We start from the raw sequence: 82,368 nt of genomic DNA on the forward strand, positions 1-82,368 counted from the left end.
TGTTGGTGATTTCATCGACGATGTCAGTAAGCAAGGTTGGTTAGCAACAGTAGCTGACAGGAAGATGTGGGCTGAAATGAACATGAGCCCAACCGACCTTGGAGACGTCAGCGCAGATACTTACACCTATCTCATGAATGGCCAGGCGCCCAACGGTAACTGGACCGGTATTTTCAAGCCGGGTGAGAAGCTACGCCTACGCTTTATCAACGGCTCGGCGATGAGCTATTTCGACGTCCGCATTCCTGGTTTGAAAATGACCGTTGTGGCCGCCGACGGCCAACACGTGAACCCAGTGAGCGTTGACGAATTCCGCATCGCCGTAGCTGAAACGTATGACGTGATCGTAGAGCCTGCCAGTGAAGAGGCTTACACCATCTTCGCCCAGTCTATGGATCGGACGGGTTATGCACGCGGAACCCTCGCACTTCGTGAAGGGCTAGTTGCTCAGGTACCTGCTATAGATCCACGTCCAATCGTCACTATGGATGACATGGGGATGGGCGGTATGGCTGGTATGGACCATGGCAGCATGGCCGGTATGGGCGGCGCCGAGAAGAAGTCAGGTGAAATGTCGGGCATGGCTGGCATGGACCACAGCAAGATGACCGGTATGGACCAAAGCGACATGACCGGGATGACCGGGATGACCGGCATGGACAGCGGTGACATGACTAACATGGCGGGTATGGATCACAGCAAGATGGCGGGCATGGACAAAGGCGACATGTCCAGCATGGCCGGGATGGACCACAGCAAGATGGCTGGAATGGGTAGTGGTGATATGTCAGGGATGGCTGGCATGGGCGGTATGGGTGGAGAAATGCAGACACACCCTGCCTCCGAAACCAACAACCCCCTGGTTGACATGCAAGCCATGAATCCAACGCCAAAACTAAACGATCCTGGAATAGGCTTGCGGAATAATGGTCGTCGAGTGCTCACTTACTCCGACTTGAAAAGCACTTTCCAAGACCCTGACGGCCGCGAGCCAAATCGTACCATCGAGCTTCATTTGACCGGTCACATGGAGAAGTTTTCGTGGTCGTTTAACGGCATAAAATTCTCTGACGCCGAGCCGCTTCGCCTGAAGTACGGTGAGCGTCTGCGCATCACCTTGGTGAACGACACCATGATGACCCACCCCATCCACCTTCACGGCATGTGGAGTGACCTCGAGGATGAGAACGGCAAGTTCATGGTGCGCAAGCACACGATCGATATGCCGCCAGGTACCAAACGCAGCTATCGAGTTACCGCTGATGCCTTAGGCCGTTGGGCCTATCACTGCCACCTGCTTTTCCATATGGAAATGGGCATGTTCCGTGAAGTACGGGTTGATGAGTAAAGGAGACGATCTGTGAGCACATACCTTAATCGTAATTCCCTGGTGGGTTGCCTCTTTGCCGTTGGCCTGCTGGGTGGACTCCCGCCCATGGTGCTGGCACAAGAAAATGGCAGCGATCATTCAACCAATGTTCCTGCTACAGCAACGGACAAGCCAGCAATGACGGCGAACGATTCGAAGCTAGATCACGGGGCAATGGACAATAGCAAGATGAGCCATGAGTCGATGGATCATGACCAAAAAACCAAAAAGGCAGATTGAGATCATGACCAGTAAATTTTTACGCCCAACGTTGATGGCACTTGCAGTCTCTACCAGTCCTGCATTTTTCTTCATGGCCCAAGCTGCTGAGGAGATGGATCCGTCGATGGCGATGCCATCAAGTGCGAACGCGAAGCCTTCAACTGCGCAGAAATCCAAACCAGCCAAAGCAAAAGATGGCGCAATGGATCACTCCAAGATGGACCACGGCTCAATGGGAACTATGGACCATAACAAGATGGGGGCCATGGATCACAGCAAGATGAGCATGGACGACGGGCAAATGGACGGTATGGAAAGCATGGCTGGAGGGGCTACGACCACAAGCCGAACCCCTGTCCCCGTACTTACCGACGCTGACCGTGCAGCCGCCTTTCCAGATGTGGCAGGTCATGGTGTACACGACAAAAAAATCAACTCGTTCATCCTTCTGGATAAGTTTGAGTACCAAGACGCTGACAACGGGAGTGCGTTGGCCTGGGATGCCAAAGGGTGGATCGGCGGTGACGTTGATCGCCTGTGGCTGCGTTCGGAAGGTGAACGTACCAATGGCGTGACGGAAAACGCCGAACTCCAAGCACTCTGGGGGCACGCCATCGGTCCATGGTGGGATGTCGTCACGGGCGTTCGGCAAGACTTCAAACCCGGGTCGCCTCAAACATGGGGAGCGCTCGGTATTCAGGGCATGGCCCTCTATAACTTTGAAGCTGAAGCGACTGCCTATATCGGTGAAAACGGTCAAACCGCTGCTCGATTTGAAGGCGATTACGACATCCTGCTGACAAATCGCCTGATCTTACAGCCGACAGTCGAAGTAAACATGTATGGAAAAAATGATCCCCAGCGCGGCATAGGATCTGGATTGGCCAACACCGAAGTAGGGTTCCGGTTGCGTTACGAGATTGTTCGCCAATTTGCCCCTTATGTCGGGGTTACCTGGAATCGCTCCTACGGCAAGACCGCCGACCTGGCCAGCGATGAAGGGGAAAAGACCAACGAGGCTCGATTTGTAGCCGGTATTCGGATGTGGTTCTGAGTGGTTTGAGCAAAAGCCCTACGATTTTTGAATAACAGGGGGGCGGCTCCCCGACTCAAATATAATACCTTCAACCAAACCTTTGCAGCGGCATTCATCTCGCCGCCGCCAAGGGAAAAGGAAATATCCATGACAGGTAGCTTCCGACTCTCAAGTCGATTTCTGCGTATCGCAACGTTCGCCGCACTGTTCATCGGTTCAACCGCTCAAGCAGCACAGGCGTTGGCCATCGATGTTCACCGAGATGCTAACTGCGGATGCTGTAAGAAGTGGATTCAGCATCTTGAGGCCAATGGCTTCACCGTCATAGATCATGTAGAGACCAACATGAGTGCTGTCAAACAAGATCTGGGGGTCGCTCCACGACTCTCGTCTTGCCACACTGCGATGATCAACGGAAAGTTTGTTGAAGGTCACGTGCCTGCCGAGCAAATAATTGCGATGAGCAAACGTGACGACCTTCTCGGAATCGCCGCCCCTGGTATGCCAGCAGGTTCTCCAGGAATGGAAGTCGACGGAGTGCATGAGGCTTACCAGATCATCGGCCGGAACAAAGCTGGCACAGATCAGGTCATTGCTGAATACCCCGAAAACTAACCCCCCCGATCCATCCCGTTACAGCATGGTCACCGTTCATGGCCATGCAGTGGGACTTGCTCTGTCGACATTATTCTCAAACAATTCGCCAAGGACGATCAGCAACAGTTGTACAGGCGCACTTAAACCACATCGGATAACCCCGCACCGCTGTCCTCAATAACAATTTTAGATGAGTTCAAGTAATTGGTGATGACGCCGTGACACGCAATGCGCAGCAGATTGCTGACCGCGATAGTGATCGGTTTGGAAATGGCGTTGCCCCTCAGCTTGCCCTCCTAAACCAGGACATCTGTCTCGGCTGAAAAAGTTGAAAATGTAAATGACGGTGGTTTAAGAGTTCTTTTTTTGCACGCTTTTCAGGCGCAGGGTCGCCCGTTGTACAGAGGCCATTTTTTCTGGACGCTTCATTCGTTTCCATTTTTTGATGTCTTCCTTGGTGCGACCGCAGCTGACGCACAGTTCGCTGTTCAGCTGGCAAACAGAGATACAGGGATTTTCGATGTCCTTGGCCATTGTTCAATTCCTCGTCGAACTCTACGTGCTACGGGTTCATTGCGAAGCAAGCACGGCGAGCTGATCGGGTGAATCAGCGACCAACTTCGTGCGGTACTCAACTGTCAAATGAGTGATCTCATGAACCGTTGCAAGCCGTTCTCGTATGTTTTCCGCATTCACTGCTGGGCTGCCCAGAACACTCACAATCGCAGCGCGGGCTTGCGGCCCCACCTGCCAGACATGAAGATCAATGATCGAAGCATCTCCCGGTTGCTCAACCAGTTCACGAATCTCTTCAGCGACATGATCATCTGTCTGATCGAGCAATACACCCGCAGTCACCCGCATCAACGACCAAGCCCAGCGCGCAATGACAACTGCACCCACAATCCCCATTGCAGGATCGAGCCATACCCAGCCAAGGTATCGACCAGCAAGCAGTGCTGCGATGGCCAGAACCGAAGTCAGTGCATCTGCAATGACGTGAACGTAAGCAGAGCGCAAATTATTGTCGTGACCATGCGCATGGTGAGATTCATCGTGGCCGTGGTCATGCCCATGGTGATGATCATGACCACCAGACAGCAAAAGCGCGCTCACCACATTCACTGCTAATCCTACAATTGCGATAAAAGTCGCTGTTCCGAATTGCACTTGAGTCGGTTGAAAGAGACGAAATAGCGACTCTCCGGCAATTCCCAAGGAGACCAGTCCCAAAATCAGAGCAGAGGCGAAGCCACCCAGGTCTCCCACCTTGCCAGTTCCAAAACTGTAGCGCGCACTTGAGGCATGTCTTTTTGCGTAACCGTAAGCAGCTGCGGCTATGCCAAGTGCTCCGGCGTGCGTTGCCATGTGAAAACCATCTGCCAGCAATGCCATTGAGCCAGTGAGATAACCGGCAGTGATTTCAGCAACCATCATTACGACGGTCAGAGCCACTACCCACAAGGTTCGCTTTGCGTTTTCTTCATGTGATTTCCCAAGGAACATATGGTCGTGGGAAAAGTCGATGTACGCATTACTCATTTGGGTAAATCCTATTTGGAATAGCGGCGAATGGCTTCGAGAAGCTCATCGACGCCTTTCGCTCTTTCTTCGTTGCTGAGTGTGGGATTCGCGACGTGTTCACGAGCGTGATCTTCGATGATTTCATCCATCAGCCCATTAATAGCGCCACGGGTCGAAGCGACCAAAAGCAAGGTTTTGGAGCAGTCATCATCAGAGTCGAGTGCTCGCTCAATCGCCTGGATCTGCCCAGCGATGCGCTTCACGCGTTTAAGAAGATTGTCTTTGCTTGATCTCAAATGACCCATACCATACCCCCCCTGCCTATATTGAGTGCATCATCACATGCTCCAACGAACCATACAAGCGTGCCGTGGAAGCCTTCCGACCGGCAGCGTTGCTGCAATAAAATCTGCAATCGAAACAATATCGTTTTGCTGGGCAAAACCAATAAAGTCGAGGAGCAGATACGCCCCTCAGTCACGCTTAGATGGCGGGTCTCTGTAGGATTATCTGAATGCCCTAGCCTTGGATCGCGCAGAACCCCGTACAACTCAGGGATAGGCTATGAGGCCTCTCAAGCAAGACGTCATCTTCCGCAAAAGCGACTCAGTACAGTAGTTGGCCCCATAGTGCGAACACTGGAACGACGGCTAAGACAAATAAACTGTAACGACAGTCCACAAAAAAAGGCGCCACTAGGGCGCCTAAGCCGTCTCCAAAACCAAAGGAGAAACAAAGAGACGGGGTGTATCTGTTAATCGGACACCTGATGCCGAGGGCTAGCGCCCGTTAAAGGAGTTGCAGTGGATATTCGACAATCAGTCGGACCTCGTCCAAATCAGATTCGAAATCGGTGGCTCGTGTCGTTGCCTGGCGAACACGCAAAGACATATCCTTCAGAGAACCTGACTGGATGACGTACTTAGCCTCAATGTCTCGCTCCCAACGCTTTTGGTCCTGTAATGGGGCACCATCCGCTCCGCGACGCATGTACACGCTGTTCGCGTTGGAATAGTCCGCGTCCCAACCCTTCGCGTAACGAGTCATGAAGCTAAGACCGGGGATGCCGAAAGCCTGCATATCTAGATCATAGCGTAGCTGCAAAGATTGCTCTTTCGGGGAGTTGAAGTCGCTGTACTGAATAGAGTTATCCAAGAAAATCGAATCTGATTGACGTAGGTAGTCAAAGTCGTCGTTGCCATTGTTACGCTGATACCCGACGGTCACCGTATGAGCTCCGAATTTGACCCCGGTCTTGCCGCTCCAGATGTTGTTATCGAAGCTCCCCAGAAGTTTTTTTCCCTCATCAACGGCTCGGTAATAATTAAAGCCACCGATCAGCGATACGCTGTCTGAGAGTGGATAGCTCAATGTGGTGCCCGCGTAATACTGGTTCCAAACATCCTTGAATTGGCTGGTGTAAAGACTTACACCTACGTGCTCATTGACGGTGTAATCGCCCCCTAGATAAGCAATCCACGGAGCATCAACCGCCCCGGCGTAGAAAGTCGAAAAGCCATCACGCATGCCACTGGAGTTGGGTTGGCTCATCGCATGCAGCCGACCACCCTGAAGGGTCAGGTCTTTGATGCTGGTGTTGGTAAACGTTGCACCACGGAAACTTTCCGGGAGGAGTCGGGAATCCCCATACGCCACGACAGGAGTCGACGGAAAGACATCCCCTACCTTGACGACTGTATCCAGGAAACGGACCTTTGCGGCGCCGCCTACTTTTGAATAGGAGTCTTCAGGTTGGCCTTTACTGTTGTGCGGCAAGACATCGACTGAACTTCGAGCTCCCGAGCGACCATCGCCTGAGTCAAGCTTGAGGCCTTCCATTGCAAACGCATCGATGCCGAACCCGACGGCGCCTTGTGTAAAACCAGACTCAAAACGACCGATAATGCCATGAGCCCACTCTGCTGAGTAGCCATTGCCCGTAGGACTTGACTGGCCTTTTCGATAATCTCGATTGAAATAAAGATTTCGATTGAGAATACTAAAGGTGCTCCCCTCAATGAACCCTTCAGGCTTTTGTTCAACGCCCACTGCAACTTGCCCCATGCTCATGCCAAGGGCAATGAGAGAAAGACTGTAAAAGCTTTTATTGTTCATTTAACACTCCAGGCTTTAGCTTGGCAGAGTTTCTTTGTGAAATATTTTTATCATTATAAAAGCCACCGGCACGTGAGGGTTTCCTCTACGCGCCGGCAGACATAATTTCATACAATAGATAACTCCAGCGTGACCTGAAAATTACTTCTATGTCAGCGAACAGTAAGCATGCCTAAAAATATATCGAGTAGTCTGGTGCAGACATCGCTTATCTCTACTAGCTTCCGTGCGGGCAGTTTGTGCCCATGACCATGTACTCCAAGGTGTTGATCTTGCCCGCCGAATCTTCATAAGTCATGCGCGAAGGGGCTACGCCGCAGGTTTTATTGGCCTGAGTGGTACTGATTACCTTCTGGACATCAAGGTTCATTCCATATTCATAATGAACAACTTCAGGTATCGCCTTTCCGTTTTCTAAGGCGTACTGCTCCATTGCCTGTTGGTTCTCTTGCATCATCCGACCATACACACGGTCACCGCCTCCTTCAGCCATGGCTAATGAAGATAAGGTCAAAATCGAAGCGGCGCAAAACGCTTTCATTGCTGTCATTGCTTTCATGATTTTCTCCTAAAGCTCAATTTTCTGAGTTAAAGAGTAACAAGTGAAAGCTTTCAGAAAGCTGCCGCGAAGGTTACTAATGTGAAAGGTGGACCCTACTCCGCGTTTACGCTTTCAAGCCAGATGGCATTTTTGTTATCACCAAAGGTTGGCAGAAGCTAACGGAACACAGATGCCCTCAAAAGCTTATTGAAACCGGTGGTCCCTCCCAATTCCTTGATACGCCGGTAGATCTGAGCAAGGCCTCTGCGTCGACCCCTGTTCTGGCCAGGCTTTCCAGATCCCACTCGAAGAAACTGGAAAAAACCAGGAAAACCTTGCTTGATACCGCTGAGGTCAATCTTACCGTCGAGTAATTCACGGGGAGCTTCATCCTGATGAGTTCAGAGACAGTCCACACCAAAGTTCTTAGACGGAAATGCCATACTGACTCCTGATGAATCTTGATCTGTTGATAAGTAAGGGGGAACCTCTGCTTGCGTAGATCCAGCTCATGAGGTAACGAACCTGGGAGTAGCGATTGCAAATTCCGAATGTTCACTCTCTTCGGATCTTTCGTAACTTTATACAGCTCATCTACGCCCGCTTCGATAAGGGCTGCATAGGCGCCGTCTCTTGAGTCGACGGACTTTTCGACCGTAACTGTAGGTTTTTTAGGTGCATGGAGTTTTGCCATTAACCATGCGTTATCATTTTCTAGAATCCATTGCGTAGGTTTGTACGCCTTCTTCCAGAGGTACTCGACATCGGCGTCGGTACGCAGCGCTAAAAGCAACTCAATTTTTTGGCGATATCTAGTTTTTTGGTTAGGAAGCGATTGTTCGCCTTTGGGAACTCGCGTAGAAACAGAGGCACTCAGCAGGATAGACTCATTCTTCAGAGCCTCTTCAAAGTTATCTGCACTGGAAAACAAATGAAGAGCAATGATCAAATGCCGCGCGAGCGGCATATTTAGCTGACCTTTATCTGATTTGAGCCGGATCCATTGCTCATGCTTTCCGTTGTTGTAGGCTGGATCAATCTGCGCCAAAAGTTCATCGCCGTAAGCGCTTTGGATGCTGTCGAATAGTTTCGCAATGCCCGCATTTTTTCCGAAAATGAATCCGCGCTTCTTGCACTGGCGGACGTAGCACGAACTCAATACCGTGCTGCCTATCGGAGGAATATTGCGTTGCAAGATATCGTGTGCGAACAGAGCGACTTTCTGTTCCATCTTTGAACCCTTGTGTATTGCTGCGCTGTTTAACGGGCTCCAGCCGCATGCGCATGGCTCAGTCAGATTGGGAAGCAGTTTCAATTTACGGTAGAACGGGCGAGAGCATTCGGGGCAGGCATGGATCAATGCGTCGCCATGACGCCAACAGACGGCAACACCGGGTATCTGGTGAGATCGATGCCAGTAGGCAGAACCCCGCTCAATCAAATCTTCCTGAACGCAGGTAGGACAAAGCTTAGCCTTGCCATGGGTGGACTCTTCTCTGCGGGGCACCCGTACCACCCCGTCATAACCCAGCGGTCCTTCGTTGTTCTCCGGCCCCTGCTTAACCCCAAGAAACGGCCGGTAAGCAGGAAAAGTAGTATTGCTACTGATCAGCTCTGCGAGATTGCTCTCCGATTGCCCCGGCAGCCTGTGCGCGAGCCTCTCGATCTGCTTGGGTACGATGCCACCAATGCAAAAGGGTTTCGATGCGAACAAATCGCGGTAGGTTTCTGCCGCGGTTCTATTGCCTGACAGATAGTGATAGCGGGTGACACGAGAGTGCAGCATTTCATCCGGCATCGACACGGGAAAAAATAATAGATCAGACATCATTTACCAATTAAAGGTAGGGGTCGAAGAGAACGTGCATCCGGGGGCAGTATATATGCAACCCGTAAAATTCTGTATCCGGTCTGGATTTGGAAATTACACAGCCGCTCAACTTTGAATCGTAGTAAATTCATCTAAACCCCGCCGCGCCCGTACTGCTTGAAATACAGAACACGTATCGATAACCCGTGTAGGTCAGCCAATGGCGATTGCAAAACTATTTCGGGTGATCGCGGGTTAATACGTTTTAGATGATGATTGTAATCATCCAGCGTATGCCGGCGCTATTCTGGTGGGTGTAAATTTTCATTAACAGAAAAACAATGTGTTCACGGTGAATTGATTTAGAACTTTTTTTAGATGGAGGGAATGCCCGGCTGGATTACAGCGGGGGCCGAATGCTCGCGACCCTGTAGAGCGAAGAACGTGATATAGGCTTGCCCTCCGAGAACAATTGGCGTCTAGCCCATCGCAGACGCCTATCGTGAAAGCCTTCGATTGGTTCACATACTTTTTCGAGCATTGCTGCACAGAGAGGAAGCTTGCAGAGCTGCTTTTCGAAGCGAGAAAGAACATGAAGCTCCCGACCAATCCTGGTACGCGAAATGCGGACAGGCTTACCCGCGAGAGCATAAAGCGTGTCGGCACACTGACGGACTTCGCCGGCCAGTCTCGCATCGAGGGCAGCGAACATTTCGGTGCTATTTAGACGAGGCGTACGATGTGGGCTTGGGTTTGCAGTTGACTCCGAAAGCCACTGTCTATCGTGACGATACAGCCATGCATACCCCCTGCATGCATGTGCTTTGTAACATCGATAATCAGCCTCGAAAGCCGCGCGTCTTGCGCATAGCTCAATGTGAAATCGTGCCTCCCTCCAAGCATCTTGCCCACCGGGTACATTTCGGATGTGACGATAGACATACGCTGATGAAACGCCTAGAACGGCAGCGATCTTTTTGGCATCAGCTCCTTCAAGAGCATGTTTCCACACAGCGGCTGACGAACAGTCCAGGCCTTTACTAGGCATCACCGGAGAAAGGCGCGCGAGAAGCCGAATGTGAGCTTTCGGATCACATGCCACCGCCTGTTTCACTGGGCATTGACCATGCAGCAAGCTCACCATTTCAATGCCCAGAGCACCGGCCAATAAAATGTATTTGAGCGGATGGTGGGAGGTTATAGGCGTACGAAGCAGCTTCGTGACCCATGAGGCGGGTGTACCTGCACGAACATCTCCGAGTATAGAAAATTCCCATTCACGCGGGAGTGCGGCAAAAAAATCGGCCATGTGCTGCGCCAGCATGTGCAGGTGCAAGCGATGGTTATCAGAGGCAAGGTTGAGCTGCGTCGCCCTTTGTAAAAGCGTGTAGCGCACCGCCTCCGCCGACAAAGCATTGACTTCAGACTCTATGACCTGAAGCGAACGCAACGCTATTTCGTGAAGCGGCGGCATACACCGCAACGGGGTGTCGAGAAGTACCGTGTGTGCTTGCACATTCTCATCACTCGGCAGATTAAGTTGTCGAGAGCTGCGGCTGGACCAGCGAGGATCAAGAATCCTGAGTGACGTGCCGTGATGCGGACATACCAGCACGCCTGGAAGCATGTGTACCCTGTGCCAGTAAGCAACTCCCCGTTGAGCCTGATCTTGGGCGATACATTCTGGGCATAACCGCACTCGGGAGGCGAATCCAATACGGCTCGCGTTGACGCCCAGCTTTAACATCAAACCTTTCCCATCAGCGGTCATCAGCGTCCGAGCGTGTTCAACCTGGCTCATCCTCAAAAACGGCGCATAGTAGGGTAATAATGTGTGGCGCATGAGGACCTCGGCTACCGATAGCTCGGTACCGCTGGGTAGTGCATCGACAAAATCCCCTAAGTGACTCGGGAATGCCACATTTTGCGAAAATGCTGCCGCCGATTTCAGTCCGGCAAATGCTGCTTGGCAATTACGAACACCACAAAGACGGGCATAGCGAGAAATCACGCTGTGCAGCGTCTCGTCGGGAAACGCGGCAGGGAAGAAATGGAGTTTAAGGTGCACTTCACCACCCTCCGACTCACGCTTTGTGATACATCGGTGAGAACTCAAAAAGGTCCTCGTTGAGCCAGCCCGAAGCGCGCAGAGCTTCGAGAGGAGCGTCATGTTCGCTGAGCGCTTTAGCCTCTGAGTTTTCCACAGCAGTAGCAATCGGCGATGGGTGGTCTTTCGCAAGAATGCTTGGAGATGGGTCTGCCGGCTTCTCACGGGATACAACGCTTCGAAGCAAGGCAAGGCGATCCTCTCGTGCCAAACCATCGAAGACCATCATTTCGCTCAGCTGATCCTCGATCGGCAGCAAATCGTCGAACTGTCGCATCCGCTTCGGATCTCGGCTACGCAGAGCTGAAAGGGCTGGCTTTAGAATCTGCATTTTTGAGTTGCTTACCTTCACCAGGATCTCAGCAGTCAAACACTCCGAGCCACTCTGGACCGCATAACGCTGACTCAATACCAGCAGCTTGACCAAGAAATCTGTGACGCCTTGAGTGTGCTCATACAGCGTGTCAAAAATCTCGTCGGTCAGCTCAGCAATCTGCTTGCACCACTGATAGCTCCAGAGATTTTCGACCAACAACCGCCACTCCTCATCATCCTTTTCGAATCGTTTGAATTCGAGCGTGCCGGCACCACAGACTCGGCGGGCAGTCCGCATGGCTTCTGAGAACAGGCTAATCGTCGAATTCGTGCCACTGAAAACGACCGGGATCCCAATGTTATTTACCAAATGCAGAAAAAAATTCAGCATGCTCTCCTTACCACCGGTTTTCGCCAGGTGGAGGTTTTGCAGCTCGTCGATCAATAAGGCGCCGATGAAAAACGTGCTGGCCACCTGCTCCATTTGTTGCAGCGCATCATTGATGTTTCGATGCCTGTAGCGCTTGTGGTAGTCCTTGTCTCCCAGAGCGTCACCCACCGCATAAAAAAACTGCTGACAAAATCCAGCCAGCGATCCATCCCGAGGGCAGTCAAGCTTCAGCCATGTGATTTGGGTATGAACAAACTGCTTTCCTTCATAGCGCTCATGACGGATTGTCTGTGGATAAAGGCTCAAAATGGCGTGGAGTGCCGTTGACTTGCCAATGCCGCTCAGGCCAACGACGGTAAACGTTTCTGCAGTGGACTTGAACGCATCGTGGTAACGCTGAGCCCCAGATAAAGAATGCAAATGCCGGACGGTAGCGGGCGACATCGGGTTACGCCCAACATACCCTCGACGAATGAGCAGTGAGAACAGGGCCTCCAGTTCCAGATGTAGCAAAAACGGCTGTACCACGGTTCTTAGCCGGTCGATACAGTGAATTCGAGTGGCTCCTTCGAGCGTCAGCTCTTTCGGATCCACCGGCTGAGGAAAATTCGAGATCAGCTCAACAGCCGCCGCCTCAGACAATATCGGAGGCAAAGCTTCGATAAGCGGGTTACCCGCATACTCACTAATGTCCTGTCTGACGTAATTGGCAAACGTCTGTGCACCTTTCATTTTGCCTGTCCTGGCCGAATTCTTTTGAGCAAATCGATAACCTGCGCAGTGCGCTCGCCGGCATATGAATCATGCGCTTTCGGTGTCAATTCAGATTGAAGTGAAGCTGGCTCCGCCCTAACGCCTTCAGGAACAACAGCATTTTCACGCTCACGGAGACGTTCTTCTGCGCGGTTCTCGCGGATGTTTCCAGTGGCCTCTGCCTTGGTGGGCGGAGCAGGTTCCAGTTTTCGTTCTGCGAGTGCATGACTGATGATCTGGTGGACCTGATCGCTAAGCTGCACACGGCTTTCCAGCTCGGCTCGCCGGCGAGTAGGCGGTTTTTGGCGATAGGCTTCGAGCAGATCAAAAATCTCGTCCGAGCGGTAATTCGCGTAACCGGCATCCGATCGTCGAAGATCACAACGGATAAACTGCTTGGCCTCTCCCTGAATCCAAATGTGTGCCGCAGAGTTCGGATCGAACCAACACTCTATTGACCAAACGCCCCCTTTGCGAGCCTTGGCAAACCAATCTTTCTCTATGGCCATATCACACACGTAGTGCATGCCGCGAAACATCACCCCGCCCTTTTGAACGGTCGCGCGCTCGCGAGGCAAGAGATGGAGGTAAACCAGCTCGTCAGGACGTTTGTTGGATTCGATCAGGTCGTTGTCGCAGGCCCAATTCCATATCCCGTTGGGTGTAGGTTCAACGCCGTCATTCATCATCGCCTGAGTCAGTCGTTCAGGCTGTCGATGGTGCCCGTTATAGTGGAGTACGCACTTGATGAGGATTTGGGTGAACTCTTTGAGATTCAGCGTGGCATCGAGCCGGTAGTCTCGCTCGCCTCGCTCTTTGTCTCGCGCTGCTACCCCGCCAGGTAGCCATCTGATACCCGTCAAATCATTCAAAATGCCAAACCGACTTTCCACCATAGGCTTCCAATCCGGCCGATAAGGCGGAGCAGTGCCCATCTCAATTCCCAATCCTGACGATAGCCCCTCTGCTGCGAGTGACAGCATCTCTCCTCGGTCGGCGTAAATCTGGTGGGGCAGGTGGTGACAATTCCAATCATCTGCATTGATTTCGACGCCGTTCTGAGCGCAGAACTCGACTTTGGAGGTAAATGCGTTGAACAGCGCTTGCCTGGCCCCATTCCAACTAGGGCCCTCCAATCCTACATAGAGACCAGCAATCATTCCGGAGAAGCTATCCACAACGATATAAACTACGGGCCGGCCAATGAGCATCCGCCTGGAGTAGCTGTTGACCAAATAAATATCGGCAATAGTCGCGTCGATCTCGAACTGATGACAGGGTCCACGCAGCCAATCGCGAACGGTACCTGAAAGCGGACGGCAGTCTTTTAACCATCTCCTCAATCCTTTACGGCCACGCTCGGTTTCAATCTCGTCGAAAAAAATCTGTCCCCAATATTGGAACTGCCTCAAGCTGGGGAGTTCTGAACCAGGCAACAAACGAAGCTCTTCTTCACTGTTTTTAGAGATGTCTCGAACTGAGTAGAATCGTCTCAACATTTCGTCATATGCGCTCGAAATAGAAGATTTCTTATCTCTTACATATAGAGCATACCCAACACGGATGCATCGTTTATCAACCGCACTAAGCATCTTGGAAGGCGAAGTAAGAACGCCTTGAAATTTAGGCTTTCGCCCTGGTGGCCTACTTGGATCATATTTTCTATCCGCAACACCTACCGCCGTATAATTACTAAGCAATGAGTTGCGAACTTGACCATAAAACCAATATCGGTAAAGAAGCCGATAGATCGTTTTCCGCTGGATTCCGAGCTCTGACGCCCGTCTGCTAACAAGCCGGCCTAACTCACCTCGTACAAATATTTGTCCCGGGTATTCAGGATCTAATAGAGGGGCGATAACGGCCCACTTTTCGTCCCGGCCTTGCTTGGCTCTCTCATCCAACTGTTCCTCAAGCACAAGCATAAACTCGGGCGTGGTGATGGCTGCTGGTTTGGTGTGACCAGATGCTATCGAGCGACGCAGCTCCTCCAGACCAACCGCGTACGGCTGCCGGGGTGGGTCAGCTAGATCTATCACAACTGCTAAGTCACGCGTTTCATCCTGGTAAAGGAGCCTGGCTATCGTAGAGATGACCGACAGATCGGTTACAGGCTCGAAAACGTCATTAACGAGAACAGTCATGACATTTTCTCCTTCAACGATACTTGGACAGGGCTCGCGGAAACTTCGAAGTCAGGAACTAGACCAGTAAGATGGAGAGGAGTGTTAACCAAATCTATTTTCAGTATCTTGGTCCAAACCAGATGAAAGAAAATTGCTTGAGCGTCTATATAGGAAATTGACAGAAGGGATGCTATTTTTCTTAGACAGGTGGCCAAGGTCCACGAATATTCCCGGCTGTTCACTAGGCACTCAATAAAATTCGAATGCAACGGCAGTTTCATTAAATCACGAGAGAGCTTCGAGTATCTCCTGATTAGTCCAATATTTTTTATCAAATCTCGTGTAAAAAACTCGTCTGTTACGATTTTCCAATCAACACCTTGGCTTTCCCAAAAGCGCTTTTCAATCTCAAGTTTCTCAAGCGTTCTTTTACTTCTGTTGCCAATTAAATCGGAACGATACTTCACCGTCCTAGCTACCGATTTGAAGTTTCCGCTCGGATCTTTAACAGTTAACAGGAAGTCTGTTGTCATCACATAAGGCAGTGTTGTTCTAGGGTATCTTGGATAGCGTACAGCTATCGCCGACGCTATCGCTTGCGCACGCTCTGTGGGTAGTAAAGGGTATTGCTCTCGGATATCCACGACGTCTTCAGAAAATTCACACACAAGGAAGTACGAACGCTCGAGATCTGACAGTAGGTGATGAATTCTCTCGATCTTCACACCTTGAATCTTGTGCGAACGACCTATCGACGGGACATCTTGTACCCGCAGCCAAGGCACGTAGCTTGCCCCGGCGCCTTCGCCAAATCCATTTGCAATGTGCCGTTCAATGTCCTGCTGTGATGCAAACTTACGACCTCGCAACCCACGCCTCCTCAGTCGATGCGGACCGCTTCACCTCGCGTCGAGAAAAAGTCGTAGAAGGACACGACTGCCAAAGCGGCCGTATTCAAAACATTTTCCAGACTACACCCGCTGAAAGTTGAAGCGATGAATCCAGACCAAAGGGAAAGCCTGGAAAGGAAAACCCCTGTAGATACGGGGGGTTGAGCCTTGTGTCAATCTATGTTCATCAGTGTCAAACTTTATTGTTTTGTGTCAATCTTTATTGTTCAAAACCACGACGGCCTCCAGGCGCTTGGGGGATTACTCCACCGTCACCGACTTCGCCAGGTTGCGCGGTTGGTCGACGTCGGTGCCCTTGAGCACCGCCACGTAGTACGACAGCAACTGCAGCGGGATGGTGTAGAGGATCGGCGACAGGGTGTCGTGGATGTGCGGCATGTTGATGACGTGGGTGCCTTCACCGTTGGTCATGCCGGCTTTCTCGTCGGCGAACACGATCAGTTGGCCGCCACGGGCACGCACTTCCTGCAGGTTGGATTTGAGTTTTTCCAGCAGTTCGTTGTTCGGCGCAACGGTCACCACCGGCATGTCGTCATCCACCAGGGCCAGCGGGCCGTGTTTCAGCTCACCGGCCGGGTAGGCTTCGGCGTGGATGTACGAGATTTCCTTGAGTTTCAGCGAGCCTTCCATCGCCACCGGGTACTGCGCGCCACGGCCGAGGAACAAGGTGTGGTTTTTGTCGGCAAACAGTTCGGCGATTTTTTCTACGGTGCTGTCCATGGCCAGGGCTTCGCCCAGGCGGGTTGGCAGGCGGCGCAGTTCTTCGACCAGAGTGGCTTCGACGCCTTCGGCGAGGGTGCCGCGAACCTGGCCCAGGGACAGGGTCAGCAACAACAGGCCCACAAGCTGGGTGGTGAAGGCTTTGGTGGACGCCACGCCGATTTCGCGACCGGCCTGGGTCAACAGGGTCAAGTCGGACTCGCGCACCAGGGAGCTGATGCTGACGTTGCAGATGGCCAGGCTACCGAGGAAGCCCAGCTCTTTGGCGTTGCGCAGTGCGGCCAGGGTGTCGGCGGTTTCGCCGGACTGGGAGATGGTCACAAACAGGGTGTCTGGCTGCACCACCACCTTGCGGTAGCGGAATTCGCTGGCGACTTCGACCTGGCACGGAATGCCGGCCAGTTCTTCCAGCCAGTAACGGGCAACCATACCGGCGTGATAGCTGGTGCCACAGGCGACAATCTGTACATTGCGCACTTTGGCGAACAGCTCGGCCGCTTGCGGGCCGAAAGCGTTGACCAGTACTTGCCTGTCACCCAGGCGACCTTCCAAGGTGCGCTGCACCACGGCCGGTTGCTCGTGGATTTCCTTGAGCATGAAGTGGCGGAATGCGCCTTTGTCGGCAGCTTCGGCGCCGTCGCGGTATTGCACGGCTTCGCGTTCGACGGAATTGCCGTTGACGTCCCAGATCGCCACGCTTTCACGGCGGATGTCGGCGATATCGCCTTCTTCCAGGTACATGAAGCGGTCGGTGACCTGGCGCAGGGCCAGTTGGTCGGAGGCGAGGAAGTTTTCCCCCAGGCCGAGGCCGATCACCAACGGGCTGCCACTGCGCGCAGCAACCACGCGGTCGGGTTGGCTGGCGCTGACCACGGCCAGGCCATAGGCGCCGTGCAGTTCCTTGACGGTGGCCTTGAGAGCAACCGTCAGGTCGCCGAGGTCCTTGAGCTTGTGGTTCAGCAGGTGGGCGATGACTTCGGTGTCGGTGTCCGAGGTGAACACATAGCCCAGGCCCTTGAGCTGTTCGCGCAGCACTTCGTGGTTTTCGATGATGCCGTTGTGCACCACCGCCAGGTCACCGGAGAAGTGCGGGTGGGCATTGCGTTCGCACGGCGCCCCATGGGTGGCCCAGCGGGTGTGAGCAATGCCGAGACGGCCGACCAGCGGCTCGCCGAGCAGCGCTTGCTCCAGCTCAGCGACCTTGCCCGGGCGACGCATTCGCTCGAGCTTGCCGGCGTTGGTGAAAACCGCCACACCGGCGCTGTCGTAGCCGCGGTATTCCAGGCGCTTGAGGCCCTCGAGCAAGATAGCGGTGACGTTGCGTTCAGCGACTGCGCCTACAATTCCACACATGGTATGTCTCCTAGATGATTGCCGCGCATATCAACGTAATGCCGCGGGCTTGGATCTGGTCGCGGGCCTCAAGCGGCAGGCGATCATCGGTAATAAGGGTATGGACGCTGCTCCAGGGCAGTTCCAGGTTGGGAATCTTGCGGCCGATCTTGTCGGACTCGACCATCACCACCACTTCACGGGCGACCTCGGCCATCACACGGCTCAGGCCCAGCAATTCGTTGAAGGTGGTAGTACCGCGCGCCAGATCGATGCCGTCAGCGCCGATGAACAATTGATCAAAGTCGTAGGAGCGCAGCACTTGCTCGGCGACCTGGCCCTGGAACGAATCCGAATGCGGGTCCCAGGTGCCGCCCGTCATCAACAGCACCGGCTCGTGTTCCAGTTCGCTCAAGGCGCTGGCCACGTGGAGCGAGTTGGTCATGACGACCAGACCTGGCTGGTGGCCCAGCTCGGGGATCATGGCGGCGGTGGTGCTGCCGCTGTCGATGATGATGCGCGCGTGTTCACGTAAACGCATGACGGCTGCACGGGCGATGGCGCGCTTGTAGGCCGAAATCGGCTGGGCGGCATCACCCACCAGTTCCTGAGGCATGGTGATCGCGCCACCGTAACGGCGCAGCAACAGGCCGTTGCTCTCAAGAGCGGCCAGGTCCTTGCGGATAGTCACTTCCGAAGTTTCGAAACGCTTGGCCAACTCGTCCACGCTGACTTCGCCCTGTTCATTGAGCATCGTCAGAATGTTGTGGCGTCGTTGGGGCGTATTTCGTTTCGACATGATGGTCTTAAGTTTCGTTTCGAAAGATAACGAAGGCAATCAAAACCTATTGGCAGGAAATCGTCAAGCAGATCGAAAAGTCTTTTTGACACAACACTGAGCAAAATGTGGGAGCGGGCTTACTCGCGAATGCGGTGTGTCAGTCAACTTTTCAGTGCCTGAACCGACGCTTTCGCGAGCAGCCCGCTCCCACATTTGAACGGTGCTGATTTCGACTCTGTGGATAACTCAGGTCTTTTTGATTTTGACCGGGCGTTTCCAACCGTCGATGTTGCGCTGGCGAGCGCGGGCTACGCCGAGCTGCAAGTTATCCACATCTTGGTTGATGGTTGAGCCGGCGGCCGTGGTGGCGCCGTCGCCCACTTTTACTGGCGCAACCAGTGAATTGTTAGAGCCGATAAACACATCTTCGCCCAGTACCGTCTGGTGCTTGTTTGCGCCATCGTAGTTGCAGGTAATGGTGCCAGCACCGATGTTAGTGCGCGCGCCGATCACTGCGTCACCCAGATAGGTGAGGTGGCCGGCCTTGGCGCCCTCGCCCAAGTGAGCGTTTTTCAGTTCCACAAAGTTACCCACATGGGCCTTGGCTTCCAGCACGCTGCCTGGACGAAGGCGTGCAAACGGACCAGCATCACTGCCCTCGCCCATCACCGCACCTTCAATATGGCTGTTGGCTTTGACCACCACGCCTTTGTGCAGGGTGCTGTCCTTGATCACGCAGTTCGGGCCAATCACCACGTCGTCTTCAATGATCACCCGGCCTTCGAGGATCACGTTGATATCAATCAGCACGTCGCGGCCCACGGTGACCTCGCCGCGTACATCAAAACGCGCCGGGTCACGCAAGGTCACCCCTTGGGCCATCAAGCGGCGGCCTTCGCGCAATTGGTAGTGGCGCTCCAGTTCTGCAAGCTGCTTGCGGTCGTTGGCGCCCTGCACTTCCATTGGGTCGTGGGGCTGCTCGGTGGCAACCAGCAGGCCATCACTCACGGCCATTTCGATGACGTCGGTGAGGTAATACTCGCCCTGGACGTTGTTGTTGGACAAACGGCTCATCCAGTCAGCAAGTTTGCTGGCAGGAACGGCGAGAATGCCGGTGTTGCCTTCGGTAATCGCACGCTGGGCTTCGCTGGCATCTTTGTGTTCGACGATGGCCGCTACCTTGCCGTCGGCATTGCGCACGATGCGGCCATAGCCGGTAGGGTCATCCAGCTCGACGGTAAGCAGGCCCATCTGGCCAGGGACGACGTGCTTGAGCAGGCGTTGCAGGGTTTCCACTTCGATCAGCGGCACGTCGCCATAAAGAATCAGCACCGTATCGGCACTGATGAACGGCACGGCTTGCGCGGTGGCGTGGCCGGTACCGAGTTGTTTGTCCTGCAATACAAAATTCAGGTCATCCGCCGCCAGGCGTTCACGCACCACATCGGCACCGTGGCCAATCACCACGTGAATCCGCTGCGGGTCCAGTTGCCGGGCGCTGTGGATAACATGGCCAAGCATGGAGTTGCCCGCGACGGGGTGCAGCACCTTGGGCAGGGCCGAACGCATGCGGGTGCCCTGGCCTGCGGCAAGGATGACAATTTCAAGAGACATGAATGGCTACCAATCCTGGACGGTCCGGCTTCAGACCAGAGAAGTGTTTTGCTAAAAAAGAAAAAGGGTAGCCGAGGCTACCCTTTTTAATCAATCGCGCTTGAAGCATGGCGGCTGGGCCGCTTACTTCTTGCGGATCTGCTGGAGCGTGCGCAGCTGAGCTGCAGCTTCGGCCAGACGTACAGCAGCAGCGCTGTAGTCGAAGTCCGCGCCCTTTTCGTTCAGGGCCTTCTCGGCAGCCTTGACGGCTTCCTGAGCGGAGGCTTCATCCAGGTCGCCAGCACGTTGCACGGTGTCGGCAAGTACCTTGACCATGTTCGGCTGAACCTCGAGGAAACCACCGGAGATGTAAAACACCTCCTTTTCCCCGCCTTGCTTGGTCAGAGTGATCGGACCTGGCTTCAAGCTGGTGATCAATGGCGCGTGGCCCATGGCAATACCCAGGTCACCGAGTTCGCCGTGTGCAATCACCATTTCTACCAGACCGGAGAAGATTTCCCCTTCCGCGCTGACGATATCGCAATGGACTGTCATAGCCATCTGATTGCCTCAACCTGATGAGCGCCCGTTGCCGGGCGCCGGGATTACAGTTTCTTGGCTTTCTCGATCGCTTCTTCGATGCCGCCGACCATGTAGAACGCTTGTTCTGGCAGGTGGTCGTAGTCACCGTTGAGGATGCCTTTGAAGCCAGCAATGGTGTCTTTCAGGGAAACGTATTTACCCGATGCACCGGTGAAGACTTCAGCCACGAAGAACGGCTGCGACAAGAAACGCTGGATCTTACGAGCACGGTTTACCAACTGCTTGTCGGCTTCCGACAGCTCGTCCATACCCAGGATCGCAATGATGTCCTTCAGTTCTTTGTAACGCTGCAGCACGTACTGAACGCCGCGAGCGGTGTCGTAGTGCTCCTGGCCGATCACGTTCGGGTCCAGCTGGCGCGAAGTCGAGTCGAGTGGATCGACCGCTGGGTAGATACCCAGGGAAGCGATGTCACGGGACAGAACGACGGTGGCGTCCAAGTGGGCGAAGGTGGTCGCTGGCGACGGGTCGGTCAAGTCATCCGCAGGTACGTATACCGCTTGGATCGAGGTGATCGAACCTTCTTTGGTCGAAGTGATACGTTCTTGCAGAACGCCCATCTCTTCAGCCAGAGTCGGCTGGTAACCTACTGCCGAAGGCATACGGCCCAGCAGTGCGGATACTTCAGTACCGGCCAGGGTGTAACGGTAGATGTTGTCGACGAACAGCAGAACGTCGTTACCTTCGTCACGGAACTTCTCGGCCATGGTCAGGCCAGTCAGTGCTACGCGCAGACGGTTTCCCGGCGGCTCGTTCATCTGACCGTAAACCAGTGCCACTTTGTCCAGAACGTTGGAGTCCTTCATCTCGTGGTAGAAGTCGTTACCCTCACGAGTACGCTCACCCACACCGGCGAACACGGAATAACCGCTGTGCTCGATGGCGATGTTACGGATCAGTTCCATCATGTTTACGGTTTTGCCTACACCGGCACCACCGAACAGACCGACTTTACCGCCTTTGGCGAACGGGCAAACCAGGTCGATAACCTTGATGCCGGTTTCCAGCAGATCGTTGCCGCCAGCTTGCTCGGCGAACGAAGGTGCTGGACGGTGAATGCCCCAGCGCTCTTCGGTGTCGATCGGGCCAGCTTCGTCAATCGGGTTGCCCAGTACGTCCATGATCCGGCCCAGGGTCGCTTTACCGACCGGTACGGAGATGGCTGCGCCAGTGTCGACAACGTCCAGACCGCGCTTCAAGCCTTCGGTGGAACCCATCGCAATGGTACGAACTACGCCGTCGCCCAGCTGCTGCTGAACTTCCAGAGTAGTTTCCGCGCCTTGTACTTTCAGCGCGTTGTAGATGCTCGGTACGCTGTCGCGTGGAAATTCCACGTCGATAACGGCGCCGATGATTTGAACGATACGTCCGCTACTCATAGCTGGATCCTCTGAATATTTGAACCGTTAAACCGCGGCAGCGCCGCCGACGATTTCCGAGATCTCTTGGGTGATCGCAGCCTGACGCGCCTTGTTGTAGATCAGCTGCAAATCGCTGATCAGATCACCGGCGTTATCGGTAGCGTTTTTCATCGCGATCATCCGCGCCGCTTGTTCAGCTGCGTTGTTCTCGACCACCGCCTGGTACACCTGCGACTCCACGTAGCGCACCATCAAGCCGTCAAGCAGCTCTTTGGCGTCTGGTTCGTAGAGGTAGTCCCAGTGGTGCTTGAGTTCCTGATCCGGAGTCGCCACCAGTGGAATCAATTGCTCCACGGTTGGCTGCTGGGTCATGGTGTTGATGAACTTGTTGGATACCACGGACAGGCGGTCAATCCGGCCTTCCAGGTACGCATCCAGCATCACCTTCACACTGCCGATCAAATCATTGATCGACGGCTCTTCACCCAGGTGGCTGATAGCTGCAACGACGTTACCGCCGAAGTTGCGGAAAAAGGCCGCACCCTTGCTACCAACAACACACAGATCGATCTCGACGCCCTTTTCGCGGTTTACCGCCATGTCCTTGACCAGGGCCTTGAACAGGTTGGTATTCAAACCACCGCACAAACCACGGTCACTGCTCACTACCACATAACCCACACGCTTAACTTCGCGGTCGATCATGAACGGGTGGCGGTATTCCGGGTTGGCGTTGGCCAGATGCCCAATTACCTGGCGGATACGCTCCGCATAAGGACGGCTAGCAGCCATGCGCATTTGTGCCTTGCGCATTTTGCTGACCGCCACTTTTTCCATGGCGCTGGTAATTTTTTGCGTGCTTTTGATGCTCGCAATCTTACTGCGAATCTCTTTTGCGCCTGCCATGTAACACCTATCAGGTTAGCAAGCGGGAGCCTTGCGGCTCCCGCTGCGGCTTACCAGGTTTGGGTGGCCTTGAACTTCTCGATGCCGGCTTTCATGCCAGCGTCGATATCGTCATTGAAGTCACCCTTCACGTTGATCTTCGCCATCAATTCGGCGTGATCGCGGTTGAAGTAAGCAATCAGCGCTTGTTCGAAGCTGCCGATCTTGGTGATTTCAACGTCGGTCAGGAACCCACGCTCAGCGGCATACAGCGACAACGCCATGTCAGCGATCGACATTGGGGCGTATTGCTTCTGCTTCATCAGCTCGGTAACGCGCTGACCATGCTCAAGTTGCTTACGGGTCGCTTCATCCAGGTCAGACGCGAATTGGGCGAATGCCGCCAGTTCACGGTACTGAGCCAGAGCGGTACGGATACCACCGGAGAGCTTCTTGATGATCTTGGTCTGAGCGGCACCACCCACACGGGATACCGAAACACCGGCGTTCACAGCAGGACGGATCCCGGAGTTGAACATGGCCGATTCCAGGAAGATCTGACCGTCGGTGATGGAAATCACGTTGGTCGGAACGAACGCGGAAACGTCGCCAGCCTGGGTTTCGATGATCGGCAATGCGGTCAGGGAACCGGTTTTGCCGGTCACTGCGCCGTTGGTGAACTTCTCTACGTATTCTTCCGAAACGCGGGATGCGCGCTCCAGCAGACGGGAGTGGAGATAGAACACGTCGCCTGGGTAAGCTTCACGGCCTGGTGGACGGCGCAGCAGCAGGGAAATCTGGCGGTAAGCCACTGCTTGCTTGGACAGATCGTCATAAACGATCAGCGCGTCTTCACCGCGGTCGCGGAAGAATTCACCCATGGTGCAACCGGAGTACGGTGCCAGGAATTGCAGCGCAGGAGATTCCGAAGCACTGGCAGCCACGATGATCGTGTTGGCCAGGGCGCCGTTTTCTTCCAGCTTGCGAACCACGTTGGCGATGGTCGATTGCTTCTGACCAATAGCTACGTAGACGCAGAAAATGCCGCTGTTCTTCTGGTTGATGATCGCGTCGATCGCCAGAGCGGTTTTACCGATCTGACGGTCACCGATGATCAGCTCACGCTGGCCACGGCCGACTGGGATCATGGCATCGACAGCCTTGTAGCCAGTCTGTACAGGCTGGTCTACCGACTTACGCCAGATCACGCCTGGAGCAACTTTCTCGACCGCGTCGGTCTCGGTGTTGCCCAGTGGACCTTTACCGTCAACAGGGTTACCCAGTGCGTCGACTACGCGACCCAGCAGTTCCTTACCAACCGGAACCTCCAGGATGCGGCCAGTGCACTTGGCGCTCATGCCTTCAGCCAGACTGGTGTACGCGCCCAATACAACGGCACCTACGGAGTCTTGCTCCAGGTTGAGGGCCATACCGTAGACGCCGCCCGGAAACTCGATCATCTCGCCGTACATTACGTCGGCCAGACCGTGAATCCGCACGATGCCGTCAGATACGCTGACGACAGTGCCTTCGTTACGGGCTTGGGAGGTCACATCGAGCTTGTCGATGCGGCCCTTGATAATTTCACTTATTTCGGAAGGATTGAGTTGCTGCATTGCTCTGCTGCCCCTTCAAACTCAAGATTTCAATGCTTCGGCAAGTTTCGCGATTTTGCCGCGAATCGAGCCATCGATAACCAGGTCGCCGGCGCGGATAACGACACCACCAATCAGGGATGCGTCCTCCGTAGCTTGCAGGCGCACTTCCCGATTGAGTCGTGCACTGAGAACCTTGGCGAGTTTGTCTTGCTGTTCTTGGTTCAATGCGAAAGCACTGGTCACTTCAACGTCTACCGATTTCTCTGCTTCGGCCTTGTACAGGTCGAACAGAGCGGCAATCTCCGGCAGAAGCGGGAGACGGTCGTTTTCGGCAACGACGTGGATGAAGTTCTGCACCTTCACATCAAACTTGTCGCCGCACACTTCAATAAAAGTGGCGGCCTTGTCTGCGCTCGTCAGGCGCGGGGCCTTGAGCACGCGCTGCATGGTGTCGTCTTGCGACACTGCTGCAGCCAGGCCGAGCATGGCTGACCAAGAGGCCAGCTGCTGGTGGGCCTGGGCGTGCTCGAAGGCTGCCTTAGCGTAAGGTCGGGCCAACGTGGTCAGTTCTGCCATGATCGCCCTCGCTTAAATTTCAGCAGCCAGTTTGTTAACCAGCTCCGCGTGCGCGTTTTGATCGATTGTGGCACCGAGGATCTTCTCAGCACCGCCGACCGCCAGAGCACCCAGTTGGGCACGCAGCGCGTCTTTGACGCCGTTCAGTTCCTGTTCGATCTCGGCATGAGCCGAAGCCTTCACACGGTCAGCTTCGACGCGGGCTTTATCAACAGCCTCTTCGACGATCTGGTTACCGCGTTTCTTGGCTTGCTCAATGATTTCAGCTGCCTGTGCTTTAGCTTCGCGCAGTTGATGACCCGCTTTCTCTTGGGCCAACTCCAGGTCGCGAGCTGCACGGGTGGCAGCGTCCAAACCATCCGCGATCTTCTTCTGACGTTCGTGCAAAGCCGCGATGACCGGAGGCCACACGAACTTCATGCAAAACACTACAAAAATGAAGAACGCAACGGATTGGCCAATCAGGGTTGCATTAATGTTCACGCCAACACCTCGCTCATTCGTTGTCCATCACCCCAATCAACTCGAAAAATTCGAGTGATTAGCCAGCGAGTTGACCAACGAAAGGGTTCGCGAAGGTGAAGAACAGAGCGATACCAACGCCGATCATGGTCACGGCGTCGAGCAGGCCGGCGACGATGAACATTTTAACTTGCAGCATTGGGACCATTTCTGGCTGACGCGCTGCGCCTTCCAGGAATTTGCCGCCCAGCAGGCCGAAACCAATGGCAGTACCCAGGGCGCCCAGGCCGATCAACAGTGCAACAGCGATAGCGGTTAGACCAACTACAGTTTCCATCTTTCCTCCCGACTTTTACGTCGTATGGTTTAGGTTTTTTAGATTTTAAAGCGGTAAAACAAATCGTTTCATAGCCCTGGTGGGCCACCTTCCCGTGTTACCGGGAAGGACATCAGACTAGTCGAGACTGGTCTTAATGGTTCTCTTCGTGCGCCATCGACAGGTAGACGATGGTCAGCATCATGAAGATGAACGCCTGCAGGGTGATGATCAGGATGTGGAACACAGCCCACGCCCACTGCAGAACGATGCCCAGGCCGCTAAGCCAGAGCAGACCACTGCCGAACATCACAGCGATCAGAATGAATACCAGCTCGCCGGCGTACATGTTGCCGAACAGTCGCAGGGCCAGGGAAATCGGCTTGGCGACCAGGGTCACGAACTCCAGCAGGAAGTTCACCGGGATCAGCAGGGCTTGAACGAAGATGTTCTTGCTGCCGAACGGGTGCAGGGTCAGTTCGCCGATGAAGCCGCCGATGCCCTTGACCTTGATGCTGTAGAAAATGATCAACGCAAACACCGACAGGGCCATGCCCAGGGTGGCGTTAGGGTCCGTGGTGGAAACCGCACGGAATGGAATGTGGTGATCGCCGGTGATCAGGATGGCCAGCTGAGGAATCCAGTCGACCGGAATCAGGTCGACGGCGTTCATCAGGAACACCCAGACGAAGATGGTCAGTGCCAGCGGTGCAATCACCGGGCTACGGCCATGGAAGCTGTCTTTCACGCTGCCATCGACGAATTCGACCAATACTTCAACGAAGTTCTGCAAAGCACCTGGCTGACCGGAAGTCGCCTTCTTTGCCGCCATGCGGAAAATCAGGACGAAGATCAGACCCAATGCGACAGACCAACCCAGAGTATCCAGGTGGAATGCCCAGAAGCCCATTTCTTTGGCTTCTGCTGCGGTGTGGGCGAAGCCCCAGCCGCCGTTGGGAAGCTGACCGAAGGTCAGGTTCTGCAAGTGGTGCTGGATATAGCCCGAAGCGGTTGTTTCTGCCATGGTTGCCTCAAACGCCCTAAGGTTTCGAAAGTCTTGTTTTCATTAGCAGGGGAGCGAACCAGCTGACCAGTTGGGTCAACACGAAGACGCCGAATACAGCCAGCGGCGCCAATGGCTTCACACCTGCAAAGGTCAGTGCAAACAGCACTGCCGTCAAAATCAATTTCCCTGCCTCGCCAGCATAAAAAGACCGGACGATGGACTGGGCTGCTCGGGCGCCGGAAAACCGAAAGGCCCTGTGAGCAAAATACATATTGGGCAGCAAGGCTATCAGGCCTCCGCAGAGTCCTGAATACCCGGCTACGACTCCATGCCAATACCAAAGCGCCAATGCGGCGATCAGCAAAACGACAAATTGAGCCAATAAAACCGGGAAAACGGCCAAGCGATGGAACGGCAACGTGTTTGGCGTGCGGGTTTCCATCACTCTTGCTCCTCAATGGTCGGCTGCCGGAAATCAATAACTTGGCATAATTTGTGCCGACAAAATGCGCGCAGAGTATAGGGGCGGTTCTGCCCCTATTCAACTGTCGGGTAGTGTTTTCCGATCGCGCGCTACATAAGCAAATGTTTCAGCGGATGTGGGCAAGGACGCCTTGAAGCTCATCAAGCGAGTTATATCCGATCACCAATTGCCCTTTGCCTTTCTTGCCATGGCGAATTTGCACCGCAGAGCCTAGGCGCTCGGCCAGGCGCTGCTCGAGACGCGCGATATCCGGATCAGGTTTGGCGGTTTCGACCGGTGCAGGTTTGCCGCTCAGCCACTGCCGAACCAGGGCCTCGGTCTGACGAACGGTGAGCCCCCGTGCGACAACGTGTCGCGCCCCTTCAACCTGTTGATTTTCCGGCAAACCGAGCAAAGCACGTGCATGACCCATTTCCAGGTCGCCGTGGGACAACATGGTCTTGATCACTTCGGGCAGCGCGATCAAACGCAGCAAGTTGGACACCGTCACGCGGGATTTACCCACCGCATCGGCCACTTGTTGCTGGGTCAGCTGGAATTCCTGCTGCAGGCGCTGCAACGCGATCGCTTCTTCGATCGGGTTGAGGTCTTCACGCTGGATGTTCTCGATCAATGCCATGGCGATGGCGGTTTCGTCCGGCACATCGCGCACCATCGCCGGGATGGTGTCCTTACCGGCCTGCTGGCTGGCACGCCAGCGGCGTTCGCCGGCAATGATTTCGAAGCGGCCGCCACCGATCGGGCGCACCACGATCGGCTGCATTACGCCCTGGGCCTTGATCGAATTGGCCAGCTCTTCCAACGCCTGCGGGTCCATGTCGCGGCGTGGCTGGTATTTACCACGCTGGATCAGGTCCAGCGGCAGGTGTTGCAGCTCGCGCTCGTCGGCCTGCACCGCTTGTTCTTCAAGCGAAGTGACGGTAGGACCACTCAGCAGTGCATCCAGTCCACGTCCGAGACCTCGTTTCTTGACGGCCATGGGAATTCCTTAAGTTGGCTGGGCAGCAGCGGTGCGTGAGTTGCGGCGTTGACGGCGAACCATCTCGCCGGCCAGTGCCAGGTAGGCAATGGCACCACGCGATGATTTGTCGTACGCCAGCGCGGGCATGCCATAGCTTGGCGCTTCGGCCAGGCGGATGTTACGTGGGATCACGGTGTCGTAAAGCTGATCGCCAAAGTGTTCCTTGAGCTGCGCCGACACATCGTTCATCAGGCTCAGGCGCGGATCGAACATCGTGCGCAACAGGCCTTCGATCTGCAGGTTCGGGTTGAGCAGTTCAGCGATTCGCTTAATGTTATCCACAAGGTCGCTCAACCCTTCGAGTGCGTAGTACTCGCACTGCATGGGGATAATGACCCCATCGGCCGCCACCAATGCGTTCAGCGTCAGCATCGACAGTGAAGGCGGGCAGTCGATCAAAATGTAGTCGTAGTTCTCGCGGATCGGCGCCAAGGCGCTGCGCAGACGGCTTTCTTTCATCTGCATTTCCAGCAACACCACTTCCGCCGCCGTCAAATCGCGGTTGGCCGGCAGCAGTTGATAACCGCCGTGTTCGGAGTAGTGCATGGCCTGGGCCAGGTCGCACTCGCCGATCAGCAAGTCGTAGACCGAGTTTTCCAGGCCGTGTTTATCCACACCGCTACCCATGGTGGCGTTGCCCTGTGGATCGAGATCGATCAACAGCACCCGGCGCTTGGTAGCAACCAGGGATGCTGCGAGGTTGATGCAGGTGGTGGTTTTGCCCACGCCACCTTTCTGGTTCGCTATCGCGAATACCTTAGCCATTCTTGCTTGTGTTCCCAATCATGCCGTGCGGCGCAGTATCAGCAGATGGCGTTGGCCTTGGCAACCGGGTACGGCCAAGGCGTGTTCGCTATCGAGGTGGAAGTCTGCCGGCAATGCTAACAGCTCGTCGCTTGGATGAACGCCCTTCATTGCCAGCCAGCGAGTGTCGCGGTCGCCCAAGTGGCGAGTCCAGTTACTGAAGTTCTCCATGCTGCTGAACGCCCGGGAAACAATTCCGTTGAAAGGCTGTTCAGGCGTGAATTCTTCGACCCGACTGTGGATAACTTGTAGGTTATCCAACTTGAGCTCGAGTTTGACCTGGGTCAGGAAGCGGGTTTTCTTGCCGTTGCTGTCCAGGCACGTCACTTGCGAGTCCGGAAACAGGATGGCCAGGGGAATACCTGGCATGCCACCGCCACTGCCAACATCGAGCCAGCGGCCGTTTTCGATAAACGGCATCACGCTCAGGCTGTCGAGCAAATGACGGGAAACCATTTCGTCAGGATTGCGCACCGCAGTCAGGTTGTAAGCCTTGTTCCATTTGATCAACAGGGCCAGGTAGCCCAGCAGTAATTCGTGCTGGGCAGCAGTCAGGTCAACACCCAACTGGCGTGCCCCTGTGGATAACTCTTCGGCGTGTTGCGAGGTGACCAACGAACTCAAGCGCTTTGCTCCAACTGACGGCCCGCGCCGCGTTTTTTCAAATGAATCATCAACAGCGAAATCGCTGCCGGGGTGACGCCGGGAATACGTGACGCCTGACCCAATGTCTCCGGCCGAGTTATCCCCAGCTTGCTTTGAATTTCTTTCGACAAACCGGAAATCCCGGTGTAGTCGATATCCACAGGCAGCTTGGTGTTTTCACTGGCGCGCAAGCGAGCGATCTCGTCCTGCTGGCGGTCAATGTAACCGGCGTATTTGGTCTTGATTTCAACCTGCTCGGCCACTTGTGGGTCTTCGGCACCTTCGCCTGTCACTTCGACCAGACCAGCGTAGTCGATTTCCGGACGGGACAGCAGGTTGAGCAAATTGTATTCGTGGGTCAGCGGCGTGCCGAATTTTTCGGCGATCGCGTCGCCTTGCTGGGTGCCCGGGCGAACCCAGGTACTTTTCAGGCGTTGCTCTTCCAGCGTGATGCTTTCGCGTTTTTTGCAGAAGGCGGCCCAGCGGGCGTCGTCGACCAAGCCCAGCTCGCGACCTTTTTCGGTCAAGCGCAGGTCAGCGTTGTCTTCGCGCAGGATCAGGCGGTATTCCGCCCGGGACGTAAACATCCGATACGGTTCCTGAGTCCCCAGGGTAATCAGGTCGTCGACCAATACGCCGATGTACGCCTCATCGCGACGCGGGCACCAGCTGTCTTTGCCTTGCGCACGCAGCGCTGCGTTGGTCCCGGCCAGCAAACCTTGGGCGCCGGCTTCTTCGTAACCTGTCGTGCCGTTGATTTGCCCGGCGAAGAACAAGCCGCCGATCACTTTGGTTTCCAGGCTGTACTTCAGGTCACGCGGGTCGAAGTAGTCGTATTCGATGGCGTAGCCCGGGCGCACGATGTGTGCGTTTTCCATGCCGCGAATCGACTGCACGATCTGGATCTGCACGTCGAAGGGCAGGGACGTGGAAATCCCGTTCGGGTATAGCTCGTGAGTGGTCAAGCCTTCGGGCTCGATGAAGACCTGATGACTTTCCTTGTCGGCAAAGCGGTGGATCTTGTCTTCGATCGACGGGCAATAACGCGGGCCAATGCCTTCAATCACCCCGGAATACATCGGCGAACGATCAAGGTTCGCGGCAATGATTTCGTGGGTACGGGCGTTGGTGTGGGTAATCCAGCAACTGACCTGTTTCGGGTGCTGTTCCTTGGAGCCCATGAACGACATCACCGGAATCGGCGTATCGCCGGCTTGTTCGGTCATTACCGAAAAATCCACAGAGCGCCCATCGATACGCGGCGGGGTCCCGGTTTTCAGGCGACCGACACGCAGCGGCAATTCACGCAGGCGTTTTGCCAAGGCAATCGACGGCGGATCGCCAGCGCGACCACCGGAATAGTTCTGCATACCGATGTGGATAAGTCCGCCGAGGAATGTACCGGTGGTCAACACCACGGATTCAGCGAAGAAACGCAGGCCCATTTGGGTGACAACACCGCGTACCTGGTCCTGTTCGACGATCAGGTCATCCGCGGCTTGTTGAAATATCCACAGGTTCGGTTGGTTTTCCAGGGTTTCGCGAACCGCCGCCTTGTACAGGATGCGATCAGCCTGCGCCCGAGTCGCACGAACGGCCGGGCCTTTGCGGCTGTTGAGCACGCGAAATTGAATACCACCCTTGTCGGTAGCCATGGCCATGACACCGCCCAGGGCGTCAATTTCTTTGACCAGATGGCTTTTGCCGATGCCACCAATGGCGGGGTTGCAACTCATGGCTCCGAGGGTTTCCACGTTGTGCGTCAGCAACAGGGTTTTGACGCCCATGCGTGCTGAGGCCAGTGCTGCCTCGGTACCGGCATGACCGCCGCCGATGACGATCACTTCAAAACGGGAAGGGAAATCCACCACGCACCTCGTGCCTGCTTATGTAGGTAATCAGGAATTGATTGTTGAAAGAGTTTTAGAGCTTTGGCGGCAAGTATAGGGACTTAGCCCTTCCTAAAGAACCCTTTGCACAAAATTTAACCAGCTGTGGATGAATCACAGACAATAGAAATTAAAAGAGAAGAAATTTATAAGATCTTTGTTTTTATGTTTATTTCTACTGAGCCTACTTTCTGTGGATAGATCTCTACAGGCCTTTATTTACAATGTGTACAGCGATTCAAAAGTCTGTGGTCATGTGCCAATGAGGCCCTTGGATAAGTGCTTTAAGCCTGTGGATTAAACAGGTTTTTATCCACAGAGGGGTTTTTACTCAGGTTTCAAGCCCTGTTATCAACTGGGCACAAGGGCGGTTATTCACAGGGCTTAATCCACAGAAATTGGCCCACGTGACCCAATAGCGCGCACACAAAAGCCGCCATAGGCACAGTGGTGAATCAAAAGATGGAATGAGATGCCCTGAAGCGGGCGAAACAGACAGGCACGAATGGCCTGTCTGTGGACAACGAAGGGTTATTTACCGATGCAGAAGCTGGAAAAGATCCTTCCCAGAAGGTCATCGGAGCTGAATGCGCCGGTTATTTCGCCCAGCAGCTGTTGTGCCTGACGTAAATCCTCAGCCAGCAGCTCCCCTGCGCCCGCCAACGTCAGCTGAGCCCGACCGTGCTCCAACGCCGCGCTGGCATGACGCAGTGCCTCCAGGTGCCTGCGGCGTGCACTGAAGCTGCTTTCCGAGGTCTGCTCATAGCCCATGCACGCCTTGAGATGGTCGCGTAACAACTCCAGGCCGTCACCGGCCGACTTGGCACTCAGGCTGATGGTAACGTGGCCATCTTCGCTGGTTTCCATGGCGATGGCTTCGCCGGTCAGGTCCGCCTTGTTGCGGATCAAGGTCACTTTGGCGGGATCTGGTCGCTGCTCAAGGAACTCCGGCCACAAGGCAAACGGGTCCACGGCCTCAGGTGCTGTGGCATCCACCACCAGCAGCACCCGATCCGCTTCGCCGATCGCCTTGAGCGCGCGTTCCACGCCGATCTTTTCGACCTGGTCATCGGTATTGCGCAAGCCGGCGGTATCAACCACGTGCAGCGGCATGCCATCGATGTGGATATGTTCACGCAAGATATCCCGGGTGGTGCCTGCAATCTCGGTCACGATGGCGGCTTCACGACCTGCCAGGGCATTCAGCAGGCTGGACTTGCCTGCATTCGGACGACCGGCAATCACTACCGTCATGCCGTCGCGCAGCAATGCACCCTGTCCGGCTTCACGCAAAACTGTGGATAACTCATCACGAACTTTATCCAGCATTGCCAGGACATGGCCATCGGCAAGGAAGTCGATTTCTTCCTCTGGGAAATCAATGGCGGCCTCAACGTAGATGCGCAAGCTGATCAGTTGCTCGGTGAGGTTGTGCACACGCAGGGAAAAAGCCCCCTGCAGCGACCGCAACGCATTGCGCGCCGCTTGCGCAGAACTGGCCTCGATAAGGTCAGCAATCGCTTCGGCCTGGGACAGGTCAAGCTTATCGTTGAGGAATGCCCGCTCGCTGAACTCTCCCGGGCGAGCCAAGCGGCAACCTAACTGCAGGCAGCGCTGTAGCAACATATCCAATACCACCGGGCCGCCATGCCCTTGTAGTTCCAGTACATCTTCACCCGTGAACGAGTTTGGGCCAGGAAAATACAGGGCCAGGCCTTCGTCCAGCACGGTGCTATCGGCGTCCAGAAATGGGCCGTAGTGGGCGTATCGGGGTTTCAACTCGCGGCCGCTGATGGCCTGGGCTGCCACGCTGGCGAGAGGCCCGGAAATTCGAACGATACCGACACCGCCACGACCTTGGGCGGTCGCGACAGCAGCGATGGTTTCACGAGGAGCGCTCATCAGCAGGTTCCAGAACAAAAGTGACGGAAAGCAAAACGCCCCACTAGGGGGCGTCTTGAGTGGTTATCCACAGAGTAAATTATGCTGCAGCTTTTTTGGTAGCCGCTTCAATTTTACGTGTGATGTACCACTGTTGAGAGATCGACAGGCAGTTGTTGACCACCCAGTACAGCACCAGACCTGCAGGGAACCACAGGAAGAAGAAGGTGAAGATGATTGGCATCATTTTCATTACCTTGGCTTGCATCGGGTCCGGCGGAGTCGGGTTCAAGCGCTGCTGGATAAACATGGTCGCGCCCATGATGATCGGCAGGATAAAGAACGGGTCTTTGATCGACAGGTCAGTTATCCACAGCATGAACGGAGCCTGGCGCATTTCGACGCTTTCCAGGAGTACCCAGTAAAGCGACAGGAACACCGGCATCTGTACCAGAATCGGCAAGCATCCACCCAGCGGGTTGATCTTCTCTTTCTTGTACAGCTCCATCATGGCCTGCGACATTTTCTGCCGGTCATCACCATGTTGCTCTTTCAGCGCGGCCAGTTTCGGAGCCACGGCCCGCATACGTGCCATCGACTTGTAGCTGGCTGCCGACAGAGGGAAGAAGATCCCTTTGATCAGCATGGTCAGCAAGATGATCGAGAAGCCCCAGTTACCAACGATGCTGTGGATATGTTGCAGCAACCAGAAGATCGGCTGGGCAATGAACCACAGAATGCCGTAGTCCACAGTCAGTTCCAGACCTGGGGACAACTCTTTCAGTACCGCTTGGCTTTTCGGGCCGGCATACAGCGTGGCGCTGGTTTCAGCCTTGGCACCTGGAGCGACGGTCAACGCCGGGCCAGTAAAACCAATGATGTAGTTGCCTTGGCTGTCTTTGCGGGTTTGAACCAGGTTGGCTTCACCCTTGTTCGGGATCCATGCGGTCACGAAGTAGTGCTGCAACCAGGCGACCCATCCACCTTGGACTGTTTCTTTCAGCGCGCCCTTGTCGATGTCTTTCATCGACACTTTTTTGTACGGCTCGCTACTTGTCCACAGGGCGGCGCCCAGGTAAGTCGCGGTGCCGGTGGCAGTGCTGGAAGAAGGATCGGCGCTGTTGTCACGCTTAAGCTGGGCAAACAGGTTGCCCGTCCACGGTTTGGCGCTTTCGTTGTCGATCAGGTAAGTGACCTTCAAGTCGTACAAACCACGGGTGAAGCTGAAACGCTTGATGTAATTGACGCCGTCGTGACTGAATTTCAGGTCAACGTTCAACTGGTTCTGGCCATCAGCCAGTTGATAAGTCTTTTGTTCGGTCGAATAAACCGGACGACCGGTAGCACGAGCATCCGGACCGTCAGTGCCGGTCAGGCCACTTTGGGCCAGATAAACACGTTCGCCGCCATTATCGAACAGCTGGAACGGAACATCCGGATGGTCTTGGCGACGTGGATACAGCGGCAGTTTCAACTGCGCGATATCACCACCTTGAGGGTCGATAGCCAGGTCGAGCACATCCGTTTTTACGTGGATGAGGTCTTTGTTAGTGACAACCGGCGTTTCTACAGGGGTGCTGGTATCGGCATTCGCGCTGGGTACATCGGCACTGGCGGACGCATTGTTACCCAACGGGGTGTCCGGAATAGCCGGAGCAGCCTGATTGGTAGCAACATTCTGAGTCGGCAGGGCAGCCTGGCCATAGTCCTGGTTCCACTTAAGAACCATGACATAGGACACGATTGCCAGGGCGACGATCAGGATCGTGCGTTTAATATCCATGATTACTCGGCCATCGAAGAAGAACGGGAGGTAGGGATAGGTGGAACCGGGTCAAAACCACCGGGATTCCACGGATGACAGCGGCCTAAACGACGAAAGGCCAGCCAGCCACCGCGCAGAAGACCATGATTTTCTATGGCCTCTAACGCGTAGCAGGAACAACTGGGGTAGAAACGACAGTGGTCGGCCATCAGAGGACTAATGGCATAACGGTAAAACTGGATCGGAACGAGGGCCAGTTTACGCATTGGTGCTGTCTACCCCTACAGTTTCGGTGCTGACTGCTGGTGCTGGCTTGTTGGTACGCGCCAAACGTTTCCAGAGCTTGCCGAAATGCTGAATCAATTCGGGGTTTTCTACATCCCCCAAGCCTTTGCGCGCGACGATAACAATATCCCAACCAACCAGAGTGTCCTGGTGGAGGCGAAACGATTCGCGCATCAGACGCTTGAGGCGATTGCGCTCAACGGAGAGCTTTACGCTCTTCTTGCCGATCACCAACCCGAGACGGGGGTGATCCAGATCGTTGTTACGCGCAAGGAGCAGGAGATTTTTCCCCGGAACCTTGCCGGTGGGGGAGTCAAAGACTGCCTTGAAGTGCCGGGGGGTTAGCAGACGCTTTTCCCGACTGAAGTCCTGACTCACCACCAGTACCGGATTATCAAACTGCCAGACGCGCACGACCTTTGGCGCGGCGACGCGACAGGACAGCACGGCCGTTCTTGGTAGCCATGCGAGCACGGAAGCCGTGAGTACGGGCGCGTTTGATGGTGCTTGGTTGGAAAGTACGTTTCATGGCGTTGTTACCTGGTTCGTCCACAACGGGCCGGAATGGCCCCCGTTTTAAGAGACCGGCGATTCTAGAGAAAGCAAGCCTCTAGGTCAATTTCCAACCAGCTTTTCCTTTAATTAGATTCTTCTGGCCTATCAGCGCGTTTCTGTTCGCTCGGCTTTCATGAGCAGGACGATAGATATAAAAATAAAGAAGGAAGTTATTTAAAGCTTTTCTGTAAAGCTTATAAAAGCTAGGGTGGCGATCATCTGTGGATAACTTCCTTAAGGCCATATTCCACGTGGTGTACAGAGAATGACAACACGGGGGAGAAACGGTGCTCTGCCTGTGCTGCGCTGTCGGATAAGCTGTGTGTGGAATGGGGTTTTATCCACAGGCCAGTTACCCACAGACTTTCGACCCCACTTGTACAACGAGCTTAGGTGCGCTTATCCACAGAGCTTATGCACAGACCACTGGTCGGCTTTTTTACGCTTAACGCATTGATTTTGGGTGCCCTGTGAGCAACCTACGTGTGGATAAGTAGGCGACTGACCGCTACAATGGCGGCTGTTTTTGCCTCACCGGCTTTCAACTTAGGGGATATCCGTGTCAGTGGAACTTTGGCAGCAGTGCGTGGAGCTTTTGCGCGAAGAGCTGCCTGCCCAGCAATTCAACACCTGGATCCGTCCGCTACAGGTCGAAGCCGAAGGCGACGAGTTGCGTGTCTACGCGCCGAATCGTTTTGTTCTCGACTGGGTCAATGAGAAGTACCTGAGCCGCGTTCTCGAATTGCTCGATGAGCACGGTAATGGCCTTGCGCCTGTGCTTTCCTTATTAATAGGCAGCAAACGCAGCTCTGCACCGCGTGCTGCGCCGAATGCGCCGTTGGCCGCGAGTGCCTCTCAGGCTCAGGCAGCAGTGGCACCTGTTAATAACTCACCCGCACCGGTCGCCCAGACGCCTTCGAAATCAGCGTCGCAAAAAAACGCACCTATAAATGAAGAGCCGTCGCGCGACAGCTTCGATCCAATGGCCGGTGCCAGCTCTCAGCAAGCGCCGGTCCGCGCAGAACAGCGCACCGTCCAGGTAGAAGGTGCGCTCAAGCACACCAGTTACTTGAACCGTACGTTCACCTTCGAAAACTTCGTCGAAGGTAAATCCAACCAGCTGGCCCGCGCGGCAGCCTGGCAGGTGGCCGATAACCCCAAGCATGGTTACAACCCGCTGTTCCTTTATGGTGGTGTTGGCTTGGGTAAGACGCACTTGATGCATGCTGTGGGTAACCACCTATTAAAGAAGAACCCGAATGCCAAGGTCGTGTACCTGCACTCGGAGCGCTTCGTAGCGGACATGGTCAAGGCGTTGCAGCTCAACGCCATCAACGAGTTCAAGCGTTTCTACCGCTCGGTTGATGCCTTGCTGATCGATGACATTCAATTCTTCGCTCGCAAGGAACGTTCCCAGGAAGAGTTTTTCCACACCTTTAACGCGTTGCTCGAAGGTGGCCAACAGGTCATCTTGACCAGTGACCGTTATCCGAAGGAAATCGAAGGCCTGGAAGAGCGTTTGAAGTCGCGCTTTGGCTGGGGGCTGACCGTTGCGGTAGAGCCGCCGGAGCTGGAAACCCGCGTCGCGATCCTGATGAAAAAGGCCGACCAGGCGAAAGTCGATCTGCCCCACGATGCTGCTTTCTTTATCGCTCAACGCATTCGCTCCAACGTGCGTGAGTTGGAAGGTGCGCTCAAGCGGGTTATCGCTCACTCGCACTTCATGGGTCGCGACATCACCATCGAGTTGATTCGGGAATCCCTGAAAGACCTGCTGGCACTGCAAGACAAGTTGGTGAGTGTGGATAACATTCAGCGCACCGTGGCTGAGTACTACAAGATCAAGATTTCTGACCTGCTTTCCAAGCGCCGCTCGCGCTCGGTGGCACGTCCTCGTCAGGTGGCCATGGCGCTCTCCAAAGAGCTGACCAACCACAGCCTGCCGGAAATCGGTGATGTGTTTGGCGGTCGCGACCACACCACGGTCTTGCACGCGTGCCGCAAGATCAACGAACTTAAGGAATCCGACGCGGATATTCGCGAGGACTACAAGAACCTGCTGCGTACACTGACTACTTGATGACACCAGTGCAGCTTATTAAGGCAAGGGACTAGACCATGCATTTCACCATTCAACGCGAAGCCCTGTTGAAACCCCTGCAACTGGTCGCAGGCGTCGTCGAGCGCCGACAGACCTTGCCGGTGCTCTCCAACGTATTGCTGGTGGTCGAAGGCCAGCAATTGTCCTTGACCGGTACCGACCTGGAAGTCGAACTGGTTGGCCGTGTTCAACTGGAAGAGCCTGCTGAGCCGGGCGAAATCACTGTGCCAGCACGCAAGCTGATGGACATCTGCAAGAGCCTGCCCAACGACGCGCTGATCGACATCAAGGTTGATGAGCAGAAGCTGGTGGTCAAGGCCGGTCGAAGCCGTTTCACCCTGTCGACGTTGCCTGCCAACGACTTCCCAACGGTGGAAGAGGGCCCGGGCTCGCTGACCTGCAGCCTGGAGCAAAGCAAGCTGCGCCGTTTGATCGAGCGCACCAGCTTCGCCATGGCCCAGCAGGACGTACGTTACTACCTCAACGGCATGTTGCTGGAAGTATCGGAAGGCATTATCCGCGCCGTTGCCACCGACGGTCACCGTCTGGCCATGTGCTCGATGAAGGCCGATATCGGCCAGCCTGACCGTCACCAGGTGATTGTGCCGCGTAAAGGTATTCTTGAGCTTGCGCGTTTGCTCACCGAGCCGGATGGCAATGTCAGCATCGTCCTGGGTCAGCACCACATCCGCGCTACCACTGGCGAATTCACCTTCACCTCTAAGCTGGTTGATGGCAAGTTCCCGGACTACGAGCGCGTGCTGCCTAAAGGTGGCGACAAGCTGGTGATTGGTGATCGTCAGGCCCTGCGTGAAGCGTTCAGCCGTACTGCGATTCTGTCGAACGAAAAGTACCGTGGTATTCGCCTGCAACTGGCCAACGGTCAGCTGAAAATTCAGGCCAATAACCCGGAGCAGGAAGAGGCTGAAGAAGAAGTGGGTGTCGACTACAACGGCGGCTCGCTCGAAATCGGCTTTAACGTGAGCTACCTGCTGGACGTGCTGGGTGTAATGACCACCGAACAGGTTCGCCTGATTCTGTCGGACTCCAATAGCAGCGCCCTGGTGCAGGAATCCGACAACGACGACTCGGCTTACGTTGTTATGCCGATGCGCCTGTAATCATGCTCAGCAGAAGCTAGATGTCCCTTAGTCGCGTCTCGGTCACCGCGGTGCGCAATCTGCACCCGGTGACCTTCTCCCCATCACCTCGCATCAATATCCTCCACGGCGCCAATGGCAGTGGCAAAACCAGTGTGCTGGAAGCCATTCACCTGTTGGGCCTCGCACGTTCCTTTCGCAGCGCTCGCCTATTGCCGGTGATTCAGTACGAGCAGTTGGCTTGCACGGTATTTGGCCAAGTCGAATTGGCTGAGGGTGGGTGTAGCAGCCTGGGGATATCTCGTGATCGCCAGGGGGAGTTTCAAATTCGCATCGACGGGCAAAACGCCCGTAGTGCCGCGCAACTGGCCGAAATCCTGCCGTTGCAACTGATCAACCCTGACAGTTTTCGCCTTCTGGAAGGTGCGCCGAAAATCCGCAGACAGTTCCTCGATTGGGGCGTCTTCCATGTGGAGCCGCGGTTCATGGCCACTTGGCAGCGCCTGCAGAAGGCCCTGCGGCAGCGGAACTCGTGGCTGCGGCATGGTACACTTGACGCCGCTTCGCAAGCGGCCTGGGACCGGGAACTGTGCCTGGCCAGCGACGAAATAGATGAATACCGCCGTGCCTATATCAAAGCCTTGAAACCAGTCTTTGAGCAGACCTTGAGTGAGTTGTTGGATCTCGAAGGGCTGACGCTGAGCTACTACCGTGGTTGGGATAAAGAGCGTGAACTGAGCGCGGTGCTCGCCACGTCCTTGCAACGGGATCAGCAGATCGGCCATACCCAGGCGGGGCCCCAACGAGCTGATTTGCGTCTTAGACTAGGCGCTCATAATGCCGCGGATATCTTGTCCCGTGGTCAGCAGAAGTTGGTGGTGTGCGCGCTGCGGATTGCCCAAGGGCACTTGGTTAGCCAAGCCCGGCGCGGTCAGTGTATTTATCTGGTGGATGATTTGCCGTCTGAACTAGACGAACAACACCGCCGAGCGTTATGCCGCTTGTTGGAAGACTTACGCTGCCAGGTGTTTATCACCTGTGTAGACCACGAATTATTGAGGGAAGGCTGGCAGACGGAAACGCCAGTCGCTTTGTTCCACGTGGAACAGGGCCGTATCACCCAGACCCACGACCATCGGGAGTGAAGGCATGAGCGAAGAAAACACGTACGACTCGACCAGCATTAAAGTGCTGAAAGGTTTGGATGCCGTACGCAAACGTCCCGGTATGTACATCGGCGACACCGATGATGGTAGCGGTCTGCACCACATGGTGTTCGAGGTGGTCGACAACTCCATCGACGAAGCTTTGGCCGGTCACTGCGACGACATCAGCATTATCATCCACCCGGATGAGTCCATCACGGTGCGCGACAACGGTCGCGGCATTCCGGTCGATGTGCACAAAGAAGAAGGCGTTTCGGCGGCTGAGGTCATCATGACCGTGCTGCACGCCGGCGGTAAGTTCGATGACAACTCTTATAAAGTCTCCGGCGGTCTGCACGGCGTAGGTGTGTCGGTAGTAAACGCACTGTCCGAAGAGCTGATCCTGACCGTTCGCCGTAGCGGCAAGATTTGGGAGCAGACGTACGTCCATGGTGTGCCACAAGAGCCGATGAAAATCGTTGGCGACAGTGAATCCACGGGTACGCAGATCCACTTCAAGCCATCGGCTGAAACCTTCAAGAACATCCACTTTAGCTGGGACATCCTGGCCAAGCGGATTCGCGAACTGTCCTTCCTCAACTCCGGTGTGGGTATCGTCCTCAAGGACGAGCGCAGCGGCAAGGAAGAACTGTTCAAGTACGAAGGCGGTCTGCGCGCGTTCGTTGAATACCTGAACACCAATAAGACCGCGGTCAACCAGGTGTTCCACTTCAACATTCAGCGTGAAGACGGCATCGGCGTGGAAATCGCCCTGCAGTGGAACGACAGCTTCAACGAGAACCTGTTGTGCTTCACCAACAACATTCCACAGCGCGATGGCGGTACTCACTTGGTGGGTTTCCGTTCCGCACTGACGCGTAACCTGAACACTTACATCGAAGCCGAAGGCTTGGCCAAGAAGCACAAAGTCGCCACCACCGGTGACGATGCGCGTGAAGGCCTGACCGCGATTATCTCGGTGAAAGTGCCGGATCCCAAGTTCAGCTCCCAGACCAAAGACAAGCTGGTTTCTTCCGAGGTGAAGACCGCCGTGGAACAGGAGATGGGCAAGTACTTCTCCGACTTCCTGCTGGAGAACCCGAACGAAGCCAAGCTGGTCGTCGGCAAGATGATCGACGCTGCACGTGCTCGCGAAGCGGCGCGTAAAGCCCGTGAGATGACCCGTCGTAAAGGCGCGCTGGATATTGCTGGCTTGCCTGGCAAGTTGGCTGACTGCCAGGAGAAGGACCCAGCGCTCTCCGAGCTATACCTGGTGGAAGGTGACTCTGCTGGCGGTTCCGCCAAGCAAGGTCGTAACCGTCGCACCCAGGCGATCCTGCCGTTGAAAGGCAAGATTCTCAACGTAGAGAAGGCCCGCTTCGACAAGATGATTTCCTCCCAGGAAGTCGGCACCTTGATTACGGCGTTGGGCTGCGGCATTGGCCGCGATGAGTACAACATCGACAAGCTGCGCTACCACAACATCATCATCATGACCGATGCTGACGTCGACGGTTCGCACATCCGTACCTTGCTGCTGACCTTCTTCTTCCGTCAGTTGCCTGAGCTGATTGAGCGTGGCTACATCTATATCGCGCAGCCGCCGTTGTACAAAGTGAAAAAGGGCAAGCAAGAGCAGTACATCAAAGACGACGACGCCATGGAAGAGTACATGACGCAGTCGGCCCTGGAAGATGCAAGCCTGCACTTGAACGACGAAGCACCGGGTATCTCCGGTGAGGCGTTGGAGCGTCTGGTTAACGACTTCCGTATGGTGATGAAGACCCTCAAGCGTCTATCGCGTCTGTACCCTCAGGAACTGACCGAGCACTTCATCTACCTGCCGGCCGTCAGTCTGGAGCAGTTGGGTGATCATGCAGCGATGCAAGAGTGGCTGGCTCAGTACGAAGTACGCCTGCGCACTGTTGAGAAGTCTGGCCTGGTGTACAAAGCCAGTCTGCGTGAAGACCGTGAACGTAACGTGTGGCTGCCGGAGGTTGAGTTGATCTCCCACGGCCTGTCGAATTACGTCACCTTCAACCGCGACTTCTTCGGCAGTAATGACTACAAGACGGTCGTGACCCTCGGCGCGCAGTTGAGCACCTTGCTGGATGATGGTGCTTACATTCAACGTGGCGAGCGTAAGAAAGCGGTCAAGGAGTTCAAGGAAGCCTTGGACTGGCTGATGGCGGAAAGCACCAAGCGTCATACCATTCAGCGATACAAAGGTCTGGGCGAGATGAACCCTGATCAGTTGTGGGAAACCACCATGGATCCAGCACAGCGTCGCATGCTGCGCGTGACCATCGAAGACGCCATTGGCGCAGATCAGATCTTCAACACCCTGATGGGTGATGCGGTCGAACCTCGCCGTGACTTCATCGAGAGCAATGCCTTGGCGGTGTCCAACCTGGACTTCTGATCAGGTGTAGGTTCTCAAAATAAATGAGAATTCTTACAAATAGTTGAACTGTGCAACACAAAAAAGCCAACGCTATGTAGCGTTGGCTTTTTTGTGTCTCTTGTTTGAAGAATTTTGGATAAGCGATTCAGTGTTATAAAGGATGCATATTTTTATAATAAAACTAGAGAAATAGCCTTATTGAAAACGTTATTCGCTAACTCGATATAAATGAAATTTTATAGAAGGTTTTTACATATAACACGGAACTATAAGATCCAGCTTTATTTGCTCATATAGCTATAAAGGAATTGTCAGTAGTCAACGCCTGGCTCAATATCGTTAGTCAAAAATTAGCTATGAATGCATGAGGTGGGGCTAATTTATTGTTTGACGTAATGTGCGCCAGAGCTGGCGTATAAGGATTCTAAATGCAGAAAGAGGAAGCCAGAATGTAAAAACGCGATCAACCTTGGGAGGATGACCGCGCCTAGATGAAGCAGGAATTACTTGTGTGGTGCTCGTAATTTCTGCCTTTTTTCGGCGCATGTCAACTCTCCCCAATTTTTCGACCTTATCGAGGCGTCTTGAGGGCACAGTGTTGCCTGTTGAATAGCCTCCATGAGTCCGCTGGCGCATGCATTTTTCTGCGTCAAGGACTCGTTCGACCTGGAGAAATGTCATGGCCGTAAGAAATGTTGTAACCCGCAGATCCTGCCACTTCCGGGGCTTTTTCCCCTCACTGAAAAATGGTGTTGGCGCCGATGCTGAGTTGACCCAGTTGTCGAGATTTCACTGATCCAGTCTGACTCCTCGTAAATCATTGTCTGTGCTCGATTGTTGTCGTTTTGGAGATGGGACAGTCTTGCGTTGGCAATTGGGTCAATCCGGGGTCAGCAACACGACAATCCTGTCTGACCCGAGAGCGCATCTATTTTGTGAAACCGGTAGGTTTTTCTCATTTTTTCTGTGATTTCCACGTCTCACACACAAAAAAAATGATTTTCTCCCAATGTTTGCTGGGCCTCAGGAATCATCTATTTTGTGAACCTACATCAGGTGTAGGTTTTCAAAATAGATGAGAAAAATCTCAGATAGTTGAATCACGCTACACAAAAAAGCCAACGCTCATCAAGCGTTGGCTTTTTTGTATCCGAACCTTCAACTGTTTTTGGATAAGCGATTCAGCTTTATAAAGTTGCCGAATTGTTATTAAAAGATCAGAAAAGATACGATGTCTATGTCGTTATTCGACAAGTCTATTTTAATAAGTATTTATAGAACGTTTTTACATATAACACGTAACTATAAGATAACGGTATTTTCAATATTAACGCTATAAAGGAATTGTCAGTAACGTTAGCTTGGCTTAACATCGTTGGTCTGATTATTGCGTTCCGCTCTCAATCAACATGCCAGTACGTACAAGACGTATAGGGCGAGATTGAGTTGTCGAATTCATGGCAATGCGCGCTATTGCAGGCGTAGACGATGCTTAAAGAAAAAAGAGGAGTATTAGAATGTAAAAACGCGATCAACCTTGGGAGGATGACCGCGCCGGATGCAGCTTAGATTACTACTGTGGTGGCAGTAATCTCTGCTTTTTTTCGACGCGTGTCAACTCTCCCCCAACCCTTCGACCTTATCGAGGCTCCTCGAGGGCACAGTGTTGCCTTTTGAATAGCCTCCATGAGCTTCCTGGCGCTTGCCTGAATCTGCGTCAAGGACTCGTTCGACTTGGAGAAATGTCATGACCGTAAGAAAGGTTGTAACCCGCAGATCCTGCCACTTCCGAGGCTATCTGCCCTCACTTAAGAATGGCAAAGCTATCCCTTGGGAATCCCAGCTGGAGGGAGCATTTCTAAGACTCTTGGAGCTCTCTCCACAAGTACTCCGGTACACGGTGCAGCCAAGCAAAGAAACGCTCGTTATGGACGGACGCAACGTTACCTATTACCCAGACGTGTGCGCTGTGTTGTGTGACGGCAGTGAGCGCTGGTTCGAGGTTAAGCCCACTGCCAGGCTTTTGATACGAAGCGTCAAGCTTCGAATGGAGGCTGCTGCCGTCCATTTCAGGCAAACCGATCGTGTGTTCTCCGTTATTAGTGACACAGTACTTTTGGCCGACCCGTTATCTGAAAATCTCCGTGATTTGATGTACTACCGTAGGGGTGAGGTACTTATTAACAGCAGCCTCATAACTGCGAAATCACTATTAAATGCATATCCGCCGAAGACAGTTTTAGAGCTGTGTGAACTCGTCGGTCGTGACACTGCATGGCGCCTGCTTGGGCTTGGGTATGTCGGAGTGAACCTCGAAGAAAACCTAATGCCCTTCTCTCCAATTTACTTGCAGGGAGGTCACCGTCATGGAAACTTTTTCGCTTAAGTTAAGATTAGTGGTGACGTACAACGGAACCAGGTTGACACTAGTAAAACGACTTAAAAATCGCCAACTGCTTTGGTTAGATGAGCTGGGTGAGCCCTTCAAACTGACTGAGGTAGAGTTTTATAAACAATATGAAGCTCGTCAGTTATTTGTGGACGAGGAGCAACAATATCTGGGTGTGATCCCCACGTTTCGGAACGCGCCCCCCGATCTCACTTGCCACCCAAAAGATCACTCTGCTGAAGCCATACGTCGGCGGTCCTATCTGACTCGACTCATTGATTGCATCAGTCAAAAGCTACCTTGCAACAAGGATTTAAGAGGGTTGATTCAAGAAACTGCTAGGGAGCTAAATGACTCAATTACCCCGCCGTCTGTTTCTACGGTAAGGCGGTGGTTCGTTCTATTTCAGACGGGCAATGTTGAAAAACTAGTTCCGCTCCATACAAAAAAAGGTCGCCGTCAGCTCATAGTCGGAGAGCTAGAGGATTTGGTGACTGATGTTCTCGACGAAAAGTTTTTCAAGCTCGAGCGGCCCCTGCTATCTACGGCATACGAGGAGTTAAGGACACAGATCAACGATGTAAACGCGGGTCGCCTTCCTTCGAAAAGGCTCGTGCTGCCGTCGGAGATGAGTTTCAGGCGATATGTAGCCGGCCTGGACAGTTATGAGGTGGATAAGGGGCGTTTAGGGGATCACGCTGCGAATCAGCTTCATCGTGAAGCCATTGGAAAACTGGTGGTTAAGAGAATTCTAGATCGCTGGGAAATTGACCACACACCGTTAGATCTCTTGGTGGTGGATCCGGAGACCGGTAGCCACATTGGTAGACCATTTCTCACCATAGTGTTAGATCGCCATTCTCGAATGGTAATGGGGTATCTCATCCATTTCTCTGCCCCAAATACGGAGAGCGTCCTGCGTGTAATCGAGCGGGCGATACGCCCTAAAGCAGCCCTGCTCTCCCGTTTTCCTTCAGTGAAGTGTGAATGGAGAGCTCATGGACTTCCTGCGCGTATCGTTCCTGACAACGCTGCTGAGTTTCACGCGGATGACCTAGTTAACGCGTTCAACGAAATGGGAATTGAAATCATGTACCCAGCTTCCCGCGCACCTCAAATGAAAGGGGCTGTGGAGCGTTTTTTTCGGACATTGAATACTGGTCTTGTGCACTGCCTTCCAGGAACAACCTTCTCAAATAGTCGAGAGCGAGGTAACTATCCGTCAGAAAAACGTGCCTGCCTGACCATTATGGATTTTGAAGCCGCTTTAGTGAAATGGATCGTTGACGTCTATCAACAGACCTCCCATCGAGGTCTTCCATCAAAAATGAGTCCGGCAGAGTGCTGGCTCCAAGGCGAGTCCAAACGACGAATTTGTCTTCCTACGGATTTGGATGCACTTGAGGCGGTCCTCGCCAGGCGTAAGGAAACCCAAGTTCACCACTATGGTGTTGAAGTCGGAACTCATCTCTACCATTCACTAGAGCTAGCAGAGCTAAAAATGAAGCTAGCAAATAAGGAAAAAGTCCAAGTCCGTTATCGAGACGAATTGGGTCATGTATGGGTTCATGACCGATTCAGGAACGTATTTATCCAAGTTGCAGCGAAGGACAGACGTATCATTGGTATGAGCCGAGAAACCTATAACCTGGCGCGCGCGAAGTTGCGTGAGTCTGGAAAATCATCACCTGGGTTCGAGGCAATCAATCAAGCATACCGAGCCATTATGGCTGACGTTGAGGACTTGAAGCGCTCTAAAAAACTACGCGTGCGCCGTGACGCAGCAAAAGTGGGTTTTGATCGTAGCGGCGCTCTTTTACCTGAAAACCTGCCCCAAACGGTGGGTGTGGTTGAATTTATCGATGCTGATAGTGATTTGGACTCGATCCCAGATTACGCGGTTGTTTCAAGCGCCCCCCGTGTGAGGGACGACACATGAACGCTAACCGGGAGTACCGAGGCGGGTTTTCTCTACGCCACCACTTCATACAGAGTCCGCAAAGCGATCATGCAATTGGACGTATTGAAGAGGTGAGGCAGGACACTATTCGAACCAAAAGCAGTAAGGGGCTCGTTATCCAAGGCCCGAGCGGCGTCGGTAAAAGCACCTTGATTAGGGAGTATATGAGAAATCAAGTGAGTCCCGACTCAGTAGGTGTACGGCCAGTTTTGGTAGTGGAGATGCCCTCCTCTCCGTCCAAGAGAAATCTAGCGACGGCCGTGCTGATTGCTATGAAGGACCCATTCGCCACTGCACGTGGCCATTCTGCCGAACATAAATTCACTCGGATCGTCACGCTGCTAAAAAACCAGGGAACCGAGATGGTCATCTTGGATGAGGCGCAGCATTTGGTGGATTATAGAAAGGTAGGGGCATACGAGGCAGCAGACTGGATCAAAAGTCTGATGAACGAGACTGATATCACAGTTGTGCTGGTAGGGCTGAAGAGAACAGATAGCTTGCTCTGGGCTAATGAACAACTTCGCCGCCGGTTCTCGGCCAGCATTGATTACGGACGGTATGAGCTAACTGAGGAGACGTGGATGCAATTTGCATCTCTTCTAAAGGCCATCCACAGCTTGTTGCCTGTCACATGTATCAGCTTTCTCTCCAAAGATATGCTTCAGCGCTTTCAACTAGCTTCTTTCGGACTCGTTGATTATCTGATCAAGATTCTGGACCGTGCTGTATGGCTGGCTCAGCTGAAGGATGTTGAAGGCATCGATATGGGTGTACTGTCCCAAGCTTTCAAAGACGAGGTATGGAGTCGGGTGGCTAATGAGCGAAATCCGTTCCATGATGCTTTTGATTTTCGGCCGTTAGTTTGCGGCCGAGAACCTTTTGAGAACTTTGATAACCCTTCTGCCTGAGAGACTGCCGGGAGTAACTCCCGGCAGTAATTAATGTGCACAACGACTTTTATGCTGGTTTTGTAGCGTGGACGACGTTATCGGTCGACCCTCGTAATTACGCGCAATGGTGTCTACTTAAATATAGATGAGATTTATAATTTTAAGATACGCCAAAAAGCTTTATCGGTAGGTTTGATACTTGTAAGTAGATTAGAATTGTCTATGAATATGGTGGAGTTCCTATGTTTTATTTGTTGATAAACCCTACACCTATGCACGATGAAAGTTTGTTGGGGTATTTGCACCGTTTAGCTCATAGTAATTGTCTGTCAGGCGGTGAAGTGCTTGAGCTGTTCAAAGAAATCAGCGAGGACAGTGTTAATGAATGGTTAGACACAAAGCAGAGGCCCTTAAGTTGGAATTTAGTAGCCGAAGAGATTCGTACTCCAAAGGTTACTAATCAGAAGACGTGGTCTTTAGCCTGCTCAAAATACTGCTCTGTTTGTTTAGCTGAGGGACTGTATTGGCGTGAATTGTGGGATCTTACGCTGTATACCACATGCGCTTTTCATCAGATTGAGCTTCTTTACAACTGTCCAAAATGCAAAACTCACAGTAGTCCAAAAGTTTTAATAAATAAATGTTGCGATGTTTGTGGGTACTCTGTTCTAGATTCTGATCTTCTAAGCTTAACTTCGGATGATCCGAGAGCATGGATTTCCGTTGAGCTCGAGCATCGCGTAAGCCGCCCAGACAGCTGGAAAGCTGAAGGCATCGGCGCTCTCACGTACCAGCAACTGCACGATCTGGCTATGCGGATTGGTGTAAGGGCTGTGAGTCGAAAACGCTCTATTACTATGAAGGTTCCGGAGGTCGCTTCGGGAGTGGTAGCGCCTGAGTTAGCAAACGCAGCAGGTAGTGTTTTCAGAGGCTGGCCTGAGGCGTTTCACAGCCTGTTAGCTGACCTAATGGAAGTTAGAAATTCCCAGCTTTCCTGGCAGTTGGTGTCGGCATTTGGTCCGATTTACAACGACGTGTACCTTTCCTTAAACGACTCATGTTTTGATTTTGTTCGACAAGAGTTTGAACGACACGTCATCCAGCAATGGCAGGGGCCGCTAGCTAAGAGAAACCGGCGGCTGAGCGAATGCACTTTACTTGAGCATCGTTGGCTCCCCTTCTCCAAAGCTAAGCGGTTAACAGGTCTACCCGAAGCTTTTTTGCGAAGAATGCATTCGTCGGGTGATCTTGAAACCAGAGAGTTTCATTACCCTTGTGGGAAAATCGGTGCGGTTGTAGACATCAATCAAGCCCGCAGACTCTCATCGGCACTGAACGAGCCTGTTAATTTGCGGGAGGCTTCTCGGTTACTTTGCCTAAGTAGAAAGCGTATAGAGCAACTGATATCAGTAGGTGTATTAAAAACATTTGGTGGTTCTCCAAAAGCAGGTGAGCAGTGGCTTATTTCCTATGACTCGATAGCCGACTTAGCGCCTAATTCATTTCTGCCATTACCTGGTGATGATTTCATTACGGTATCACAGGTTGCGAAACACTATTTACCCACAGCGGATGGACTTCCCCAGTTATTAACAGCAATTCAAGAGGGTGAGATTCCAGTTTTCTGTAGAGCGCACGCCGAAGCTATAAGTATAGGGGAATGGTTGATTTCGCCTAGGGTGCTACACCAAAAAGGAATAACTCTGCATGCTTCAAAGCAAAGTAAAGGATTGTCGATAGCTGAGGCTGCTAAGGCCTTAGGAATGAAAGAGGAAGTAGCATACGCGCTTGTCCGCGCAGGTCGGCTTGGAAGTCAGACGGTTCAATGTTCTAGACGATCAGCACAGGTCGTCAGTTTGAAAGATCTAGATCATTTCAAGTGCAACTATATTCTCTCCTCAGAAATTGGCAAAATTTTGAATACGTCCCCGAAAAGCGTTTGTTTCCATTTGCGTTTAAAGGGGTTTGAACCCGTAGCGGGCCCTAGTCTCTTGAAGGCGCAGTGTCGTCAGAATGTGTGGAGAAGGAGCAAAAAATTGACTGCCTATCTCAAGTCAGTAACTAACCCTGGCGGTTAGATGATTCGGAATTGGGTTCGATCTTTGGCTTTACCGTAAATGGTTTACGTAGCTCAGATCGTACCTCTTTTATGGCACCGATCAACGGAGCAAAGTACAGTCTCGGGGCGCCCTTCACAATTGAGAGTAGTTCTGCTGTTAATGGGGATTCCATGGTCGCGTCTCCACAGGCTATTTTGCTATGTCTAGCATCCCTATGGGCAGCATTTCAAGGTTCTATGCGAGCTTCTCATAAATCACAGACGACCGGCGTATGAAAGCCCGTCAAGGCGGGGCGTGGTCTGGGCTTTGCGTTCGGCCTGTCTAGAAAAAAGCAGCGACTCAGCCACCTGATGGATGGGGTGAGCTAACGCTTACTGAAGTTTTCAAACGATAAAAAGCCCATCAGAAGATGGGCTTTTCTTTCACGTGTCTCCGAGAGGAGGTTTTCACCCACGAACCTCGGAGCTAGCTGCTCAAGCCTATTACCCTGTTCGGTTTTAGTCAATTCTATTGCTACACAGCGGTCTTTGGCGTCTGAGGTGCGGTATAGGCCAGTGAGCTCGCAAGGTGCCTAGAGAGTCAGGGCGATTCACTTCGAACTGCTGGCCGCAATCTTCAATAACTATCTCCGCTGGAATGATAAGCACTATTCCAGCATGCCGGATGCAGCGTTGTAACCTGTATTCCCCGGGCCTTTTCCCTATACTAGCAACACTAAATATCTGAGGTGATACATGTCGCGTCTTGCCGAATTCCGTCAACTCGAAAAACACCTAGCTGAGCAACTGGCTGCCCTGGAAGCAATGAAAGGCGATGAAGGCCTGAAAAAGGAGGTCGAGTTCGAGACCAAGCTTCGTGAGTTGCTCGCTCTGTACGGCTACAGCTTGCGCAACGTGATTGCAATCCTTGACCCTCAGGCCTCGACTCGTCGTGCTCCGGCTGCTGCAGAATCCAAGGTCGGCACTCGAAAGCCACGTCAGGTCAAAATCTATAAAAACCCGCATTCCGGCGAAGTCGTTGAGACCAAGGGCGGAAACCACAAGATTTTGAAGGACTGGAAAGCTGAATACGGCTCAGATACCGTTGAATCCTGGGTTTCTGGTCGGGGTTGAATCAAGTTGATCCAGGAGGTGACAGGAGGATTGACATAGCGACTATGGACTGACTATTGTTTATCTGCGCCTAGGCGTGAATCATAGGGTGGTTACAGGGATCTTCGGATCGCACCCCTCTTCTGATGAAAGTCAGATGGCCCAGTGCCAGGTAACAGAGTCCTGCCCCGTCGAACGCATGTAGTTGACGGCTGAGAATCCCGCCTAGAGCGGGATTCGTCGTTTCTGGACCTTCAGCTATCTGGAATTTTAGCGCCGATGCCGAATTGACCCGTTGCCGAGATGTCACTCACCCAGTCGGTTCGTCGAGAACCATAAATTTTTCTGAGATGGTATACATTTTGAGGTAGGTCAGTCTTACGTCAGCACGTGGGTCAATTTGACGTTAGCGTCAACAAGACTATGCGTCGACACGCCGAGACGTGCTGCCACATCAGCGATAGGCAGCTTCTTTTCGGTCACTTGATTGACCGCTTGGATTTAGAATTCTTCGGGATAACGTGGGTTGCTCATGGCACCTCCTGATTGGCCTCAGTTTGAGGCATGGAGGTGTCTACGAAACCCGGGGCGATTCACAACGGTAGCCAAGAGATATCTCTGTAGGAACAAGCGTCACGCAGGTAGCCAAGACACCCTACCCAACCCCGCCAGCTCTCAGGAGGAGAAGCGGGCGTCGCGCTGCGGATGCCTAGCGAGGTGTACCCCAGCAGGATTGCAGTAGGTCATAGTCGTTGACACCTGGGTGCCAGCGGCGTTATCCAGCTCCCGGCGAATCGCTTCGGCATGGCGCACCAACCAGGCTTCTTCCAGCGAATAACTCAGGCTGTGGGCATCAGGCACAATCACCAACTGTTCGGAGCTCACCAGCCCACGGCGCAGGTGGCGGTTCAACACATCAAAATGTTCAGAACGTTGCGGGCTGATGCCAGGACCTATCAAGCGGGATTTCAAGCTGTGGTAGTCGGTCGTGCGGTCGTTGATATAGCCCTGCGCCATGCCTCGCATGCCTGAATGCAATGAAGATGGCTTCGGAATATATGCAAGCGAATACGCCTCGGACACCAGCTCGGATGGTTTGAATTACATTTGTGAAGTTGCCTACAGCCAAGAGAATAAGCGCCGACAGAACAGCCCCCTCCCATAGTTCTAACAGCGTCGCCTGATAAGCCGAATCACATTTGTTAACCGTTTATTTGACGTTTTTTTCTCATTCACGGCTCTACATTCGCCGCGCCTCAATATGCAAATGATTCCTATTGGTCGAGTATCAATCGACAACCCACGGGCTTCCTGTGTATCTATAAAAAAACGGAGCATTCAACGTATGGCTTCCCGTCTACCGTCTTTCCTCACTAAAGCCCTTATCGCCACCGCATTGGTCGGCGCCGGGCAGGTGTATGCCGCCGAAACGACCGGCCTCGTGGTGTACAACGCCCAGCACGAAAGTCTGACCAAGGCCTGGGTTGAAGGCTTCACCCAGGAAACCGGGATTCCGGTCACCATCCGTAACGGCGACGACACCGAGATGGGCAACCAGATCGTGCAGGAAGGCGCCGCCTCCCCGGCCGATGTGTTCCTCACCGAAAACTCCCCGGCCATGGTGCTGGTAGACAATGCCGGGCTGTTCGCGCCGGTCGCGCCGGCCACCCTGCAACAAGTTGATGCCGCGTACCGCCCGGCCCATGGCAAGTGGCTGGGCATTGCCGCGCGCTCCACGGTGTTTGTGTACAACCCCAGCAAGCTCAAAGAATCCGACTTGCCCAAATCCCTGATGGACCTGGCCTCGGCCAACTGGAACGGCCGCTGGGCTGCCTCGCCGGCCGGTGCTGACTTCCAGGCCATCGTCGCCGCCGTGCTGGAGCTCAAGGGCGAAGCCGCCACCCTCGACTGGCTCAAGGCGATGAAAGCCAATGCGACCATCTACCGTGGCAACAGCGCCGTGCTAAAGGCCGTCAACGCTGGCCAGGTCGACAGCGGCGTGATCTACCACTACTACAGCTTCGTCGACCAGTCCAAGACTGGAGAAAACAGCAAGAACACCCAACTGCACTACTTCAAGCACCAGGACCCTGGCGCGTTTGTGAGCATCTCCGGAGCCGGGGTACTGGCTTCCAGCAAACATAAAGAAGCAGCCCAGGCGTTCTTGAAATGGATCACCGGCAAAGACGGCCAGGCCATTCTCAAGGACGGCAATTCGTTCGAATACGCCGTGGGCCAGGGCACGCAATCCAACCCCAAGCTGACCCCGCTGGCACAGCTGGACGCGCCGAAAGTCGACGCCTCCAAGCTCAACAGCAAAAAAGCGGTGGAGTTGATGACCCAGGCCGGGCTGCTCTGATTGTTGCCTGATGCTGCGGCCCAGGCGCTGACGGCGCCCGCGCAACTCTGCGGTCACGGCCTGTTCAAAGGCCGTGGGGGAAGGTGGGTCACGAGTTTGTCGGTGCTGGTGTCGCTGTTGGCACTGCTGCCGATTGCCTTTGTGATCGGCGTGTCCTGGCAAATCGGCTGGGCGCAGATCGAGGCGCTGGTGTGGCGCCCGCGTGTGGGTGAACTGTTGGTCAACACCGTGCTGCTGGTGGTGATCACCCTGCCCCTGTGCATGCTGCTGGGTATTGCGCTGGCGTGGCTGACCGAGCGCACCGACCTACCGGGGCGGCGGCTGTGGTCGCTGTTGGCAGTCGCGCCGCTGGCGGTGCCGGCGTTTGTACACAGTTACGCGTGGGTGAGCCTGGTGCCTTCGATACACGGCTTGCTGGCCGGCGTGCTGGTGTCGGTGATTGCCTATTTCCCGTTTTTGTACTTGCCCGTGGCTGCGACCCTGCGCCGGCTCGACCCTGCGATTGAAGATGTAGCCGAGTCCTTGGGCCTCAAGCCGTGGGCGGTGTTCTGGCGCGTGGTGTTGCCGCAGTTGCGCTTGGCGATCTGCGGCGGTGCGCTGCTGGTGGGCCTGCATCTGCTGGCCGAGTACGGCCTGTACTCGATGATCCGCTTTGACACCTTCACCACCGCGATCTTCGATCAGTTCAAATCCACCTTCAATGGCCCGGCGGCCAATATGCTCGCGGCGGTGCTGGCCCTGTGTTGCCTGGCGATGCTCACCGCCGAGTCCGCCGCACGCGGCCACGCCCGCTATGCGCGGGTCGGCTCCGGCAGCGCCCGCGAGCAGCGCATCGTGCGCCTGAGCCCGCGCACGACCCTGCTCGCCCTGGGCCTGCAAAGCCTAACCTGCGCGCTGGCCCTGGGCGTTCCGCTGGTGACCTTGGGCCAATGGTTGATCGCCGGCGGCCGCGAGGTCTGGCGCTTCGACGAATTGATGCCGGCGCTGGAGCAAACCGTATTGCTGGGCGTGGCCGGCGCTGTGCTGACCACATGCGCGGCGGTGCCGATTGCGTGGCTGTCGATCCGTGCGCCGGGGCGCTTGCAGCGCATTCTGGAGGGCTGCAACTACATCACCAGTTCGTTGCCGGGCATCGTGGTGGCGCTGGCCTTGGTCACGGTGACCATCCACTTCGCCCGGCCGATCTACCAAACCACTATTACCGTGCTGCTCGCCTACCTGTTGATGTTCCTGCCAAGGGCCCTGGTGAGCCTGCGCGCAGGCATCGCCCAGGCGCCGGTGGAGCTGGAAAACATGGCCCGCAGCCTCGGCCGCTCGCCGGGCCGCGCCCTGTGGCTGATCACCCTGCGCCTGGCCGCACCCGCCGCGGCTGCCGGGGCGGCGCTGGTGTTCCTGGCCATCGCCAACGAGCTGACTGCCACCTTGCTACTCGCGCCCAATGGCACGCGCACCCTGGCCACCGGCTTCTGGGCGATGACCAGCGAGATCGACTACGCCGCCGCCGCGCCTTACGCGCTGATCATGATCCTGTTGTCACTGCCGTTGACCGGCCTCCTCTACCACCAATCCAAACGCACGGCAGGCCGATGAACGCCCTTGAACTCCACGCCCTCTGCAAATCCTTCGGCAGCCAGCGCGCGTTGGCCGACGTCAGCCTGTCGGTGCCCACCGGCGGGCGCACGGTGATCGTCGGGCCCTCAGGCTCCGGCAAGACCACCTTGTTGCGCATGATCGCCGGGTTTGAATTCCCCGACAGCGGCAGCCTCACACTCAACGGCCAGGTCCTGGTGGACGCCACCCACGCCGTGCCGGCCCATCAGCGCCAGATCGGCTATGTGCCGCAGGATGGCGCACTGTTCCCGCACATGACGGTGGCCGACAATATCGGCTTTGGCCTGGCGACCAAGGGCGAGGCGTACCACAGCCGTATCGCCGAGCTGATGGACAGCGTGGCCCTCGACGCCAATATGGCGCGGCGCTGGCCTCATGAACTGTCCGGCGGCCAACAGCAACGGGTGGCGCTGGCCCGCGCCCTGGCGCAACAGCCACGCCTGATGCTGCTGGACGAGCCGTTTTCGGCGCTGGACACCGGCTTGCGCTCGGCCATGCGCAAGATGGTCGCGCGGCTGCTGAGCGATGCCGGCATCACCACCATTCTGGTGACCCATGATCAGGCGGAAGCACTGTCATTTGCCGACCAATTGGCGGTGATGCGCCAGGGCCGCCTGGTGCAGTCGGGCCACCCGATGGAGATGTACCAGTACCCGGCCGATGAGCAGACCGCGCTGTTTCTCGGGGATGCAGTGGTGCTGCCCGCGCGTATCCAGGCCGGCTGGGCCGACTGCGACCTGGGGCGGATCCAGACCAACAGCCCGCTGAGCCACGACTCGGCGCGGATCATGCTGCGCCCCGAGCAGGTGCACCTCAGTGCCACAGGTTGCCCTGGCGTGGTGACCGAGCGCGAGTTCGGCGGCAACACCTGCACGCTGACCGTGGCGTTGCACGCTGACCCGAGCCATACGATCCTGGTGCGCAGCGCCGGCCTGCTGGCGCCACCGGCCGGCAGCACGGTGCACCTGTCGACCACGGGCACCGCCCACGTGCTGTTTGGATAAAAAACCCGGCCCTCAGTCTCAGCTAAGTCTCGTGCCGTACCTTCTCCCTTGCGCCAACCACCGCGCGGTCAAGGAGAGGTAATCCCGATGAATGCCACAGCAGCCCGTTGGCTGAACAAAGTACCCGAGGTGACTCTGTCATTCTGGGTGATCAAGATACTGTCCACCACCGTGGGCGAAACCGGCGCGGATTACCTCGCCGTGGATGCCGGCTTCGGCGCCGGCCCCACCAGCCTCGGCATGGCCGCGCTGCTGGGGCTCGCGCTGTTCGGGCAACTGCGCACCAAGGCCTACACACCGTGGATCTACTGGTTGACCGTGGTGCTGGTGAGCATCGTCGGCACACAGATAACCGATATCCTCACCGATAAACTCGACGTCAGCCTGTATGCCAGCACGGCGATTTTCTCAGTGCTGCTCGCGCTCAATTTCATGCTCTGGTACCGCACCGAGCGCAGCCTTTCCATCCGCGACATCGTCACCCCACGGCGCGAATGGTTCTACTGGACCACGGTGCTCTGCACCTTCGCCCTGGGCACTGCCGCCGGCGACCTGGCCACCGAGGCACTGGGCCTGGGTTTCACCCTCGGCGCGGTGATTTTCGCCGGCCTGATCGGCGTTGCCCTGCTGGCCTGGCGCCTGGGCGTCAACAGCGTGCTGACCTTCTGGGTCGCCTACATCCTCACCCGCCCCTTCGGTGCTTCGCTGGGCGACCTGCTCACCCAGGCCAAGACTTATGGCGGCCTGGGCATGGGCGCTAGCTGGACCAGCGCGCTGTTCCTGTTCGTCATCGTTCTGCTGGTGGCCGTGGCTCAATTCAGCGTCGGCAACCGCAAACCCCTTACTCGTTGAACCCAAGGACATCACCATGCTTAACCTCAGAAACATGATCCGCCACGTCGCGATTGTTTCCACCATCGGCCTGCTGAGCATCGCCACTGGCTGCTCGAAACCTGGCGATACACCCAAGGACGCAGCCAGTGCCGGCTCAAGCAGCAGCCAGCGCCAGACCTCGAAACTAGGGGACCTGTCGGAGTTCCGCAACATTGCCGTGGACGTGTCGGCCCTGGTGTCCAAGCACGACCTGGCGGGCGCCAAAGCCCGCATCAAGGACCTGGAAAGCAGCTGGGACAGCGCCGAAGCCGGGATCAAGCCGCGTGCCGCCAGCGACTGGCACGTGCTGGATAAAGCCATCGACCGCGCGCTCTCGGCATTGCGTGACACCAGCCCGAACCAGGCCGACTGCCAGGCCGCGATGGACGACCTGCTCAAGGCCTTCGATTCGATGAAAGGCTGACAACATGCTTCACTACACACGCGGCGACTTCCTCGCCGCGTTTGCGTTTGCGTTGGCGCTGGAGAGCAAGATGCGGATTCTACTGGTCGAAGACGACTCCATGATTGGCGACGCCATCCAGCGCGCGCTCAGCGATGCGAGCTATGCCGCCGACTGGGTTAAAAACGGCCTCACGGGCCTGGCCGCGCTCGATACCCACTCCTACGACTTGGTGCTGCTGGACCTGGGCCTGCCCGGCAAGGACGGCCTCGACGTGCTGGACTGCATCCGCGTGCGCAACAATCCCGTGCCCCTGCTGATCATCACCGCCCGCGACAACCTCGACGACCGCCTGCGCGGCCTGGACGGTGGTGCCGACGATTACCTGCTCAAACCCTTCGACATCGCCGAACTGCTGGCACGCATTCGCGCCGTGCTGCGGCGCAAGGGTGGAGCCGCCCAGTCGGTGCTGGGCAATGGCGTGGTGACCCTGAACCTGCTGAGCAAACACGCGAGCACCGACGAACAGCGCGAAGTGGCGTTGTCCAACCGCGAATTTGCGCTGCTGCAAGCGTTGCTGATCCGCCCGGGGGCGATCCTTTCGCGCAGTGAGTTGGAAGACCGCCTGTATGGTTGGGGCAATGAAGTGGAGAGCAACGCCATCGAGTTCCTGATTCACGCCTTGCGGCGCAAGTTGGGCACCCACGTGATCAAGAATGTCAGGGGCATGGGATGGATGGTTTCAAGAAGCGTTTGAGTGAATCGGTGCAACTGAGACTGTCGGTGACCCTGTGCCTGGCGATCCTGCTGGTGGCGTTGGCGGCCAGCGTGTTTGCGTTTGTCTCGGCGTTTGAAGAAACCCACGAACAACAGGACGCCACCTTGCGCCAGGTGGCGATGCTGTTCGACCGCCAGCACATGACCCTGCAGTACCCGCAAGGCCCGGCCCTGGCCGGCGACGACGAAGAAACCCGGGTGATCATCCAACGCCTGAGCGACAGCCCGCACGCCACGGGCACCACCGATGAAGCCCTGCCCCTGCCCTTTCCTGCCGGCCTGGCCGATGGCTTATCCACGGTTGAGATGGCCGGTGAAGCCTTTCGCGTGCAGGTGCACACCACCGCCGGTGGCGAGCGCATCGCCGTGGCCCAGGAGTCCGACGCCCGCGACAAGGACGCCCGTGAAGCCGCCTGGCGCAGTTTGTTGCCGTTCCTGATTCTTTTCCCCGTGCTGTTACTGGTAGTCGGCGACCTGGTGCGCAAGCTGTTTCGCCCGATTGGTGTGCTGGCGGCCGAGATCGACCAACGCGCCGAGCAAGAATTGCACCCCATTGAGGAGCAGCACCTGCCCACCGAAGTGCGCCCGTTTGTGGTGGCGATCAATCGCCTGCTGGCGCGCGTCGCGCAGTCCATGGACAGCCAGCGGCGCTTTGTCGCCGATGCCGCCCATGAGCTGCGCTCGCCCATGACGGCCTTGGCGTTGCAGGCCGACCGGCTGGCCGCCACCGAGATGTCGCCCATGAGCCGCGAGCGTTTTGTGCCGCTGTCCCGGGGCATCGCGCGTGGGCGCCAGCTGATTGACCAACTGCTGAGTCTGGCGGCAGCACAGTCAACCTCGGAACGGGTGCACACCCGCCTATCGGTGCATGCCGTGTATCGCCAGGTCCTTGAAGACCTACTGCCGCTGGCCGAACGCAAGCAGCTCGATATAGGCGTGGACGGCGCTCAGGACGTGCACGTGACCTTCAACGCGATGGACCTGTTCACCTTGGTGAAAAACCTGGTGGACAACGCCATTCGCTATACCCCGGAGGGCGGGCGCATAGACCTCTCGGTGACCCAGACCCCAGGCGCCGTAGTGCTGCACATCAAGGACTCCGGCCCCGGCATTGCCACAGAAGAACAGGCGCGGGTTTTCGACCCATTCTACCGCAGCCTAGGCACCGACGAGGCCGGCTCCGGGCTGGGCCTGTCGATCGTCAAGGCGATTGTAGAGCGCAGCGGCGCACGGGTGCAGTTGTCGTTCAGCGATACCCAAGCGCAGCGTGGCCTGTGCGTGACGGTTTGGCTGCAAGCGCTGTAAGCACCTGCGCCGAACAAAGACAATCACCACCTTTTTTGACTTTTTTTGCCAACATCCGCCCTAGAGTGGCCTTATCAGCCCTGTAGACGCCCGACAATGAAATCTTCTGATGCCACGGACGACACGCTCCTCAGCCAAGCCCCCCTGCACTGGCATGCCAGTGTAGGGGGCTTGGTTACCTTAAAAAAGGCCCCACACCTGGCCTGGGTGTGGGGGCCTTTTGAACATAAGCGGCGTTATTGGAAGAGGGGGGACATGCGTTTATGACGTTAAGGGCGCTTTGGTGTGTTTCTCCGACTTCCGCCCACAAGCACATTTCAAAATTACCAGAATTTAACGGCGCGCTTGGGAATCAAAAAAGGTACCGCTCGATAATTAGCGCGATGAATACGATCCATGCCAACGCCAACATACTAGTAACAGCAATCCATTGCTCGCCCATGACTTCGATTCCGGTTATGCGCATCTATTTAGTGGAGAATAGCGAGCTCCCCAATTAGGTGTCTGTAGGAAATTGACCATGGGACCTAGGATAATCAGTTGCGTCTCGATTTATGCAGCAGGACATGATCGTCTGAATAATGTGCGATCACTTCCAAAGTTCGTAATTTCCCAATCGGCTTCAGGTCCTGGCGATTTCAGTTTTCACCATCATGTAGCCGATTCCCAAACGATGTTCTGTCCGTACGATCAACTTCACCGATCGCCAGGATCAATGACGATCGATCAAAAACTTTTAAAAGTAGCTCAGAAAACCTCAGCGCTCTTCGTCTGCACAGACTACTCTGACAGAGCACTCTTGAATTCTGACAAGGAAAGTCCAATGAAAAAGCAAAAATCTGTGGCTAACACCGACGCACTCATAATCAACATAAACGACGGCTTCGAGCTAAGTTTTTGGGCCGTGAAGTTCGGGGTAACTAAAGATGAGATCAGGGCTGCCGTCCGCCAGACGGGGAATTCACTTACGGCAGTGAAGCGCCATTTCACTCTCTCCCAGCACGCCTGACCACCCAAGACTTCGCTTGATAGACGTCAATGCTTCGGCTTCAGTTGCGCATTAGCAATGCCGCTCACTAGCCCGGTGAGAGCTCTGCGCTTCCAAGACGACAGACGGTTGAACGCTGCAGGAAACTCAGCGTTATCAGCCCAGTGTGAGCAATCACCCTATCAGTAACAGCGGAAAGCTAAGCCGTCCGAGATATTCAGCGTATCTAGCGACAATGCGCTTACCACGTTGAACAAAGGAGACTTTCGCACCAACATGGCGCACCAGTTCTATGGGGTAATTTTTGAACGAAAAACCAAAAAATAACTCTTTTAAAATCAAATCCTTATACTTTAAGACTGTGGCGATTAAGGAGAGGTTCGAACCCTCAACAAGTCAAGCAGCTACCGTATTCCACTCAGCGTCCACGAAATGACGGCTTTGGGCCGATTTCTGCCTTTCGTCACCGCTAACTCTGGGTTGGTTGTTACAAGTCAGGATGGCTTTAATCGCAAAATCCCGACCGGGTTGCAGAGGTTTTTGGGTAGTTAAGGGTTTCAAACCGTAACCTCAGCGCGGTTGAGCAGTGTTTTTCGACGCCTGCGTTCAAACCACAGATAGACCACCGGCGTAGTGTACAGCGTCAGAATCTGCGACACCGCCAAGCCACCGACAATCGCGATACCCAGCGGCTGGCGCAACTCGGAACCGGCACCATGACCGAAGGCCAGCGGCACAGCGCCCAGCAACGCAGCCAGGGAGGTCATGAGGATCGGGCGCAAACGCAACAGGCAGGCTTCGCGTACCGCCTCCCGGGGCGACAGGCCCTGCTGCTGGGCCTGCAACGTGAAATCGACGATCATGATTGCGTTCTTCTTGACGATACCAATCAGCAAAATGATGCCGATCATCCCCAGCACCGACAGATCCTGACCACAGAGCATCAATGCCAGCAGTGCGCCGAAACCAGCTGACGGCAAGGTCGATATGATGGTCAGCGGGTGAATAGCATTCTCGTACAGCACACCCAATACGATGTAGACCGTGAGGATCGCCGCCAGAATCAGCCAGGGTTGTGACTTTAATGAATCCTGGAAGGCCTGGGCGGTGCCCTGGAAACTGCCCAGCACGGTGTCGGGCATTGCGACGGCCAGGGACGCCTGATTGATCGCCGTGACCGCTTCACTCAGGGCATGGCCGGGCGCGAGGTCGAACGACAGGGTAATGGCCGGGAACACGCCCTGATGGTTGATGATGATCGGCACTTGTTCGGTCTTGACGCTGGCCAGCAGGTTCAGCGGCACCAGGGTGCCGGAACTTGCGCGGACAAATAAATGCTCAAGTGTGGCGGTGGACGTTTGCCAGCTCGGGTCGAGTTCAAGAATCACGTGGTTCTGATCGAGCTGCGTGAACATCGTCGCAATCTGTCGCTGACCGAAGGCGTCGTACAGCACGTCGTCGATGGCCTGCACCGTTACGCCCAGTCGTGCAGCGGTGGAACGGTCGATCACCAGGGTCGATTGGGCGATGGCCTGTTGCTGGTCCGACGTTACGTGCTGCAACTGCGGCAAACTCTTGAGCTTCTCCAGCAGCACACCGCTCCAGTTATCCAGTTCGACACTGTCCGGATCTTGCAGGGTGTACTGGTATTGGGTCTTGCTGGCACGACCACCAATCTGGATGTCCTGGTTGGCCTGCATGAACACTTTGACTCCGGATAACCGGTCGAGCGCCGGTTGCAGGCGACGAATAACTTCGGCGGCGCTGGCGGTGCGCTCGCTGAACGGCTTCAGGTTGATCATCACCTTGCCCTGGCTCACAGTCGGGTTCGGGCCGATCCAGAAATACACCCGGGCCACCGCCGGGTCCTGGCCGATGATGTCGGCCGCGCGGTTGACCTGTGCACGCATCGCGATGGGTGAAATATCAGCCGCTGCTTCGGCCACACCTTGGATCAAGCCGTTGTCCTGTTGCGGGAAGAAGCCCTTGGGGATGCCGACATACAGCACCGCCGTCGCCACCATGGTTGCGATGGCCACCGCCATGGTGATGCGCTGATGGTCCAGCACCCAATCCAGGCTACGGCGATAACCGTTGTGCAGGCCTCCGAACACCCGCTCGCAGGCCTGGGCAAAGCCCCCCTCTTCATGATCGGCATGGGGTTTGAGCAGCCACGCGCAGAGCATCGGTGTGATGGTCAGGGAAACAATGCCGGACATGATAATCGCGACGCTGACGGTCACCGCAAATTCACGCATCAAGCGCCCGACAATGCCGGACATCAACAGGATCGGCAGGAATACCGCAATCAGCGACACCGTCATCGAGACAATGGTGAACGCTACCTCGCGCAAACCGTCGACCGCAGATTGCAGGAGCGACTTGCCCATTTCCAAATGCCGGACAATGTTTTCCATGACCACGATGGCATCGTCCACCACAAACCCTACGGCAATCGCCAGGCCCATGATCGACAGGTTGTCGAGGCTATAGCCCAACAAGTACATCACCCCGAACGTGGCCACCAGGGACAGCGGGATGGTCAGGCTGGGAATCAGCGTTGCCGTGGCTTTGCGCAGAAACACAAAGATCACCACGACCACCAGCACAATCGACAGCAGTAAGGTGAACTGCATGTCGTTGACCGAGGCTTCGATGGTCTGGGTGCGGTCACCAACCACCTGTACCTGTACGTCTCGCGGCAATGAGGCGGTCAGTTCGGGCAGCTTGGCCTTGATCGTGGCGATGGTCGACAGCAGGTTGAAACCCGGCTGTTTGTGGATGTCGACGATAACCGTTGGCTCGGCACCTAATTGCGCAGCTTGTTGCGTATCCTCGGCGCCGGCAATCACCCGCCCCAGATCACCGAGCTTGATCGGCATGCCGTTCTTATAGGCGATAACCTGATCACGATAGTGCTGAGGGTCCAGCAATTGATCGGTCGCACCAAGGGTGATAGAACGGCTTTGGCCATCAAGGGTGCCCTTGGGCTGATCAAGGGTGCTGACGCCGATCACACTGCGCACATCCTCCAGGGTCAGGCCGCGAGCGGCCAGCGCATCGGGATCAATCTGTACTCGCACCGCCGGTTTCTGTTCTCCGTGAAAATCCACCAGGCCGACACCGGGCATTTGCGACAAGCGCTGGGCAATGTAGTTGTCGGCGTAGCGGTCCAGCTCTGGCAACGTGCGCACGGGTGACGTCACGGCCAGCGACATCACTGTACCTTCGGCCGGGTTGACCTTGTTGAAGGTCGGTGCGCTGGACATGGTCTTGGGCAGATTCGGCGTGGCTGTGTTGATCGCTGTTTGCACATCCTGCGCTGCCCCATCGATGTCTCGCGACAGATCGAATTGCAGTACCACCTGGGTTTTACCCGCCGCACTGGACGAGGTCATCGACGTCACTTGCGGCACGGCCGCAAAAGCGCGTTCCAAGGGCGTCGCTACCGAAGATGCCATGGTTTCGGCGCTTGCCCCGGATAGTTTGGCGGTGACCTGAATGGTCGGAAAATCCACCGTCGGCAGCGGCGCCACAGGCAGATGAAAGTAAGCAAAGGCACCGAGCAGCAAGACCCCGATGGCCAGCAGACTCAGCCCCACGCGCCGTTGAATCAATCCGGCCAGCGCATTCATCGGGCGGCCTCCGCCAAATCGGCGGTGGTGTCGGTCTTGACCGGCGTGACCTTCAGCCCCGGCGCGACGCGGGACTGGCCCTGCACCACCACGGTTTCACCGGCCGTCAGACCCTGGCGAATCCACTGCTTGCCATCGACGACCGTGGCGGCATCGACCAGACGCGGTTGCACCCGTTGATCAGCATCCACCACATAGACGAAGTTACCCTGACGTCCTAACTGCACCGCGTCAGCCGGGACCACGGCCACGTCCTTATGCGTCTGCACCAGCAACCGCGCGCTCACCAACTCGCCCGGCCAGAGTTTCGCAGCGCCATTGTCGAATTGCGCCTTGAGCTGGATCTGGCCACTGGCGGCGGTGACCTGGCTGTCGATAAAGCTCAAATGGCCGCGGGCGATTTCCTGTTGTCCATCGCGGGTCATCGCCACCACCTTCAATGCGCCTTTGGCGTTTTCTTCGAGAATTTCCGCCAGTTCGTCCTGAGACACGGCGAAGGCCACGGAAATCGGGTTCATCTGGGTAATGGTCACCAATCCGGTGGCTTCAGCGCCGTGGGCAATCGCACCGACGTCCAGCAGGCGCTGGCCGGTACGACCGGTCAACGGTGCCTTGACCTGGGTGAATTCCAGTTGCAGGCGCGCCACGTCCAGTCCCGCTTGATCGGCCTGCAAGGTGGCCTGCTGCGCGCCCAGTTGGGCGCGGTAGGTGTCGACGTCCTGGGTCGGCCCGGCCTTGGCGGCGGCCAGTTTACTGGCCCGGTCAAGGTTGACCTTCAGGTTAGCCAGTTGCGCCTGATCCTTGGCCACCAAGGCCTGTGCCTGGGCCACCTGTGCCTGATACACACGCGGGTCGATGACCGCCAGCAAGCTGCCAGCGGTGACGATCTGCCCTTCGTTGAACAGGACTTTTTGTAACTCTCCATCCACCCTCACCCGCACATTCACGCTGTTGAGCGGCTGCACATTGCCGATGGCGCTGATCCAGACGGGCAGGTCCTGACGGCTGACCTGGGTCATCTGCACCGGCACGGCGCCGGAATCGACTTTCACCGGTGCGCCATGGGCTTGCCGGGTCCATTGAAAGCCGCCGATGACAGCAGCCAGCGAGAGCACCACTGCCCCTGCGAACATAACGCGACGACGTGGGTTCAAGGCATTCATGGGTGAGCCACCTGAGCAGAAGAATTGGAAGCGAGGGTGTCCGGCGAGAAATCCCCGCCCAAGGCACGGAACAGGCCGACGGCGGCCTGAAAATGCTGGAGGCGTACCTGCAACAGCGTGTCTTCGGCCTGGTATTGGGTGCGTTCGACGATCAGCAGTGTCTGGAAATCGGTCGAGCCGAGTCGGTAGCGAACCTGCGCCAGACGTGCGGCTTCGCGGGCAGAGTCCACGGCGGACTGGTTCAGGGCGTAGCTTTTATCGAGTTCGCGGGCCGCGCTGAGCTGGGTTTCAACATCCTGCAGCGCTTCGATGATCGACTCGCGATAACTCGATGCCAGCTCCTGGACATGGGCCTGGTCGAAATGCAGTTGACCCTTGAGCTGACCACCGGCAAACACCGGTTGACTGAGCGTGCCGATGGCGCTCCAGATCTGGCCGCCGGCTAGCGTATCGATGCCGCCCAGCAGATCCAGCGACAGGTTCGGTAAAAACGCGGCGCGGGCCACGCCCACGTCGAAGTTGGCGGATTTCAGCCGAGCTTCAGCGGCCTGGATGTCCGGCCGCTGACGCAACAAACCAATCGGCAGGCCAGTCGAAGGCTGCGGCACTTGCAGGGTTTTCAGCCCGTTTCCTTGCAGATGAAAGCCCTCGGGCTGTGCCCCCACCAAAACGGCCAGTTGGTAGAGCGCCAGGTCCCGTTGTTGATGCAGGGCCGGCATCGCCGCTTCAAAGGTCTGCATGGCATTGCGCTGCTGTGCGACTTCCAGATTCGACACAGCGCCCTGACTGGCCTGGACTTCCACCAAATCCAGCACCTGTCGCGCATCGTCGGCAATGGATTGGGCCAGACGCAGCCGGTCCTCCAGGGACAGTACCTCGAAGTAGCGGTCGGCGATGCTTGCACTCAGGCTCATGCGCAGGGTTTGCGCATCAAATACCGTGGCGTTGGCCAACGCATCGGCGGAGTCAGCGGCAGCGCGCTGTTTGCCCCAGAAATCCACTTCATAGGTGGCTTCGGCAAATACGCTGCGTTTTTCCGTGGAGCCGTAATTGTTCTGTCGTTGGTAATTGCCTCCCAGATTCAGCGCCGGATATTGCGCCGCCCCGGCCACCTGCGCCGAGGAGCGGGCTTCATCGATGCGGCTGACCGCCGCCTTGAGGGTGTAGTTGGAGGCCTGGCCCCGGGCGATCAATGAGTCGAGTTCGGCGCTGTGAAACTCGCGCCACCACAGGCCTCCCTGAGCCGCCGAGCTATCTGTCGGGCCATTGAACTGTTGCGCCAGGGGCAACTCGGGTTGCTGGTATTGCGGCACCATCGAGCAGCCGTCAAGCATGAGCATGCCGAACAACGTCAACGCCACGGATGAAAGACACGCAACCCGCCTGCTGCGTGCCGCCAAAGTTGATACCGACATGGGCAAGCCATCCCCCGCTAAATCCTGTGTGGAGCAATCCACGAATGGGCAGAAGATAGCGAGGGGTGCCTACCAGAGCGTTCGTCGGCAGATAAACTTTTGTTTAGCCTTGCTCCGGCGTCTCCTGAAAGCTGTAGCCGGCACCGGGAATGGTCTTGATCAGCGAATAGTCGAAACCTTCATCGAGTTTGCGCCGCAAGCGATGGATATGTTTATCGATGACGTTGTCGTTGGGGTCGAAAGAGTAGTCCCAGGCGCTGTCGAGCAGCATGTCGCGGGTCACGACCTGACCGCTGTGGCGCATGAGCTTCTCCAGCAAAAGCGCCTCGCGATGCTGCAAGGCAATGACTCGGCCCTGACGTACCGCGGTGCGTGTGGCGCAGTCGAGTTGGAGCTCACCGACTTGCAACTGACGCGCGGGCCTCGTCGTCTTTTCGCGCCCGCGCAGCAAAGCATCGAGCCGCGCCAGTACTTCGGCGAACGCGTAAGGCTTGGCCAGATAATCATCGCAACCGGCCTGCAGGCCTTCAACCTTGTCGGTGGTGGACGCCTGCGCACTGAGCATCAGGATCGGCACCCGCAACTGTTGCGCTCGCAGAGCCTTGACCAGGCCAACACCGTTGAGGCCGGGCAAGCGGCGGTCGACGATCAGCGCATCATGGATTTGCTCCAGGGCCATGCCCAGCCCACTATTGCCATCGCTGGCGATATCGACGATGTGACCACTTTCGCTCAACCCACGTAACAGGTAAGCCGCGGTCTGGGCGTCATCTTCAACCACAAGAATGCGCAAGGTGCCGCCTCCAGAAATCCAACCTAAACTTTTATTTACCTGGCGGGAACGTGGCACAGCCGCAGGCTTTGTCACACTATGCCATCTCTGCCCGATTATGTGAGCGGTTCATCTGCCATGACCCATGTTCTAGTCGTCGAGGACGACTTGCTTACCTGCCGCGAAATCGAAGCGGCGCTGTGTGACCACGGCTTCACCGTGAGCTGCGTCCACAATGGTCGCGAAGGTCTGCTAAAGGCCCTGAGTGAACCGTTCGATCTGATCGTCCTGGATCGCATGCTACCCGGCGGCCTCGATGGACTTGGCGTACTGACCGCATTACGGGCGGCAAGCGTGAGCACCCCGGTGCTGATCCTCAGCGCCTTGAGTGCGCTGGACGAAAGGGTTCGCGGCCTGCGCGCAGGCGGTGATGATTACCTGACCAAACCCTTCGAATTCATCGAGCTCACCGCACGGCTGGATGCGTTGAACCGTCGCCGCGCCGAACCGGTCTCCGAAGCTCGGGAAACACGCTTGCGGGTCGGCAATCTGGAGGTCGACCTGTTGAGCCGGGTGGTCCGGCGTGGTGACCGGGTCATTGATCTGGTGCCCCGTGAGTACGCGTTGCTGGAACACTTGATACGCCATGCAGGGCAAGTGGTCACCCGCACCATGCTGTTCGAAGCGGTCTGGAACTACGCCTACGATGAGCGCACCAACGTCATCGAAGTCCACATGGGCCGTTTGCGACGCAAGATCGACGACGAAAACGAACCGTCGATGATCCATACCATTCGTGGAGCCGGTTATGTCCTCCGTTCGCCTGAGTGAGATCCCGCGCACCATCAGTTTTCGCACCGGCCTGCTGTTTCTCGGACTGTTCGGCTGTTCGTTTCTGGCGCTGTTCGGCTATGTCTATTGGCAAACGGCGTTCTACCTGAAAACCGAAGCGGATACCGCGCTGTATCGCCAGGTGGAAACCCGCAGTGCACAGGATCCCGAGTTACAACTCAGGGAAATCCGCAATCACGCCGAGCAGGATACCGAAGCGCGCGCTCCCCAGAGCCTGTTCGACGCACAAGGCCAGTTCATTGCCGGGGCCATCCAGCAATTGCCGCCCTTCTCCGCCTACGACAAACCTCAGGAGTTCGATTGGCGCAAGCCCAGCGGTCATCAGCGCCCGATACGCTTCATTGTCCATCACCTGGCCGACGGCAAAACCTTGCTGGTGGCCCAGGACATCCACGACATACGCGAATTTGACGAACTGCTGATCAAGGCACTGGTTTCCGGCGGCGTGTTGTTGCTGGTGGTCGGCCTGTTTGGCGCGGTGGTACTGGGATACTCGGCCCACCGGCGCCTAGACAAGGTTAGTCGCTCGATCAAGGGGATCATCGAAGGCGATTTAACTGGCCGCTTGCCAATCCAGGGCAACAACGACGATATCGACCGCCTCGCCTCCGTGGTCAACGGCATGCTCGATGAGTTGGAACGCTTGATGAACGAGGTCAAAGGCGTGTGCGACGACATCGCTCACGACCTGCGCACCCCTCTGACTCGGTTGATCGCCGGGCTGGAGCGCACCCAGCGCCGCGGTCTCGATGAAGCGCAATACGCCGCCAGCATCGACGCGGCACTGGTCGAAGCCAAGGCACTGCTTCTGACCTTCAAGGCCTTGCTGCGTATCTCGGAAATCGAAAACAGCGCCCGCCGCAGTCACTTCGAGCCGCTGGATCTGAACCTGATCAGTGCCGACGCCACCGAGCTCTATGAGCCGTTGGCAGAAGAACGTGGCATCAGCCTCACGCTCTATAAAAGCCAGCGTCCTGCCGTCATCGCCGGAGACGCACAGTTGTTGTTTGATGCACTCTGCAATCTGCTGGATAACGCCATCAAGTTCTGTCCCGACCATAGCCAGGTCAACCTGACCGTAATCGCCGATCATGGATCGGTCGGAATTTGTGTAACAGACAACGGGCCGGGCATTGCCGAAGGTGAGCGCGAAGCCGTGTTTCGTCGGTTGTACCGTGCCGAAGCGAGCCGAAACACACCGGGTAATGGCCTGGGGTTAAGCATGGTCTCCGCCGTTGCGCGCTTACACGACCTCAAACTGACCGTCAGTGATGCAGCGCCTGGCTGTAAGATCGACATGCTTGGCAAGACTGCGTTGGCGGGCACTTCACATCCGCGTCCCCTAGCCTTAGCTGATTAGCATGTAACCGGGCCTGTTCCTGCGCTCGTCTTGATGACAGCGCGGGTTCAGGAAGCCAAGCAGCACAATAGAAGCTTCCACTGTACTTGTCCCTTCTTGCATCCCCACGAAATCCCACACCGCGCCAACCTGTCGAAAAATTCATTTAGCGGAGAACAGGGCGAAAGGCGGTGAGCCCCAAGATGAGTCCAAGCCAACAAATCTGTGTTGGCTCAACTCACTCCTGGAGAACACCCATGAAAAGCCTTAAAGCCCTTTTGATCGTGACCTTGATGACTGTCTCTGTCGCCGCAATGGCAGAAGGCGGTGGCGATACCGTGACAGCCAAGATGGAAGCGGCAAGGGCAACCGCTATGACCACACTCAAACAGTCAGGGTCTACCACGGCTACAGCCACTGCTAGCAACCAGAACACCTCCTCCGGTGACGTCTCGCGTTCGAATTGACCGTGAGTACTTCCCTACAACGTTAAGACGCCTTGCGCGATTTCGGTTAAGTCATCGAGGTTCCACAGATTATGCCCGGCCCACTTGCAACGACAGCCAACTACAGCATTGCGTTGGTTAACTACAAAACACTTGATCTGACCAAAACCTGTCTCACGCTTTTGCAGGAGGCTCTACGCGGGGCAAGTGTTCCGGTGATTGTAGTGGATAACCATTCCGACGATGCAAGCAGCGAGTACTTGCGCACGCTCGACTGGATTGAACTAATCGAACGCAAGCACACCGACCCCGAAGCGGGAAACATTGCCCATGGCCGGGCTTTGGATCTTGCTCTGGCACAGGTTGAAACCGACTATTTGTTTTTGTTGCACACCGACACCTTCATCTACGACCCGGCAGTCTTTGCCATGATGATCGACCAATGCAAGGCGCGGCGAGAAGTGGCCGCCGTCGGGTGCCTGGAGCAACTGGATCGAGGTGTCGTTCGCTCGGCCTGGCGCCTGGCCTCACGTTTTTGCAAGCACTACGCCCGACGGAGTTTGCTGGCACTCGGCGTTCAGGCAAGAGCGCCCAAACCGTATCGAGAAATCCACCTGAAGAGCTTTTGCACACTGTGGAATGTGGCGTTCATCAAGCAACACGGCTTTCACTTTCAAATGGATAAACGTAATCCGGGTTATGAACTGCAGGATCGCATGACTGCCTTGGGCTACCAGGTGCGTTCTATTTCACCGCGAAAGATATTCCGTTATCTGGATCACATTCAAAGCGGCACCGTATCTGCGATGGGCGGTTATGCGCGCAATCACCGTAGGGTTCGGATGTACGAGCAAATTACCAAAGGGAAAACCCTGAGAGTCTGGTGAATGGATGGACCCGCAGGCGCATGTTCTAGAACGGCTGGACCTTTGACAGCACCTTGCGCCATTGCCGACAAGGAGTCGTCCGGTGTGATAATTTGCATGCTGACCATACTATTGTCTAGTCGCGAGTGGGTTGTGGTCACTCTGCTTCAGGCCAGCCAAGAGCGTGATGGCTGAACAGCTGGAGACGTTTAATGCGTTTAATAAGTCAGGTCCTCTTCACACAGAGACTTAACGTAAAGGACGATTGTGTTTGCGTACTATTTAAACGGACGCAGATCACCCTTGGCGAACGGCTACCGAATAGATATTAGCCGACTTAGTTGCGCAAGACGGGATACCCGGATGGGTACAACTCAGGCTTAGGCCCAGGAAGTCTAAATAGCGCGGTAGAAGTGCCGTATTACTGTGCTTTAAATGCAACTGGAAAACCCTGCTGGTACAGGGTTCGCCAGTCTTTTCAGTGTATCCGAGAGATTACGCTTTAGTGTTTATGATCTCGCCGGTTATTTGCCCGTTTCCATTCACAGCACTAGACGTTGGCGCTACTGTGCTTGCTGCTTGATGGTGGTGCTTTTGCATCAAGCGCTGCGCCTGCCGATCACCATGTCCCGCCTCTTGAGCGGTTTGCGCGGCGGTCTCAGTAGCTTCTTTCAGTACGGCTGCGGGATTGCTTGCCGCGGTAGCGGTAGAGGAGGCCGGTGCCTGATTTGCTTTCGCCTGGGGTTGGCTTGGGGCAGAACTCTGCCCGTTGATAGTCACTGGATTTGAAGCTGATACGGCTCCGATGGACATAGCTAATTCCTCATTGAGTAAATTGCATGTGCGTTCTTAATCATTACGTTTACGTCAACATTTCCCCATTAAGTCCCTGCACCAGAACTGATTTGCTCGCCTCCCTCTATGAACCCATGGCAGCGGCCAGAGTAGGCGCCCAGTTGTCTGGCCTCCGTCGGAAAAACGTGAAAGCTTCGTGATATTCAGTGACGATTGTGTTGAGTTACTGGATTGTCAGCCTAACTGCGTCGTTTGTTGGGCTCGCTGTCGTGGCACGTAGTGCACTGGTGGTCAGCATCATGATCTGGCGCCCAGTTCATGAACAGGAGTCGATCAAGCACACCCATGAGAATCTGTCTGGAGATCACACGCACATCGACGGCCAGGAGGGTGCGGGTCACGAGCATCCATAGTGATCGATGATCAGCATCGCCGATGGCCCAACAAATAATCGCAATCTCCTAAGATTGGTTATAAATCAGGTAGTTATCGGCGCTTAGCAGCCCTTCGTAGAGAGCAGATAACGCCAATCATCGGACGCTTGGTCATACACTCCGGGGAAGTGGCAATAAAGTGTATAGGGTCAACAATAAATCTGGGGGCTCCGAATGAACTGCTTGATATGCGCGGGCGAAGCATTACGAATTGATTGCCTTGGACCGTGGGAAGAGCGGGACTGCCCCGTCTGTGGGCGCTATCGCATGGAAGATGCGTTAATCCTGACGCTGATGGAGCAGGGGCAGATATTCGACGCGGAGCAGACCCGGAAATGGCTTACACAGCAACGAAAGAGCGGCAGTGTACCCTGCGTTAAAATTCATGAAGCGCTACTGGCTCTTTAGACTAGGCTGACGCTACAGGTGCAATCGAGCTTACGCTATATGGGATGACAAATACGTGCGGCTGCACATAGCGCTAACGGTTATCTGGTATTTCGTAATTTGCGTAGCCATGATCTGGTCTCTCTCGACGTGAGCGCAGTCCCTAGCGGACTTACCTGACATCTCGAAAATTGCCCAAAGCCCTTGCAAACTGCCGTTAAGCGAACGTGTTGGTGTTGCCGCAGCTTGATGCTCTAGAGATCTAGGTGGCTTATGGGTTATCTCCAATCATGCGCCTGCCTCGCCGGCTGGCGTAATGTCGTTGATATGGGTTATTGCTTGAGGGCCCGGCATTACGCCGGAGTATCCGCTCCGGTCGAGACACACAGACATAGCAGCGGCTCTCAGCGCCACAGTGACCTCGCCTTTGGCGTAGTAGCTAAAGTCGTTTTCCGTACAGAACCCTTTATGCTTTTTGGTAGCCGTAGAGCGGTGGGCTAATGCAGCCACTCAGATTGTTGCGAGCTCGCGTCTTGGCACTGGCCGTTTTTCTCGCCGAGATCCCGCCAATTCCCGCCGGTATCTCGGTGCAGATCTCGCAAGTAGCTAGACAGCGCCTCAAACACGGACGTTTGATCGGTCGGTTGCGATATGCCGAACGCAATACTTAGGGCCTTGTCGACATCGCAACGGGCTCGAACTTTTGCACACACCTGATCGAAACTGTCGCTTCGCAGGATCAACATGACGGCTTCTTCGAGGCAGAGTAAGCGAATCCACATGTCACGGGTGACGTCTTGATTGTCGAGCTTGGATAGCGCTACGAAAGCTCTCTTGTCGCCACTTATCATTCTGTCTTGGGCATTTTGGAGCAGAGCGGCGAACAAGACCGCCTCGCCGGATTCGATGTCTGGGCGCTCGAAGTTCAGAGCGTAGTTCGAATGTTCGACCAGGACTTCAACGATCCTGGCATGTGTGATCAGCTCTGCGGCTAAGGCCACTGACTCTAGAGAGCCTAACTTTTTCAATGCGGCCTGTTGATCATGCAGGCGCAGCTGAAAGGCCAGCTGGGGTAGAACCGCAAAGTCCGTGAGGGCACAATTCAAAGCATGAGTCAGCTCATGAATGAGTTGGTACTGGCAAAGTTTGCGGGCGGCATCGCTATCTAGAAGATACAAAGCGTTTTACTCACCAAATCCTTGGATCGACAAAAGATATTCCTGATTCTCGAGGCTTAGCGCCTCGAGCGATACGCCGTCCCGAAAGTACCGACCGACCACTTCGATTGCGCTCGGCTGAGGTGGGCTGTATTCGAGCGCTTGGTTTGCACGGGCCCAATCATTGTGTTGCTTGGCATACGAGAGAATCAGGTGGCCGGGATCAATCCCCATCTCTCGTCCAAGCACAGCCGCTTTAGCGGCGATGGCCGTGGCAGAGCTGAGACGGCCCATTGACGCCAATGGGGCTGTGTACCCGTTTCGGATGAGCGCCAAAGCAAATGTATCCGCCTGTCTCTCTTCGGCATCCTTGCGTTGATTATTGGTCTCGATGAGTGTGTCTGTGACCTCGGCGAGATCCTCATCGATCAATACGCCGCCTTCACCGAGGTGGCCGCACAGAATATGGCCCAGCTCATGCGCAAGGACGAACAATTGCCGCGCATGCTGGATGTTGTTGAAGCCCAAGATGATGGCCGGTCGGCCCTCGATGCTGATGGCCATGCCGGTCATACGCTTGCTGGCTTTTGGCAGGTCCTTCAAATAGAGCACAGGTATTCCGTGAGCCCAACACAGCTTCAACAAACCTTCGAAGTCGACATGCGAGTTGCCACTGATCGCCAGAATCTCTTTTCGCAGCAGCTTGGGATCGGAAGGGGGCGGGGTATACCGTGTGTTGGCACAGAACAACGCCAACTTGGTAATGGCCAAGCCAAGTCCCGCCGCAATGCTAAGCTCCGACTCCTTGGTATTTGCACGCCGCTTGAACCTGGCGCTACGCGGATGGGTCTGGATGAGTAGCTCGCCTTCTTGGCCAAAGCTGGCTTCGAGGCCCAGTCGTTGTTTGAGAATCAGGGCGAATTGAAGTACGCCGGCGCTGGTTTTGAACAGGCTATTGTCCCACCAGTCAGGTAGAAGTTTCTCAATGTACGAGCGTGGGTATCCCGCGGCCTTAAGGCTACTGAATGCTGATTTGACCGTTACGGGTGTCGAAGCCTCATCCATGGACCCTCCTGCGTACTGCTGCATCGTTAATCATTTTTACAGGCACGCCTTGCGATGAGCAAATAGCAATTCAGCCAGCCGCTTTGCGTGCTGGTCTGTGCCGTCCCACACCAGGCCTAGAGCATCCATCAAGATTGGCGAGTTACGAGGATCCGCCTTTTCAGCAAAAATCGAGATATTTGCATAATTGCATAGGGTTCTGAGGGTGCTGGTTACTCGTTTTGGTCGACCGTAAAGGTTGCGATAGACTTGAGACTGGGAGATACCTGTCAGCCTTGCAATTGCGCTACTGGACGTAGTTTTACCTCGCTCAAAAAACTGGCGAAGTTCATGCTGAAGCAACTGAGGATGTTTTATGCAATTCATGCTAGAATCTTAGCATATTTGCATAGATGTCTAACGTGCTTACCGTTGAGGCGTTTACGCTCTGATGGGTTAGACTTTGCGGCTGTCCGCAGTATTTTTCATTTCAAGGCAACGATAATGCGTGAGGCAGAGATCAAACGAGCATTGGCGCACCACCTGGACTGCGTACGCGGCAGTATGTCGAGTATGCTCCTTGAGGAGTTGCAGCTCAGTGGCGGGGAGATCCGAGCTGACGTCGTCGATGCTTACGACATGCATTGCTACGAGATCAAGAGCGAAGGTGATTCGCTAAAGCGCTTGCTGGGCCAAGGGTCCCGATACGCGAGAGTGTTCGATCACGTCACTCTGGTAACCACCGAGCGACACCTCAAGAAAGCAATGCCCATGCTGCCCCAGTGGTGGGGAATCTTGCTGGTTCCCGAGCATGAGCATGCTGAGTTCAAGCAAGTGCGGCCTGCCAAACCGAACAAAGGTCAGGAGCCTGAAGTCCTCGCGACGCTTCTTAAACGAGAGGAATGCCTTTGCATTCTGGAGAGCCGGGGCGCTGTGAGAGGCTGGCGGGGCAGAAGTTTATACATGCTGCAAGATCGAGTTGCGCAAGTGCTTACGCTCGATGAGCTGCGCCAGACGGTGCGTAGTTACCTGCTCAAAAGAGGTGAGGCTTCGTCAGAAGAGGTGCATCACGATCTCTTTAGTATTGATCTTTGACGACATAAGCAATGTGATGAATCCATGCTTCGGTTAGGTGGGAGGACGCCCCTCCCTTCTTTTCTCGATCTGGTATTTTTGGGTCCGCCCGGGTGGCCATCAATCGATCCCCCAGGGAATAACTCGCTCCCTTAAAGTCATTGGCGTAGGTCGTCACTAAAATTACCGAAAGGTCGATAGAGTCCTGTTTGGTCTTGCCGGCCGCTTTCAGGATGAGCCAGTTATTGTCGCGTGTGTATCGCAGCGCGACTTTTTTGGCAATTTTCTTTAGGATTTCTTCTGTCCAATTGGGTGAAAGGATCCCGTAGTCGGAATACCCCACCTGTAAATCTGAAGCGATTGTCTTCAGTTCCCTCCAGAGCCGCCAATCGTCCCGATCATAAGCAGCCATTGCCGACACGTCTGTGAGGCTCGCAGGGTAAGCTCCCGACGTCAGGTGCACAGTGCTGTAGCCGCAACCCTTCATGTCTCGCAGCACTGCGGAAAAGGATTTTAAATCAGGAGGGGTCCACTGAGCGGGGCATTCACCCATGTCGATCATCAGCCGCGGCGAGATGTTCAGGCCGCTCAGAATCCTGCAGGCCTCCTGGGCCTGTTTGAAGTGGTCGGTGGAGAGGTAAACGCCCTCGATTCTCAGGCGCACAACGACAGAGTCGAAGGTAGATAGCAGCTGTTTCATTTTGTCGCTGATTTCTACGGCATCGCGAGAATCCAGCACCGGGATAATTGGGTAATTCTTGGCTCCAGCGACCGAGAGAAATGACTCAAACACCTCCATCCGGCGGCCACCCAACCGACCGCTCGGATCTGCGTAGTCTACGAGCGCTGTCCCTTTCCAGTAGTGATAAACCTCCGACATCAGCAACTGATGATGCGTGACGCCCCTGACCTCTATGCACGGCCAGACGTGATCAACGAGCTGCTCATCAATGGCTTCTAAGGCCTTCTGCTCAGCTTTTTGCCATTTAATAACAGGAATGTAGGGTGGATACTCGGGGTGTTGAAATGGCATTTCCTCTCCTTAGGATAATTTGATTCTATGGTGCCATCATCGTACGTGTTACTTCTCAAGTCACCGTCTTTGTGAGCGATGGTTATGAATAGCGGGTGCCGGGCAATCAGGGGCGAAAATTTTCGTTGTTTCGCATCCTTCTCACAACGTAGAAAAGCACGGTGATGACCAATACAGAATTGTCATTGCGGTCAGAGGTCTAGCGGAGAAAGATATGGGCATTCAGGTTGAAAGAGGCGTTCTGACGGTCGCCGGCGATACCCTAGGTGTAGTTGGTTAGGTTAGTCCTCAAAATAAAAAGCGCAGGCTAAACAAATGCCGGTAATTACGGCCATGTACGTTGCCCAAACGTTATTGAATTGGAAGTTTGGTGGCTTTCGGGCAGCCTCACCGCTGACACTGACGCGATTTTGAACAATTTATTCACCTACCCGAAACCCATATAACAATGGAGTTGTCGCTGATTTCGGCGGCAGCATGAGGGGGTGGGTTAAATCGCACCAGTGTCGATAGGCCTGCTGGCTACTCAGCTGTCTGCAACGCCTCCGGCCGCTTTTCTCAACGGAGCTATAAAGCTCGTTCTCCATGCACGTGTTATCCGCCTTTCGAGTTCAGCTCGCAGATCAGCATGATCTTCGAACCACACACGTAAATTCTCGGCTACGCCATCACGATACTGGCCTAGCCCGAGTCCGTAATTCTCTTCGCAGCTGTCCCATAGCTCTTGATCCTGTCTCAGAGGATTAGAGTAGATGGCCATTGCATGGTGGCGCGCCGCGTTAACGAAATCAGCATCCCACTGAGCTGCGTTAGCCTGAACCTGTTGAAGGAACCCACGTACGCTGCTGAATTCATCGTTGTCTAAATCGGATTCAATGATGGCGGTCAATCCTGCAATGACCTTGGACGAACCAGCCTTTGCTTCGGCAGCGGCACCGTCGCCTAGATACTGGTATACGTTGAAATTCCAAAAGCGACCGTTACGGCGACTTGCCGCCCATACTGTGCGAGCATGAAGTGAAGTGACCGCTCCGAGCAGGCGCTCATAGGGGGGGCGACGTAAACTGCCAAATTTCGCGTTACGTTCTGCAAATCGACTTAAATTTCCACTTACAGCGTTTAAAGCAGCAAGTGCGGTTGCCTGTTCTTGGTTTTCAATCATTTGGTCTATCGCAGCTATGGTTGCCTTTGCCGCAGTAGCTTGGGCTCCACGCACCGCTGAAATGCGATCCAGGACGAACTGCGTTAGTTGTGGTGCTCCGTCCGTGCTTGCATCAAAGGCAAAGGCATTGATGCCAGCTAGTCGTATTTTCTGGAGAGCGTCATCAATTTGACTAAGCTTGATGTCGTAACCTTCTTCAATATCCTCGGCAGCATCACCCGAATCATGCCTCATTGAGAGGGCATCGCCTTGCCGTGCAAGTGCAATGACAGCGACGCGCTCAAGCAGTGCAGGGTCGGCATCGGTTTCATTTACGTGTGTGAGTAGGCTTTGAGCGCTAGGATCAGGTGCGCTACCCCACTTCGAGCACAACAGTGTGATGGCTCTAGGATTCTTCAAATGTTCTAAAATATCCGGGCGGATAGCGCTACCATCCACTCCGCGGGTATCGATTACGGCTACCGATAAGCGAGAGTCGGGAAATAGAGCGAACGGGACGGTCACCGTGACTCGATCAGGTAGCGAGAAGTCACTATGTCTACCGTTGTTGATTGCTGTGAAGGTGGAGCGTAACCATTGCCGGCCTTCTTTCTCATCCACGCCGTCAAACTCAATCGTCCTGCGGCCGCGACGCCATAAGCTCAGCTTCGCAGCAAACTCGGCAGTAAATGTTTCCAGCGATTGAAAGCTTTGAGCCAATTCGATGGCGGGATCCGGTGCAGCCACTGCGCCTCTGCGCGCGCGGGCGGGGCGTAACAATCCAGCCATGTTGCGAAGGGCTCGCTCAACTTCTTCAGCCGGTTTGAATTCAGCGGTGCTTTGGGATTGAGCACCTGAAAGTTTTTCGTACAAGCTCCGGCAAACTTCCCCAACGAGTTTGTAAATTTCTTCGTCACTAACTGGCACAACGGTAAGAGCGAAACGCTCACCAGGTACCACTCGAACATCGCACAGAGTGGTGCGTCCACCGCCAGTATCTAGCAGCATCCCCTTCAAGTCAGACGCTGTAGTTTCGTCGAGAACCAATCCGGCTTGTCTGCATACAGCTGTTGTTTTGCCGACACCAATTTCTCCGACATAGACAACATCATGATCGAGCGACAACAGATATTGACCTGCTTCCTCAAGGCGACGTTCCAGTAATTGAGCTTGCCCCGCGAGGACTTTGGGAATTTGGTCGTCAATTAAGAACTCACGGACTCGAGCGAGCCCCTGTTCTATCGCGATTAGGCTTTCGATATCACGATGACGCAGCGATGGTCGTGGCAGGTTATTCCAATCCAGTTTAAGTAGCTCTCGCAGCGAGTTTGCTTGGGGTGTACCAATCGCGGTGAGGTATGCATCGGTGTCTGCAGCGTCTCCATCTCCTGCTTCGATCCTGGATATCCGCGTCTGATTACCGCTCATCCTCTTGGCGATTTCCCGTTGGGTGAGCCCTGATGCGCCGCGCACCTCAGCCAAAAAACTGCCCGTTTCAACACTCATAACGCACCCCGTTAATCTGATTCATAATGTACATGAATATATTCAAAAACAAAAAGAATGCAAGATTTTCCTTTCTGTATCGATTGATGGGAGCGCAAGGAGCTCGCGGAGATGATAGCGATACTTGATTCCATCAAGTACGTGGCGGAGTGAGACAACCGGTACCAGCTAGGTTGCTCGCGATCTGACAACAGTGCTAAACCCTTGGCTATTGGGTGATGCCGGTGCAGAGAGGCGTTGACAATATTGCTACGCATCGTATGCTGAAACGGCTCAACGATTGGCCATTGAGCCGGGGTTAACGCCGCGGCCCCCCTGCACTTGATGCATCGGCCAGACAATTTGGATTTAAACCCTTCACAAGGCCTTAGCGGTAGGTACTTGTGACCAAATGCGTCTGGAGATTTATCATGTCGTTTTATTCGTTCCGTAAACCTCGCTACACGTTCGAATCCCCTCGAAAATACGAAGTAAATCGTACCTTTACCGAATCTAGTCTTGTGCTCCCTGACGGTCGAAAGGTTCATCAGATCAAGCAGGAAAAGCTCGATTTAGATTTGTACTGCCACGAACATTTTAGTGCCTCCGCTGCGGATGTACTGGAGGCTCGAAAGGCCGAGCTGACGTCTCAGCTTGAAGCTGCCGTGGACGCAGCGGCACCGTTCATGCACTTTAACAATGGTGGGGTGCCCGTACCTTCTGTTTTATTGGACTTGGAAAAGAAGCTTCTGGATATTGCTCGCGAGGGCTCCTCTGACGCCAAGATGCAGTTGGGACTGCTTTACTGTGGTTCTGGACTGCACTTCGGACATAGTCAGGAGGAAGGATTAAGCTGGCTCATCAAGGCTTTCAAGCAGAACCATTCTGATGCGCCGGGGGAGCTCGGCGTCTATTACCTGCGAAAGGAGAACTGGGCAGAGGCCATCAGGTACCTCCGTTACGGTGATAAGCAGGGTTGCCCTCTTTCTCGTTACAAGCTTGCGGAGGTCTATATGGAAGGGGTTCCGCAAGCGCCTCAATCTGTATCCAAGGCGTTCAGCCTTTTCAAGCGATCATCAGAGGGTGGGTATCCGCTGGCAACCGTTCGAATGGTTGCCTTACATCTTTATCACGAGATTCCTACCGCGCTCACAGCTACTCCGGTCGAGTTGCTAGGAGAGGCGGTGAAAGATGGATGCAAGGAAGCTATGTTCCTGCTGGCAGACCTGCATCGGTTAGGCGATGACGCACCGAAGGATTTGCATGAGGCCCTCCGGCTCTACGATTTGGCAGCCCGCCTTGGTTACCCCGATGCGCAGCTGTGGATGGGCCACATCATGAACGTTGGCGAGCGTAAGGGTTTTCCGGTGAAATCGGACTTGGAAGAGTCCCTTCGCTGGTACGCGGCCGCTACTCATATTTCTGGCAGTTCAGAGGTGCGGGGTCAGGCGTATTTCTGTCTCGGATACCACTCCGCGAATGCAGGCAAGCACTATGCCGCCCATGCCCAGTTCCAGAAAGCTGCGGAGCTCGGCTATCCGGAGGCCCCAAAAGCCCTCGCGTTAGCAAAGGCCTGGATCGACGCTCAAGCTCAAGGGGGGCTTTGAAATGACCTCATTGATCATTTGTCCTTCTTGTGAGAGTGGATATCGCCGTTGCGCGGTTTGCATGGGCGGGGCGGCACCCGTGGTATGCGAAGAGTGCGACGGAAGTGGGCTCTATTATGATCCCAATGCGGAGAAACTGCGCGAGTGCCTCAGCTGCGAAGGTGAGGGAGAGGTCGCCCCAGAGAACTGTCGCCACTGCGACTGCGGGCTAATCATCTGCGGTCTTTGCTGGGGATCTGGCAATCTTGATGATGACTCCTGTACCACCTGTGGGAATAGTGAGCAGGTTGAATGTGGATTGTGTCGAGGGACCGGCCAGGTCATAACCGAACGGGATGTGCTTGGACTATGTCACGAGTGCGATGGTCAGGGCATATTGCCGTGCCCACGGACCCACCTGCTCTAACCTTGGGCTCACCAGCCACATGCTGGACGTCCGGGTTCCACGTGGAACCAACTATTGTGTGATACGAGTAGGCTTTTCTCATTTACTTTGTGAGTCCGCGTCAGCGGACTCGCAAAAAAGATGAATTTCCACCAGCGTTTGCTGGAGCTCCCGAATCATCTATTCTGTGAACCTACATCAGGTGTAGGTCACAAAGTGGTTCGGCTAATCATCACTGATAGGCCGACCCTACGAAGAAGGCCCGCGCACAGCGGGCTTTTTTTTGCCCACATTATTTGCTTACAGGTCTTGGGGCGTTTGATAACAAAAGCCCGGCTTTTAGTATGGGAAAAATAATTTTTAGATGGGGGGTTGACCACGTATTTGAATACTGTATTATTCGCCTCCCGCTGACGAGCAACTTGAACAGAGTTGCTACTTAAGTATTTGATTTTGTTAAAAGATCATAAAATATTAAGTGTGTTAGCGGCTGAGG

The 82,368-nt window shown here is 55.1% G+C and carries 68 protein-coding genes and 1 pseudogene; 28 read left to right on the forward strand and 41 right to left on the reverse strand.

Annotated elements, in window-relative coordinates:
• The 4 genes from A7D21_RS20525 to A7D21_RS20535 all read left to right on the forward strand — a co-directional run.
• Positions 1 to 1,348: multicopper oxidase domain-containing protein (locus A7D21_RS20525; protein WP_069552549.1), on the forward strand; the 1,348-nt coding region annotated here is incomplete at its 5' end.
• A gap of 12 nt (positions 1,349 to 1,360) precedes the next feature.
• Positions 1,361 to 1,609, forward strand: coding sequence for a hypothetical protein (locus A7D21_RS35455; protein WP_130926104.1), 249 nt, complete (start codon positions 1,361 to 1,363; stop codon positions 1,607 to 1,609).
• Positions 1,581 to 2,645, forward strand: coding sequence for a copper resistance protein B (locus tag A7D21_RS20530; RefSeq protein WP_017848904.1), 1,065 nt, complete (start codon positions 1,581 to 1,583; stop codon positions 2,643 to 2,645). The genes A7D21_RS35455 and A7D21_RS20530 overlap by 29 nt, the downstream gene beginning before the upstream one ends.
• A 129-nt stretch (positions 2,646 to 2,774) precedes the next feature.
• Positions 2,775 to 3,242 (forward strand): DUF411 domain-containing protein, encoded by a 468-nt coding sequence (locus A7D21_RS20535; protein WP_010565099.1) that lies wholly within the window; start codon positions 2,775 to 2,777, stop codon positions 3,240 to 3,242.
• Positions 3,243 to 3,575: 333 nt separating this feature from the next.
• On the opposite strand, the gene A7D21_RS20540 is transcribed toward A7D21_RS20535, so the two are convergent.
• The 31 genes from A7D21_RS20540 to rpmH all read right to left on the reverse strand — a co-directional run bounded on the left by A7D21_RS20540 (position 3,576) and on the right by rpmH (position 36,353).
• Entirely contained in the window at positions 3,576 to 3,758 is a 183-nt protein-coding gene (locus A7D21_RS20540; protein WP_069552550.1) for a DUF1289 domain-containing protein, read from the reverse strand.
• 36 nt (positions 3,759 to 3,794) lie between these two features.
• The gene (gene dmeF, locus A7D21_RS20545; protein ID WP_010565097.1) at positions 3,795 to 4,766 is read right to left on the reverse strand and encodes a CDF family Co(II)/Ni(II) efflux transporter DmeF; all 972 of its coding nucleotides are present in this window, start codon (positions 4,764 to 4,766) and stop codon (positions 3,795 to 3,797) included.
• Positions 4,767 to 4,777: 11 nt separating this feature from the next.
• Positions 4,778 to 5,053: a metal/formaldehyde-sensitive transcriptional repressor gene (locus A7D21_RS20550; RefSeq protein WP_010565096.1), complete on the reverse strand. Its 276-nt coding sequence runs from the start codon at positions 5,051 to 5,053 to the stop codon at positions 4,778 to 4,780.
• Positions 5,054 to 5,537: 484 nt separating this feature from the next.
• Positions 5,538 to 6,863 carry an OprD family porin gene (locus tag A7D21_RS20555; RefSeq protein WP_010565095.1) on the reverse strand — a complete coding sequence of 442 codons (1,326 nt, stop codon included), beginning with the start codon at positions 6,861 to 6,863 and terminating at the stop codon, positions 5,538 to 5,540.
• A gap of 217 nt (positions 6,864 to 7,080) precedes the next feature.
• On the reverse strand, positions 7,081 to 7,413 hold the full coding sequence (locus A7D21_RS20560) for a DUF2790 domain-containing protein (protein WP_034101776.1): 333 nt from the start codon (positions 7,411 to 7,413) through the stop codon (positions 7,081 to 7,083).
• Positions 7,414 to 7,600: 187 nt separating this feature from the next.
• Positions 7,601 to 9,232, reverse strand: a complete 1,632-nt coding sequence (locus A7D21_RS34525; protein WP_236326729.1) for a TniQ family protein — start codon at positions 9,230 to 9,232, stop codon at positions 7,601 to 7,603.
• A 382-nt stretch (positions 9,233 to 9,614) separates the two neighbouring features.
• Positions 9,615 to 11,282 carry a TnsD family Tn7-like transposition protein gene (locus A7D21_RS34530; protein ID WP_081610198.1) on the reverse strand — a complete coding sequence of 556 codons (1,668 nt, stop codon included), beginning with the start codon at positions 11,280 to 11,282 and terminating at the stop codon, positions 9,615 to 9,617.
• 16 nt (positions 11,283 to 11,298) lie between these two features.
• Positions 11,299 to 12,759: an ATP-binding protein gene (locus A7D21_RS20580; RefSeq protein ID WP_017848908.1), complete on the reverse strand. Its 1,461-nt coding sequence runs from the start codon at positions 12,757 to 12,759 to the stop codon at positions 11,299 to 11,301.
• Positions 12,756 to 14,924, reverse strand: coding sequence for a Mu transposase C-terminal domain-containing protein (locus A7D21_RS20585; RefSeq protein ID WP_010567714.1), 2,169 nt, complete (start codon positions 14,922 to 14,924; stop codon positions 12,756 to 12,758). The genes A7D21_RS20580 and A7D21_RS20585 overlap by 4 nt, the downstream gene beginning before the upstream one ends.
• On the reverse strand, positions 14,921 to 15,775 hold the full coding sequence (locus tag A7D21_RS20590) for a TnsA endonuclease N-terminal domain-containing protein (protein ID WP_010567715.1): 855 nt from the start codon (positions 15,773 to 15,775) through the stop codon (positions 14,921 to 14,923). The genes A7D21_RS20585 and A7D21_RS20590 overlap by 4 nt, the downstream gene beginning before the upstream one ends.
• A gap of 282 nt (positions 15,776 to 16,057) precedes the next feature.
• Positions 16,058 to 17,890, reverse strand: a complete 1,833-nt coding sequence (glmS, locus tag A7D21_RS20595; RefSeq protein ID WP_069552552.1) for a glutamine--fructose-6-phosphate transaminase (isomerizing) — start codon at positions 17,888 to 17,890, stop codon at positions 16,058 to 16,060.
• A 10-nt stretch (positions 17,891 to 17,900) separates the two neighbouring features.
• The gene (locus tag A7D21_RS20600) at positions 17,901 to 18,671 is read right to left on the reverse strand and encodes a DeoR/GlpR family DNA-binding transcription regulator (protein ID WP_169876596.1); all 771 of its coding nucleotides are present in this window, start codon (positions 18,669 to 18,671) and stop codon (positions 17,901 to 17,903) included.
• Between the two features lie 225 nt (positions 18,672 to 18,896).
• The gene (gene glmU / locus A7D21_RS20605) at positions 18,897 to 20,264 is read right to left on the reverse strand and encodes a bifunctional UDP-N-acetylglucosamine diphosphorylase/glucosamine-1-phosphate N-acetyltransferase GlmU (RefSeq protein ID WP_053258792.1); all 1,368 of its coding nucleotides are present in this window, start codon (positions 20,262 to 20,264) and stop codon (positions 18,897 to 18,899) included.
• Positions 20,265 to 20,387: 123 nt separating this feature from the next.
• Positions 20,388 to 20,804, reverse strand: coding sequence for a F0F1 ATP synthase subunit epsilon (locus A7D21_RS20610; protein WP_003177061.1), 417 nt, complete (start codon positions 20,802 to 20,804; stop codon positions 20,388 to 20,390).
• Positions 20,805 to 20,848: 44 nt separating this feature from the next.
• The gene (atpD, locus tag A7D21_RS20615) at positions 20,849 to 22,225 is read right to left on the reverse strand and encodes a F0F1 ATP synthase subunit beta (RefSeq protein ID WP_017135118.1); all 1,377 of its coding nucleotides are present in this window, start codon (positions 22,223 to 22,225) and stop codon (positions 20,849 to 20,851) included.
• Positions 22,226 to 22,252: 27 nt separating this feature from the next.
• Entirely contained in the window at positions 22,253 to 23,113 is an 861-nt protein-coding gene (gene atpG / locus A7D21_RS20620) for a F0F1 ATP synthase subunit gamma (protein WP_010207685.1), read from the reverse strand.
• A gap of 50 nt (positions 23,114 to 23,163) precedes the next feature.
• Positions 23,164 to 24,708, reverse strand: a complete 1,545-nt coding sequence (gene atpA, locus A7D21_RS20625) for a F0F1 ATP synthase subunit alpha (RefSeq protein WP_053258793.1) — start codon at positions 24,706 to 24,708, stop codon at positions 23,164 to 23,166.
• 21 nt (positions 24,709 to 24,729) lie between these two features.
• Positions 24,730 to 25,266 carry a F0F1 ATP synthase subunit delta gene (locus A7D21_RS20630; RefSeq protein ID WP_053258794.1) on the reverse strand — a complete coding sequence of 179 codons (537 nt, stop codon included), beginning with the start codon at positions 25,264 to 25,266 and terminating at the stop codon, positions 24,730 to 24,732.
• A gap of 12 nt (positions 25,267 to 25,278) precedes the next feature.
• Positions 25,279 to 25,749, reverse strand: a complete 471-nt coding sequence (locus A7D21_RS20635; RefSeq protein ID WP_016970692.1) for a F0F1 ATP synthase subunit B — start codon at positions 25,747 to 25,749, stop codon at positions 25,279 to 25,281.
• A 58-nt stretch (positions 25,750 to 25,807) separates the two neighbouring features.
• Positions 25,808 to 26,065: a F0F1 ATP synthase subunit C gene (atpE, locus tag A7D21_RS20640; protein ID WP_002555987.1), complete on the reverse strand. Its 258-nt coding sequence runs from the start codon at positions 26,063 to 26,065 to the stop codon at positions 25,808 to 25,810.
• A 133-nt stretch (positions 26,066 to 26,198) separates the two neighbouring features.
• The gene (gene atpB / locus A7D21_RS20645) at positions 26,199 to 27,068 is read right to left on the reverse strand and encodes a F0F1 ATP synthase subunit A (protein ID WP_053258795.1); all 870 of its coding nucleotides are present in this window, start codon (positions 27,066 to 27,068) and stop codon (positions 26,199 to 26,201) included.
• A gap of 16 nt (positions 27,069 to 27,084) precedes the next feature.
• On the reverse strand, positions 27,085 to 27,492 hold the full coding sequence (locus A7D21_RS20650) for a F0F1 ATP synthase subunit I (protein WP_053258796.1): 408 nt from the start codon (positions 27,490 to 27,492) through the stop codon (positions 27,085 to 27,087).
• Between the two features lie 148 nt (positions 27,493 to 27,640).
• A complete protein-coding gene (locus A7D21_RS20655; protein WP_053258797.1) occupies positions 27,641 to 28,513 on the reverse strand; it encodes a ParB/RepB/Spo0J family partition protein in 873 nt (290 codons plus the stop codon).
• A 9-nt stretch (positions 28,514 to 28,522) separates the two neighbouring features.
• The gene (locus A7D21_RS20660) at positions 28,523 to 29,320 is read right to left on the reverse strand and encodes a ParA family protein (protein ID WP_016978715.1); all 798 of its coding nucleotides are present in this window, start codon (positions 29,318 to 29,320) and stop codon (positions 28,523 to 28,525) included.
• An 18-nt stretch (positions 29,321 to 29,338) separates the two neighbouring features.
• Entirely contained in the window at positions 29,339 to 29,983 is a 645-nt protein-coding gene (gene rsmG, locus A7D21_RS20665; protein WP_053258798.1) for a 16S rRNA (guanine(527)-N(7))-methyltransferase RsmG, read from the reverse strand.
• A complete protein-coding gene (mnmG, locus tag A7D21_RS20670) occupies positions 29,980 to 31,872 on the reverse strand; it encodes a tRNA uridine-5-carboxymethylaminomethyl(34) synthesis enzyme MnmG (protein WP_053258822.1) in 1,893 nt (630 codons plus the stop codon). Before mnmG ends, rsmG begins: the two co-directional genes overlap by 4 nt.
• A 552-nt stretch (positions 31,873 to 32,424) precedes the next feature.
• Positions 32,425 to 33,795, reverse strand: a complete 1,371-nt coding sequence (gene mnmE / locus A7D21_RS20675; protein WP_069552553.1) for a tRNA uridine-5-carboxymethylaminomethyl(34) synthesis GTPase MnmE — start codon at positions 33,793 to 33,795, stop codon at positions 32,425 to 32,427.
• A gap of 79 nt (positions 33,796 to 33,874) precedes the next feature.
• A complete protein-coding gene (gene yidC / locus A7D21_RS20680; RefSeq protein ID WP_053258800.1) occupies positions 33,875 to 35,557 on the reverse strand; it encodes a membrane protein insertase YidC in 1,683 nt (560 codons plus the stop codon).
• A gap of 2 nt (positions 35,558 to 35,559) precedes the next feature.
• A complete protein-coding gene (yidD, locus tag A7D21_RS34540) occupies positions 35,560 to 35,805 on the reverse strand; it encodes a membrane protein insertion efficiency factor YidD (protein ID WP_073636650.1) in 246 nt (81 codons plus the stop codon).
• Positions 35,798 to 36,202 (reverse strand): ribonuclease P protein component, encoded by a 405-nt coding sequence (rnpA, locus tag A7D21_RS20685; RefSeq protein WP_026013533.1) that lies wholly within the window; start codon positions 36,200 to 36,202, stop codon positions 35,798 to 35,800. The genes yidD and rnpA overlap by 8 nt, the downstream gene beginning before the upstream one ends.
• A gap of 16 nt (positions 36,203 to 36,218) precedes the next feature.
• A complete protein-coding gene (rpmH, locus tag A7D21_RS34545; protein WP_003213577.1) occupies positions 36,219 to 36,353 on the reverse strand; it encodes a 50S ribosomal protein L34 in 135 nt (44 codons plus the stop codon).
• A gap of 585 nt (positions 36,354 to 36,938) precedes the next feature.
• Here rpmH and dnaA point away from each other — a divergent pair.
• The 9 genes from dnaA (at position 36,939) to A7D21_RS20725 (ending at position 51,543) form a co-directional block, all read left to right on the forward strand.
• On the forward strand, positions 36,939 to 38,459 hold the full coding sequence (gene dnaA, locus A7D21_RS20690) for a chromosomal replication initiator protein DnaA (protein ID WP_053258801.1): 1,521 nt from the start codon (positions 36,939 to 36,941) through the stop codon (positions 38,457 to 38,459).
• A gap of 38 nt (positions 38,460 to 38,497) precedes the next feature.
• The gene (dnaN, locus tag A7D21_RS20695) at positions 38,498 to 39,601 is read left to right on the forward strand and encodes a DNA polymerase III subunit beta (RefSeq protein WP_053258802.1); all 1,104 of its coding nucleotides are present in this window, start codon (positions 38,498 to 38,500) and stop codon (positions 39,599 to 39,601) included.
• Between the two features lie 20 nt (positions 39,602 to 39,621).
• Entirely contained in the window at positions 39,622 to 40,725 is a 1,104-nt protein-coding gene (gene recF / locus A7D21_RS20700) for a DNA replication/repair protein RecF (RefSeq protein ID WP_053258803.1), read from the forward strand.
• Between the two features lie 4 nt (positions 40,726 to 40,729).
• On the forward strand, positions 40,730 to 43,147 hold the full coding sequence (gene gyrB, locus A7D21_RS20705) for a DNA topoisomerase (ATP-hydrolyzing) subunit B (protein ID WP_053258804.1): 2,418 nt from the start codon (positions 40,730 to 40,732) through the stop codon (positions 43,145 to 43,147).
• A 1,729-nt stretch (positions 43,148 to 44,876) separates the two neighbouring features.
• Positions 44,877 to 45,515, forward strand: coding sequence for a transposase (locus A7D21_RS20710; RefSeq protein ID WP_069552554.1), 639 nt, complete (start codon positions 44,877 to 44,879; stop codon positions 45,513 to 45,515).
• On the forward strand, positions 45,496 to 47,457 hold the full coding sequence (locus A7D21_RS20715; RefSeq protein WP_069552555.1) for a DDE-type integrase/transposase/recombinase: 1,962 nt from the start codon (positions 45,496 to 45,498) through the stop codon (positions 47,455 to 47,457). The genes A7D21_RS20710 and A7D21_RS20715 overlap by 20 nt, the downstream gene beginning before the upstream one ends.
• Positions 47,454 to 48,389: a TniB family NTP-binding protein gene (locus A7D21_RS20720; RefSeq protein WP_069552556.1), complete on the forward strand. Its 936-nt coding sequence runs from the start codon at positions 47,454 to 47,456 to the stop codon at positions 48,387 to 48,389. Before A7D21_RS20715 ends, A7D21_RS20720 begins: the two co-directional genes overlap by 4 nt.
• Positions 48,390 to 48,613: 224 nt before the next feature.
• A complete protein-coding gene (locus A7D21_RS34550) occupies positions 48,614 to 50,449 on the forward strand; it encodes a TniQ family protein (protein ID WP_083272219.1) in 1,836 nt (611 codons plus the stop codon).
• Between the two features lie 716 nt (positions 50,450 to 51,165).
• Positions 51,166 to 51,543, forward strand: coding sequence for a histone-like nucleoid-structuring protein, MvaT/MvaU family (locus tag A7D21_RS20725; RefSeq protein WP_069552557.1), 378 nt, complete (start codon positions 51,166 to 51,168; stop codon positions 51,541 to 51,543).
• A gap of 654 nt (positions 51,544 to 52,197) precedes the next feature.
• Here A7D21_RS20725 and A7D21_RS20730 read toward each other — a convergent pair.
• On the reverse strand, positions 52,198 to 52,539 hold the full coding sequence (locus tag A7D21_RS20730; RefSeq protein ID WP_069552558.1) for a hypothetical protein: 342 nt from the start codon (positions 52,537 to 52,539) through the stop codon (positions 52,198 to 52,200).
• 328 nt (positions 52,540 to 52,867) lie between these two features.
• Here A7D21_RS20730 and A7D21_RS20735 point away from each other — a divergent pair, with 328 nt between their 5' ends.
• The 8 genes from A7D21_RS20735 (at position 52,868) to A7D21_RS35850 (ending at position 60,863) form a co-directional block, all read left to right on the forward strand.
• Complete coding sequence (locus A7D21_RS20735; RefSeq protein ID WP_069552559.1) at positions 52,868 to 53,881, forward strand: iron ABC transporter substrate-binding protein; 1,014 nt, start codon at positions 52,868 to 52,870, stop codon at positions 53,879 to 53,881.
• Between the two features lie 60 nt (positions 53,882 to 53,941).
• Positions 53,942 to 55,471 (forward strand): iron ABC transporter permease, encoded by a 1,530-nt coding sequence (locus tag A7D21_RS20740; protein ID WP_141718253.1) that lies wholly within the window; start codon positions 53,942 to 53,944, stop codon positions 55,469 to 55,471.
• Positions 55,468 to 56,496, forward strand: coding sequence for an ABC transporter ATP-binding protein (locus tag A7D21_RS20745; RefSeq protein WP_069552561.1), 1,029 nt, complete (start codon positions 55,468 to 55,470; stop codon positions 56,494 to 56,496). The genes A7D21_RS20740 and A7D21_RS20745 overlap by 4 nt, the downstream gene beginning before the upstream one ends.
• 87 nt (positions 56,497 to 56,583) lie before the next feature.
• Positions 56,584 to 57,348 (forward strand): hypothetical protein, encoded by a 765-nt coding sequence (locus A7D21_RS20750; protein WP_069552562.1) that lies wholly within the window; start codon positions 56,584 to 56,586, stop codon positions 57,346 to 57,348.
• 16 nt (positions 57,349 to 57,364) lie between these two features.
• Positions 57,365 to 57,793 carry a hypothetical protein gene (locus A7D21_RS20755; RefSeq protein WP_069552563.1) on the forward strand — a complete coding sequence of 143 codons (429 nt, stop codon included), beginning with the start codon at positions 57,365 to 57,367 and terminating at the stop codon, positions 57,791 to 57,793.
• 70 nt (positions 57,794 to 57,863) lie between these two features.
• Positions 57,864 to 58,529: a response regulator transcription factor gene (locus A7D21_RS20760; protein ID WP_069552582.1), complete on the forward strand. Its 666-nt coding sequence runs from the start codon at positions 57,864 to 57,866 to the stop codon at positions 58,527 to 58,529.
• Positions 58,505 to 59,854 (forward strand): ATP-binding protein, encoded by a 1,350-nt coding sequence (locus A7D21_RS20765; RefSeq protein ID WP_069552564.1) that lies wholly within the window; start codon positions 58,505 to 58,507, stop codon positions 59,852 to 59,854. Before A7D21_RS20760 ends, A7D21_RS20765 begins: the two co-directional genes overlap by 25 nt.
• A gap of 823 nt (positions 59,855 to 60,677) precedes the next feature.
• Complete coding sequence (locus A7D21_RS35850) at positions 60,678 to 60,863, forward strand: DUF3606 domain-containing protein (RefSeq protein WP_069552565.1); 186 nt, start codon at positions 60,678 to 60,680, stop codon at positions 60,861 to 60,863.
• A 536-nt stretch (positions 60,864 to 61,399) separates the two neighbouring features.
• Here the strand turns inward: A7D21_RS35850 and A7D21_RS20775 are convergent.
• The 4 genes from A7D21_RS20775 to A7D21_RS20790 all read right to left on the reverse strand — a co-directional run bounded on the left by A7D21_RS20775 (position 61,400) and on the right by A7D21_RS20790 (position 67,848).
• Positions 61,400 to 64,477, reverse strand: a complete 3,078-nt coding sequence (locus A7D21_RS20775; RefSeq protein WP_069552566.1) for an efflux RND transporter permease subunit — start codon at positions 64,475 to 64,477, stop codon at positions 61,400 to 61,402.
• Positions 64,474 to 65,640: an efflux RND transporter periplasmic adaptor subunit gene (locus A7D21_RS20780; protein ID WP_069552567.1), complete on the reverse strand. Its 1,167-nt coding sequence runs from the start codon at positions 65,638 to 65,640 to the stop codon at positions 64,474 to 64,476. Before A7D21_RS20780 ends, A7D21_RS20775 begins: the two co-directional genes overlap by 4 nt.
• The gene (locus A7D21_RS20785) at positions 65,637 to 67,055 is read right to left on the reverse strand and encodes an efflux transporter outer membrane subunit (protein WP_069552568.1); all 1,419 of its coding nucleotides are present in this window, start codon (positions 67,053 to 67,055) and stop codon (positions 65,637 to 65,639) included. Before A7D21_RS20785 ends, A7D21_RS20780 begins: the two co-directional genes overlap by 4 nt.
• A gap of 103 nt (positions 67,056 to 67,158) precedes the next feature.
• Positions 67,159 to 67,848, reverse strand: a complete 690-nt coding sequence (locus A7D21_RS20790; protein ID WP_069552569.1) for a response regulator transcription factor — start codon at positions 67,846 to 67,848, stop codon at positions 67,159 to 67,161.
• Between the two features lie 117 nt (positions 67,849 to 67,965).
• Between A7D21_RS20790 and A7D21_RS20795 the strand changes: the two genes are divergently transcribed.
• From A7D21_RS20795 to A7D21_RS20810, 4 genes are all read left to right on the forward strand, one after another.
• Entirely contained in the window at positions 67,966 to 68,658 is a 693-nt protein-coding gene (locus A7D21_RS20795; RefSeq protein WP_069552570.1) for a response regulator transcription factor, read from the forward strand.
• Positions 68,636 to 70,039 carry a HAMP domain-containing sensor histidine kinase gene (locus tag A7D21_RS20800; protein ID WP_069552571.1) on the forward strand — a complete coding sequence of 468 codons (1,404 nt, stop codon included), beginning with the start codon at positions 68,636 to 68,638 and terminating at the stop codon, positions 70,037 to 70,039. The genes A7D21_RS20795 and A7D21_RS20800 overlap by 23 nt, the downstream gene beginning before the upstream one ends.
• Before the next feature lie 236 nt (positions 70,040 to 70,275).
• Positions 70,276 to 70,485, forward strand: coding sequence for a co-regulatory protein PtrA N-terminal domain-containing protein (locus tag A7D21_RS20805; RefSeq protein WP_069552572.1), 210 nt, complete (start codon positions 70,276 to 70,278; stop codon positions 70,483 to 70,485).
• Between the two features lie 71 nt (positions 70,486 to 70,556).
• Complete coding sequence (locus A7D21_RS20810) at positions 70,557 to 71,351, forward strand: glycosyltransferase (RefSeq protein ID WP_069552573.1); 795 nt, start codon at positions 70,557 to 70,559, stop codon at positions 71,349 to 71,351.
• A 2,092-nt stretch (positions 71,352 to 73,443) separates the two neighbouring features.
• On the opposite strand, the gene A7D21_RS20820 is transcribed toward A7D21_RS20810, so the two are convergent.
• The 3 genes from A7D21_RS20820 to A7D21_RS36680 are packed head-to-tail and all read right to left on the reverse strand — an operon-like array spanning position 73,444 to position 75,534.
• Positions 73,444 to 74,124 (reverse strand): hypothetical protein, encoded by a 681-nt coding sequence (locus A7D21_RS20820; RefSeq protein WP_069552575.1) that lies wholly within the window; start codon positions 74,122 to 74,124, stop codon positions 73,444 to 73,446.
• A gap of 6 nt (positions 74,125 to 74,130) precedes the next feature.
• Entirely contained in the window at positions 74,131 to 75,168 is a 1,038-nt protein-coding gene (locus A7D21_RS20825; RefSeq protein WP_069552576.1) for an ImmA/IrrE family metallo-endopeptidase, read from the reverse strand.
• A gap of 36 nt (positions 75,169 to 75,204) precedes the next feature.
• Positions 75,205 to 75,534, reverse strand: coding sequence for a helix-turn-helix transcriptional regulator (locus tag A7D21_RS36680; RefSeq protein ID WP_141718251.1), 330 nt, complete (start codon positions 75,532 to 75,534; stop codon positions 75,205 to 75,207).
• A 117-nt stretch (positions 75,535 to 75,651) separates the two neighbouring features.
• Between A7D21_RS36680 and A7D21_RS20830 the strand changes: the two genes are divergently transcribed.
• Positions 75,652 to 76,242, forward strand: a complete 591-nt coding sequence (locus A7D21_RS20830; RefSeq protein ID WP_069552577.1) for a sce7726 family protein — start codon at positions 75,652 to 75,654, stop codon at positions 76,240 to 76,242.
• On the opposite strand, the gene A7D21_RS20835 is transcribed toward A7D21_RS20830, so the two are convergent.
• A complete protein-coding gene (locus A7D21_RS20835; protein WP_069552578.1) occupies positions 76,226 to 77,254 on the reverse strand; it encodes a hypothetical protein in 1,029 nt (342 codons plus the stop codon). The two genes, A7D21_RS20830 and A7D21_RS20835, sit on opposite strands and share 17 nt — an antisense overlap.
• A 130-nt stretch (positions 77,255 to 77,384) precedes the next feature.
• Here A7D21_RS20835 and A7D21_RS36295 point away from each other — a divergent pair.
• Positions 77,385 to 77,513 (forward strand): annotated as a pseudogene (locus A7D21_RS36295) (Hsp20 family protein); the annotation flags it as partial.
• A 267-nt stretch (positions 77,514 to 77,780) separates the two neighbouring features.
• On the opposite strand, the gene A7D21_RS20840 reads toward A7D21_RS36295, so the two are convergent.
• Entirely contained in the window at positions 77,781 to 79,901 is a 2,121-nt protein-coding gene (locus A7D21_RS20840; RefSeq protein WP_069552579.1) for a helix-turn-helix transcriptional regulator, read from the reverse strand.
• 410 nt (positions 79,902 to 80,311) lie between these two features.
• On the opposite strand from A7D21_RS20840, the gene A7D21_RS20845 reads away from it, so the two are divergent.
• Complete coding sequence (locus A7D21_RS20845) at positions 80,312 to 81,487, forward strand: tetratricopeptide repeat protein (RefSeq protein ID WP_069552580.1); 1,176 nt, start codon at positions 80,312 to 80,314, stop codon at positions 81,485 to 81,487.
• The last annotated feature ends 881 nt before the right edge of the window (positions 81,488 to 82,368 follow it).

Source organism: Pseudomonas sp. AP19 (genome assembly GCF_001728855.1).
Classification (GTDB): Bacteria; Pseudomonadota; Gammaproteobacteria; order Pseudomonadales; family Pseudomonadaceae; genus Aquipseudomonas; species Aquipseudomonas fluorescens.

Bases quoted from the DNA above. Each gene is read 5' to 3' on its own strand.
- gyrB (WP_053258804.1), top strand. From the start codon at position 40,730: ATGAGCGAAGAAAACACGTACGACTCGACCAGCATTAAAGTGCTGAAA.
- yidC (WP_053258800.1), bottom strand. From the start codon at position 35,557: ATGGATATTAAACGCACGATCCTGATCGTCGCCCTGGCAATCGTGTCC.
- A7D21_RS34550 (WP_083272219.1), top strand. From the start codon at position 48,614: ATGTTTTATTTGTTGATAAACCCTACACCTATGCACGATGAAAGTTTG.
- A7D21_RS20765 (WP_069552564.1), top strand. From the start codon at position 58,505: ATGGATGGTTTCAAGAAGCGTTTGAGTGAATCGGTGCAACTGAGACTG.
- A7D21_RS20730 (WP_069552558.1), bottom strand. From the start codon at position 52,539: ATGGCGCAGGGCTATATCAACGACCGCACGACCGACTACCACAGCTTG.
- dmeF (WP_010565097.1), bottom strand. From the start codon at position 4,766: ATGAGTAATGCGTACATCGACTTTTCCCACGACCATATGTTCCTTGGG.
- A7D21_RS20780 (WP_069552567.1), bottom strand. From the start codon at position 65,640: ATGAATGCCTTGAACCCACGTCGTCGCGTTATGTTCGCAGGGGCAGTG.
- A7D21_RS20650 (WP_053258796.1), bottom strand. From the start codon at position 27,492: ATGGAAACCCGCACGCCAAACACGTTGCCGTTCCATCGCTTGGCCGTT.
- A7D21_RS20585 (WP_010567714.1), bottom strand. From the start codon at position 14,924: ATGACTGTTCTCGTTAATGACGTTTTCGAGCCTGTAACCGATCTGTCG.
- A7D21_RS20540 (WP_069552550.1), bottom strand. From the start codon at position 3,758: ATGGCCAAGGACATCGAAAATCCCTGTATCTCTGTTTGCCAGCTGAAC.
- A7D21_RS20630 (WP_053258794.1), bottom strand. From the start codon at position 25,266: ATGGCAGAACTGACCACGTTGGCCCGACCTTACGCTAAGGCAGCCTTC.
- A7D21_RS20735 (WP_069552559.1), top strand. From the start codon at position 52,868: ATGGCTTCCCGTCTACCGTCTTTCCTCACTAAAGCCCTTATCGCCACC.
- A7D21_RS36680 (WP_141718251.1), bottom strand. From the start codon at position 75,534: ATGAATTGCATAAAACATCCTCAGTTGCTTCAGCATGAACTTCGCCAG.
- yidD (WP_073636650.1), bottom strand. From the start codon at position 35,805: ATGCGTAAACTGGCCCTCGTTCCGATCCAGTTTTACCGTTATGCCATT.
- A7D21_RS20745 (WP_069552561.1), top strand. From the start codon at position 55,468: ATGAACGCCCTTGAACTCCACGCCCTCTGCAAATCCTTCGGCAGCCAG.
- rpmH (WP_003213577.1), bottom strand. From the start codon at position 36,353: ATGAAACGTACTTTCCAACCAAGCACCATCAAACGCGCCCGTACTCAC.
- A7D21_RS20795 (WP_069552570.1), top strand. From the start codon at position 67,966: ATGACCCATGTTCTAGTCGTCGAGGACGACTTGCTTACCTGCCGCGAA.
- A7D21_RS20655 (WP_053258797.1), bottom strand. From the start codon at position 28,513: ATGGCCGTCAAGAAACGAGGTCTCGGACGTGGACTGGATGCACTGCTG.
- dnaN (WP_053258802.1), top strand. From the start codon at position 38,498: ATGCATTTCACCATTCAACGCGAAGCCCTGTTGAAACCCCTGCAACTG.
- A7D21_RS20760 (WP_069552582.1), top strand. From the start codon at position 57,864: ATGCGGATTCTACTGGTCGAAGACGACTCCATGATTGGCGACGCCATC.
- atpB (WP_053258795.1), bottom strand. From the start codon at position 27,068: ATGGCAGAAACAACCGCTTCGGGCTATATCCAGCACCACTTGCAGAAC.
- A7D21_RS20725 (WP_069552557.1), top strand. From the start codon at position 51,166: ATGTCGCGTCTTGCCGAATTCCGTCAACTCGAAAAACACCTAGCTGAG.
- A7D21_RS20710 (WP_069552554.1), top strand. From the start codon at position 44,877: ATGACCGTAAGAAAGGTTGTAACCCGCAGATCCTGCCACTTCCGAGGC.
- A7D21_RS20535 (WP_010565099.1), top strand. From the start codon at position 2,775: ATGACAGGTAGCTTCCGACTCTCAAGTCGATTTCTGCGTATCGCAACG.
- A7D21_RS20785 (WP_069552568.1), bottom strand. From the start codon at position 67,055: ATGTCGGTATCAACTTTGGCGGCACGCAGCAGGCGGGTTGCGTGTCTT.
- atpG (WP_010207685.1), bottom strand. From the start codon at position 23,113: ATGGCAGGCGCAAAAGAGATTCGCAGTAAGATTGCGAGCATCAAAAGC.
- mnmE (WP_069552553.1), bottom strand. From the start codon at position 33,795: ATGAGCGCTCCTCGTGAAACCATCGCTGCTGTCGCGACCGCCCAAGGT.
- A7D21_RS20840 (WP_069552579.1), bottom strand. From the start codon at position 79,901: ATGAGTGTTGAAACGGGCAGTTTTTTGGCTGAGGTGCGCGGCGCATCA.
- A7D21_RS20845 (WP_069552580.1), top strand. From the start codon at position 80,312: ATGTCGTTTTATTCGTTCCGTAAACCTCGCTACACGTTCGAATCCCCT.
- glmU (WP_053258792.1), bottom strand. From the start codon at position 20,264: ATGTCTCTTGAAATTGTCATCCTTGCCGCAGGCCAGGGCACCCGCATG.
- A7D21_RS20825 (WP_069552576.1), bottom strand. From the start codon at position 75,168: ATGGATGAGGCTTCGACACCCGTAACGGTCAAATCAGCATTCAGTAGC.
- A7D21_RS20580 (WP_017848908.1), bottom strand. From the start codon at position 12,759: ATGAAAGGTGCACAGACGTTTGCCAATTACGTCAGACAGGACATTAGT.
- A7D21_RS20555 (WP_010565095.1), bottom strand. From the start codon at position 6,863: ATGAACAATAAAAGCTTTTACAGTCTTTCTCTCATTGCCCTTGGCATG.
- A7D21_RS20835 (WP_069552578.1), bottom strand. From the start codon at position 77,254: ATGCCATTTCAACACCCCGAGTATCCACCCTACATTCCTGTTATTAAA.
- A7D21_RS20810 (WP_069552573.1), top strand. From the start codon at position 70,557: ATGCCCGGCCCACTTGCAACGACAGCCAACTACAGCATTGCGTTGGTT.
- recF (WP_053258803.1), top strand. From the start codon at position 39,622: ATGTCCCTTAGTCGCGTCTCGGTCACCGCGGTGCGCAATCTGCACCCG.
- A7D21_RS20720 (WP_069552556.1), top strand. From the start codon at position 47,454: ATGAACGCTAACCGGGAGTACCGAGGCGGGTTTTCTCTACGCCACCAC.
- A7D21_RS34525 (WP_236326729.1), bottom strand. From the start codon at position 9,232: ATGTCTGATCTATTATTTTTTCCCGTGTCGATGCCGGATGAAATGCTG.
- A7D21_RS20715 (WP_069552555.1), top strand. From the start codon at position 45,496: ATGGAAACTTTTTCGCTTAAGTTAAGATTAGTGGTGACGTACAACGGA.
- A7D21_RS20805 (WP_069552572.1), top strand. From the start codon at position 70,276: ATGAAAAGCCTTAAAGCCCTTTTGATCGTGACCTTGATGACTGTCTCT.
- A7D21_RS20830 (WP_069552577.1), top strand. From the start codon at position 75,652: ATGCGTGAGGCAGAGATCAAACGAGCATTGGCGCACCACCTGGACTGC.
- A7D21_RS20550 (WP_010565096.1), bottom strand. From the start codon at position 5,053: ATGGGTCATTTGAGATCAAGCAAAGACAATCTTCTTAAACGCGTGAAG.
- A7D21_RS20530 (WP_017848904.1), top strand. From the start codon at position 1,581: ATGACCAAAAAACCAAAAAGGCAGATTGAGATCATGACCAGTAAATTT.
- A7D21_RS20750 (WP_069552562.1), top strand. From the start codon at position 56,584: ATGAATGCCACAGCAGCCCGTTGGCTGAACAAAGTACCCGAGGTGACT.
- glmS (WP_069552552.1), bottom strand. From the start codon at position 17,890: ATGTGTGGAATTGTAGGCGCAGTCGCTGAACGCAACGTCACCGCTATC.
- atpA (WP_053258793.1), bottom strand. From the start codon at position 24,708: ATGCAGCAACTCAATCCTTCCGAAATAAGTGAAATTATCAAGGGCCGC.
- A7D21_RS35850 (WP_069552565.1), top strand. From the start codon at position 60,678: ATGAAAAAGCAAAAATCTGTGGCTAACACCGACGCACTCATAATCAAC.
- A7D21_RS20660 (WP_016978715.1), bottom strand. From the start codon at position 29,320: ATGGCTAAGGTATTCGCGATAGCGAACCAGAAAGGTGGCGTGGGCAAA.
- A7D21_RS20800 (WP_069552571.1), top strand. From the start codon at position 68,636: ATGTCCTCCGTTCGCCTGAGTGAGATCCCGCGCACCATCAGTTTTCGC.
- A7D21_RS20560 (WP_034101776.1), bottom strand. From the start codon at position 7,413: ATGACAGCAATGAAAGCGTTTTGCGCCGCTTCGATTTTGACCTTATCT.
- A7D21_RS20775 (WP_069552566.1), bottom strand. From the start codon at position 64,477: ATGAATGCGCTGGCCGGATTGATTCAACGGCGCGTGGGGCTGAGTCTG.
- atpD (WP_017135118.1), bottom strand. From the start codon at position 22,225: ATGAGTAGCGGACGTATCGTTCAAATCATCGGCGCCGTTATCGACGTG.
- atpE (WP_002555987.1), bottom strand. From the start codon at position 26,065: ATGGAAACTGTAGTTGGTCTAACCGCTATCGCTGTTGCACTGTTGATC.
- A7D21_RS20610 (WP_003177061.1), bottom strand. From the start codon at position 20,804: ATGGCTATGACAGTCCATTGCGATATCGTCAGCGCGGAAGGGGAAATC.
- A7D21_RS20755 (WP_069552563.1), top strand. From the start codon at position 57,365: ATGCTTAACCTCAGAAACATGATCCGCCACGTCGCGATTGTTTCCACC.